General features: G+C 63.3%; 106 protein-coding genes, 1 tRNA gene and 1 pseudogene (1 of these 108 only partly in view). 49 read left to right on the forward strand and 59 right to left on the reverse strand.

All coding sequences use genetic code 11. From position 1 onward, the window contains the following. The first annotated feature begins 99 nt into the window (after positions 1-99). The gene (locus tag HBNXHr_RS05875) at positions 100-1,557 is read left to right on the forward strand and encodes a DHH family phosphoesterase (protein ID WP_275740355.1); all 1,458 of its coding nucleotides are present in this window, start codon (positions 100-102) and stop codon (positions 1,555-1,557) included. A gap of 15 nt (positions 1,558-1,572) precedes the next feature. Here the strand turns inward: HBNXHr_RS05875 and HBNXHr_RS05880 are convergent, their stop codons facing one another. After that, complete coding sequence (locus tag HBNXHr_RS05880; RefSeq protein WP_275740357.1) at positions 1,573-1,884, reverse strand: PRC-barrel domain-containing protein; 312 nt, start codon at positions 1,882-1,884, stop codon at positions 1,573-1,575. A gap of 105 nt (positions 1,885-1,989) precedes the next feature. Between HBNXHr_RS05880 and HBNXHr_RS05885 the strand changes: the two genes are divergently transcribed. The 4 genes from HBNXHr_RS05885 (at position 1,990) to menE (ending at position 6,761) form a co-directional block, all read left to right on the forward strand. Then, positions 1,990-2,889 carry a 1,4-dihydroxy-2-naphthoyl-CoA synthase gene (locus tag HBNXHr_RS05885; RefSeq protein WP_275883519.1) on the forward strand — a complete coding sequence of 300 codons (900 nt, stop codon included), beginning with the start codon at positions 1,990-1,992 and terminating at the stop codon, positions 2,887-2,889. Positions 2,890-3,209: 320 nt separating this feature from the next. Next, a complete protein-coding gene (locus HBNXHr_RS05890) occupies positions 3,210-4,163 on the forward strand; it encodes a 1,4-dihydroxy-2-naphthoate polyprenyltransferase (RefSeq protein ID WP_275883520.1) in 954 nt (317 codons plus the stop codon). Further along, positions 4,163-5,203, forward strand: a complete 1,041-nt coding sequence (gene menC, locus HBNXHr_RS05895; RefSeq protein WP_275883521.1) for an o-succinylbenzoate synthase — start codon at positions 4,163-4,165, stop codon at positions 5,201-5,203. The genes HBNXHr_RS05890 and menC overlap by 1 nt, the downstream gene beginning before the upstream one ends. Positions 5,204-5,264: 61 nt before the next feature. Beyond that, positions 5,265-6,761 (forward strand): o-succinylbenzoate--CoA ligase, encoded by a 1,497-nt coding sequence (gene menE / locus HBNXHr_RS05900; protein WP_275883522.1) that lies wholly within the window; start codon positions 5,265-5,267, stop codon positions 6,759-6,761. Between the two features lie 69 nt (positions 6,762-6,830). Here menE and HBNXHr_RS05905 read toward each other — a convergent pair whose 3' ends face one another. From HBNXHr_RS05905 to HBNXHr_RS05920, 4 genes are all read right to left on the reverse strand, one after another. Then, positions 6,831-7,859 carry an AIR synthase-related protein gene (locus tag HBNXHr_RS05905; protein ID WP_275883523.1) on the reverse strand — a complete coding sequence of 343 codons (1,029 nt, stop codon included), beginning with the start codon at positions 7,857-7,859 and terminating at the stop codon, positions 6,831-6,833. A gap of 66 nt (positions 7,860-7,925) precedes the next feature. Beyond that, entirely contained in the window at positions 7,926-8,981 is a 1,056-nt protein-coding gene (locus tag HBNXHr_RS05910; RefSeq protein ID WP_275883524.1) for an ABC transporter ATP-binding protein, read from the reverse strand. Continuing rightward, positions 8,974-10,767, reverse strand: coding sequence for an iron ABC transporter permease (locus tag HBNXHr_RS05915; RefSeq protein ID WP_275883525.1), 1,794 nt, complete (start codon positions 10,765-10,767; stop codon positions 8,974-8,976). Before HBNXHr_RS05915 ends, HBNXHr_RS05910 begins: the two co-directional genes overlap by 8 nt. A gap of 2 nt (positions 10,768-10,769) precedes the next feature. Then, positions 10,770-11,849, reverse strand: a complete 1,080-nt coding sequence (locus HBNXHr_RS05920; RefSeq protein ID WP_275883526.1) for a thiamine ABC transporter substrate-binding protein — start codon at positions 11,847-11,849, stop codon at positions 10,770-10,772. Positions 11,850-12,082: 233 nt separating this feature from the next. Between HBNXHr_RS05920 and HBNXHr_RS05925 the strand changes: the two genes are divergently transcribed. The 3 genes from HBNXHr_RS05925 to HBNXHr_RS05935 all read left to right on the forward strand — a co-directional run bounded on the left by HBNXHr_RS05925 (position 12,083) and on the right by HBNXHr_RS05935 (position 13,621). After that, positions 12,083-12,433 (forward strand): MarR family transcriptional regulator, encoded by a 351-nt coding sequence (locus tag HBNXHr_RS05925; RefSeq protein ID WP_275740370.1) that lies wholly within the window; start codon positions 12,083-12,085, stop codon positions 12,431-12,433. Between the two features lie 98 nt (positions 12,434-12,531). After that, on the forward strand, positions 12,532-12,978 hold the full coding sequence (locus tag HBNXHr_RS05930) for a hypothetical protein (protein WP_275883527.1): 447 nt from the start codon (positions 12,532-12,534) through the stop codon (positions 12,976-12,978). 436 nt (positions 12,979-13,414) lie between these two features. Beyond that, the gene (locus HBNXHr_RS05935) at positions 13,415-13,621 is read left to right on the forward strand and encodes a cold shock domain-containing protein (RefSeq protein ID WP_008527278.1); all 207 of its coding nucleotides are present in this window, start codon (positions 13,415-13,417) and stop codon (positions 13,619-13,621) included. A 75-nt stretch (positions 13,622-13,696) separates the two neighbouring features. Here HBNXHr_RS05935 and HBNXHr_RS05940 read toward each other — a convergent pair whose 3' ends face one another. From HBNXHr_RS05940 to HBNXHr_RS05985, 10 genes are all read right to left on the reverse strand, one after another. Beyond that, positions 13,697-14,137, reverse strand: a complete 441-nt coding sequence (locus HBNXHr_RS05940) for a hypothetical protein (protein WP_275883528.1) — start codon at positions 14,135-14,137, stop codon at positions 13,697-13,699. Positions 14,138-14,352: 215 nt separating this feature from the next. After that, positions 14,353-14,425: transfer RNA gene (locus tag HBNXHr_RS05945), tRNA-Gln, on the reverse strand. Positions 14,426-14,503: 78 nt separating this feature from the next. Beyond that, positions 14,504-14,935, reverse strand: a complete 432-nt coding sequence (locus HBNXHr_RS05950; protein WP_275883529.1) for a metal-dependent transcriptional regulator — start codon at positions 14,933-14,935, stop codon at positions 14,504-14,506. After that, positions 14,932-15,411 (reverse strand): ferritin-like domain-containing protein, encoded by a 480-nt coding sequence (locus HBNXHr_RS05955; protein ID WP_275740380.1) that lies wholly within the window; start codon positions 15,409-15,411, stop codon positions 14,932-14,934. Before HBNXHr_RS05955 ends, HBNXHr_RS05950 begins: the two co-directional genes overlap by 4 nt. A gap of 330 nt (positions 15,412-15,741) precedes the next feature. After that, positions 15,742-17,340 (reverse strand): carbohydrate-binding protein, encoded by a 1,599-nt coding sequence (locus tag HBNXHr_RS05960; RefSeq protein WP_275883530.1) that lies wholly within the window; start codon positions 17,338-17,340, stop codon positions 15,742-15,744. Positions 17,341-17,450: 110 nt separating this feature from the next. After that, complete coding sequence (locus tag HBNXHr_RS05965) at positions 17,451-19,415, reverse strand: glycosyl hydrolase family 18 protein (protein WP_275883531.1); 1,965 nt, start codon at positions 19,413-19,415, stop codon at positions 17,451-17,453. Between the two features lie 287 nt (positions 19,416-19,702). After that, a complete protein-coding gene (gene sufD / locus HBNXHr_RS05970; RefSeq protein ID WP_275883532.1) occupies positions 19,703-20,914 on the reverse strand; it encodes a Fe-S cluster assembly protein SufD in 1,212 nt (403 codons plus the stop codon). After that, a complete protein-coding gene (sufB, locus tag HBNXHr_RS05975; RefSeq protein ID WP_275883533.1) occupies positions 20,911-22,338 on the reverse strand; it encodes a Fe-S cluster assembly protein SufB in 1,428 nt (475 codons plus the stop codon). Before sufB ends, sufD begins: the two co-directional genes overlap by 4 nt. Before the next feature lie 12 nt (positions 22,339-22,350). Next, positions 22,351-23,265, reverse strand: a complete 915-nt coding sequence (locus HBNXHr_RS05980) for an ABC transporter ATP-binding protein (protein ID WP_275740385.1) — start codon at positions 23,263-23,265, stop codon at positions 22,351-22,353. Between the two features lie 174 nt (positions 23,266-23,439). Continuing rightward, entirely contained in the window at positions 23,440-26,154 is a 2,715-nt protein-coding gene (locus HBNXHr_RS05985) for a DNA-directed DNA polymerase (protein ID WP_275883534.1), read from the reverse strand. Between the two features lie 95 nt (positions 26,155-26,249). On the opposite strand from HBNXHr_RS05985, the gene HBNXHr_RS05990 reads away from it, so the two are divergent. The 3 genes from HBNXHr_RS05990 to HBNXHr_RS06000 are packed head-to-tail and all read left to right on the forward strand — an operon-like array spanning position 26,250 to position 27,281. After that, the gene (locus HBNXHr_RS05990) at positions 26,250-26,435 is read left to right on the forward strand and encodes a hypothetical protein (protein WP_275740387.1); all 186 of its coding nucleotides are present in this window, start codon (positions 26,250-26,252) and stop codon (positions 26,433-26,435) included. A 44-nt stretch (positions 26,436-26,479) separates the two neighbouring features. Next, complete coding sequence (locus HBNXHr_RS05995; RefSeq protein WP_275883535.1) at positions 26,480-26,782, forward strand: hypothetical protein; 303 nt, start codon at positions 26,480-26,482, stop codon at positions 26,780-26,782. Positions 26,783-26,834: 52 nt separating this feature from the next. Beyond that, entirely contained in the window at positions 26,835-27,281 is a 447-nt protein-coding gene (locus tag HBNXHr_RS06000) for a hypothetical protein (protein ID WP_275740389.1), read from the forward strand. On the opposite strand, the gene rad50 is transcribed toward HBNXHr_RS06000, so the two are convergent. The 3 genes from rad50 to HBNXHr_RS06015 all read right to left on the reverse strand — a co-directional run bounded on the left by rad50 (position 27,278) and on the right by HBNXHr_RS06015 (position 31,706). Beyond that, a complete protein-coding gene (gene rad50 / locus HBNXHr_RS06005; RefSeq protein WP_275883536.1) occupies positions 27,278-29,950 on the reverse strand; it encodes a DNA double-strand break repair ATPase Rad50 in 2,673 nt (890 codons plus the stop codon). The two genes, HBNXHr_RS06000 and rad50, sit on opposite strands and share 4 nt — an antisense overlap. Beyond that, on the reverse strand, positions 29,947-31,356 hold the full coding sequence (mre11, locus tag HBNXHr_RS06010) for a DNA double-strand break repair protein Mre11 (RefSeq protein WP_275883537.1): 1,410 nt from the start codon (positions 31,354-31,356) through the stop codon (positions 29,947-29,949). The genes rad50 and mre11 overlap by 4 nt, the downstream gene beginning before the upstream one ends. Positions 31,357-31,439: 83 nt before the next feature. Beyond that, a complete protein-coding gene (locus HBNXHr_RS06015) occupies positions 31,440-31,706 on the reverse strand; it encodes a winged helix-turn-helix domain-containing protein (protein ID WP_275740392.1) in 267 nt (88 codons plus the stop codon). A 237-nt stretch (positions 31,707-31,943) separates the two neighbouring features. Here HBNXHr_RS06015 and HBNXHr_RS06020 point away from each other — a divergent pair, with 237 nt between their 5' ends. The 4 genes from HBNXHr_RS06020 to HBNXHr_RS06035 all read left to right on the forward strand — a co-directional run bounded on the left by HBNXHr_RS06020 (position 31,944) and on the right by HBNXHr_RS06035 (position 35,441). Further along, complete coding sequence (locus HBNXHr_RS06020) at positions 31,944-33,155, forward strand: proteasome-activating nucleotidase (RefSeq protein ID WP_275740393.1); 1,212 nt, start codon at positions 31,944-31,946, stop codon at positions 33,153-33,155. A 75-nt stretch (positions 33,156-33,230) separates the two neighbouring features. Continuing rightward, complete coding sequence (hisC, locus tag HBNXHr_RS06025) at positions 33,231-34,298, forward strand: histidinol-phosphate transaminase (protein WP_275883538.1); 1,068 nt, start codon at positions 33,231-33,233, stop codon at positions 34,296-34,298. A gap of 1 nt (position 34,299) precedes the next feature. Continuing rightward, a complete protein-coding gene (locus tag HBNXHr_RS06030; protein ID WP_275883539.1) occupies positions 34,300-34,803 on the forward strand; it encodes an adenylate kinase family protein in 504 nt (167 codons plus the stop codon). Continuing rightward, complete coding sequence (locus HBNXHr_RS06035) at positions 34,800-35,441, forward strand: CDP-alcohol phosphatidyltransferase family protein (RefSeq protein WP_275883540.1); 642 nt, start codon at positions 34,800-34,802, stop codon at positions 35,439-35,441. Before HBNXHr_RS06030 ends, HBNXHr_RS06035 begins: the two co-directional genes overlap by 4 nt. A 180-nt stretch (positions 35,442-35,621) precedes the next feature. Here the strand turns inward: HBNXHr_RS06035 and HBNXHr_RS06040 are convergent, their stop codons facing one another. After that, complete coding sequence (locus tag HBNXHr_RS06040; protein WP_275883541.1) at positions 35,622-35,810, reverse strand: hypothetical protein; 189 nt, start codon at positions 35,808-35,810, stop codon at positions 35,622-35,624. Positions 35,811-36,203: 393 nt separating this feature from the next. Between HBNXHr_RS06040 and HBNXHr_RS06045 the strand changes: the two genes are divergently transcribed. Next, positions 36,204-36,692 carry a hypothetical protein gene (locus HBNXHr_RS06045; protein ID WP_275883542.1) on the forward strand — a complete coding sequence of 163 codons (489 nt, stop codon included), beginning with the start codon at positions 36,204-36,206 and terminating at the stop codon, positions 36,690-36,692. A gap of 141 nt (positions 36,693-36,833) precedes the next feature. On the opposite strand, the gene HBNXHr_RS06050 is transcribed toward HBNXHr_RS06045, so the two are convergent. Then, positions 36,834-39,026: an LUD domain-containing protein gene (locus HBNXHr_RS06050; RefSeq protein ID WP_275883543.1), complete on the reverse strand. Its 2,193-nt coding sequence runs from the start codon at positions 39,024-39,026 to the stop codon at positions 36,834-36,836. After that, positions 39,023-39,538: an LUD domain-containing protein gene (locus tag HBNXHr_RS06055; RefSeq protein ID WP_275883544.1), complete on the reverse strand. Its 516-nt coding sequence runs from the start codon at positions 39,536-39,538 to the stop codon at positions 39,023-39,025. Before HBNXHr_RS06055 ends, HBNXHr_RS06050 begins: the two co-directional genes overlap by 4 nt. Before the next feature lie 107 nt (positions 39,539-39,645). On the opposite strand from HBNXHr_RS06055, the gene HBNXHr_RS06060 reads away from it, so the two are divergent. Next, positions 39,646-40,191, forward strand: a complete 546-nt coding sequence (locus HBNXHr_RS06060) for a multiprotein bridging factor aMBF1 (protein ID WP_275740403.1) — start codon at positions 39,646-39,648, stop codon at positions 40,189-40,191. A gap of 23 nt (positions 40,192-40,214) precedes the next feature. Here the strand turns inward: HBNXHr_RS06060 and HBNXHr_RS06065 are convergent, their stop codons facing one another. Further along, a complete protein-coding gene (locus HBNXHr_RS06065; RefSeq protein WP_275883545.1) occupies positions 40,215-40,766 on the reverse strand; it encodes a response regulator in 552 nt (183 codons plus the stop codon). Between the two features lie 119 nt (positions 40,767-40,885). Here HBNXHr_RS06065 and tpiA point away from each other — a divergent pair, with 119 nt between their 5' ends. After that, positions 40,886-41,533 (forward strand): triose-phosphate isomerase, encoded by a 648-nt coding sequence (gene tpiA, locus HBNXHr_RS06070; protein WP_275883546.1) that lies wholly within the window; start codon positions 40,886-40,888, stop codon positions 41,531-41,533. A gap of 108 nt (positions 41,534-41,641) precedes the next feature. On the opposite strand, the gene HBNXHr_RS06075 is transcribed toward tpiA, so the two are convergent. Next, positions 41,642-42,199 carry an FAD-dependent oxidoreductase gene (locus tag HBNXHr_RS06075; RefSeq protein ID WP_275883547.1) on the reverse strand — a complete coding sequence of 186 codons (558 nt, stop codon included), beginning with the start codon at positions 42,197-42,199 and terminating at the stop codon, positions 41,642-41,644. Between the two features lie 280 nt (positions 42,200-42,479). Here HBNXHr_RS06075 and HBNXHr_RS06080 point away from each other — a divergent pair, with 280 nt between their 5' ends. Beyond that, the gene (locus tag HBNXHr_RS06080; protein ID WP_275883548.1) at positions 42,480-45,515 is read left to right on the forward strand and encodes a DUF1349 domain-containing protein; all 3,036 of its coding nucleotides are present in this window, start codon (positions 42,480-42,482) and stop codon (positions 45,513-45,515) included. A 22-nt stretch (positions 45,516-45,537) separates the two neighbouring features. Here the strand turns inward: HBNXHr_RS06080 and HBNXHr_RS06085 are convergent, their stop codons facing one another. After that, positions 45,538-46,548 (reverse strand): patatin-like phospholipase family protein, encoded by a 1,011-nt coding sequence (locus HBNXHr_RS06085; RefSeq protein ID WP_275883549.1) that lies wholly within the window; start codon positions 46,546-46,548, stop codon positions 45,538-45,540. 340 nt (positions 46,549-46,888) lie between these two features. Between HBNXHr_RS06085 and HBNXHr_RS06090 the strand changes: the two genes are divergently transcribed. Both HBNXHr_RS06090 and HBNXHr_RS06095 read left to right on the forward strand, forming a co-directional pair. Then, on the forward strand, positions 46,889-47,500 hold the full coding sequence (locus tag HBNXHr_RS06090) for a PH domain-containing protein (RefSeq protein ID WP_275883550.1): 612 nt from the start codon (positions 46,889-46,891) through the stop codon (positions 47,498-47,500). A gap of 2 nt (positions 47,501-47,502) precedes the next feature. Beyond that, positions 47,503-48,963 carry a PH domain-containing protein gene (locus HBNXHr_RS06095; RefSeq protein ID WP_275883551.1) on the forward strand — a complete coding sequence of 487 codons (1,461 nt, stop codon included), beginning with the start codon at positions 47,503-47,505 and terminating at the stop codon, positions 48,961-48,963. Between the two features lie 30 nt (positions 48,964-48,993). Here the strand turns inward: HBNXHr_RS06095 and HBNXHr_RS06100 are convergent, their stop codons facing one another. Further along, positions 48,994-50,622 carry a potassium channel protein gene (locus tag HBNXHr_RS06100; protein WP_275883552.1) on the reverse strand — a complete coding sequence of 543 codons (1,629 nt, stop codon included), beginning with the start codon at positions 50,620-50,622 and terminating at the stop codon, positions 48,994-48,996. 164 nt (positions 50,623-50,786) lie between these two features. On the opposite strand from HBNXHr_RS06100, the gene HBNXHr_RS06105 reads away from it, so the two are divergent. The 4 genes from HBNXHr_RS06105 to HBNXHr_RS06120 all read left to right on the forward strand — a co-directional run bounded on the left by HBNXHr_RS06105 (position 50,787) and on the right by HBNXHr_RS06120 (position 54,187). Then, complete coding sequence (locus HBNXHr_RS06105; RefSeq protein WP_275740884.1) at positions 50,787-51,563, forward strand: ABC transporter ATP-binding protein; 777 nt, start codon at positions 50,787-50,789, stop codon at positions 51,561-51,563. Continuing rightward, positions 51,560-52,933, forward strand: a complete 1,374-nt coding sequence (locus HBNXHr_RS06110; RefSeq protein ID WP_275883553.1) for a hypothetical protein — start codon at positions 51,560-51,562, stop codon at positions 52,931-52,933. Before HBNXHr_RS06105 ends, HBNXHr_RS06110 begins: the two co-directional genes overlap by 4 nt. Before the next feature lie 147 nt (positions 52,934-53,080). Next, positions 53,081-53,485, forward strand: coding sequence for a hypothetical protein (locus HBNXHr_RS06115; RefSeq protein ID WP_275740423.1), 405 nt, complete (start codon positions 53,081-53,083; stop codon positions 53,483-53,485). Between the two features lie 141 nt (positions 53,486-53,626). Further along, positions 53,627-54,187 (forward strand): DJ-1/PfpI family protein, encoded by a 561-nt coding sequence (locus HBNXHr_RS06120; protein ID WP_275883554.1) that lies wholly within the window; start codon positions 53,627-53,629, stop codon positions 54,185-54,187. Between the two features lie 94 nt (positions 54,188-54,281). Here HBNXHr_RS06120 and HBNXHr_RS06125 read toward each other — a convergent pair whose 3' ends face one another. Together HBNXHr_RS06125 and HBNXHr_RS06130 are read right to left on the reverse strand one after the other, a co-directional pair. Further along, entirely contained in the window at positions 54,282-54,647 is a 366-nt protein-coding gene (locus HBNXHr_RS06125) for a hypothetical protein (protein WP_275883555.1), read from the reverse strand. Positions 54,648-54,760: 113 nt separating this feature from the next. Further along, positions 54,761-55,738 carry a Gfo/Idh/MocA family oxidoreductase gene (locus HBNXHr_RS06130; protein ID WP_275883556.1) on the reverse strand — a complete coding sequence of 326 codons (978 nt, stop codon included), beginning with the start codon at positions 55,736-55,738 and terminating at the stop codon, positions 54,761-54,763. Between the two features lie 126 nt (positions 55,739-55,864). On the opposite strand from HBNXHr_RS06130, the gene HBNXHr_RS06135 reads away from it, so the two are divergent. After that, positions 55,865-56,911 carry a polymer-forming cytoskeletal protein gene (locus HBNXHr_RS06135; protein WP_275883557.1) on the forward strand — a complete coding sequence of 349 codons (1,047 nt, stop codon included), beginning with the start codon at positions 55,865-55,867 and terminating at the stop codon, positions 56,909-56,911. Position 56,912: 1 nt separating this feature from the next. Here HBNXHr_RS06135 and HBNXHr_RS06140 read toward each other — a convergent pair whose 3' ends face one another. Continuing rightward, positions 56,913-57,668, reverse strand: coding sequence for a GNAT family N-acetyltransferase (locus tag HBNXHr_RS06140; protein ID WP_275740432.1), 756 nt, complete (start codon positions 57,666-57,668; stop codon positions 56,913-56,915). A gap of 264 nt (positions 57,669-57,932) precedes the next feature. On the opposite strand from HBNXHr_RS06140, the gene HBNXHr_RS06145 reads away from it, so the two are divergent. Continuing rightward, positions 57,933-58,622: an HD domain-containing protein gene (locus HBNXHr_RS06145; protein WP_275740434.1), complete on the forward strand. Its 690-nt coding sequence runs from the start codon at positions 57,933-57,935 to the stop codon at positions 58,620-58,622. A gap of 43 nt (positions 58,623-58,665) precedes the next feature. On the opposite strand, the gene HBNXHr_RS06150 is transcribed toward HBNXHr_RS06145, so the two are convergent. Both HBNXHr_RS06150 and HBNXHr_RS06155 read right to left on the reverse strand, forming a co-directional pair. After that, positions 58,666-59,385: a LysE family translocator gene (locus HBNXHr_RS06150; protein WP_275883558.1), complete on the reverse strand. Its 720-nt coding sequence runs from the start codon at positions 59,383-59,385 to the stop codon at positions 58,666-58,668. Positions 59,386-59,461: 76 nt separating this feature from the next. Then, positions 59,462-60,199, reverse strand: coding sequence for a PAC2 family protein (locus tag HBNXHr_RS06155; RefSeq protein WP_275883559.1), 738 nt, complete (start codon positions 60,197-60,199; stop codon positions 59,462-59,464). 109 nt (positions 60,200-60,308) lie between these two features. On the opposite strand from HBNXHr_RS06155, the gene HBNXHr_RS06160 reads away from it, so the two are divergent. Together HBNXHr_RS06160 and HBNXHr_RS06165 are read left to right on the forward strand one after the other, a co-directional pair. Then, complete coding sequence (locus HBNXHr_RS06160) at positions 60,309-61,217, forward strand: RsmB/NOP family class I SAM-dependent RNA methyltransferase (protein ID WP_275883560.1); 909 nt, start codon at positions 60,309-60,311, stop codon at positions 61,215-61,217. Continuing rightward, entirely contained in the window at positions 61,214-61,750 is a 537-nt protein-coding gene (locus HBNXHr_RS06165; RefSeq protein ID WP_275883561.1) for a hypothetical protein, read from the forward strand. Before HBNXHr_RS06160 ends, HBNXHr_RS06165 begins: the two co-directional genes overlap by 4 nt. A gap of 3 nt (positions 61,751-61,753) precedes the next feature. Here HBNXHr_RS06165 and HBNXHr_RS06170 read toward each other — a convergent pair whose 3' ends face one another. Both HBNXHr_RS06170 and HBNXHr_RS06175 read right to left on the reverse strand, forming a co-directional pair. After that, positions 61,754-63,265: a DUF790 family protein gene (locus HBNXHr_RS06170; protein ID WP_275883562.1), complete on the reverse strand. Its 1,512-nt coding sequence runs from the start codon at positions 63,263-63,265 to the stop codon at positions 61,754-61,756. 57 nt (positions 63,266-63,322) lie between these two features. Beyond that, complete coding sequence (locus HBNXHr_RS06175; protein ID WP_275883563.1) at positions 63,323-64,672, reverse strand: DEAD/DEAH box helicase family protein; 1,350 nt, start codon at positions 64,670-64,672, stop codon at positions 63,323-63,325. Between the two features lie 110 nt (positions 64,673-64,782). Here HBNXHr_RS06175 and grpE point away from each other — a divergent pair, with 110 nt between their 5' ends. The 4 genes from grpE to HBNXHr_RS06195 all read left to right on the forward strand — a co-directional run bounded on the left by grpE (position 64,783) and on the right by HBNXHr_RS06195 (position 69,676). After that, complete coding sequence (gene grpE / locus HBNXHr_RS06180; RefSeq protein WP_275883564.1) at positions 64,783-65,475, forward strand: nucleotide exchange factor GrpE; 693 nt, start codon at positions 64,783-64,785, stop codon at positions 65,473-65,475. Positions 65,476-65,634: 159 nt separating this feature from the next. Continuing rightward, complete coding sequence (dnaK, locus tag HBNXHr_RS06185) at positions 65,635-67,569, forward strand: molecular chaperone DnaK (RefSeq protein ID WP_275883565.1); 1,935 nt, start codon at positions 65,635-65,637, stop codon at positions 67,567-67,569. A 205-nt stretch (positions 67,570-67,774) separates the two neighbouring features. After that, the gene (locus HBNXHr_RS06190; protein WP_275883566.1) at positions 67,775-68,575 is read left to right on the forward strand and encodes an aldo/keto reductase; all 801 of its coding nucleotides are present in this window, start codon (positions 67,775-67,777) and stop codon (positions 68,573-68,575) included. Between the two features lie 66 nt (positions 68,576-68,641). Further along, positions 68,642-69,676 carry a phosphate uptake regulator PhoU gene (locus HBNXHr_RS06195; RefSeq protein WP_275740454.1) on the forward strand — a complete coding sequence of 345 codons (1,035 nt, stop codon included), beginning with the start codon at positions 68,642-68,644 and terminating at the stop codon, positions 69,674-69,676. 91 nt (positions 69,677-69,767) lie between these two features. Here HBNXHr_RS06195 and uvrA read toward each other — a convergent pair whose 3' ends face one another. Next, on the reverse strand, positions 69,768-72,743 hold the full coding sequence (gene uvrA, locus HBNXHr_RS06200) for an excinuclease ABC subunit UvrA (protein WP_275883567.1): 2,976 nt from the start codon (positions 72,741-72,743) through the stop codon (positions 69,768-69,770). Positions 72,744-72,874: 131 nt separating this feature from the next. Between uvrA and HBNXHr_RS06205 the strand changes: the two genes are divergently transcribed. Next, on the forward strand, positions 72,875-73,630 hold the full coding sequence (locus HBNXHr_RS06205) for a bacteriorhodopsin (protein WP_275883568.1): 756 nt from the start codon (positions 72,875-72,877) through the stop codon (positions 73,628-73,630). A gap of 88 nt (positions 73,631-73,718) precedes the next feature. Here HBNXHr_RS06205 and HBNXHr_RS06210 read toward each other — a convergent pair whose 3' ends face one another. The 4 genes from HBNXHr_RS06210 to HBNXHr_RS06225 all read right to left on the reverse strand — a co-directional run bounded on the left by HBNXHr_RS06210 (position 73,719) and on the right by HBNXHr_RS06225 (position 79,827). Beyond that, entirely contained in the window at positions 73,719-74,477 is a 759-nt protein-coding gene (locus tag HBNXHr_RS06210; RefSeq protein ID WP_275883569.1) for a lycopene cyclase domain-containing protein, read from the reverse strand. Between the two features lie 579 nt (positions 74,478-75,056). Continuing rightward, complete coding sequence (locus HBNXHr_RS06215) at positions 75,057-77,096, reverse strand: bacterio-opsin activator domain-containing protein (protein WP_275883570.1); 2,040 nt, start codon at positions 77,094-77,096, stop codon at positions 75,057-75,059. A 74-nt stretch (positions 77,097-77,170) separates the two neighbouring features. Beyond that, positions 77,171-78,751, reverse strand: a complete 1,581-nt coding sequence (gene crtI, locus HBNXHr_RS06220) for a phytoene desaturase family protein (RefSeq protein ID WP_275883571.1) — start codon at positions 78,749-78,751, stop codon at positions 77,171-77,173. Next, the gene (locus HBNXHr_RS06225) at positions 78,748-79,827 is read right to left on the reverse strand and encodes a Brp/Blh family beta-carotene 15,15'-dioxygenase (RefSeq protein WP_275883572.1); all 1,080 of its coding nucleotides are present in this window, start codon (positions 79,825-79,827) and stop codon (positions 78,748-78,750) included. The genes crtI and HBNXHr_RS06225 overlap by 4 nt, the downstream gene beginning before the upstream one ends. A gap of 128 nt (positions 79,828-79,955) precedes the next feature. On the opposite strand from HBNXHr_RS06225, the gene brz reads away from it, so the two are divergent. Further along, positions 79,956-80,138 carry a transcriptional regulator Brz gene (brz, locus tag HBNXHr_RS06230; protein ID WP_275883573.1) on the forward strand — a complete coding sequence of 61 codons (183 nt, stop codon included), beginning with the start codon at positions 79,956-79,958 and terminating at the stop codon, positions 80,136-80,138. 46 nt (positions 80,139-80,184) lie between these two features. Here the strand turns inward: brz and HBNXHr_RS06235 are convergent, their stop codons facing one another. Then, positions 80,185-80,922, reverse strand: coding sequence for an SDR family NAD(P)-dependent oxidoreductase (locus HBNXHr_RS06235; RefSeq protein WP_275883574.1), 738 nt, complete (start codon positions 80,920-80,922; stop codon positions 80,185-80,187). Positions 80,923-81,001: 79 nt separating this feature from the next. Between HBNXHr_RS06235 and HBNXHr_RS06240 the strand changes: the two genes are divergently transcribed. Then, positions 81,002-81,709, forward strand: a complete 708-nt coding sequence (locus tag HBNXHr_RS06240) for a TIGR00266 family protein (protein ID WP_275883575.1) — start codon at positions 81,002-81,004, stop codon at positions 81,707-81,709. An 18-nt stretch (positions 81,710-81,727) separates the two neighbouring features. Here the strand turns inward: HBNXHr_RS06240 and HBNXHr_RS06245 are convergent, their stop codons facing one another. Further along, complete coding sequence (locus HBNXHr_RS06245) at positions 81,728-83,122, reverse strand: DUF402 domain-containing protein (RefSeq protein WP_275883576.1); 1,395 nt, start codon at positions 83,120-83,122, stop codon at positions 81,728-81,730. A 183-nt stretch (positions 83,123-83,305) separates the two neighbouring features. Then, entirely contained in the window at positions 83,306-83,464 is a 159-nt protein-coding gene (locus HBNXHr_RS06250) for a preprotein translocase subunit Sec61beta (protein ID WP_012795389.1), read from the reverse strand. A gap of 109 nt (positions 83,465-83,573) precedes the next feature. Here HBNXHr_RS06250 and HBNXHr_RS06255 point away from each other — a divergent pair, with 109 nt between their 5' ends. Then, a complete protein-coding gene (locus tag HBNXHr_RS06255) occupies positions 83,574-83,840 on the forward strand; it encodes a thioredoxin family protein (protein ID WP_275740476.1) in 267 nt (88 codons plus the stop codon). A 27-nt stretch (positions 83,841-83,867) separates the two neighbouring features. Here the strand turns inward: HBNXHr_RS06255 and npdG are convergent, their stop codons facing one another. Next, positions 83,868-84,536 (reverse strand): NADPH-dependent F420 reductase, encoded by a 669-nt coding sequence (gene npdG, locus HBNXHr_RS06260; RefSeq protein WP_275740478.1) that lies wholly within the window; start codon positions 84,534-84,536, stop codon positions 83,868-83,870. A 24-nt stretch (positions 84,537-84,560) separates the two neighbouring features. Continuing rightward, a complete protein-coding gene (locus HBNXHr_RS06265; protein ID WP_275740480.1) occupies positions 84,561-85,460 on the reverse strand; it encodes a TIGR01548 family HAD-type hydrolase in 900 nt (299 codons plus the stop codon). 105 nt (positions 85,461-85,565) lie between these two features. Between HBNXHr_RS06265 and HBNXHr_RS06270 the strand changes: the two genes are divergently transcribed. Then, on the forward strand, positions 85,566-86,087 hold the full coding sequence (locus tag HBNXHr_RS06270; RefSeq protein ID WP_275740482.1) for an archaemetzincin family Zn-dependent metalloprotease: 522 nt from the start codon (positions 85,566-85,568) through the stop codon (positions 86,085-86,087). A 111-nt stretch (positions 86,088-86,198) separates the two neighbouring features. Continuing rightward, the gene (locus HBNXHr_RS06275) at positions 86,199-88,532 is read left to right on the forward strand and encodes a response regulator (RefSeq protein WP_275883577.1); all 2,334 of its coding nucleotides are present in this window, start codon (positions 86,199-86,201) and stop codon (positions 88,530-88,532) included. Positions 88,533-88,546: 14 nt separating this feature from the next. On the opposite strand, the gene HBNXHr_RS06280 is transcribed toward HBNXHr_RS06275, so the two are convergent. The 6 genes from HBNXHr_RS06280 to HBNXHr_RS06305 form a co-directional block, all read right to left on the reverse strand. Then, positions 88,547-90,238: an L-lactate permease gene (locus HBNXHr_RS06280; protein ID WP_275740486.1), complete on the reverse strand. Its 1,692-nt coding sequence runs from the start codon at positions 90,236-90,238 to the stop codon at positions 88,547-88,549. A gap of 91 nt (positions 90,239-90,329) precedes the next feature. Further along, positions 90,330-91,094: a PHP domain-containing protein gene (locus HBNXHr_RS06285; protein WP_275883578.1), complete on the reverse strand. Its 765-nt coding sequence runs from the start codon at positions 91,092-91,094 to the stop codon at positions 90,330-90,332. Between the two features lie 65 nt (positions 91,095-91,159). Continuing rightward, complete coding sequence (locus HBNXHr_RS06290) at positions 91,160-91,720, reverse strand: stage II sporulation protein M (RefSeq protein ID WP_275740490.1); 561 nt, start codon at positions 91,718-91,720, stop codon at positions 91,160-91,162. Between the two features lie 37 nt (positions 91,721-91,757). Then, positions 91,758-91,907, reverse strand: a complete 150-nt coding sequence (locus tag HBNXHr_RS06295) for a hypothetical protein (RefSeq protein ID WP_275740492.1) — start codon at positions 91,905-91,907, stop codon at positions 91,758-91,760. 114 nt (positions 91,908-92,021) lie between these two features. Continuing rightward, complete coding sequence (locus tag HBNXHr_RS06300) at positions 92,022-93,854, reverse strand: ribosome biogenesis/translation initiation ATPase RLI (RefSeq protein WP_275883579.1); 1,833 nt, start codon at positions 93,852-93,854, stop codon at positions 92,022-92,024. A 24-nt stretch (positions 93,855-93,878) separates the two neighbouring features. Then, a complete protein-coding gene (locus tag HBNXHr_RS06305) occupies positions 93,879-94,172 on the reverse strand; it encodes a hypothetical protein (RefSeq protein ID WP_275883580.1) in 294 nt (97 codons plus the stop codon). 137 nt (positions 94,173-94,309) lie between these two features. Here HBNXHr_RS06305 and HBNXHr_RS06310 point away from each other — a divergent pair, with 137 nt between their 5' ends. Then, positions 94,310-94,579 (forward strand): helix-turn-helix domain-containing protein, encoded by a 270-nt coding sequence (locus tag HBNXHr_RS06310; RefSeq protein ID WP_275740499.1) that lies wholly within the window; start codon positions 94,310-94,312, stop codon positions 94,577-94,579. 27 nt (positions 94,580-94,606) lie between these two features. Here the strand turns inward: HBNXHr_RS06310 and HBNXHr_RS06315 are convergent, their stop codons facing one another. Then, complete coding sequence (locus tag HBNXHr_RS06315) at positions 94,607-95,263, reverse strand: dienelactone hydrolase family protein (RefSeq protein WP_275883581.1); 657 nt, start codon at positions 95,261-95,263, stop codon at positions 94,607-94,609. Between the two features lie 60 nt (positions 95,264-95,323). Here HBNXHr_RS06315 and HBNXHr_RS06320 point away from each other — a divergent pair, with 60 nt between their 5' ends. Beyond that, the gene (locus tag HBNXHr_RS06320; protein WP_275883733.1) at positions 95,324-95,476 is read left to right on the forward strand and encodes a hypothetical protein; all 153 of its coding nucleotides are present in this window, start codon (positions 95,324-95,326) and stop codon (positions 95,474-95,476) included. Here the strand turns inward: HBNXHr_RS06320 and HBNXHr_RS06325 are convergent, their stop codons facing one another. Beyond that, entirely contained in the window at positions 95,477-95,905 is a 429-nt protein-coding gene (locus tag HBNXHr_RS06325) for a DUF5799 family protein (RefSeq protein WP_275740503.1), read from the reverse strand. A gap of 62 nt (positions 95,906-95,967) precedes the next feature. Between HBNXHr_RS06325 and HBNXHr_RS06330 the strand changes: the two genes are divergently transcribed. Next, on the forward strand, positions 95,968-96,888 hold the full coding sequence (locus tag HBNXHr_RS06330; protein ID WP_275883582.1) for an NAD(P)-dependent oxidoreductase: 921 nt from the start codon (positions 95,968-95,970) through the stop codon (positions 96,886-96,888). Between the two features lie 16 nt (positions 96,889-96,904). Here the strand turns inward: HBNXHr_RS06330 and HBNXHr_RS06335 are convergent, their stop codons facing one another. Continuing rightward, positions 96,905-97,183 (reverse strand): C2H2-type zinc finger protein, encoded by a 279-nt coding sequence (locus HBNXHr_RS06335; RefSeq protein ID WP_275740506.1) that lies wholly within the window; start codon positions 97,181-97,183, stop codon positions 96,905-96,907. Between the two features lie 2 nt (positions 97,184-97,185). Further along, positions 97,186-98,604: a hypothetical protein gene (locus HBNXHr_RS06340; RefSeq protein ID WP_275883583.1), complete on the reverse strand. Its 1,419-nt coding sequence runs from the start codon at positions 98,602-98,604 to the stop codon at positions 97,186-97,188. 155 nt (positions 98,605-98,759) lie between these two features. Between HBNXHr_RS06340 and HBNXHr_RS06345 the strand changes: the two genes are divergently transcribed. Together HBNXHr_RS06345 and HBNXHr_RS06350 are read left to right on the forward strand one after the other, a co-directional pair. Further along, a complete protein-coding gene (locus HBNXHr_RS06345; protein ID WP_275740510.1) occupies positions 98,760-99,611 on the forward strand; it encodes a heme-copper oxidase subunit III in 852 nt (283 codons plus the stop codon). A gap of 1,036 nt (positions 99,612-100,647) precedes the next feature. Further along, positions 100,648-100,791, forward strand: coding sequence for a hypothetical protein (locus tag HBNXHr_RS06350; RefSeq protein ID WP_275883584.1), 144 nt, complete (start codon positions 100,648-100,650; stop codon positions 100,789-100,791). A gap of 44 nt (positions 100,792-100,835) precedes the next feature. On the opposite strand, the gene HBNXHr_RS06355 is transcribed toward HBNXHr_RS06350, so the two are convergent. Further along, positions 100,836-102,179: a cellulase family glycosylhydrolase gene (locus tag HBNXHr_RS06355; protein ID WP_275740514.1), complete on the reverse strand. Its 1,344-nt coding sequence runs from the start codon at positions 102,177-102,179 to the stop codon at positions 100,836-100,838. 442 nt (positions 102,180-102,621) lie between these two features. On the opposite strand from HBNXHr_RS06355, the gene dacZ reads away from it, so the two are divergent. Together dacZ and HBNXHr_RS06365 are read left to right on the forward strand one after the other, a co-directional pair. Beyond that, positions 102,622-103,428, forward strand: coding sequence for a diadenylate cyclase DacZ (dacZ, locus tag HBNXHr_RS06360; RefSeq protein ID WP_275740516.1), 807 nt, complete (start codon positions 102,622-102,624; stop codon positions 103,426-103,428). Next, entirely contained in the window at positions 103,428-104,210 is a 783-nt protein-coding gene (locus HBNXHr_RS06365) for a mechanosensitive ion channel domain-containing protein (RefSeq protein WP_275883585.1), read from the forward strand. The genes dacZ and HBNXHr_RS06365 overlap by 1 nt, the downstream gene beginning before the upstream one ends. Here the strand turns inward: HBNXHr_RS06365 and HBNXHr_RS06370 are convergent. The 4 genes from HBNXHr_RS06370 to HBNXHr_RS06385 all read right to left on the reverse strand — a co-directional run bounded on the left by HBNXHr_RS06370 (position 104,187) and on the right by HBNXHr_RS06385 (position 109,427). Beyond that, positions 104,187-104,744 carry an acyltransferase gene (locus tag HBNXHr_RS06370; protein WP_275740520.1) on the reverse strand — a complete coding sequence of 186 codons (558 nt, stop codon included), beginning with the start codon at positions 104,742-104,744 and terminating at the stop codon, positions 104,187-104,189. The two genes, HBNXHr_RS06365 and HBNXHr_RS06370, sit on opposite strands and share 24 nt — an antisense overlap. A gap of 72 nt (positions 104,745-104,816) precedes the next feature. Then, positions 104,817-107,219 carry a DUF2309 domain-containing protein gene (locus tag HBNXHr_RS06375; RefSeq protein WP_275883586.1) on the reverse strand — a complete coding sequence of 801 codons (2,403 nt, stop codon included), beginning with the start codon at positions 107,217-107,219 and terminating at the stop codon, positions 104,817-104,819. Next, on the reverse strand, positions 107,209-108,690 hold the full coding sequence (locus HBNXHr_RS06380; protein WP_275883587.1) for a proton-conducting transporter membrane subunit: 1,482 nt from the start codon (positions 108,688-108,690) through the stop codon (positions 107,209-107,211). The genes HBNXHr_RS06375 and HBNXHr_RS06380 overlap by 11 nt, the downstream gene beginning before the upstream one ends. 251 nt (positions 108,691-108,941) lie before the next feature. Continuing rightward, a complete protein-coding gene (locus tag HBNXHr_RS06385; protein ID WP_275740526.1) occupies positions 108,942-109,427 on the reverse strand; it encodes an AsnC family transcriptional regulator in 486 nt (161 codons plus the stop codon). Between the two features lie 189 nt (positions 109,428-109,616). Here HBNXHr_RS06385 and HBNXHr_RS06390 point away from each other — a divergent pair, with 189 nt between their 5' ends. Continuing rightward, entirely contained in the window at positions 109,617-110,297 is a 681-nt protein-coding gene (locus tag HBNXHr_RS06390; protein ID WP_275883588.1) for a carbonic anhydrase, read from the forward strand. A gap of 34 nt (positions 110,298-110,331) precedes the next feature. Here HBNXHr_RS06390 and HBNXHr_RS06395 read toward each other — a convergent pair whose 3' ends face one another. Together HBNXHr_RS06395 and HBNXHr_RS06400 are read right to left on the reverse strand one after the other, a co-directional pair. Next, positions 110,332-110,760, reverse strand: coding sequence for a CopG family ribbon-helix-helix protein (locus tag HBNXHr_RS06395; RefSeq protein WP_275740530.1), 429 nt, complete (start codon positions 110,758-110,760; stop codon positions 110,332-110,334). 132 nt (positions 110,761-110,892) lie between these two features. After that, positions 110,893-112,838 (reverse strand): annotated as a pseudogene (locus HBNXHr_RS06400) (3-hydroxyacyl-CoA dehydrogenase NAD-binding domain-containing protein). A gap of 272 nt (positions 112,839-113,110) precedes the next feature. On the opposite strand from HBNXHr_RS06400, the gene cysE reads away from it, so the two are divergent. Together cysE and HBNXHr_RS06410 are read left to right on the forward strand one after the other, a co-directional pair. Further along, entirely contained in the window at positions 113,111-113,665 is a 555-nt protein-coding gene (cysE, locus tag HBNXHr_RS06405) for a serine O-acetyltransferase (protein ID WP_275740532.1), read from the forward strand. A gap of 38 nt (positions 113,666-113,703) precedes the next feature. Next, positions 113,704-113,891 carry the 5' end (the start) of a DNA-3-methyladenine glycosylase 2 family protein gene (locus tag HBNXHr_RS06410; protein ID WP_275883589.1) on the forward strand. It continues 385 nt past the right edge of the window, so only the first 188 of its 573 coding nucleotides appear in the window; the start codon lies at positions 113,704-113,706; the stop codon falls past the right edge of the window.

The raw sequence follows: 113,891 nt of genomic DNA on the forward strand, positions 1-113,891 counted from the left end.
GGGCTGGGCAGTCGCACTCGGGCGGCGGCTTCGGGGAGTTTTTCGAATCGAGAACAACCTCGATGATATAAGAGTCTGGGATCCTTCGGTTTCGTCACTATGAGTAGCGGAATCACGATGGCGACAATGTCTTCGTATGCTATCTTGGGGTGTGGAAGTGTCGGCCACGCCGTCGCGGAAGAACTCGAAATGGAAGGCAAAGACGTCCTCATTTTGGACCGCGACGAGAGCCGCGTCGAAGCCCTCCGAGATCAGGATCTCAATGCCAAGACCGCGGACATCCGTGACGAGTCGATCGTCGACGAACTCGCCGACCGGGACGTCGTGTTGATTCTCTCTTCGGACGTCGAGGCCAACGAGGTCGCCGTCGAGAACCTCCGGACACACAACGACGAGCAGTTCATCGTCGCCCGTGCATCCGATCCGGTATCTGCGGATGATCTTTCGGAACTCGGCGCGAACGTCGTCATCAATCCGTCTGCAGTGATCGCCGATTCGGCACTCCGCGCACTCGAAACCGGCGAACTCGAACATAAAGCCCGCCAGCTCGCTGCCGTCATTGATTCGACCGACGAGCGGATGGCGATCTTGATCCATCGCGGCCCCGATCCGGACTCGATCGCCAGTGCGGTCGCACTGCAGGCCATCGCCGAACACCGTGACGTCGAGGCGGATGTCATCTACGAGGGTGAGATCGGACATCACGAAAATCGCGCGTTCGTCAATCTTCTCGGTCTCGAACTCGTATCGAGCGCGTCGGTCGACCTCGCTGATTACGATACGTCCGCCCTCGTCGATTATGCGAAAAGCGGCGAACTCTCCTCGAACGTTTCCGGGCCGATCGACATCGTCATCGATCACTACGAGGTCGAAACCGAGATGGACGCTGAATTCACGGACGTCCGGCCCAACGTCTCGGCCACCTCGACCATCCTCACGAAATACGTCCAGGAGTTCGATCTCAGCCTCGATCAGGAAGTCGCTACCGCGCTTCTGTATGGCATTCGCGCCGAGACGCTTGACTTCAAGCGCGACACGACGCCGGCTGATCTGACTGCCGCTGCCTATCTGTATCCGTTCGCGGATCACGACACCCTCGAACAGGTCGAATCGCCGAGTATGAGTCCGGAGACGCTGGATGTCCTCGCCGAGGCGATCCGGAACCGACAGGTCCGCGGCAGTCACCTGGTCTCGAACGCGGGGTTCATCCGCGACCGCGACGCCCTCACCCAAGCCGCTCAACAACTCCTCAATCTCGAAGGGATCACGACGACTGCGGTGTTCGCTATCGCCGACGACACGATCTACCTGGCCGCCCGCTCGAAGGATATCCGGATGAACATTGGCAACGTCTTAGAGGAGGCCTTCAGCGACATCGGCGAAACCGCCGGGCACTCCACAGATGCCAGCGTCGAAATCCCACTCGGTATCTTTACCGGGATCGAAACGAGCGACGACAATCGGGACACTTTGCTCGAACTCACTGAGGAAGCCGTTCGGTCGAAGCTCTTCGAGGCGATGGGCGTCGAAGGAAGCGACAGTTCAAACGGAAGTTGAGCCGAAAATACGCAGTCACGCGACGATGTCTTCACTGGAGCCGTCAGCTTCAGTCCCGTGAACGTGCTCGACGATGTCGTTGACGATGACGACGTCACCCACAGCCTGTACCCAGCGATACGGGACGATCGCCCCGCGGGCACTTGCCGTCTCGGCGTTGAACAGTTCCGTATTTAGCTGGTGGAGGGCAAGCCCAGTGACGGCTTCGGCGTCGAGATCAAGGCGTAGATCCTCGATTTCGCCCACGTAGACGCCGTTGCTCGAATACACCTCTCGCCCCACCAGTGATGTGATCTCCTGTGGTGTTGCCTCTGGGTCGATCGACATATAGGGATCGTAGGGAGGGGGTCCCTTAACTTTTGGCAGAGCGTCAGACACCCGGCGTCTCCAACGTCGGGGAACGCTTTTGCGCCGGCCGCCCGGATTCCCGGTATGGTTTCGGAGTTGTTCGACCCGGATCGATGGGACCCGATCGAATCGTTTGACTTTTCGGACATCACGTATCACCGGGCACGCGACGTCGGCGCCGTTCGAATCGCCTTCGACCGCCCCGACGTGCGAAACGCCTTCCGGCCCGAGACGGTTGACCAACTCTCCACTGCGCTCGACCACGCCAAGCGCCAGGCCGATGTCGGCACCGTCCTGCTGACCGGCAACGGCCCCTCCTCGCAGGACGGCGGCTGGGCGTTTTCCGCGGGCGGCGACCAATCGATTCGCGGCGACGCCGGCTACGAGTACGCTGAGGACGGTGACCCGGACGAACGTGACGGCCAGGAGGCCCCTCGCCTGCACATCCTGGAAGTCCAACGTCAGATCCGCCACATGCCAAAGCCAGTCGTCGCGGTCGTGCCCGGCTGGGCAGTCGGCGGCGGGCACTCGCTGCACGTGATCTGTGACATGACGCTCGCCAGCGAGGAACACGCGAAGTTCCTCCAGACCGATCCCGATGTGGGGAGTTTCGACGGCGGGTTCGGATCTGCCTATCTTGCCCGCCAGGTCGGCCAGAAGAAGGCCCGCGAGATCTTCTTCCTCGGAAAGACCTACGATGCCGAGGAAGCCGCCGATATGGGCATGGTCAACGACGTCGTCCCCCACGAGGAACTGGAGGAGACCGCCCTGGAGTGGGCCAAGCGCATCGAGGGCAAGTCCCCGACCGCGATGCGGATGCTCAAGTACGCCTTTAACCTCCCCGAGGACGGCATGGTCGGCCAGCAGGTGTTCTCGGGGGAAGCCACACGCCTCGCGTACATGACCGACGAGGCGCAGGAAGGCCGGGACGCCTTCAACGAGGGGCGGGAACCGGACTTCGACGAGTACCCCTGGCACTACTAAACGACCTTTTTACGTCGGTGGGTTCGCAAGCGAACCCACCTCGCAAAAAGCTCTCTTGCTGAGCGAAGCGAAGCAAGGCTCGATAGACGAGCATAGTGAGTCTATCGGTGGATCAAAAACTCCTGCTGGCTCGTTGCTCACGGCTCCCGTCGGTCGCCGTTCGCAATTCCGAGGCTCTCACTCCGTTCGAGCCTCGCTTCACTCGCCAGCAGTGAAACGGCTCGCCGGGGCGAGCCGTATGCTCACAGCTGTCTGTCTCGGTGTTATTTCGATGACGCGCTCCGGTACCTTAACACGGACGCGGCCCCGAAACCGACCTAATGAGTAGGCCAGCGGCAGACGTCTCCAAGCGGAAAGCGTGGGTGATGGCCGCCAGACCGCACACGCTCCCGGCCGGGACCGCGCCGGTCATCGTTGGTGTCGGCGTCGCCGTCCACGACGGCGTCTTCGCCCTCTTCCCGACACTCGCGGCGCTGGTCGGCGCACTCTTAATCCAGATCGGTACCAACTTCGCTAACGACTACTTTGACGCCGTGAAGGGGGCCGATACGGACGAACGCGAGGGCTTCACCCGCGTTACCTCGAGTGGCCTGATCGAACCCGACGAGGTCAAGCGCGCAATAATCGTCACGTACGGGCTGGCGATCGTCGTCGGGCTGTATCTCGTAGCGATCGGCGGCGTGCCCATCCTCTTCGTCGGGCTCTCCGGCATCGCCGCAGGGATTCTCTACACCGGGGGGCCGTATCCCTACGGCTACTACGGCCTGGGCGACCTGTTCGTGTTCGTCTACTTCGGCGTCTTTGCCGTGGTCGGGACGTACTACGTCCAGGCAGCGTCGACGATGGCCGACCTGTTCCCGCTGTGGGTGCCGAGCGGGACAGTCAGCCTTGCGGTCGTCGTCGCGAGCCTGCCGGCCGCGACCCTCTCGACCGCCATTTTGAACGTGAACAACATCCGCGACATCGAGACGGATCGGAAGGCCGGCAAGCGTACGCTCGCCGTCATCCTGGGCGACCGACTGAGTCGCCTCGAATACGTTTTCATGATCGGGACGGCGTACGTTGTCCCGGTCGTCTTCGCATTCGATTCCGACTTCGGATTGCCGGCGTTGCTCCCGCTATTGACGCTTCCACTTGCGGTATCGGTGACGTTGACTGTGCTGACTGAATCGGGGGGCGACGTCCTCGATCCGGCACTCGAACGGACCGGCCAGGTCATGGTCGCCCACGCCGTGCTGTTCGCGGTCGGACTCGCCCTGCCGCAGGTGATCTGATGGAGGTCGACCCCGTTTCGTTGCCCCTCGCCTCGCCGCTCTCGACGGCTACTGGCACGATCGAACGCCGGGAGGGCTTTCTCGTCAGGCTCGAAGACTCACCGGGGATTGGCGAGGCGATGCCACTCCCTGGCTGGACAGAGTCACTTGAGGACTGTCGGGAGGTGCTTGAAACGACGAAGTCGGTGGTCCGCAAGCGCGGGCTCGACACTGCGCTTGACGAACTCGACCCATCGGAGACGCCGGCAGCGCGCCATGGACTCGATCTCGCGATCGTCGACCGCCATGCTCGCGAGGCTGGACAGTCGCTGGCGGCGTCTCTGGATCCGTCCCCAAGTCAGTCCGTCCCTGTCAACGCAACCGTCGGGGACGGGCCTCCCGAAGAAACGGCCGAACGGGCATCAGCCGCCATCGATGCGGGATTCGAGACGGTCAAGCTCAAGGTCGGTGCTCGCTCGATCGGCGAGGACGTTTCCCGCGTCCGGGCGGTCCGTGATGCGATCGGCCCGAAACCGCAAGTTCGCGTCGACGCGAACGCTGCCTGGACGGTCGCTGACGCGCGCCGGGCGATCGACGGTCTGGCACCCCTCGACGTCTCGTACATCGAACAGCCGCTGGCCGCCGATGATCTCGACGGTCACGCGGCGTTGCGGGATCGCGGCGTCGAGATCGCACTCGACGAGTCGCTTCGCAAGCGAACCCTGGACGAAATTCTCGCGGTGGAGGCGGCGGATGTTCTCGTCCTGAAACCGATGGCAGTGGGCGGGATTCGACGGGCGCGGACGCTGGCACTCGAAGCGAGACAGCAACATCTCGATCCGGTATTTTCGACGACGATCGATGGGGTCTTCGCCCGGACCGCTTGCGTCCACCTGGCGGCGAGTCTGGGGATCGAGCGGGCTTGCGGTCTCGCGACGGCCGACCGACTCGCGGACGATTTCGCGCCCGATCCTGCACCGGTTCTCGACGGCCGGATGCCCGTGCCCGATAGTCCCGGCATCGGGGTCGACCTCGATCGTCTTCAGACACCGGGCGAATGACCTTCGAAGAATCTGAGAATCGTAGCGCCGTTCAAGTGTTGCGGGGTCTGAGGACATGCTAATGCGAACGCTCGACGCCTGGCCCCAGGTCGATCCACTGACTGCGCGCGCGAGTTCGACCCCCGATCGAACCGCAGTCATCGAGTCGGAAACGGGGGAACGTTGGACATACGAGGCGCTATTCGACGAAGCGGACTGGCTGGCGGGCCGGATCGAAACTGCCTGTGAGGGACGGCCCAACCGGCTCGGAATCGCCATGGAGACGGGGATCGATTTCGTCCGGGCGACACACGCAGCCTGGCGACTCGGGACGGCGATCGTGCCGCTTGACACCCGCGAGCCGACTGAGCAACTCGAGTTCCTCGCCGAGAAGGCAGCCGTCGACGCCATCGTCGCGACGGATCGAACTGCCGAGTCGATCGCTGATATCGACGGATGCCCTCGCTTCAGTGTCGATGAGACGGACACCTCCGGGGTCGAGACGCTCCCGTCTCACGATGGTGGAACAGCCCCACGGGCGCGATACCCGTCGGATACCCATCTCATCATGTTCACATCCGGGACGACCGGCGAGCCGGCGGGCGTGAAACTCACGCTGACAAATCTCTTTGCGAGCGCGATCGCATCGGCGTTCCGACTGGGCCTCACTCGCGAGGATCGATGGCTGGTTTCAGTCCCGATGGTGCACATGGGCGGACTGGCACCGTTGATCAGGTCGACGTTGTACGGAACGAGTGTCGTCCTCCAGCGCGAGTTCGAACCGGCCGAGACCGCAGCAGCGATCGAGGATTTCGATGTGACCGGCGTCTCGTTCGTCCCGACGATGCTTTCCCGACTGCTCGAGGCGGGGTGGTCGCCGCCCGAATCACTCCGGTTCGTGTTGCTGGGTGGGGCCGCCGCGCCCCGGGACCTCATCGAACGGAGCGAGAAAGCCGGGGTGCCGGCGTATCCCACCTACGGGATGACCGAGACAGCGTCCCAAGTGGCGACCGCCACGCCCACGCAAGCCTTCGAGAACCCGGGCACGGTCGGCCAGCCGCTCATGTTCACGAAGGTCGCGATCATCGACGACGGCGCGTCGTCCCCGCCGGGCGAGACCGGCGAGATCGTCATCGACGGGCCGACTGTGACGCCCGGCTATCTCGATGACGACGCGACACGCCGTGTCTTCGACGAGCGTGGCCTCCATACGGGCGATCTCGGCTATCGGGATAGCGACGGCCGGCTCTACGTCGTCGGGCGGATCGACGACCGGATCGTCACCGGTGGCGAGAACGTCGATCCAAACGAAGTGCAATCGGTCATCGAATCACACCCGGGTGTCGCCGAATCAACCGTCGTCGGCATCCCCGACGAGGAGTGGGGCGAACGTGTCGGCGCGCTCGTCGTCCCCGAGAACGGGACCGAGCCGGCACCCGACGAGATCGAATCGATCTGTCGGGACGAACTCGCATCGTTTAAAGTGCCAAAGTCTATCGCCGTCAGCGAGACGATCCCCCGGACGGTCTCGGGGACGGTCGATCGCGAAACCGTCATCGAGCGGATTCGCCACGGCTGATCGACCGCGACCGTGCGGGCTCTGTGTATTCTCGACGGACGCTGTCCCGACACCGATTGCCACCGGTGTCTATCGTCGTGTGGTCCGCTGGAGGCGCGCCATCGCGTCCCACGCCGGGTCACTCGCCGGTGGTTCGACCCGTTCACCGTCGAGGACGACCCCCGGTGATTCACTACCGGCGTCGCGCACCGACCCGATGATCGCCGCCGGCGTGCCGCGTGATTCGAGGGCGGCAACGACGTCTTCGGCCGCCGATGGTGGGGCCGTAATGAGAAGGCTTCCCGCGCTTGTCACGGTCCACGGATCCACGTCAATCCCATCACAGACAGCCTCAACTCCCGGTTGAACCGGCGCAGCCTCCCGTTCGACAGCAAACGTGACGTCGGCCCCTGTCGCCATCTCGGCGAGGCCGCCGACCACGCCACCTTCCGTCGCGTCGTGCATCGCCGTCAGGTCGCCTGCGGCCGCTGCCGTCGTCGCGTCGGCGACACCTCGTATGTCCGTCACGCGCTCCTGGGCGGTCGCGACCGTCTCTGCGGGGAGATCGAGCGCTTCGGGAAACAACGTCCCGAACAGGCCGGCCGTCTCCGCGCCCGGTCCGGTCGCGAGCACGATCGCGTCACCCGGATTTGCGCCGTCCGGTCGAACGATATCGTCCGGATCACCAACCCCGAGCGCCGTGGCCCCACCGACCCAGGAGTACTCGACACCTTCGTATCGGGCCGTGTGTCCCGAGACGATGCTGACGCCCAGATTCTCCGCATGGTCGGCCATCCCTCGCCAGGTTTGCCCCAGTTCGTCGTTGCTCATCTCCGGTGGGAGAGATAGCGAGACAGTTACATGAGTGGGTGCGATCCCGGAGACGGCGACGTCCGTCAGGACGATATCGAGGGCCAGTCGACCGGCCCGTTCGAAGCCGAGTGCGGGGAGAATCGAGATCGGATCGGTCGCTACCACGAGTGCGCTTTCGTCGATCGAGAGCACGCCGAAGTCGACGCCGTGCTGTGGGCCGAGTGTCACGTCGTCTCGCCTGGCCCCGAGGTGTGGCGCGATGACGGCGTCGAACGTGTCGGTGTCGATCTTGCCGCGGTCGGGCATACGTGAGGTCGGCAGTCACCGGACAAGTGTGTCTTGCTTTTCGACGAGGGGGCTGCTCGCGGACCGTCACGGTTCGCGGGTGCCGACCACGGTCACGTCAGCGGCGTCGATCCCGAGGGTGACGGTGTCGCCAGTCGGTTCGGACCGGGTCTTCGCCAGCAGTGCCCGCCCGTTCCAGTCACAATGCACCCGGTAGGTGTCCCCGAGGAACTCGACGTGTTCGACGTTCGCGGCAAGGGTCACGTCTCCATCGCCGAGTGTGACGTCCTCGGGACGGACACAGACGATCACCTGGGATCGCGTCGGGAGTGATCTCTCAAGCGTGAGCGTCGTTTCACCAAGTGACATTTGTGGTGGGTCACGGCCCGTCACTGTCGCGTCGAAGACGTTGTTCTCGCCCATGAACTCGGCGACGAACCGGGTCGACGGGGAGTCATAGACGGCCTGTGGCGTCCCGACCTGCTCGACGTGACCGTGGTTGACGACGGCGATCCGGTCGCTGATCGCCAGCGCCTCTTCCTGATCGTGGGTGACGTATACTGTCGTAATGTCGAGTTCGCGCTGGATCTCCCGGATACTGACCCGGAGTCGCTCGCGCAATCGCGCGTCCAGCGCCGATAGCGGTTCGTCGAGCAAGAGGACGTCCGGTCCGGGGGCAAGCGCACGCGCGAGGGCGATGCGCTGTTTCTGGCCGCCGGACAGCGACTCGGGGGTTCGATCACCCATGCCGGCCATGTCGACCAGTTCCAGCATCGCCGCCACTCGCTTATCCGGATCGGCGTCACCCGGTGGCGACCGATACCGGAGGCCGTAGGCGACGTTTTCCCGGACCGTCATGTGGGGAAACAGCGCGTAGTTCTGGAAGACGATCCCGATATCGCGGTCTTCGGGCGCACGGTCCGTGACGTCAACCCCGCCGATCCGGACCGTGCCCGCGGACGGCGTCTCGAAGCCGGCGAGCGTCCGGAGCGTCGTCGTCTTGCCACACCCGGAGGGACCGACGAGCGTGAAGAACTCGCCGTCCGCGACCGAGAGAGTCACGTCCGAGAGCGCGGTCACATCGCCGAAGGTGACCGAGACGCCGTCGAGTTCGACGCCCGCGGATACGGACCTCTCACCCATCGTATCGCCCTCCGACGCGGTCGATGACGACGAAACTGATGGCTGTCACCGTCAGCAGGACGGTTCCCATCGCTGTTGCTGCCCCGAGACTCGGCCCGAGCGATCGGTTGCCGACGTAGCGTTCGAGCGCGACCGGCATCGTGTAGCTGCCGCCACCCTCAGAGAGCAGCACGGTCGAGTCGAACTCGCCGATGCTGATCGCAAACGCGAACGCCGCGCCGGCAAGCAGTGCGGGGACGATCAACGGGACCGTCACGGTGACCAGCGCCCGAACTCGCGACGCCCCGAGTGATCGGGCGGCCTCGGCGAGCCGGTCGTCGAGACCCGCGAGCGCTGGGGTGACAGTGCGGGAGACGAACGGATAGGCGGCTACGGCGTGGGCCGCGACGACGGCGACCGGCCCCGTGACGGTGAGCCGGTGACCGAACACGGGGACGCCGAAGACGAGCGTCTGTAACAACCCGAGGCCGACGACGATTCCGCTGACGGCGATCGGCGCGCTCAACACCGCCTCGGCCAGGCGACCGCCTCGCCCCTCACCTGTCGCGATTATCGACACGATGACGCCCATTGGTACGGCAAGCGCTAGCGTCCCGACGGCAAAAAGCAACGAATTCCCGATCGCCGGCAACGGCTTGATCGTCCCGACCGCAGCCGAGGCCTGCTGGGCAAGGAGGAACTCGTAGTACGCGAGCGTAAACTCCCCGCCCGGTCCCGTGATGCTCTCCAGGATGAGACTGACCACGGGGCCGAGAAAGACGACCGCCGCGACGATTCCGTAGGCGAACACAGCGAGGCGGTGGGGGTCAGTCAGCGTCCTCGCGCCCGCCACGAGCGGCCTGCGTGACTGGGTTGTGCCACCCGAACGGGTAACGACCTGTGCGGCCTCGTAGCGGAGATAGAGATACATCAACCCCAAGGAAATCAGCGTTTCCAGAACCGCCAGCGCCGCCGCCTCTTCCAGCGCCAGCGACTGGACTTTCGCGTACAGCCAGACCTCGACCGTCTGGAGTTCAAGCCCGCCCAGCGCCAGCACGATCGGGAAAGACATAAACGAGAAGATAAACGCCAGCAGGCCGGCGGTCAGCACTGACGGACGCAACTGCGGTGCGACGACGTCCCGAAACGCCCGGAGCGGCGACGCGCCCATGGCCCGGGCCGACTCGATCTGCTGGGCGTCGATCCCTTCCCAGGCTGCTGTCACTAGGCGCGTGACCAGCGGCGCGTTGTAGAAGGCGTGGGCGACGATCACGATCGGCAACGAAAACAGGAATTCGATCCGCTCGAATCCCATCGCGGCCAGAACGTCGTTCAACACGCCAGTCTGTCCGAACATCGCCTGGAACCCGACCGCCACGAGGATCGACGGCAAGACGAACGGAACGATCGTCAGTGACCTGAGTGTTTCTCGGCCCCGGAACTCGTAGCGCGCGAGCACGTACGCGCCGGGCAGCCCCAGCGCGACACTGGCGAGCGCCGAGAGGCCGGCCTGGTAGGCCGTGAACCCGAACAGCCCGAACTCCACCGCCGAAAGCGGGACACCGTTGCGGATCCAGGCGAGAACTCCCGACGGAACGCCGAGCGGATCGGCGAAGGCGTGATGGCCAACACCAACATAAAACGGATCGGCGAGAATCGTTCGGATCGGTCCGAAGAAGGCACCGCCCGGATCGATCGCAGCCAGAAGGACTCGGGAAACCGGATAGTAAAACACGACGCCGAGAACCGAGAGTGTCACCACCAGCCCGGCCGGCAGGGCGAGACGATCGGCCGAGGGCTGTCGCATCGTCAGTTTGCGATCTCGCGTCGCCAGTCCTCGATCCAGCCTTCGACGTTGCCGGAGAGTTCGTCGTAGCTGAACGTGACTGGCTCGGACGGCTCGTAGGCGTACTGTGAGAACTCCGCGCCGGGATCGACGCCTTCGACGGCCGGGAACTGGACGTTCCGGACGGCGATCTCGGCCTGGGCCACCGGCGACAGCATGAAGTCCATGAACGTCCGGGCGAGGTCCGGCGCGTCCGCATCGGTGAACAGCGCCATCGCCTCGGGGTTGGCGTAGGCCTGATCGTTCAGGAAGCCGACCTGATGTTTCTGGATATCGACGCCCTCACCGTGGTAGTACACCTGGTCGGTCGAATAGGAAACCACCATCGGGGCTTCGTCGTTCATGTACGCGTTGTAGGCGGGTTCCCAGTCCGAGAGGATCGTTACGTCGTTCTCGAGGAGATCCCGCCAGTAGTCGAGATAGCCATCGGGGCCCTTTTCGGCGATCGTCCAGAGGAGAAACGCCCGGCCTGGATCGGAGTTTCCGGCGTCCTGGACGATGAGATCTCCCTGATACTCCTCGCTCGTCAGCGCGTCGAAGGTCGCCGGATTCTCGACTTCGTTGCCGTTGTAGACCAGCGAGATGTATCCCGTGTCGTACGGGATCGCCCGCCCGTCGGGATCGATCTGGAGGCCCGACTTGACGGTATCGGCGCGTGTAAGGTCCTCATCGACCGTCTCGAACAGTGACTCATCAAGTTCCTGGTCGGCTCTGACGAGTTCGGCTGTGTTGAGTCCGATATAGAGGTCGGCATCGATCTCGGCACCGTTCTGCTGACGGAGAATGTACTGGTTGAGGCCACTCTCGGGCGTGGTAAACTCGACAGTCACGCCCGGATGGGCCGCCTCGAAGCTGGATTTCAGCCAGTTCCCTGCGGTGTCTTTTCCAGTGAACGACGAGTACGTCGCTATCTGGAGTGTACCGTTGAATCCGCCTGTCCCGGCCGATTCCGTGTCGGTCGCGTCGTTGCCAGCACAGCCCGCAAGTGCTGTTGCGCCCACGACACTGGCTCCGGCCGTTCGAAGAAACGTACGTCGTTTCACCACCTGGTGGTTTGACTGAGTGGTATTAAACCTCTCGTGTTCGCCACAGCGAGCTGTCAATGGACCGGGAAAGAGCGATCTGCCTCGCTATCTTCGTGGGGCCGACTACGATTACTGAGCGTGGCGTGGGTGGGTAACTCCCAGTGATCTGACCCAGCCGTTTCAGTATCAGGGAGGGCGGGACTCGCACATCGAAGGTCAGGTTTAAGCGCCAACCTGCCCCAGGTAGTGACATGAGCACTGATTCGTCGGAGTCCGATCTGTCGGAGGACGAACGACGGGGCCTCGAACTCATCCGGGAAACTGGCGGTATCCACCAGAGCGACTTCTGGAAGGAACTCGACGTGAGTTCACGCAAGGGCTCCCGGATCGTCGATTCGCTGGCCGAGCAGGATCTCATCGAACGGACCGAAACGGTCTACAATGGCCACAACACCTACCACCTGACGCCGACAGCCAAGGATCTTGACTTCTCGTTGTTGATGGCCGGCGACATGCTCTCACCGTTCGTCGGCGACGACGAAGTCGACGCCCAGAGCGGGCAGTTCACCCAGTGGCTCATGAATCTCGCCTACGAGGAGTGATCGCGTAATCGTGGGCTGATCGTCCATCTCGGAGCACGGTACCCTATCCATGGACCTGTCAAGAGCGATCGAAATTTCCCATTCACCGGACCTCCAGCATGGACATCGATCGATCCACCGTCCTGGTTGGCATCCTCCTTGCCACTGGCGTGGCTCTGGTAGCCCTCCCGATAGCTGTCCCGGCGGATGTCCCGGACAACCGCGTCGAATTTTACGTCGAGGCCAACTGGAGTGACTACTCCGGGCAAACGAACCTCGTGTACGCGACCCTCAATGAGTCCGCCCGTGGCGTCTTCGACGAGGCACGTCGAGCAACCCCCGAGACTATCAACCGGTCGATCGCGACCGCTCCCGAATCGGTGACGCCACCGCCGGACAGTATCGAACTCTACAACGTCCAGTACGAGGGGGCGTTCTATCTCCTCCAGGGCAGACATCTCACTTCCGAGGCTGATTTCCTGACTCAACAGGCCCCGCGCTTTGGCTCGATGGCTGTTGGATTCCTGTTGGTCGTTGGGGCGGCCTACTGGCGCTTTGAAGTCTGATCCCCGGCGATCTGTGGGTGGCCACTCCCGGGTGGTGTTTCGCCATTTCGTCGGCTGTCCCTGTGATATGCCACCGGTACGCTCCGGCGGAACCGGTGAACCGAAGTACGATCTTCTGACTGTGAAAACACTCGTTCGATTTACATTACATACCGTCTTTTCTTCACATGGGTCGGTGCGCGCCCGACTGTCATCGACCCGGGCGATCACACCGTGGTCGCCGTCAAACCGACATGTCACCGCGACACTCCCCCCGCGGTGAACCGGACGACGACGCTCGTCCGATGCCATCAATTGCCAGCCCGCCGGGTTTCTCCCCCACCCGGCGTTTCGCTACCACACATCGGTTCCGACTCTCCCATTGTGTTCTGCGAAGCGTTGTGGTAACTCTCCTCTCGGAAGGGTTATCCCGTACTCGGTCTTACAGTTGGTTGTAATGGCAAACGGTAAGGTTGATTTCTTCAACGACACAGGCGGCTACGGTTTCATTTCGACAGATGACGGCGACCTCGACGAAGACGAAGACGTCTTCTTCCACATGGAGGATGTCGGCGGTGAGGATCTGACAGAAGGGACTGAGGTTGAGTTCGATATCGAGTCCTCCCCGAAAGGACCGCGCGCGGCGAATCTCGTTCGTCAGTAATTCTGCACTATTCGTCGCTCACCGCGACGAACCAACTACTTCGATCTTTGAGAGCTATCTGTCCGAGCCCCGGCTTCATTCCTGGCGCTCGCGAAGTCGGTCGAGAACCGCTTCGAGCGGCGGTTCAGCGTACAATACCGTTCTCCAGCGTGATTGGCTGCCATCGATGTCGTTGACGGTAGCCAAGTGTTCGTAGGCTTCGATCACTGCCTCGGATGACGTCTTCTCGACAGCATACTCAAAGGCAGCATATACCCGCTTTCGAAGTCCTCGCGAAGCCACCCAGTACCCGACGACGAGAGCCCCACTGAAAAGCACGCCCAGCGGATCGTGGGCCTGGCTACTGGCAATCATAATCCCTGTGATCGGGACGAGAAACACGGAGAACGCGATCAACCGAAGCACTCGATAGCGCTGTCGAACGAGTCCGGATATCTCTCGCTCACGTCCGTTCGCGAGAAGATAGTCCCGGGCGTCCTCGTGAACGAAGTGAACGAGGGCTCGGAAGACGAGCAAAGCGAGTCTTCCGGCGGATTCGAACCGCGAGGACTCGCATCCGCTCGTCCTCTGGATACGAACCGCCTTGGGATATCTCTCGCTCACGTCCGTTCGCGAGACGATAGTCCCGGGCGGATTCGAACCGCCGTCACTCCACTCGCTATCGCTCGTTTCGTTCCCAGCTTCGAATCCGCTGGACGTATTTGCCGCTCGCGAACTTGCTCGCGGCAAAATAGTCCCGGGCGGATTCGAACCGCCGTCAGAGGCTCCAAAGGCCTCTATGATTGGCCACTACACCACGGGACTGCAACCGAACCTTAACGATGAGTCTTTAATAGCGTTATCCTTGCGACCAGCCAAGACAGATCCACCTTGCTGGAGCGCTCAGTCAGACGCTTCAACTTCGACATCGAGTCGACCACACACGTCCCCGTCGGCGTCGAAGCAGTCCGGACACTTCTCCGGTCGGTCGATGATTGTATCCAGTCGCTCGGCAACCGTCTCGTCGATGACACTTTCGAGTTGTTTCGCTTCGGTGCGGAACTCCGCCACGTCGAGAACTTCCACCAGGAAGCGCTCGATGATGCAGTACGTCTGGAGCGCATCCCGCGCACGGGCGATCCCGTCGTCAGTGAGCGTCACGCCGGTATATTTCTCGTGTTCGAGCAGATCGCGCTCTTCGAGTTTACCGACCATCTCGTTAGCGCTGGCTGGACTCACGCCGAGGCGCTCGGCGATCTGACCGGTCGGTGCTGGGCCGTTTTCCTGCTGTTGGACCAGATAGATCGCCTTGAGATACTGTTCGGCTGTGTTCATCGCTGGGCCTCCATGAGATCAGTGACCGTCTCGACGCCACGCGCCTCTGCCTCCCGTAGCGTTTCCAGGACAGAAACGAGTTCCTCGTGATCCACTCCGTAGTCGGTGTCACTCGTTTCCAGCGCCCCGAGCAGATCGTCGAAGAATTTGTAGGCCGTCTCGGCGTTACAGAGCTGATCGTAGAGGATATCGTCGAAGTTCTGATCGGCCTGGTACTGGGCCTCGACGAGTGGCTCGATGTCTTCGTAGTCGACGCTATCAGCGTCCAGATCGGCGATCAGCGTCTCCAGACGAGCCCGGTGCTGATTTGCCTGCGTCACGGCGGTTTCTAGCAGCGTTTCCAGCTCCGCACCGATCGCCTCACTCGATTCGAGATGCTTGGTCGATCGCGCTTCGATAACCTCCTGAAGGACGACCCCTATCTGGAGGAGCCGGGCGAGTTGGTGATCCGAGCCGATCGGCTCTCGAAGACTCACCGTCTCTCCCCCCGTGGCGAACAACCGTTCATAGTGATTCTTCCGGGAGGCGTCCCCTTAAACCCGTTCCTGCGGGAAACGACCGACGTCCTCGAAAAGAGTCCGTGCCCACTCTCCCACAGTCCCAGGTAGCGTGGCCGGACAGAATCTATGCGTACCGAATTTTCATTGCAGTGATCGAGGCGTGACGACTGGGGCTCGGACGGACTGAAGCGATCGCCTGATGGACTGTCTCAGAAAACTCGACTGCGGTTCGTTACGTATTCTCGAACCTGTTCGAGGGTGAGAGACGGCCCGGTCGGCGCAGTACGACACGACCGGTGACTCCGTTCACTCGCTTTCGAACTGGTGGAAGATCGCCGAGAACTCGCCGTTCTCATCGTCGCCGAGCACCCATGGGGCGATGCTGTACATCCCTTTCTCCTCGGCGTATTCGAGCAGGTTCCGGGCGTCCTGGATCGAGAGCTCGTTGATGTTCGGCGTGACACCGACCATTGACCAGACCTCGTCTCTGGTCGTTCCGGGATAGACGTCCCCGCTCAGGAAGTCTACAGTCGATTCCAGCGCCGGCGGGATGTCCGCAAAGCTGCTGACGAAGTTCATCGTCATCGGCTGGACGTAATCGAGATCGACCCCTTTCTCGGCGGCGTCTTTGACCCAGGTCTTGCCGTGGGAGTGGCCGTGGCTGACGATACCGTCCGCGGTACACGAGACGGTGAAGCCAACCGTGAGGTCCGGCCGCTCGTCGTTGAGCATCGCCAGGGCTTCGTTGCGCATCTCGTAGACCGTCCGATCGCGCTGGTCGGCGTTCTCGTCGTCGATGTCGAGATGGTTGATCCCGAACGTATCCAGGATGGTCGCGTAGGCCTCCTTGAGTTCGGTGGCGTCGCTCGCGTCGCGTGCGACGACCGGGCTGTGCCAGCCGCCGATCGAGATCCCGACTTCGATGCCCTCGTCTTGCAGTGTCCGGATCGCATCGGCCTGTGCCGAGAGGGGACTCTCGTCACAGGACCCGGCGTTACAGCCCGACAGCCAGCCGGGATCGATCTCGCCGTCGCGCGTGGCGTCACCCACGAACGAGAGAATGACGCGGTCGGTATCCGTTTCCAGTGTGTCCTCGACGACATCGTACCACGTGCCCTGGTAGGGTGAGTAGATCCCGCCGTCGATCGGGGACGACATTGTTCCGACCGAGATCGTTTTCGTCGTCGAGTCGGTGTTCCCATCCGCGTCCGTGACTGTCAGGGCGACGCTGTATCGCCCCGCCTCGGAGACGGTGTGCTCGGGCGTCTCCCCCCAGTCCATCGGCTCCCCGTCCAGGGTCCACTCGTAGGTGTCCCAGTTCTCCGATGCGGTCATGTCCATCCGGACGGTCTCGCCCGGATCGAGCCTCCTCGAGGAAACGCGAAAGCTGGCGTCCGGCATCGGCGTACAGGAACCGACTGCCTCCCACGGCCCCCACTCCGAACTCCCCGGTTCGTCACCCCGGGTCCACCACTCGGCTTCCCAGAGCGATCCCTCGTAGACGGTCCGATCGCCATCCGTGTAGGTTGCCTCGGCGTCCCATTCGACGACGCCGCGACAGTCGGCCCCCTTTCCGGCGTCGCTATCGTCGACGTCATCCTCCTCGTCACCGTTGTTTCCACCGCCATCGTCATCCCCAGTATCGCCACCGTCATCGCCGCTGCAGACACCGACTTCCGCCCAGGGCCCCCACTCGTCGGCCCCGGGTTCGTCACCCCGAGTCCACCACTCGGCCTCCCAGAGTGATCCGTCGTCGACGACCTGATCGCCGCTCGTGTAGGTTCCATTTGATTTCCACTCGGCGACACCGTCGCAGTCCGCCGCCGCTGAAACGCCGCTCGCGCCGATGACCGCTGCTCCCAGTGCCGATGCTTTCCGCAGTACGTCACGTCGTGTGTGTTTCATTGCTGTGTTCGTATCCGTCGTTCGTCGGGTGATACCCCCACGTCCCGTCGAGAGTCGAGTTCCATCGCAGTCGCCGGCATGTCCCGGTCGATCGCGGAGCGACAGCCGGACTAGCCGTTGAGGGTATCCCAGAGCGTGGTGATGAGCGTCCCCTCTTTCGTGTCGCCGCCGATCGCCCACAGCATCGTTCCGCCGTAGGGCGAGCTAGCCAGCCACTGCATCTTTGCCTCGATCGAGCGCTCGGTCGGATGGGAGATCATCATGCCTTCGCTCGGATTGTAGCTGTACGAACAGACGGCTTGGTCGTCGAAGTACGTCTCCCAGGCGGCGCTGTCGAGATCGATCGGATTCGACCCGATGCGACCGTCGCTGGTCTCACGACCGTCGCCCCCGAGGTCGAAGTACTCCCAGACGCCACTCACGTCGGTCCCCCGCGGATACGACCCGTCGCCGCTCGCGTCGGCCCCGTCGCCCAGATACTGCTGGAACAACCCGTCGTCGACGCCGTTCCCGAAGTCACCCTCTGGCGGCTGGACGTCGGTCCAGCTACGGCCGTAGAACGGGACGGCCATGTTGAGTTGTGCCGGTTCCCAGCCCTGTTGTTCGTAGAACGACAGTGCGTAGGAGGCGTTCCACTCCGGGCCCGTCTCCAGTGGGTCGTTGGGGTTCGCCTTCAACGGGGCGTGGTGGCCGGTCGTCTCGCTGAAGATCCCCCGGTAGTCGAAGGTCATCACGTTGACGAAGTCCAGAAGATCACTGAGGCGACCGTGTTCGAGACCCCGAACCGTCTCGGGCGCGGGACTCATCGCCGCCGTCAATTCGTACGGTTCCGAGCGGTCCGGATTCGCTTCCGCGGCGGCGTCGAGCTGATCGCGAACCTCCTCCATGAGGAGTGTGAATCGTTCCTGGTCGCCCGCACGAACCGTGTTCCCCTCCTCGCCGCCACCGCCGGGGAACTCCCAGTCGACGTCGACGCCGTCAATGTCGTTGTTCTCGACGAGGTCGACGCAATCGCTGGCGAACTGTTCGCGACTTCCCTGGTCGAGTGCGGCGTCAGAGAAGTGTTCGGAATCTCCCCACCCCCCGATGGAGAGGACGAACGAGACGTCGTCCCGTTCGGCAGCGTAGCCGGCGAATGACTTGCCGCGATCGGGCTGTTGCCAGTCTTTCTCGGCCGAGAAGACGTTCCGGGCGTAACTGTCCCCCACGAGCGTGACTGACCCGTCCGATTCCGGCCGGGCGAACGCGTACTGGAGATGCGTGACGCGATCGAAGTCGATGTCGGCCGGGAGGTAGTTCCGGTCGAACTGCGCCCACTGGCGGTAGTATGCGACGACGCGTTGCTCGTCTGTACTGGGACGACCCGCGGTGATCGTGATCGAATCCGTGTCGGCGTTTCCAGCGCCGTCGCTCACTGTCAACGTGACCTCGTGTTGCCCCTGGGAAAACGACAGCGTGTGTTCGACGCCGGAGGCCGTCCCGACTCCCTCGATTTCCCACTCGGAGGAATCGACGTTCCCCGTCGATTCGGACCCGTCGAGTGTCACTTCCTCCCCGACGTCCGGGAACTGGGTCGAAACGTCGACGACGGCCTCGAGTTCGCTCGATCCGCCGTCCTCGCCGTCACCCGCTTGCACGGCCCGGATTTCCGTCCACGGCCCCCACTCGTCGGCCCCTGGTTCGTCACCCCGAGTCCACCACTCGGCTTCCCAGACGTATCCCGCGTGGGTAACTCGATCGCCGCTCGTATACGTCCTACTCGCCTCCCAGGAGGGGTACTCGGAATCCCCCTCTCCAGTGTCTCCGCTGTCGTCGGCACCGTCCCCGTCGTCGCCGGTTCCGTCACTCCCATCGACTGACTCGATCCGCTCCCAGACGGCAGCGTTTTCGGCCGGTTCACGGCCGCGCGTCCACCACTGGGCTTCCCAGATGTTACCGTTATGGACGACCCGGTCACCCCCCGAATAGGTGGTTTCCGGTTCCCACTCTGACGGATTCCCTTCTGCCGATGCGACCGAAACGCCGGCGAGGCCGGCCAGTGCCGAAAGCGATCGTAAGTAGTCACGTCGTTTCATGGTTGCCAGCGGTGAGAAGTAACGACTGTACCCGGTCACCGGTAGCGACAATGTATCGGATAGTAGCCCCCCATCCCGCGCTGGCCCCCGGCGTCGTTCTCCCCGCCGCTATGACAATTGAAAATCCATATTCACTAAACTTTATCGGAATGGTATACGACCTCGGGGTGTGCTAGTTGATAGACGTCACGCGGCGTCACGATTACAGCACGTGGCTAATAGACAAACCAATGGCCGAATACGACAGGACGGGAGTTCGGTCGGGAATCGTGCGTGGGGCGAAAGACTCAGGAACTGAGCCGGTCGAGGACCAGTTCGTCGAGATCCTCTCGCAACTCGTCGACGGCGACTTCTTCAAGCACCGGGACGAAAAAGCCCTCGACGAGCATGTTCGTCGCCGACTCCTCGTCGACGCCGCGGGAGGTCATGTAGAACAGGTCCTCTTGATCGACCTGGCCGACGGTCGCGGAGTGGCTGGCCTCGGTGTCGTGGTTGTTGATGATGAGCTTCGGGCTGGCGTCGGCCTCGCTGTCGTCACTCAGCATCAGCGTGTTCTCGCGCTGGTAGGAGTTGGTGTCCCACGCGTCCGTGCCGACGTCTTGGACACCCTCGTAGACCGAGCGTGCCTCATCGTCCAGCACGCCGCGGGTCACGAGGTCGGCCGTCGTGTGCTCGGCCTCGTGCCAGACCCGCGAGGCGATGTCGAGGTGCTGGTCCTCGTGACCGAAGAACGCACCCACGATCTGGGACTCGGAGCCGTCGCCGAGCAAGCGCGTCTCGACGTTCGTCTTGGTCAGTCGCGACCCGATGTTGCCCTCGATCCAGTCGACCGTGGCGTACGTACCGGCGTGGCCACGCTTGACCGAATAGTTGTAGGTCGCCTCGCTCAGGTTCTGGAGGGAACCGTACTGGACGTGACTGTTCTCGCCGGCGACGACCTCGACGACGCCCGAGTAGTACTGCTCGCCGGGGAGCTCCTCGCCCGTTTCCTGGCGCTCTAAGATCGTCACGGAGGCCGACTCCTCGGTGATGACGAGCGTGTAATTGAACAGCGATCGGGAGTTCATCCGGGTCCGGATCTTGACGTCCTCGGCGGCGACGCCCTCGGGGACGTAGACCACCGTCCCGGCACTGAACAGCGCGGTCGACAGCGCAGTCAGGTAGTCCCGCTGGGGATCGACGACGCTGCCAAAGTGTTCCTCGATCAGGTCGCCGTGCTCTTCGAGGGCCTCGGCCCATGGGAGGACGTCGACGCCCTCGGCCTCGATCCGGTCTTTCTCTTCCTCGAAGGCGAGCGGGTCGACGAGACTCTCGTAATCGAGCGCATCGAGGTTCGTCCAGTCCCGACCGGGCGTCCGGATGACCGACGGCATGTCGAGGTCCGCAAGGGCCTCGAAGGCCTCGAGTCGCGTCTCGGTCAGCCACTCGGGTTCGCCCAGCTCGGCGGAGATCTGTTCGACCTGGTCGGCGGTGACAGTGGCGCGTACCTGCGTGCTCATCCCAGACTCCCCTCCATCTCGAGTTCGATGAGACGGTTGAGTTCGACCGCGTACTCGATGGGCAGTTCCTCCGTGATCGGCTCGATGAACCCGGCGACGATCATCTGCTTTGCGTCGTCGTCGTCCAGCCCCCGTGATTGGAGGTAGAAGACGTCCTCGTCGCCGATCTTGCCGACCGTCGCCTCGTGGGCGACGTCGACCTTGCTCTCCTGGATCTCCATGTACGGCATCGTGTCCGACGTGGACTCGTTGTCGAACATCAGCGCGTCACACTCGACGTTCGTCGAGGAGTTTTCCGCGCCGTCGGAGATGTGGACGAGGCCGCGGTAGTTAGTGCGGCCGCCGTCCTTGGAGATCGACTTCGACTCGATGGTCGATTTGGTGTCCGGCGCGTTGTGATAGACTTTCGCCCCGGTGTCGATGTTCTGACCCTCGCCGGCGAAGGCGATCGTGATGTGATTGTCAGTCGCGCCCGGGCCCTTGAGGATCGTGGCGGGATACAGCATGGTCGCCTTCGATCCCATCGACCCCGAGATCCACTCCATCGTCCCGTCGGCCTCGACGATGGCGCGTTTGGTGTTGAGGTTGTAGGTGTTCTTCGACCAGTTCTGGACCGTCGAGTACTGGACGTGGGCACCCTCCTTGACGAATACCTCGACGCCGCCACTGTGGAGGTTGTGACGGGCGTACTGGGGTGCAGAACAGCCCTCGATGTAGTGGACTTCCGAGTCTTCCTCGGCGATGATGAGCGTGTGCTCGAACTGGCCCATGCCTTCCGAATTCATCCGGAAGTACGCCTGGATGGGCATCTGGACGGTGACGCCCTCGGGGATGTAGACGAAGCTGCCGCCCGACCAGACTGCGCCGTGGAGCGCGGCGAACTTGTTGTCGCTCGGCGGGACGGACTTCGTCATGAAGTATTCCCGGACGAGCTCGGGGTGTTCCTGGACGGCCTTGTCCATGTCCATGAACACGACGCCCTTCTCCTCCCACTGCTCCTGCATGTTCTGGTAGACGATCTCCGATTCGTACTGGGCACCGACACCCGAGAGGGCCTGTTGCTCGGCCTCCGGGATGCCCAGCTTGTCGAAGGTGTCCTGGATCTCGTCGGGGAGATCGTCCCACTCATCCGCGCCACCGCGGGTCTCGATGTCCGGGCGGATGTACGGGACGATCTCGTCGACGTTGACTTCCGAGAGGTCCGGCTGGCCGGGCCAGTCGGTCGGCATCGGCATCTGCTTGTAGTGCTCTAAGGCACGGAGCCGGCGGTCGAGCATCCACTCGGGCTCGTCTTTGTCTTCGCTGATCTTTCGGACTGTTTCCTCTGTGAGGCCCACCTCCGCTTCGTAGGCCGACTTCTGCTCTTTCTTGAATTCGAATCGAGCCTCCGTGTCGGTCGATTCGAGGTCGTTGTCTGAACTCATACGTTAGTCACCTCAGGCCGCCTCGTAGACCTGCTCGCGAACCCAGTCGTAGCCCTCGTCCTCGAGTTGCTCGGCCAGTTCCGGCCCGCCGCTCTCGACGACTTTCCCGTCGAGCATCACGTGGACGTGATCCGGCTCGACGTAATCGAGGATGCGCTGGTAGTGGGTGATCTGGAGGACACCCGTGCCCTGGTCGTCCCGGAGGGAGTTGATCCCGTTGGCGACGTCCTGCAGACGGTCAATGTCGAGCCCGGAGTCGATCTCGTCGAGCACCGCGATGTCGGGTTCGAGAATCGCCGCCTGTAGAACCTCGTTTTGCTTTTTCTCGCCGCCGGAGAAGCCGGCGTTGAGATATCGCTCCGCGAAGGACTCGTCCATGTCGAGTTGTTCCATCTTCTCTTTGAGGAGTTGCTGGAACTCGGCGACGCTGACCTCACCCTCGTCAGCGGGGCCCTCCATCGGCGAGGTGTCGTAGCCGGCGTCCTCGTCTGCGTCTTCGTCTGCTTCGGCTTCCTCGTCGTCCTCGAAGAGTTCCTCGCGTTCTTCGAGTTTGGCGTTCAAGGCCGTCCGAAGGAAGTTTACCATCGTCACGCCCTCGATCTCCGCCGGATACTGGAACCCGAGGAAGATGCCGAGTGCGGCACGCTCGTTGGGTTCGAGTTCGAGCAGGTTCCAGGTCTGTTTGTCTTCCGGGATCTCCTGATCGAACTCGTCACCGTCGAGGTGGATGAGCACTTCCCCTTCGGTCACTTCGTAGGCGGGATGGCCGGCGATGACCTTCGCCGTCGTGGATTTCCCACTGCCGTTCGGTCCCATCAGCGCATGAATCTCACCGGCCTCGACGGTCAGGTCGACGCCCTCGAGAATTCCTTCGCCTCCGTCCTCAGCGACTTTCGCGTGAAGATTGTTGATTTCGAGTGTTGCCATGTTCTAGGTCAACCGAAAATGGGGCTGTCGTACCCATAATGCTTTCGCATGACTACATACTTGCTTTGAGAATCTCCAAAGGAATTTTAACGAAAAACCAAGAACGTGGGCGAAATCCCGCACATGTACGGGACAGAATCCGGGCCAATACTGTCTCGGCTTGACCCCAGTGACTCACATATACTGTCCGAGTCCCGTCTGTTCCTGGCCGCTCTTTACTTCCTGCCAGGAAACGCCCAGCGCCTCGATAACGCGGGCGATCGGGCCTTTGAGTGTTTTCTCCAGCATTTTCTCCCAGTCGACCTCGAACTCCTCGGGGATTTGTTCGGCGACGTCGAAGCAGATCACGTCCGGGTCACGCTTGAACTCGCCGTAGATGAGATCCCGGGAGGGATCGAGACCACGTTCGTCCTCGATCCGGCGGAAGTACTCGGGATGGACCTTCTTGAGGTAGAGCCGTTTCGGCTTGCTGCCCCGCTGGAAGTTCGTCCCCAGGAGCTCGTTGGCGTACTTCGCCCCCCGAACGTGGGCCGTGTCGGTGTCGTAATTGTTCAGGCGCTTGCCGATCCCGCCGGGGATACCGACGTCCTCGATGTCGACGTTGCCCGCCTGAAAGTCCGCAATCACGTCGTGGAGGTACTCCGTGACGGCCTCGACGTCGCCCTCGGTGACGATCAGATCCAGAACTTCCTTCTGGACGCGCTTGGTGATCGGTGCGATGTCAGAGCGCTGGTATTCGAAGCCTGTGATGTCGATGTCGTCGACGTCCTTGCCCTCCTTCCAGACGATGTGGCCCGCATAGCGCTTTTTCTTGCCCGCCTGGAAAAAGCGCCGGTAGAGCTTCTCGAACTCGATCTGGAACCGATGCTCCTCAGCATTGAGCGTCTCGCTGGCGAACTCGTCGTAGGAGGCGTTGATCGCCTCCTCGATCTCGAACGAACGGTCGATGGCGTCCTCGACGGACATGTCCGTCCCCATACTTATCATAACGCTATCAGTATCGCCGTATGTCACGTCGTAGCCGAGATCGTTGACGGCCGACTCCGTGTACTCGATGACCGCTCGCCCCGTCGCGGTCACGGCCGCCGCGTTGTCCTTGTCGTACAGGCGAAATCGGTCCCACCCCGAAACGCCATACAAACTATTCATAATGACCTTGACAGCACCTTGCTGGCGGTCATAGAGCTCATAGTCCTCGGTTCCGGGCTCGTGATCGTTTCGAAGGGCTTTCTTTTCTTCGCGTTCTGACAACAATTCCTCGACCATTTCACGGACGATCCCGTCGGGTTCCTTCCGGAAGTGCTGGCCGCTAGGGTCCGGTGCACGGAACGTCTCCCCGTCGAAGGTTTCGGGGTCGACCTTCGTCTCCGGGGATGCGTTAATCGTTACCATGCACATCGGGTAGAGGCTCTTCAGGTCGTGGACACTTACCATCTCCTTGATGCCGCTGATCGGCTCGAAGACGGCCCCGCCCTCGAACTCCTCGCCGGACTCGACAGTGCCCTTCGAGGGCAGGACAAAGTTCCCGAATGCCTTGTGCAACACGTACATGTCGACGGCATCGCCCGGCGTCGGGGCGTCCTCGAGTTTGCACCCGACGAAGGTGGCTACCTCCTCGAAAAAGGCGATGATGTCCTGTTTGCGGTCGAGTTCGACACACAACTCGACGTCACGGAGGTTGTACTCGAGGAGTCGCTCGGGATCCTCTTCCCACAGCGTCCCGATGTCACCCGTATACGTCTCCTTCCCCGCGCCGAGTTCCTCCTGGCCGACGTCCTCTAAGCGGTAGGAATCGAGTTCGGTGAACTGCGTCCGCTTGTACGCCCGTAGCAGGTCGAAGACGACCCGGCCCTTGATGTCCGGGCCTTGCCAGTCGCTCTCCCAGACCTCGTTGACCCGGGAGAGCCGGTTCATGTCGAGGTTTCGGTCGGTCCCCGGGTCGAGTTCTTGCAAGCGGTCGATGAAATACGGCGCGTCGAAGTCGCCGAAGTTCCAGCCCGTCAGGATGTCCGGATCGGTCTCGTCGATGTATTCGAGGAACGCTTCGAGCATCCGCTCCTCTTCCTCGAAGACGCGGACATCCGCCTCGAAGTCGTCCTCCAGCGGTTCGTACTGTTCGAGGGCCTCCGGCGGGTCGATCCCGACCGGCGAGTCGTACAGCCAGACGACGTACTCGTCGCGATAGGAGTCGTGGCTCGTGAGACAGATGATGGGTTCCTCCCCGTCCTCGGGGAAACCCGACCGGTCGTCGACCTCGATGTCGAAGGTGTTGACTCTCGCGTCGGCGTCGTAGTCGATGGCTTCGATCTCATCGTGTGGGATCCGGATCGTTCCGTTCTCCGTGCGACGATCGGGAACCCGGACGCCGCTGGTGATGTCCTTGTCGATGAGGAGGCGATTCGGGAAGAGAATATCCGCCTCGTAGTGATCGAAGTCGTCACGGATCTGCCCGACGTCCCGCGGCGTCTGGCCGAAGATCCTGACGAGTTCCTCGCCACGAATGGACTCGTACGGCTCGCCGTTGTCGTCGGTGCGTTCCCAGCCGGTGACGCTGTCGTAACTCGCGAGTCGGTCCTCGTCGACGTTGTCGGCCGGCGCATAGAAGTAGGGTCGAAACTCATAGACTTGCACGTGGAGGAGTTCCCGATCCGCGGTGCGTCCGAAAACGTGGACGACGGGATACTCGTCGCTCCCACTCCCCTCGATCGTGTAGTCGACCTGCGTCACCGCGAGTTCGACGGTACCGTCGGCCTCGGGGTATCGCCATTCGTCGGCGTCGACGACACTCGCCTCGTGGCCGCCGTTGCCCGCGACTGCACGTGCCTCGGCAGCCGGTCTGTCGTCGTCGGCGAACGCGCCAAGCCCGCGCTGCTCCCCGGAATCGGTCATTGATGGGTTGGTTGCCGGCTGCCTCCCTAAAACCCCCCGGTCGGCCGCCGCCAGAAGGCTTATGCCACGACATACCATACCAGTTTCCGGTAGCTATGTCGAACCCCGCCAACGGTAGTCGGAACGAGCGTGCGACGACCGACCGGACGCCGTCGTTGCCGGCGACGGCAGACACGATTGAGCGATACGAAACCGACGACGGGACGGTAATTTACGATGCAGCAAATCCGATGGCGTGGATCTACAGCGACGACGCCGAGGCTCTCTCGGACTGCCGGTAGTCCGGATCGAAGTCGCTTTTAGCGACGCGGTCCCGACGTTGCATGTGGCCGATCGAGATCAGCCTGCGGCACAAATCGGTGAGAGCGACGGGCGCGCCGAGTCGCCGGCTCCAGGCGTCGACAGTTCCGAGGACGTAGAGGACATCACCGAAGTCGATCCCGAAGTCCGAAGCCTCTTCTGGCGGCTCGTGGTCGTCCTCAAGGTTGCGATTCCCGTCGTCTCGGTGGGCATCCTCGTCGTCACCTTCACCGACTGGATCCTGATCGGACTGGTGATCATTGCCGGCGGTTGCATGGTGGGTGCGTATGGACTCGTTCGTTATCGCCGCTATCACCGGACGGAGTGACCGCTGCTGCCGGGAACGGCAATCACATGTATTCGCAGTCGATACGTCCAGTGTGCGCACTGTCGAGGACGAATCGGGATCACGCTACGTTCTTTTGAAGCAATCCACTGATGGATGGCTCGTCCGGGACCCGGAGACGGGAAACGAAACGTACCGGTCACCGGACTCACTGACTATCGTCGAGGGCCAGTCACCGCTTGCGGTTGCAGCCACGGCCGTTCCTGAATCGGTCCGGGTGGTGCTGTCCGTGGTCCACGCCGAGCGCGACCTGGGCCTGCTTCTCGAACTCGCTCGCGACGGACCACTGTCTGTCCGGACGCTTTTAGACCGCTATGAGTACTGTGAGAGCGATCTCCACGGCCGGCTGGCGGAGTTTCGCGTCGCGGGACTGATCGTGGAGGAACGGGTCGCCGGCGAGCGCGGGTACGCGACGACCCCGGATGCCGAGGAGGCGACCGAACTGCTGACGGGCGAGCAGTTCGTGGCCGACAGCAACTAATCAGCCGGCAACTCCGGGCTGTTGCGACGCTCGACGCGCGAGCGGTTGGTGGTTGCGTCCTTCGCGACGTACACCAGGTCGTCGGCGGCGTCCACCAACTCGTCGTCGTGGCTGACGACCACGATCTGCTCGACGCCGATCTCCTCGCGCATGTACTCGATCAACTCCAGCAACTGCGAGACGTGACCGGAATCGAGGAAGACCGTCGGTTCGTCGAGGATCAGCGGCGGGGTGGGCGCAGCCCCTTCGATCCCCTCGGCCAGCAGCCGATAAATCGCCGCCCGCAGGCTGAGGTTGAACAGCGCGCGTTCGCCGCCCGAAAGCTGGTCGGGATCGAGTGCCTCGCCGTCCTTCTGGTAGATCGTGAGGTGGTAGTCCGTCGCAAGTTCGATCCGGTCGTAGGCGTCGTTGTGGTAGACGAGATCGAACGTGTCGTTGAGCATCCACTCCAAGGTCTCGACGTTGCGCTGGCGCAGTTCCGCCCGGAGTTGTCCGTACATCTCCTGTAACTGCTCGGCCTCCTCGTAGAGGGACTCCAAATGCTCGACCGTCTCGGCGAGCCCCTCCCGCCGTTCGCGGAGCGATTCGAGTTCCTCGATCTCGTTTTCGATGGCCCCGATGCGTGCCTGGAGTTCGTCCCGCTGCTCTTCGCGATCGTCGATTTCTTCGACGACTTCTTCGAGATAGGTCTCGGCACGTTTCTTGTCGTCTCGGGCCTCGGCCAGTCGGTCCTCGTCGATGGCGTCGGCTAGCTCCGAGCGGCGTTCCCGAAGGGTCCCGAGGCGGTCGCGGCGCTCGTCGTTCATTTCGTCGAGTTGCTCGCGACGCTCCTGACGGGTCTCAATCTCGTCGGTGAGGGCGTCCAGCCGCTCAAAGTCCGCGACGATATCTTCGAGCCCGTCGATCCGATCGGCGAGTTCGCCACGCCGCTCGTTGCATTCGGCGATGGCCTCCCGGCACTCCTCGGCTTCGTTCTCGGATTCCTCGGCGGACTCGCGGTGCTGTTCGGCCTGGGAATCCAGTTCGTCGGCTTCAGCCCGAAGTGTTTCGATGCGTTCCTCGGTTTCTTCGATCGAATTCTCGCGTTCCGCGATCAACTCCGCGAGCGTCTCGCGTTTCTCCAGGAGCCGATCCCGTTCGCTTTCCTGCTCGACCAGTGTCTCGGCACGGTCCAGCCGCGCCTCGACTGACTCGCGGGTCTCCTCTAACTCCTCGCGCTCGGCCCGAAGGTCGGCCAGCCGTTCGCGATCGTCTTCGAGCGTCTCAACGCGCGGTGCCTCCTCGACGTCCTGGCCACACTCGGGACACTTTCCGGCGTCGAGTAAGTCCTGGGCCTCCTCGATGTCGCCTTCGAGGGACTCGATCGTCGTTTCGAGCGAGGTCAGATCGCTCTTGACGGCGTCCAGTTCGTCGGCGATTTCTTCGTGGAACGACTCCGCGTTGCCGAGTTCGACAGGTGCGTCCGTGAACGTCTCCTCGATCGATTCGATCTCGCTGTCCAGTTCTGCGAGCCTCTCTCGGCGGTCCTCGAGATCAGTGCGTGTTTCTTCGAGGCCCGATTCGAGTTCCTCAGCCTGCTCGCGATTTTCGGCGGCACGCTCCTCGGCGTCAGTGGCGTCTTCGCGTTCACTCTCGGCGTTCTCACGGTGACGCTGGAGATCGAGACGGTGTTGCTCGATCTCGTCGCGAATCTCGTCGTCGCGTTCTTCGAGGGTATCAATCAGGGCATCGACGGCGTCCCGATCCGTGTCACTCGATAACTCGGTCGCGTCGAGCCCGGATTCGATCCGGTCGCTGATTTCCTCGCGGCGGTCCCGGCGATCGGATATTTCGTCGCCGAGTGCCTCCCGCTTGCGCTCGGTCGATTCGATCGTTTCAGTCAGCTCTTCGATCTCGCTTTCGATCTCGTCGAGTTCCTCGCGGCGCTGTTCGTACTCCTCGAGGATCGATTTCGCGTCGTCGAGCGTCTCGCGGGCGGTCTCGCGCTGGTCGTCGTAGCGGTCGAGCTCCTCCCGGATCGTCGCGAGTGCGCTCTCGGCGGCGTTGAGCTGCTCGTGAAGCTCTTTTTCCTCCTTGGCCTTGATTTGAGATTCCAGCTGAGAGAGGGACTCACGTTTGCCTTCCAGCACCCGCCCGACGCCGACCCGGGCGTCGCTGGCACGCTTTCGGTAGTCTTCGAGGCGGCCGAGCTGGAGGAGGTCGTCGATCATATCCTGGCGTTCGCTCGGCGTCGCGTTGATGAGCTTGTTGACCTCGCCCTGGCGGACGTACGCACAGTTGATGAAGGCCTCGTGGTCCATCCTGAGCAGCGACGCGACGCGCTCGCGAACGTCTCTGGCCCCCTCCACCACGCCGTCAGATTCGTCCAAGACGCATTCGACGGTCGTCGCTCGATCGTCTCGAACGCGGACCCGGCGTTTGATGTGGTAGGACTCGCCACCGTGAGCGAACCAGAGTTCGACCGTCGCCTCCTCGGCCCCGATCGTGACGAGTTCGTCCAGGGTTCGATCGAGCGCGCGAGCGCCATACAGCGCAAAGAAGCAGGCTTCGAGCAGCGATGACTTTCCGCTGCCGTTGACGCCGTGGAAGACCGTCACGCCGCGTTCCAGCCGCAAATCGGCGTCCGCGTAGCACTTGAAGTGCTCCAACCGGACGCGCTCGAACCTCACAGGTACTCACCCATGGTTGCCTGCCCCTCACCGTCGTCTGTTTGCTCGTCGTTCGGCTGGTTTCCGTCTTTCTCGGTCTGCCCGTCGTTCGGCTGGTCTGGGCCATCTGTCCTCTCGCCGTTGGCTTGCGTATCGTTCGCTTCCGAGCCCTCCGACTCAGTCCCGTCTTCAGCCGGTGCGTCCGCGATACTGTCGCCAGCCGGCTCGTCGTCGCTGTCGCTGCCCTCTGTGTCGTCGCTGTCGCCGGCTTCCATGTTATCCCCGTCGTCGGTTTCCCTGTCGCCTTCGGCCGGCGCGGGTTCGAACTGTTCGGCGTCTCCCTCATCGACCAGTTCACGGACCCTGGATTCGACCGAATCGTCGACGTTGGAATCCGCAACTTTGCTGGCCCGAACGACCTCGTCGAGTTCCGACGCGGCGGGACTGAGCCCAAGCTGGTCGATACGGTCGCGGACGGCGTCGTCGGGGTCTGCGAAACTCACGTCGTAGGCAGCTTCCTCCTCTATTTCGCGGCGGTCGTTGACCCGGGCGACCAGCGCGCCCCGCTCGCGGGCGAACTCCTCGATCGTGGCCGGCGGGACGCGTTCACCTTCGCCCTCGATGGTGACGATCACCACGGCGTCTTCGAGGTCGTGCTGCCCGACCCGGGTCCGGACGCGCTCGGTCCCCTCGCCTGCGGCGAGTTCGAGGTCGACGAAAACGAACGGTCGCGTTTCGATTGATCGCCGACGGATGTCGACACCGTCGTCGAACGTCACGAGATTGTACCCGCGCGCTTCGCGTTCGCTCGCACTCGCCCGCTCGGTCGACCCACAGTACGTGAGCCAGGTCCCGCCGACTTCGCGTCTGGCTGGCGTGTGATCGTCGCCGAGTAACATCGCGTCGAAGTCGACCGAGGATCCTTCGAGGATCTCGGTTGCGTCCCAGTCACCGTGAGAGAACGGCTGGAACAGGCCGTGAGAGACCAGTGCGGCGTGGGACGCGTCGTGCGGTTCGAAGTCGTATTCCAGGTCGTCGCGGGCGGCCCGGGCGACGAAGTCCAGTCCGTAGAAAGCGGTATCGCCGATGACGGTCGGGTTTTCGTCGAGTCGGATCGCCAACTCCAGCGATTCGAAGAGGTCGAGCCACTGGGCGTCGCGCTTGCCCTCGTGGTTACCCACGATCGCCAAGAACGGGATATCGGCTGCGTCGAGGTCTCGCAGCGTTCCCAGCGCACCCAAAATGTCCTGCAGCCGGGGGCGTCGATCGTGAAAGAGGTCGCCAGCGTGGACGACGGCGTCGACATCCGCCTCGATCGCGTCGTCGATCACCTGCTGAAAGGCGGACAGAAAGTCCCCCTGGCGCTCCGGCGAGTGATACTGCCGGTAGCCAAGATGCGTGTCGCCCGTATGGAGCACCTGCGTCATTGTGACGTGGTACTCCGCGGGGTCCTAAAGGGATTGCGCGACCGGCGTGACAGTGAAATGAGGTAAGCAGTGACCGTCGATCGTCACTCGATCGCGAGCGAGTAGACGCGCTTGCGAGCGTCCGAAAACGAGAACCGTGACTCGACGACGCCGACGTCTTCGAGTCGACTGAGTGCGTACCGGACCGTTCTAGACGGCAGCAGCGTCTCCTCGGAGAGTTGACTCTGTGTCAAACTGCCCTGGTATTCGAGGGACTTCGCGACGAGTTTGGCGCTCGGCGGGAGGTCCGACACTGCGTCCCAACCGGGATTCTGTGCTGTCTCGCCCTGTGACGGTTCCGTGATGCTCATCGTAACACCTGCTTCTGGATACAGGGTAATAATATTTGTTATTCCTAAATATGCATAGTGAGCATTATCCGGTCGGTCACTCGCCCCTTCTGACATCCACCGCTACGGAATCGCAGGTCCGACTGGATCCGTCGAGGGGTGGCGATTTCCTCCGTCAGGCCGTAAATATGCCGTCCCCACCACCCACGTTTGTGCCGACCCGAAGTCTCTTACCGACCCATCCGCTAGGAGTGAGCAATGACAGATACGGTGGACGACGTCGACCAGCCGTACGACGACGACGTGTCCAAACAGGAGAAAATCGAGGCGTTAGAGGAACAGCTCGACGTTTTGGAGTCCCAAAACGAGGAGATGCGTGACGAGTTGCTCGACGCCAACGCCGAGAACAACAAGTACAAGCAGAAACTCGAGCGGCTGACCCACGAGAACAAGAAACTCAAGCAGTCGCCGCTGTTCGTGGCCACGGTCCAGGAACTCACTGAGGACGGCGTCGTGATCAAGCAGCACGGCAACAATCAGGAGGCCCTGACAGAGGTCACCGAGGAGATGCGCGAGGACATCGAACCCGACGACCGCGTCGCCGTCAACAACTCGCTGTCGATCGTCAAGACGCTGGAGGACGAGACTGACGTTCGGGCCCGCGTGATGCAGGTCGACCAGAGCCCGGACGTCAATTACACGGATATCGGCGGACTCGACGATCAGGTTTCGGAAGTGCGTGAAACCGTCGAGATGCCGCTGAAAAGCCCCGAGATGTTCGACGAGGTCGGGATCGACCCGCCGAGCGGCGTCCTGCTGCACGGTCCGCCGGGGACGGGCAAGACGATGCTCGCCAAAGCCGTCGCCAACCAGACCGACGCCACCTTCATCAAGATGGCCGGCTCCGAGCTGGTCCACAAGTTCATCGGCGAGGGCGCGAAGCTCGTTCGTGATCTGTTCGAACTCGCCCGCCAGCACGAACCATCGGTGCTGTTCATCGACGAAATCGACGCGATCGCCGCCAAGCGGACGGACTCAAAGACCAGCGGGGACGCCGAGGTCCAGCGGACGATGATGCAACTTCTTTCGGAGATGGACGGCTTCGACGAGCGTGGCGACATCCGGATCATCGCCGCGACCAACCGCTTTGACATGCTCGACCGGGCGATCCTCCGGCCCGGCCGCTTCGACCGCCTCATCGAAGTGCCCAAACCCGACGAGACCGGCCGCGAACAGATCTTCAAGATCCACACGCGTGGCATGAACCTCGCCGAGACTGTCGACTTCGCGGCGATTGCGGCCGAAGCGACCGACGCCAGCGGGGCCGAGATCAAGGCCATCTGTACCGAGGCCGGGATGTTCGCGATCCGCGACGACCGGACCGAAGTCACCGAGGCCGACTTCCGGGACGCCTGGGAGAAGATCCAGGCCGAGGAGAACGACGAGGAAGTGTCGAAGACCTTCGCCTGAGGCGTTCGTTTCTCGCCAGTCCCTCACGCACCCGATGTATGCAGGCTTAAGACCGCCCGCCTGCTTGCCACCGGTATGGACACACGGGACCTGTCGTCGCATACGATCTATCGAGCGGGGCGGGGGATCGAAGAGACGGCCCGCGAACTCGGCGTCGATCCCGAGGCGCTGATCAAACTCTCCTCGAACGAGAACGCCCTGGGGCCGAGCCCGAAGGCCGTCGCGGCGATCCGGGAGCACGCCGAAGCGCTTCACTCCTATCCCAAAGCCTCCCACGCCGATCTGGGCGAGGCACTTGCCGAGCGCTGGGACGTCACGCCTGCCCAGATCTGGCTCGCCAACGGCGGCGACGGCGCGATGGACTGCCTCGCCCGGGCCATGATCGATCCCGGACAGGCCGCGCTCGTCCCGGATCCGGACTTCACCTATCACTCGATGAGCGTCCGGTATCACCACGGCGAGGTCCACACCTACCCGCTCGTCGAGGACGACGGGTTCGCCCAGTCGCCGGATCGGATTCTGGACGCCTACGACGGCGAGCGGATGCTCTACCTCACGAGCCCGCACAACCCGACCGGCTCGATGGTTTCCCTCGACGAGATCGAGGAGATCGCCGACCGGACCGACGAGGAGACGCTGATTGTCGTCGACGAAGCTTACGGCGAGTTCGCCGACCGCCCGAGCGCCGTCGAGCTGGTCGAGAAGCGCGAGGACGTGGCCGTGGTACGGACGTTCTCGAAGGTCTATGGCCTCGCCGGGCTCCGGCTGGGCTACGCCATCACACCCGCGGAGTGGGCCGACGCCTACGAACGGATCAACACGCCCTTCTCGGCCAGCGAGATCGCTTGCCGGGCCGGCCTCGCCGCGCTTGAAGACGATGACCACGTGGACGCAATCACGGATATCGTCGAGTGGGCACGGGAATACTACGACGACGAACTCGACGCGAAGACCTACGAGAGCGGCGGGAATTTCGTCCTCGTGGAGGTCGGCGACGCCAGCCGGGTCGCACAGGCGACGAAGGAACGCGGCGTGATCGTCCGGGACTGTTCGAGCTTCGGCCTCCCCGAGCACATCCGTGTCTCCTGTGGGACACGCGAGGAAACGAAGACGGCCGTCGAGACGATCAACGAGGTGCTTTAGCGTGCGCGTTGCCGTGACCGGAACCCCGGGGACGGGCAAGACGACCGCGACCGAGCAGGTCGACGCACTCGACGTGATCCACCTCAACCAGGTGATCGACCGCGAGGGGTTCATCCAGGGCGTCGACGACGAGCGCGGCTCGAGTATTGCCGATCTCGATGCCATCGAGTCGTGGCTCGATGGTCGCGACGACATCCTGATCGAGAGTCACCTCGCCCACCACGTCCCCGTGGACCGGGTGATCGTCCTGCGGTGTCACCCCGAGACGATCGAGCAGCGACTCCGGGAGCGTGGCGAATCGCCCGAGAGCGCCCAAGAGAACGCCGAGAGCGAAGCCCTGGACGTGGTCCTCACCGAGGCCGTCGATGCCCACGGACCCAACAGCGTCTACGAGATCGAGACGACCGAGCGTTTACCCGAGACCGTCGCCGACGAGATCGAGGCAGTCATCGCGGGGGATCGTGAACCGAATCCAGGTGTCGTTTCCTACATCGAGTACCTATGACACTGGATCAACTGCGCCCCCTCTCCGATCGGCTGCTCGAACCGTTTGTCGCCGTCAGCGTCCGGCTCGGGTTGACGCCGAACCTCGTCAGCGTGCTCGCCCTTCTCGTGGCGGGCGGGGCGGCCGGGGCGTTCTATCTCGGCGGGGCCGAGCCAGTCTGGTACGTCGTGGCTGCCGGGCTGGTGTTCGCCAACGGCTGGCTGGACCTCCTCGACGGCGGGATCGCACGGGAACTCGGTACCGACTCGTCGGCCGGCGACCTGCTCGATCACGTCTTCGACCGCTACGCCGATCTGCTGTTGTTGATCGGCCTGGCTGCCGGGATCGACCGCTGGGACCTCGGCGTGGCCGCGATCACCGGCGTACTGATGACTTCTTACCTCGGGACGCAGGCCCAGGCTGTGGGCCTCGATCGTGTCTACGGCGGCCTGCTCGGTCGTGCCGATCGCCTCGCTCTCATGGGGTTTGGAGCCCTCCTTGCTGCTGTCGTGACCGAACCGGTCTCCGGGCTGTCGGTAATCGGCTGGTTGCTGGTCGTTTTCGCCGTCGTCGGTCATCTTACCGCACTCCAACGGTTCTACTACGCCATGGGCGACCTCGCCGGGAACGGCTCGGACCCTGACGGGGACACCGAATAGCTCGATAGGGGCCGTTTCAGACGCATCGGACTACAATCCAGGAGGGGAGCCACCCGAGAAACCACGACGAGTGACGGAGATAGATCGGTCGTCTACTCACATCGTACTGGGGTGGAGTCCACTCCCGCGCTCGGAAGAGGGATGGGTTTGCCCCTTCAGTCCTCCGGAATACCGAGCCGATCAAACGTTGCGGACGCCCCCGAGCCAGCCGATCACGGCGAGCATCACAGCTATTTCCAACGAGAATATCGAGAAGGGCGACACGATCCCGCTCGCCATCAGCGCCACCAGTGTCGCCGAGCCCACACTCACGATCACGCCGGCTACTACCGGCCCTCGATCGGCCGTGGCGTTCTCGTCAGCTCCCATGGACACGAGTTCGGATATCTTTCCGATGGATTATCAATGTATTGACGGACTCTCTACGTGTGGCAAATGCGAGCCGAGTCCGGTCAAGACCGTCGAGAGCGGTCTCGGACATCCATTTTGCCGAGACCGTCCGGGAGCACAGGGTAATATGGCTCTCGGATATCGGGACGACCGGCCGTTGGCCCTCGCCATTGCGGCGATTACAGCGTTCAGAATCCCGTTCAGGCAATCGTGTTGTCACGGAATTGTCGCCCCGGAGTCCACCGCAACGACGCCGTTGGTGAATACGTGTTTCCGTGGATACCCGAATCCGGGTAACTGACTGCCTGACGACTGATTATCTTGCCGATAAGATCATATTTTTACAATTTCGACTGTCAGTTCCGTCGACGTATGGAACGTCGCAATTTCCTCCGATCGATCGGGAGTACAGCTGCCCTGGTGACTGGCGTCTCCGGTGTCGCTGCCGCGGAGTCCGACCGCGACGGTCGGCGCCATCACGGCCCGGCCGACAAGCCCCAGTGGCCGTACCGGACTGATTTCGACGTCATCGGTCGCTCGGCTACCGATCACGAAGACGACGTGGAACTAGTCGACGCGTCAGCGGCAAAGGCCGTGTTCCAGGGATCGATCGCCGGGCGGAACAGTTGCGTCGGTGCCGAGTTGGTGGGCGTCGAGCGTCTGGACTCCGACACCGTCGCGTTCACGGTGCGGGAAACGTATCGAGACGGCATCTGTGCACAGGTACTGACGAGCGTCGACTACGAACTGTCGACCTCGCCGCTGGCCGGGGACTTCGACACCGCGGTGGTCGTCCACGAGGACGCGACCGGCACCGTGACGCTTCGGGAGTCGTTCTCGCTGCCGGTCATATCCTGGTGAACGCTTCTCCGTCCGTCGTTTTTCTGTCGGCCCGACCGATACGACCGATAGTACCGAATGCCGCCGAGTTCTGGCGGGACGCTCCTGTCGATCTACAGAGAACGTGGCCCACACCGCGGCCAGCGCCAGCGCTGGGTCTGTTCACTCCGCGGGTGCGATCAACTCGATCGGATGTGTGACCTTCCGTTCGAGTAGATCCGTCAACTGATCGTGACAGGAGGTCCCGCTGGCGACGACCGTTCGGTCCTCGGTCTCGGGCGTCGTGAACTGCTCACGGAGGTCGTCACCGACGGCCATACTCACGTCGTAGTACTGTTGTTTGAAACCGAAGGAGCCGGCCATGCCACAGCACTCGACCTGGGAGGTAGCGAGGTCGAAGCCCAGCCGATCGAGGATCGCTTCGGTGTGCGCATCGAGCCCGAGTGTCCGTTGCTGACAGTGGCTATGATACGCGATTTCCTCGCCGTGGCCGTCCGCGAGCGCGCCCACGTCGGCCCCGTTCTCGACGAGGCCGTACACGTACTCCAACACCTCGTAGCTGTTCGTGGCGATCCGATCGAACGTCTCTGTGTCGAGCAGCCGCTCGTAATCGTTCCGGAGCATCGCGAGGTCGCTGGGCTCGACCATGACGACATCCCGTCCGGCATCCAGGTGTGGTTCCAGCGAGTCGGCGACCGCTTCGGCCTGTTCGCGCGCCGTGGCGATCATCCCCTGAGAGAGTGCGGCCCGACCGCTCTCGGAGACGTCGGCGATGTGGACCTTGGTGCCGAGTGCTTCCAGCGCCCGGATCGTCGCCTTCCCACGCTCGACGTGCATGTAGTTCGTGTAGGTGTCCGCCAGCAGGACGACCTCGCGGTCGGGGTCCGCTGGTGGCTCTCGCCCTTTGGCCCACTTGCGAAGCGTCCCACGGGTGAACTTCGGCATCTCGCGGCGGCGATCCACTCCCAGCAGCTTCTCGGCGATCCAGCGGGAGGGCGGGGCTTCGGCGGCCCAGTTCGAAACGGGGGCAAACGCACTCCCGAGCTTGGCGACGGTCGCGAAGTTTCCGAAGAAGCGTTTCTGGAGGTCGAGTCCGGCGGGTTCCGGGTCCGGTGTCAGTCCAGAGACGAGGTGGTCGAAGGCACTTGGGTCATCACCGCGATTGAGGCGGTCGCGAACGACGGTGTTGATCCAGGGGATGTCGATGCCGACCGGACAGGCTTCGGTACACCGGCTACAGCCGGTACAGAGGTCGTTGAATTCCTTGGCACTCTCCTCGCCGCCAACGGCGGCCTCCCAGCCGGTAGCGATCCCGCCGGTGTAGGTCTCGCCGCCGAAGGCGTGGCCGCCGACCTGCTGGAAGTTGGCACACGAGTTGGCACACGCCGAACACCGGATGCAATACAGCGTCTCTTCGAGGTCCTCGTCCTCGCGCATGGCCATTCGGCCGTTGTCGACAAGCACGAGATGGAACTCCCGATCGTCGGGGTCCCCGAATGCATCGTCCTCGAACGTTGGGGCGTCGATCGGCGGCGTCAACAGCGAGATGTAGGAGGTGATGTCGTGACCCGTTCCCGATCGGCCGATCAGTTCGACGAACGGCTGGAGGTCCTCGACGCTCGGAATGATCTTCTCGACGCCCGCGACCGCGACGTGTGTGTCAGCACTGGCGACGGTCTTGCGGGCGTTGCCCTCGCTGGTTACGAGCGCCATCGTTCCCGAGTCGGCCGTCAGGAAGTTCGCGCCGGTCATCCCGACGTCAGCGGCGGCGATGTCGTCGGCGAGTTGCTCCCGGGCGAAGTTCGTCAGGTCTTCGGCCGTCTCGAGGGGCACGTCGGGATCGAACCGTTCCTCGAAGAGTCGAGCGATCTCGTCGCGGGACTTGTGAATCGCCGGCGCAACCAGGTGTGACGGGGCCTCCTCGGCGACCTGGAGCACCCACTCACCGAGGTCTGTCTCGACGACGTCGACGCCCGCGGCTTCGAGGTGCTCGTTGACCTCGAGTTCCTCGGTCGTCATCGACTTGCTCTTGGCGACCAGGTCGGCGTCCGCGTCGGCGACGACCGATTCGATGTACTCGTTGGCTTCGGCTTCGTCATCGGCGAGGTAGACTGTGCCGCCGTTTTCCTCGACACTCTCCCGGAGCTCCTCGATCAATTCCGGCAGCCGATCGATCGCGTCCTCCTTGATCGCGCGGGCCTCGTCTTTGAGCCCCTGGTAGTCCTCGAGGCGGGCGACCGACTCGTAGCGGCCGTCGTTGAACCCCTGGGTGTTCGTTTCGATGGCCGCGCCTTCCTGATCCATGATCTCACGGATCTTCGCTGCCTTGGCGCGTTTGGAGGTTTTGCCGCTCATTGTTCGATGATGACGACGTGGACGTCTGTCGGTCCGTGGACGCCGCGGACGATCTCGCCCATATCCGAGGTCGCGCTCGGCCCCGTGGCGACGATCACCTCTCCCCGGTCCTCGCGCAGTTTCGGACCGAGTTCCGCGAAGGCATCCGCCATCGTCCCGACGATGTCGCGCTCGCTGACGACCGCGATATGGGTCTCCGGGAAGAGACTCATCAGGCCCGATCCGCGGTCATCCGATTCGAGCAGGACGCTCCCGTAGTCGGCGATCCCGATCGTCGCGGGCGTCACGCCGGTGGCGGCTGCCCGAACTGTTTCCGGGTCGGGGTCGGTCTCGACAGCCGAGGGCAGCGAAACCCCGTCGATCGGGATCGGAACGCCGACAGCCGGTTCGTCGAGCAATTCAGCCACGGTCGATTCGAACCCGTCTGTATCCGTCCGGGTCCATGTCACGTCGATCCCATCGAGGGATGCCATAAACCGTTCGACGGGCGACCCGGTCTGCGTTGATGCCATTGTTTCGAGTGAGCTTCTGACTGGTATGAGGGTGGGGAAACCGGCAGCATCCGCATACTGTACTGCGGGGCGTACGATTTATGCCCCGGGGCAAGTAATCCACTCACATGGTTCAATGTGAGATGTGCGGGGCCGAGACGAGCGCTCCGAACACCGTCAAGGTGGAGGGTGCAGAGTTGGATGTCTGTGATGAGTGTGCCGACTTCGGCACGGAAGTGCGGACCCCCGACCAGTCGAGTCCGTCGACGAAGTACTCGACGGATTCCGGCAGTTCTTCGAGTTCCAGTAGTTCGGGCTCGGCCAGCAGCGGCAGTGGCTCCGGCGGGTCTTCCGGGGGCGGGAGCCGTCGAGACATGTTCGACGAGATGGACGAACTCGTCCAGGACTTCGATCAGCGGATCCGCTCGGCCCGCGAACAGACCGACATGAGTCAGGAAGATCTCGCCGACCAACTCAACGAGAAGGCCAGCCTTATCCGGAAACTCGAGCGCGGCGATCACCTCCCCAGTGACGAGGTTCAGACGAAACTCGAACGGGAACTCGACATCGAACTCACCGAAAGTGGCGGTACGGAGGAAGACGCTGATTGGGACAGCGGTTCGGCGGTCGGCGAGTACACGCTCGGGGACGTCGTCGAACGGAAAGATTCCTGATTGCCCGTCGGTCAAACCGTCGATTATCGATCGATCGTCGATTGCGTTATTTCCGTTTCGAGGGCCTGGACCTGGGCCTGGAGTTCTTCGATCTCCGCTTCGAGCGCGCTGAATCGCTCGCTGGCTTCTAGTTCCGGCCGGGCCTTCTCGACTTCGAGGACGTTTCGTTTGAGTTTCTTTGCCGTGAGCCGCTTCTGTCGGTCGTTGTACTCGGCGACGGTTTCGAGGCGTTCGACGACATCCACGAGCGTGTCTTTGCTGACGGGTTTGACGACGTAATCGTCGACGCCGAGGTCGATGATGTCAAAGTCGGGATCGACGGCCGTCACCATCGCGACGCGGATGTCGATCCCCCGCTCTTCGATGGACGCCAGGACTTCGTTGCCGGACATGACCGGCATTCGTCGGTCAAGCAATACGATGTCAACTGTTTCGTCGAGGACTTTGAGTCCATCAGCGCCGTTGTAGGCCGTCCGGACATCGTAGTGCTCGGGGAGATATTCGGCGTAGAGGTCGGCGAGATGCTGTTCGTCTTCGACGATGAGTACCGTCGTCGGCTCAGTTCCATCGGTCACGGTGGTCGGATACTCCTTCGGGAAGCGGTCTCTTAATGCCCACTGTTTTCGGGCCGACCCGGAACGGCCGGCTGTGCTTCGAAACCTATTTTCCTGCGGTCAGAGAATCCGTAGCTGCAATGTTCGTTCTCGTCAATCTCAAGACGTACCCGTGTGATCCCGTCGAAGTCGCCGAGGCCGCCAAGGATGTCAGCGATGCGTCGGGCGTTCGCATCGGCGTCGCCGCACAGGACGCCGATATCGCGCGCGTCGCCGACACCGGCGTCGAGACGTGGGCCCAGCACGTCGACCCGATCGAGTACGGCTCGAACACCGGCCACACGCTCGCCGAAACCGTCACCGACGCCGGCGCGGAGGGGACGCTGATCAATCACTCCGAGAACCGGCTCAAACTCGCTGACATCGACGGCTCCGTCGAGGCCGCCGAACGCGCCGGCCTCGAAACCTGTGTGTGTGCGAACAACCCTGCCCAGATCGGTGCCGTGACCGCGCTCGGGCCGGATTCGGTCGCCGTCGAACCGCCGGAACTCATCGGCGGTGACGTCTCCGTCGCGACGGGCGACCCCGACATCGTGACCGACGCCGTCGAGGCGGCCGAAGCCGTCGACGAAGATGTCGAAGTGTACTGTGGGGCCGGCATCTCGACCGGCGACGACGTCGAGTCCGCGGGCGAACTCGGCGCGACGGGCGTCCTCCTCGCGAGCGGCGTCGCCAAGGCCGACAATCCGCGAGCCGCCCTCGAAGACCTCGTCGAACCGCTCGCGTAGCGACGATCGTTTTCCCGTCGAGTCGGTTTTTTGGATTCGGCGGCACAGCCGTTGCTATCCTGAAGCGTGGAACGGAAAACGGGTCGCCGTCTCGTCCTCGATCGTCGATTATTCCGCGTCGGCGGGCACGTCGAAGTCGTGATAATGTTCGCCCTTCTCTTTGCTGAGGATGTTCAGCGCCGCTGCTGCGCCGTCTCCGGCGGCGATGACCGCCTGCCACTCCTCGGCGCGAACCATCGCGCCCGTCGCGTAGGCGTCCTCGACGCTGGTCTCCATGTTGACCGAGACGTCGACGATGCCCTCTTCGGTGGTCGCACAGCCGAGTTCCTCGGCAAGTGATCGGTCGGCACCGGTTGCCAGGACGACGTAGTCGGCGTTGTATTCGCCCACGTCGGTCGTGACGGTGAACCCGTCCCCGGCGTCCTCGACAGCGGTGACTTCCTCGCCCTGGTTGCGTTGCACGCCGAAGCTTTCGACCTGCTCGCGAGAGACATCCATGAACTCGCTGCCGTCCATCGAGTCGATGCCGAGGTAGTTGAACAGGTGGGCCTTGTGCATCCAGGTCTCGTCGGTGTCGAAGACGATCGTTTCGAGGTCGTTTTTCGCGGTGAACAGTGCGGCGCTCAGGCCGGCGGGACCGCCGCCGACGACAAGTACATCTGCCATACTATACCAGTTGAATGCCTACCCAATAAACATTGGTTTGGTGGCACCGGCCGCTCGTCTGTTCGCAGATTCCTTTCCGGACTGTGGGAGTACCCGACGGTACCGCGCTCCGTGCATAGCCGCTTCACTGTCGGCTCCCCGTACAGAACTACAACGGTGTCACCATCGCCTGCCAGATCTCTATTCTGGGTTGCCCGGTTTGCCGGCGGGTGTCAGCGGGACCAGCCCGCAACAGACACTTTTATATAGTTTTATAAGACAATTTGAACTGGATTGCTGAATGATAGAGCACAGCCGACGCACGTTCCTGCGTGCATTTGGGGCAGGGGGCATCGGGGCACTGGGGGAAACACATGCGGTCAATCCTGGGCGGGCAGCGACCGCCATCACGATCGAGGGCGGTGGCGAAGATATCTGGGACGCGGCCGACGCCTTTCAGTACTACTATACCGAACTGGAGGGGGATTTCGACGTCACCGTGAAGGTCGAATCACAGGAAGCGACGGATGAATGGGCGAAAGCTGGGTTGATGGTCCGCCAGACGTTGACCGCGGACGCCGAGACGGCGATGATTCGAAAGACGCCCGGCCACGAAACCTCGTTCCAGTGGCGGTCAGACGATGGCGACCAGATGGTCAGTACGACGTCCGAGGGCGGGAGCGACGAGGGCGAGGTCGCCGGTGGCACAATGCCTGCGACCTGGCAACGCCTCGTGCGCGACGGCGATACCATCGAAGCCTACGGGTCGCCCGACGGCGCGAACTGGACGCGGATCGCAGCCATCTCGCCGAGCGATATCGATTTCGCCGAGTCGGCGTACGTCGGGCTAGCAGTCTGTAGCGGCGAGGAAGGCACGCGCTGTAGGGCAGCGTTTTCGAATCTCTCGGGTCTCTCGCCGACGAGCAACACCGACATCGGCGACGTCACCGTCCCGGGGAGCGTCTCGGAACGCACCGACAAGGACACGAGCGTCGTCGTCTCGACGGGGTCGGCTTCGGGGGTCACAGCCAGTGGCGCGACGATCACGGGGTCACTTGACGACCTCGGTGGCGCGTCCTCGGCGACCGTCTCCTTCGAGTATCGGGAGCGCACGGGGGGATCTTGGCAGAGTGTGGGGACCCAGACCCTGTCCAGGACCAGGTCCTACAGCGAACCCATTACTGGACTCGAACCGGGCACCGCTTACGAGTTCCGGGCGGTTTCGACGGCCAGCGACGGCGATACCGATACCGGTTCCGCCAACACGTTCAGGACCGCAGCCAGGCGCGATGGACCCGACGTGATCACTGTCGAGGGAGCTGGTGGAGACATTTGGAACGAGGCGGATGAGGGGCATTACTACTACACGCCGGTTGAGGGTGACTTCGACGTGACCGTCCGCATCGACAGTCTCGACGACACCGACGAGTGGGCCAAGACCGGGTTGATGGTCCGTGAGTCGCTGTCCGCCGACGCGGTGAACGCGATGGTCAGGAAGACCCCTGGCCACGAAACGTCGATTCAGTGGCGTGAGGGTGCGGGGGCGGAAACCACGAGCACGACCGCCGACGCCGGCGAGGGGGAGAGTGAACTATCGGGAAGCACGATGCCCGCACGGTATCAGCGATTGGTCCGGACCGGCGACGTCATCGAGGCATACGCGTCCACCGATGGGAGCGACTGGACGCTGATCGCCGCTCTGGATGACTCGCGGGTATCCGTCTCCGAGACCGCGTACGTCGGGCTGGCGGTCACCAGCCACAACACGGGCACCCTGTGTACGGCCGAATTTTCGGAACTGTCGGGACTCGCGCCGACGGACAACCGGGACATCGGCGATCCGGACATCTCGGGGAGCGTCACCCACGAACGCGACTCCGGCGATGCTGATCCAGTGGTTTCGACGGGTTCGGTCTCGAACGTCGGAACACATTCGGCGACGCTGTCAGGTTCACTCACGGACCTCGGTGGGGCCACGTCAGTCGAGGTCGCCTTCGAATACCGTGCGCGCGACAGTGCCTCGTGGTCCTCGACCGCGGCGCAGACGCTGTCCTCGACGGGATCGTTTAGCGAGACACTTTCCGGACTCGATCCGGATACCGACTACGAGTTCCGGGCGATTGGGGACGCGAGCGACGGTGATCCGGTCACTGGCTCGGCGACGATGTTCAGTACATCGACCAGCACTGACACCGCCGGCGGATCATACTTCGACCCGTCGGACGGGTTCGCCGATCCGGCACCGTGGCTGGATGACAGTACGCAAGTCATTCGGATCCAGAACGCCACCCGCAGCGAGGTCGAACGTGCGTTCAGCACTTCTGGCCCGCGCGTGATCGTCTTCGAGACCAGCGGGACCATCGACCTCGGCGGTGAGGAACTGGCGATTACCGAGGACAAGTGCTGGGTAGCGGGCCAGACCGCGCCCTCGCCCGGGATTACGTTCATCAAAGGCCAGCTCCAGATCGACGCAAACGACTGTGTCGTCCAGCACATTCGGTCCCGTCACGGACCGGGGTCCGAGGGCAGCATCCAGAGCAACGACGCGTTCAACACGCAGGACGACACCACCAACAACGTCGTCGATCACGTCTCGGCCTCGTGGGGTACTGACGAGTGCATGTCCGTCGGGTACGACACCGACCGGACGACCTACACGAACTGTCTCATCTACGAGGGGCTGTACGATCCCTACGGCGACGGCGCCGATCACAACTACGGGACGCTCATCGGTGACGGCGCTGAGAACGTCGCGCTGCTGGGTAACGTCTGGGCGAAGGTCCGTGGCCGGGTCCCACGGCTCAAAAGTGGGACTCGATCCGCCCTCGCCAACAACGTGATGTACTTCTTCAACGAGGCGACGAACATGGACGGCGACACGGAAGCGTCCATCGTCGGGAACGTCTACGCCCCCCAGGACCTCGAGGACACGGCGATCGAAGACGGGACTGCCTATCTGGCGGACAACGTCACCGATCCCACGTCGACGCCGCTGACCGGCGACACGTCCGAGCTGTCGTCTCGGCCGCTGTGGCCCGATGGGCTCTCCGCGATGGACTCGAGCGAGGTCGAGAACCACAACCTGAATTACGCTGGCGCACGCCCGGCCGATCGCACTGAGGACGACTCGCGGATCATCTCCGAGATCGAAACCCGCGCTGGCGATCCATACACCGAGTCGCCGTACGACTACTGGATTCCCGACCACGAAGCAGTCGGCGGGTATCCCACCCTCCCGGAGAACACCCACTCGCTGACGGTCCCTGACTCGGGCCTTCGTGAGTGGCTCGAACAGTGGGCGCTCGCCGTCGAGGAGAGCGGCGCGAGCCCGCCCTGAGACGAGCGCGACCGACGGGGCGTCAGGCGAGCTGCCGACGGAACGCCCGTGCGGCGTCCTCGCCATCTCCGTAGAGATCCGCAACGAACGACGGCCGCCGGTCGAGCCGCGACCGGCCGGCCCGCTCTCGCGGGAGGTCGATGTGCCGGATCGTCGTCTCTGTCAGCGACGGGTCGGCGAGTCGGCCGTCGGCGATCCACTCGTTGACGGTCTCGACGAACCGCCGTTCCTGGCGGAGCGACAGCGTCTCGACGAGTTGCCGGACGCGCCCGTCGATGGCTTCGGCGGTCGTCGGCATCTCCTCGACCGTCTCCGGTGTCAGGCGGACGATCCACAGTTCGTCCGGCGCCGGGATCGTCCCATCGGTCACGAACTCGCGGATCGGCGGATTCTGGGAGAGGAAGCCGTCCCAGTACTGCTCGCCGTCGATATCGACAGGTTCGAAAACTCGTGGGATCGCCGATGAGGCGACGACGGTCGCCGGCGTGATCTCGTCGTCACGAAAGAGTTGGGGGGACCCGGTCCGGACGTTCACCGCACTGACCAGCAACGCGGGCGCTCGTCGCAGATCGACGAGCTCCCCGAAGGACGTAAAGTCGACGTGCTCCTGAAGCGTCCGCTCGAGGTGGGCCCGCCCAAGGTCGCTGCCCGGATTGAGATACGGGTTCTCGGCCGGTTCGACGGACGCCGGTACCGTCGCCCCGAGGACCGCCATGCCGTTCACCCACCGGTCCCAGGGCGTGTTCGCAGCGATGTCGTCCCACACTGCCTCGAGGACACTACCCGAGGTTTCCCCGGCCGCGAGCAACCCGTACCACGCCGCGACGGCCGAGACGGCCCCACCGGAAGCGCCGCTGAGACCGACCAACCGGTGAGACGACGGGAACTCCCCGAGCAGTTCGTCGAGGACGCCTGCGGTGAACGCCGCGTGGCTGCCACCGCCCTGGCAGGCGATCGCGACCGTTCTCTCGGTCGATCCGGACCCGGACCGACGCCGATCCAGGAGTTCGAGCAACCGATTCAGGCGAGTCACGTCCCACGCGAACGCTTTGAGAGGGAAGTACGCTTTTATGTGTCATCTTCTATGCTGGATCCATCGCTTCCCGAGCGACGTCCCCACCTGTCGTCCTGGCGCGGCAGTCCCAGGCGTTCCACGCGGCGACTCGGGGCCGGATCGCGTCAGCCCGGTCCCACCCGGAAGGAGGAGCCGAAGGCGCTCGGCAGGACGTCGGCGGACTGTTCGGCGATGTCACCCGGCCCGCTGCACTCCATGGCTGGTTTGACCTTCGACCGCCCAGAGAACCCCACCTGTGGACTTTGGGTCCCGCAGCCGGGCAGCACCATTAAGCCGCTGCCAGTCAGACGTGTTTGTCATGACTGTGGACGGCGGGCCGCCAGGGGATCACGAATCCGAACCGGCCGACCGAACTGGAGAGCGCAACCCGAGGGAGGAGTCGGAGACGGGCACCGAATCGACGGAGCCCGAGGACGAGTCCGTCGACCGTGAAGCGCTACAGACGGCGGTCAGGTCGCTCGACTCACGCGTCCGCTGGCAGTGGTGTCTCAGGGCGACGATCGTGGCCGCGGTAGTTGGCACGATCATCGGGGCGATCAGCGTCTTCGGACTCGAATGGGGACCGCTCCCGGGCGTCGGAGCCTTCCTTTTGGCACTCCTCATCGGGGTCAGCCACGCGCTCGCGCTGTATCGCACCTGGGAGTACCGGGTTCGCGAGGACGCGTTGTACCTCCAGCGGGGCGTGATCACGCACGTCAAGACTGTCGTCCCGTTCGTCCGCGTCCAACACATCGACACGAGCCGCGGCCCGATCGACAGACTGCTCGGCCTCTCGTCGCTGGTGGTCTACACAGCCGGATCACGAGGGGCCGACGTGACGGTCCCCGGCCTCACGCAAAGTGACGCTGCGGACCTCCAGGAACGATTGAAAGTACTCGCGAAGGATTCCAACGGGGACGACGCTGTCTGACCATGCGACTTGATCCGCTTTCGATCCCCTATCGGATCGCCGAGAACAGCACCCAGATCGCGGGCGGTGTCGTCGTTGCCGGGATCGCGGGTTCCAGTGGCTCCGGCGGAAATCTCCTGCAAGGCGCGACGATCTTCTTCGGCATCGCGGCGGTCGGCGTCGCTCTCGTCGCCGGCTGGAACGTCGCTTATTATCGGCGGTTCCGCTATGAGCTGACTGGGGACACGTTCGATATCGAGTCCGGTGTCCTGTCACGTCGCGATCGCGAGATCCCTTACCGACGCATCCAGAACGTCGACATCAGACAGAACGTCGTCCAGCGACTCCTCGGCATCGCCGAGGTGCGCCTGGAGACCGCCGGCGGCGGCCAGACTGAGGCTCAACTCAAGTACGTCAACCGCGAGGAGGCGGGCCGACTCCAGGAGGAAGTCGGCCGCCGAAAGCGTGGGCAGGAGCCGAGTGTCGACGAGAGCGAAGCCGAACAGCAAACCGAGACGCTATATTCGATAACCCCCCGTGAGTTAGGGATTCTCGGACTCGTCTCGATGGATCTCCGGCTGGTTCCGTTCCTGTTGGTGGCGCTGTCAGTGTTTGGCCCGGCGGCGATCACCAGCATGCTACCGGACGTCGATCAGTGGTTTCTGATCGGTCCGCTCGTCGGCCTCACTACCCTCGTCGGGCTGGCGATCCTCAGTGGGATCATCTCGATGCTACAGTATTACGATTTCCAGTTGCGATCGCATGGGGACGAGTATCGCTACGAACGCGGACTCCTCCAGCGCTACAGCGGTTCGATCCCCGTCGAGAAGGTTCAGACGCTGTCGATCCGGGAGAACGTCCTCGCCCGCTGGCTGGGCTACGCCAGCCTGACGATCGAGACGGCGGGCTACGCGCCCGGCCAGGGATCGGGCGCACGCTCACAGTCGGCCATCCCGATTGCCGAACGCGACCGGGTAGTTGAACTCGCCCGCTCGATCGAGCCGTTCGACGAAGTGACCTTCGAACGCCCCCCCAAACGAGCGAGAGAGCGCTACGCCGTCAGGTACCTGCTGGTCGCGCTCCTCGTGATCGCCGGCACCTATGCAGTGACGCTCGTCCCGGATATCTCCGGCCCTTGGTTCCTCTCGGCGTTGGTTCTTCCCGTGGTGCCGATCGCGGCTCATGTAAAATGGCGACATCGCGGGTATTACATGGGTGAGGAGTACGCGATCACGCGCAACGGGTTCTGGTCGCGCCGGATCACGATCGTTCCGACCTACCGCGTCCAGACCGTCCTCTCCTCGCGGACGATCTTCCAGCGTCGCCGTCGGCTGGCCTCGGTTATCGTCGATACAGCGGGCTCGAGCAGTCTCATGGGCACGGACGCGGTCGCGGCGGACATCGACGCCGAGCAGGCTGATCGACTCAGAGAAACTGTCGCCGATCGGCTGCAGGTGGCGATCGGGCAGCGAGACAGTTCCTGAACTGATGGGCCGTCGAGGCCGAACTGGCGGTCACTCGACTAATGCAGTGAACGCACTGACACGGTCGTCCGGCCCAGTGACGATTATCTCGTCGTCGTCTTCGAACGTGAACGTCGGATCGAAGTCAGTAATCAACTCGCCGTTTCGCTGGATCGCGATGACGGTACACCCGGTCTCGGCCCTGATGTCGGCTGATGCGATCGATTGGCCGGCAAGCGTGCCAACCGGGAGGCGGACGACTTCGACGCCCTGATCGAAGGTGATGACGTCCTCGCCGAAGATGGTCGAGGCGAGCATTCGACCGCTGACGGTTGCCAGCGCCAGCACGTAATCGGCCCCGGCGCGATAGAGTTTCTGGACGTTGGCTGTCTCGTTGGCCCTGACGACCACTTCGACGTCGGGTTCGAGCTGTCGGACGACGAGCGAGGCGAACACCGCCGACGTGTCATCCGGCAGCGCCAGCACGACCGAACTTGCCTCGTCGATATCAGCTGTCTCTAACGTGTCGGGATCAGTCGCATCCCCGACGACATCGACACCAGGCTTCTCGTCGAGATCGATGACGGTCACCGGCAATCCTGCCCTGACAACCCGCTGTTTGACTGTCGATCCCACTTCGCCGTAGCCACAGATGAGGACGGGACCGCGACGTTGCTGACGTGCCTCTGCCCGGGCGAGTTTCTGAAAGGCCTGGAGTTGGGGTTCACGCCCGGCGACCAAAAGGACTGTCCGGGCGTTGATCCGATCCGCAGGCGATGGCGAACTCACAAACTGGCCACGGAACCACGCACCGATGACGTTCGCGCCGGTTCGCTCGCGGATGCGACTCTCGCCGATGGTGGTCCCGACGAGGTCGCTCCCCGCCTCGATCGGAATCTCGACGATCTCTAACTCATCGCCGATCTCGACCGCGTCGGAGACCTCGTCGGTGACGGCCGTCGTGGCTTTCTGGGCCAAGCTTTCGCCGATCAGATGTCGTGGTGTGAAGACCTGATCGGCCCCCGCGTAGCGATGGTAATCCGCGAGCGTCGCGTCCTCGACGAACGTGATCGTCCGGGTCTCGGGGGCGAGTTGATCGACGGCGAGTGCGATCGAGGCGTTGACTTCGTCGTTGACATCGGCGACAAGCGCACGTGCATCTTCGATGCCCGCAGCGGTCAGAGAATCGATCGACTCCGGATCGCCATACATGACGGCGATACCGTCGTCGTAATAGTCGGTCGCGGTGTCTCGGTCCGGTTCGATGACGACGTACGATTCCTCGAGCATCCGCAACTCGTCGATCAGCATCTCCGTTCGCGGGGTGTATCCGCAGATGACGACGTGATCGTCGGCGTCCTCGATTGAATCGGGGACAGTCGTCGTCAGTCGCTGTTCGATCCAGGGTGCGACAAACAGCGGCAGCGCCATGAATACGAAGAAGACACCGGTCGCTTGCATCGCGATCGCGAGCAATCGCATCTGGGGTGTGGTCCAGGCGGCGGCGTCCTCGCCGTAGCCGGTCGTGGTAAAGGACTGGACGACGACCAAAAGCGACTCGGTCAACGTTCGGGAGGCGTCCTCGAATATCGCCATGCCGGCCCCGTAGGCGATCGTATAGAGGATCGTCACGGCGGCGAAGGCACCGAGATAATAGTACGCGCGCCGTCGCCGACTCATACCCACATCTGGAGGCGGGGGAGAGAAAACGGTTCGGATCCCGTCGGCCAAACAGCTAAGGGCGTTGGCCCTCCCACGATCGATATGGGTACGATTGACGCGGAACCGTGGGTCGCTGTCTCGAATTCTTCGATGGTGTCCACCTCACGGGGGGCGGCCTAACCGTGCCGGCGGTCGAAACCGACGGACTCACCAAACAGTATGGCGATCTCACTGCACTCGCTGACCTCTCACTCACTGTCGAGTCGGGGGCGCTTTTTGGGTTGCTCGGGCCGAACGGCTCGGGCAAGACCACGACGATCGAGATCCTGACCGGCCAGCGAAAACCTGACGCCGGGACTGCCAGCGTGCTGGGTATCGATCCCGTCGCCAACCCGCGCGAGGTACGCGAGGTCGTGGGCATTCTCCCCGAGCGCGAGGATCCGCCGAGTTTCCTCACGCCGCGGGAGTACCTCCGGTTTATCGGCGACGTGCGCGAACTCGACGACATCGACGATCGCATCGAGCGGTGGGCCGATCGTCTCGAGTTCACCGAAACACTGGATACCGTTGCCGCTGACCTTTCCGAGGGCCAACGCCAGCGCGTCATGCTCGGGGGGACGTTCGTTCACGATCCCGAGCTAGTGTTCATCGACGAACCGCTGGTCAATCTCGATCCGATCCTCCAGGAGCGAGTCAAACGCGAGTTGCGCGCCTACTGTAACAACGGCAACACGCTGTTTCTGTCGACACACTTCGTCGATGTGGCCGCCGACCTCTGCGATCGGGTCGGTATCCTCGACGGCGGACACCTAAAGGGGACACAGGAGACGGCCGAGTTCGACGACGATGACCTCCTGTCGTACTTCATGGAAACTGTCGAGGGCGGCGACATGGCGATGGCAGCCGGCCGATCCGGTGGTGTGGCGGCGGAACCGAACGAGGGGGGTCCGGATTCGTGAGTCTGCTTTCGGCGATGCTCGTCGAGGAGTGGCGACTCCACGCTCAGTTGTTCGGCGGGCGGCGCTTCGCCGCTTTTCCGGCAGTCATGTTCGTGCTCGGGGCTGCCGGACTGACGTTGCTCGGCGAACTGGGCGTCGCGCGCGGGGCTGTCGTCGGCGGATTGCACGCGGTGGTCGCCTTCCTGGGTTTGCAGGTCGGGACGATCGGGCTTGTCGGCCGGGACGCCATGCGAAACGTACTCGGTGACGTATCGTTGCTGGTCGGTAGTTCCCGGACCCTGCCGATCTCCTGGCGACGGGTCCTTGCAACCTTCCTGCTCAAGGACCTGCTGTACTACGCTGGGCTCATTCTCGGTCCGCTGGCGCTGGCCGACGCTGCCCGCGCACTGGTTCAGGGAACGAGTCCCATCGAGGTTGGCTTGCTCTGGATGACGCTCGTGTTCGCGTTCGCGTTGGGGGTGACCGTCAGTCTGGCGATGATCGCGGTGGCGACCCGGTCCGTGATCGCGTTGTTGGCCAGTGTGACCGGCTTCGTCGCCGTTGTCGTCCTCGGAAACGTCGATCCGATCACGTTCACGCCGGCGGGATTCTACGGCACACCGTCCGTCGCGAGTGGCCTGCGGGTGACCGGGCTGATCGTTGTGAGTGCGACGATCGCGCTGGCCCTTTTCGAACCGATCGAGACCAGCGAGCGGGCGTCCCGAACGCCACCGCTCCCGGTCGGGTTCGGTATCGCGGGACGGACGCTCCGTGAAGTCGCCCGGTCGAGCGGATCCGTCTGGAAAGTCCTGTTTTCGCTGTCGCTGTTCGGCGGGGTCACGGGCTGGCTGCTAGTCGCGGTCGCCGACGCTGGCGGGCTCGAAATCGCGCCCGGACTCGCCTTCGGGACGCTGCTCGGGCTCGGGACGTTCACGACCTACGCCTGGGTGACGCAGTTCGACGATCCCGGTGAGTTCGATCGCTATCCCCTGGCCCCGCGAACGCTGTTCCGTGGAAAGTTACTCGCCTTTCTCACACTCGCGATCCCCGCCGGGCTGGTTGTCCTCGCCGTCGCAGCCGTCTGGTTCCCGCCGGCCGAACTGGCGATCGGCGTCGCCATACTGCCGGCCGTCGCGATCTACGTCTACGGTGTCTCGGCGACGGTTGCCGGCCTCTCGCCGACGGCGCTTTTGTTCGACGTCGCTCGCTTTGCCGTCTTCGGGGCGGCGATCGCCCTGGTCGCAGTCCCGCTCGTGGTGACTGCCTTGATCGGGAGTCGGTATCCGACGCTTGCGCCAGTCCTTGGGCTGGCTATTGCGGTACTCGCAGGAACGATCGGCCTCGTACTTGCGGAGATCGCTGGCCAACGGTGGGACCGACGACGGCGGTGAGGAATTTCGCTGCTGGTGAGAAGTCCGTAACGCTTTGTCCCGGCAGCGATGGTCGTCGAATCGACTCATCTTCCACCATGTTTTATATAATATTTATTCGTAGCCGTCCTTATGCGAGTGGAAACCAGTCAGACTCGGCGGACGGTTGTGAGCGCAATAGCCACCGGTGCCCTTGCCACTGTCAGCGGGTGTGGACTGCTTGGCCGTGAGACACTCTCGACGCGATACGTCGTCGAGGAGGTGGACTCCCCCGGTTCCATGCTCGATGAGGAAGCCGATATCGAGGGTGGAAGTCATCTCGCCGACCAATTCGAGATCGAGGAAGCGACAGAGATACGGTACACGGCAGCAGTGCTCGATGGGCCGAATCTCAACGCGTTCTTGCTCGACAATGAGAACGCAACAGCACTCCAAGCCGGTGAGGACGTCACTGCGATCGAAGGGTCGATTGCGCTCGACACGGAAATCGCACGGATCAACGGTGTCGAGCTCGAAGCGGGCACGTACACACTCGTTGTCGACAACGGCGACGTACAGCCCGAGAACGCCTGACTGGAAGCCGCTCATGACTCGGTCCTGTGACTTTTTGGGACCCATCAACGTTCCGTTTGTGAGTGTTGGTCCGCTGTTCACGCAGAACGTTTATTTAACTAACATTCATTATAGAATCTGCGCACTAGCGCATGACATACAATGGCAACCAAACGACTCCTGATGATCGTTGGCGACTTCGGCGAAGACTACGAGATCATGGTCCCGTTCCAGGCCCTACAGGCAGTCGGCCACGAGGTCGACGCCGTCTGCCCGGAAAAAGAGGCGGGTGAGACGATCAAGACGGCGATCCACGACTTCCGTGGCGACCAGACGTATCTCGAAGAACGCGGCCACGATTTCGAGTTGACGGCGACGATGAGCGAGATCGATCCGGCCGACTATGACGGCCTTGTCGTTCCCGGTGGACGGGCACCCGAATATCTCCGTGGATACGACGTGGTCATCGAGACCGTACAGCACTTCTTCGAGGCAGGGAAACCAGTCGCCTCGATCTGTCATGGCCCCCAGATCCTCGCCGCAGCGGGCGTCCTCGATGGCTACGAAATGACGGCCTATCCGGCAGTCCGCCCGGAGGTCGAAGCCGCCGGTTGTTCGTGGGTCGACGGCGTCGTGCGGGACGACAATCTGGTGACTGGCCAGGCGTGGCCGGATCATCCCGCATGGATCGCGACGTTCCTCGAACTCCTCGAAGAACGGTAGGGGGTCGTGTGACCCGCAGAGTCACATTTCCTCGGAACGGACTGTTCTGCTCGCTGATCAACGTGTACGTTTCGGGATGGGGACTCGCTCGGTCTCAATCGGCTTTGGCTTCGCAGTCGTCCCCCCATGGCGACAGCCATGCGGTCGCGACGTCCCGGTAACTTTCCCAGAAGTTTTTCCAGAGCGCTGACCCGGTATCGGTAGCCGGGAACTCGAAGGCAGTTCGCTGGCCCGTTGGCGACAGTGGGGACGGGAACCGGGAGTTGTCAAGCGAGTCGATCGGCCGGGTCGAGACTGAATGCCCACACTCGGGGCACTGGTACCAGATCGACTGTGACCCATGGCGCTCGTGTAAGACCCAGTCCCCGTTGACGAGACTGTCGTGCCCGCAATTGGCACAGTGTAGGACCGACTTGCGCCCCCCGGCGTCGTCTCCGGTAGCCACGTGCTCTGAGGTCATCGTATCCACTATTAGGCGAGTCTCGGATAAAAACGTTCGTGTATAATAATTGGGGTCACGGCAAGAGACGGTCAATAGCATGAACTGTCGGGCGCAGTCGAGAATCGTGGCCGCTACGATAGTGACACCGGTTCGCCACGGTCGGCACTCTCGTAGAGTGCGTCGATGACGGCCATGTTCCGGATCGACTCCTCCCTGTCGATTCGCGGTCCCGACCCGGAGTCAACAGCGTCGGCGAAGTGCGCGACTTCACGCTGGTACGGGTCGACGGGATCGAATTCTTCGACGGCGTGTCTGCCATCGACCGAATATTCCAGGGACACCGTCTGGTCGTGGTCGGCTCCAAAGACGTTCTCGGCTTCCAGCCAGCCGTTCTCGGCCTCGACGCGATAGGACTCGACGAAGGGAGTGTCGAATCCGGAGTGGATTCTGGCCGTCGCGCCCGAATCGAACTCCAAGATGCCGGTCAGCTGACTGTCGACGCCGGCGTTACGTGTGTCCGCGCTCGTCGCGTACGCTCGCTCGGGTTCACCCAGGAACAGCCGCATCGCACTCACGGTGTAACAGCCCAGGTCCATCAGCGATCCGCCGGCGAGGTCCGGATCGAGTCGGATATCGTCGGGATTTCCGCGAAGCGAGAAGGTGAACGTCGCGGACCCGGATCGAACGTTCGCCAGGTCCTCGCTGACGATCTCGGCCGCTCGTTCGGTCCGGGGATGGAATCGATACATGAACGCCTCCATCAGCGTTACGTCTTGGGCCTCGCAGTAGTCGTGCATCTCCCGGGCTTGTTGCGTGTCGACGCCGATCGGTTTCTCACACAGGACATCGTGACCGGCGTCGGCTGCGCGCATCGTCCACTCGGCGTGAAGCGCATTGGGAAGCGGGTTGTAGACGGCGTCGATCGGCGCGTCCGCGAGCATCGTGTCGTAGTTCCCGTAGGCGTTCGGAATCCCCAGTTCCGAGGCGACGGTCTCCGCCCGATCCACGTTACGTGAGGCGATGGCCGTCACCTCGTGTTCGCTTCGCTCGCTCGCCGGAATCAGGGCCGTCCGGGCAATACCTGCCGTACTCAAGATGCCGAATCGCATAGTGGATACTGTGGCTGGCACGGTCTTGAAGCACGGGGTCGGCCGACAGGATAGCCCGTCACACAGTTGTTTACTCAGCAAATCGTCTCCTATGTTTATGCTACTGCGGGTCGAATCCCGACTGAAATGGCAGCCGAACGATCTTTGTTCAAATCCAACGTCCGGACCATCACCGCCGTTGTCGTGGTGGTCCTCCTGTTGGCCTCGATCCCCGGCACTGCGCTGGCGGAAACCAGGACGGGTGGTTCAGTCGTCGTGGGAGCAGACGAAACCGTCGACGGTGACCTCACCGTGTTCGCTGGCTCGGTCGTCATCGACGGCACGGTCGAGGGAAACGTCCAGGCAGTCGGGGGAAGCGTCAGGATCGGCGGAACCGTCACCGGTGACGTGTCCGTGACAGCCGGTTCGGTCGTCATCGGTCCCAACGCGACGATCGAGGGCTCACTCCAGGGGGCTGGCGGTGACGTGGTTATCGCAGGCACCATCACCGACGACGTGCAGGTCGGCGCCGAGACGATCACCGTGACCGAGACAGCGGTCATCAACGGCGAGTTCACATACGACGGGAGCCTCGATCGTGCCTCGGGTGCGTCGATCGCGGGGACTGTTTCGGCGGACGCCGATCTCGGATTCGACTCGCCGCTCGATGTCTCGATCCCGGGGTGGATCATCAGTGCGTACGCCTTTATGGTCGGACTGCTGGGGGCAGTGGTTCTCCTGGGCCTGTTCCCGGAATTTTCGAGGTCGGTCGCATCGGCCGCGACGGACGATCCGCTTCGGACCGGTGGGGCCGGCGTGCTGGCGGTGGTCGGGATCCCCGTCGGACTGCTCGTTCTCGTTCTCACGCTGGTGGGCATCCCGCTGGCGCTGATCGGGTTGTTCGTCTACCTGATCGGGCTCTGGGTCGGGTCACTCTACGGCCGGTATGCGATCGGGACGTTCGTGCTGGCGCAATTCGAGACCGATAATCGCTGGCTTGCACTGCTTGCGGGCTTTATTCTCATAGCATTGCTCGTCCGCATCCCGCTCGTCGGCGGATTGATCCAGCTTGTCGTTGCGGTGCTTGGACTCGGCGGAGTGGCAGTGATGATGGTTCGGCGCTATCGGGCCCACCGTGGCGAGGAGAACAACGACGCATACTCATCGGACCAATCAGAGCGCGTCGTGCCCTGAATTACAGGTAGGCCGCGTCCCATCGGGTCGGCTTGCGCCGGTTCCCACAGGAGTTACACTCGATGCGCCCCATCGCATCCATCGCATTCGCGAGTTCGCCACAGTTGTCACAGTAGTAGCCAAAGCGGTGCTGGCGATCGTCGTCGGCGTAGACGATGTGAAACGGCGCAGTCGAACCCCGTTCGGACTCGTCGTGATCGACGTAGACTGTTTCCCCGCCGGATTCCAGCGGTTCGAGACCGGTCTGCTCGGCGATGTAGCGGTATTCGATCTGATTCCGACCGCCGATTTCGATCTCGGTGCGGCCCACTCGTTCGAACCCCTTGGATTCGAAAAAGCCCGTTCCGTCCTGGTTGTTCGCCAGCACGCGGCCCTGGATCGCCATCGCACCCTCGGTTCGAAGGCGATCGATCGTGTCGTCAAAGAGGGTGCTCGCGATCCCCTCGCCGCGGTAATCCGGATCGACGTGGAGCCACAGCAACATCGCGTCCCGTCCATGGTCACTTTCGTCGACCACCCAGGGGCGACCGGCCGTCAGCGTACTCTCGGAAAACGCCACGACCTGATCGTCACGCTCTGCCACCAGCAAAATTCGGTCTCCCGATTCGAGGCTCTCTTCGAGCTGTGATTCACTGTACCATTCCTCGATCCCGGTGGTGATCGTCTGTGGGCTGAGTGTGTATGACGCCTGGAGCGATCGCCTGGCGACGTCACGGATCGCTGGCGTATCCGCTTTGGTGGCAGTCCGAATGTTCATGCACATGATTGTGGTGCGTGTCAACTTAAGCCAACCGGCGACTGCAACCTTTGGGGCTGGTGTCGGCCGCCCGGGGAGCAACACAATACCGAAACGTGACTGGTTCCGGACGCGGACGGGCGACCGAGAACGCACTGATGCCCGTCGCAGATTGTCGTCCCGGTGGCCGGTCAATCAGTCCTGTCGGTGTCGTAACGCTAAAGAGTTAAAGCCGCTTCTTTTTAGGCAAGATGACCGAAACACGTATTATCCGGAGGTGGTTCTGTGGGTGTTGAAATCCGGGAGTCGCCAGTCTCCGAGGGGGAATTCGAGGAGATGAAGCAGTTCGTCCATGACTATCTCGAAGCCAGCGTCGAGAACGAACAGGCGGGCGGCCGGATGCGGTGGTACCCCTGGCACTCAGCGGAGTACCGGTTCAACCACATTCTCAATGTGGTTGACCTGGCCACGGACATTGCCCGCGAGGAAGGTGCTGACGTGCAGGTCACGCGAGTGGCCGCCCTGTTTCACGACGTGGCCAAACTCGAAGCGGAACAGGACGAACACGCTGCGGCCGGCGCACGCATCGCCAAGGAGTTCCTGAACACGCACAGCGACTATCCCCAGTCGTTCGTCGACCAGGTCGTCGCTGCTATCCAGGATCACTCCTATCAGGGCGACCTCACGGACCTACCGCTGGAGACCCGGTGTCTTATCGAGGCCGATGTCCTGGACAAGGTCGGTGCCAACGGGACGGCGCTTTTGTTGTTACGCATGGGCTATGAATCCCGATCGCACGTCGACGCCCCCGAGATGGTCGAACGCGTCACTGAGCGAGGCAAGGACGCCCGCGAGCGCATCGAAAGCGATACCGCCGAGAGTTACCTCCACCGCCGGCTCAAGCGGGTCCGGTGGTTCAAAGAGTGGCTCGAAGAGGAGATCGCCGCTGTCGACGCCGGGGCGGACGAGGCCTGACAGACTCCGGTGAGGTGAGCGACAGTCGGATCACTGCACAGCGTCAGCCGAGGACGCCAAACGTCGATAGCGCGTCGAACAGGAAGAACACGCCGAAGCCGGCCAGGAAAACAGCGCTGAGGCCCGCCACCGCCGGCGCGAAGCGGTCGATCCGTTTCCCGGCACTGACGAGTGTCGCCGGGAAGCCGACGATCCAGACGGCGATCCCAGCAAAGAGGCCGACCAGCAGCGTCGGCTCGCCGGTTCGGACCACGAGCAGGCCCGTAAGCTGTCCGCCGACGTAGGGCGTCTGGGCGAGGACATCGACCGTTCCGGGCGTGAGGAGGCCAACGCCGACGGTCAACCAGAAGATGATCTGATAGGGATTCGTGAGTGCAAGCACGAACGCTCGACGAAAGCCACGTGCGTTCGATCGATTGTCGCTGTCGCTTCCCGCTTCAGACTCGCCTTTCTCGAACGTGGTAAACGTTTGATCGAGCTCACCCGCGGCGTCGAACGCGAAGTACAACATCAACACGCCCCCGACCCCGACCATGGTCCCCTGAATGAGTGTCGCTTCGCGGACAATCGTGACGACACCCAGCAATGAGAGCGCCAAGAACGTCGCGTCGGCGAGCAAGGCACCCAGTCCGGCGGTAACCCCGGCACGGAAGCCCGAGACGACGCTTTCCTCGGCGATGACGGCGTTCATCGGCCCCGGCGGCGCAGCCAGCGCCAGTCCGAATATCGATCCGGCGAGTCCGGTTACCAGTACGTCTATCACGGCGCTAGTGAGTGGGTCGGGTGTTTCGGCGAAAAGCGCTTCGAGACTGCTCGGGCGGGGACGCCCCTCGAAAGGCCTACTGGTACATGCCGACCGGTTCGGCCTTCGAACTCGCTTCCTGGGACTGTTGCATCCGCTGGGCGAGTTGCTGGCGTGTCGCCCGGATCTCCTCGGCGCGTTCGAGCAGCGATTCCGTCTCGACGGCAAGGTCGGTGATGGGTGCGATCGCCGTTTCGATCAGCGCGGTTGCCGCGGCGGGATCAGGGAACCCGGCTGACGCCTCGACGATCAACCCGAGGGCATCGATATCCTGTCGGTGGGCCTCATAGAGCAACGCACCGGTCGGGCCGCTAATCGCACCCCGTTCGTCGGGCGGGTCGATGTCGTGGTCCGACAGCATCGTCTTTGCCGCCCCCGTCGCGACGCCGTAGGTCGCCCGTTCGTCGTCTGGGTCCGTGGGCCGCCCGCTGAGGTAGATCGGAAGCGCGTCCACCTCACCAATCCAGCCGGTGAGACACCCCGCGAACGCCTCGGCGGCCGTCGGCGAAACCGGGACGTCGCTCTGAAGCACGAGCAGATCGTGCCCCGGATCGGCGTACAGCCGGACCGGTCCCGTAAGTGCCGTCTCATTTTCGTGGTAGATAGCGACCTCCGGCAGCCCCTCACAATGGCAGGTCGCGTAATGCATCATGTCAAACGTCTCGATCAAATGGTCGGCGGCGATCTTCCCGACCAGTCCGACGCCCGGCAGTCCTTCGACGAGCGTCGGTTCCGACAGGGCAACCTCCGGCTGGTGAACCGAAATCTGTGCCATGAGAACTCTTCACACTTGTGTCCAAAAAACGTGCCGGCAGCCAGTAGTACGACCGAGGCGTGCACCTGTCGGTCGAAACCGACAAACGAGCGCCCGCTCAATCCTGTCTATGGACGTGTTGCAGCGCTACGAGTCGCTCGTCGAGGACTGGTCCGCGTTCCGTGCTGCCTGTCGCCGCCCGCTCCCGTCGGTCGTCCGCGTGAATACGCTCAAGACGACCGTCGAACGGGCGAAAGAAGCTCTCCAGGCCGAGGGGATTGCCTACGAGGAGGTCAAGTGGCACGACGGGATCCTCCAGTTGCCCGACGCCAGTCCCGGATCGAACTGGCCGTATGTCCAGGGGTGGCTCCACGGTCAGGAGGAAGTCTCGGCACTGCCGCCGGTCGTGCTCGAACCCGACCCGGGTGATCGCGTCTGGGACGCCACGGCCGCGCCGGGCAGCAAGACGACCCAACTCGCTGCGCTGATGGACGACGAGGGTCAAATCGTGGCGACCGACAACAATCTCGGCCGACTCTCGGCACTCCGCTCGAACGCCGAACGCCTCGGGGTCACCAACCTCGCGGTCACCAACGAGGACGCCCGTAACCACTCGCTGAAACCGTTCGACGGCGAGCACTACGACCACGCACTCGTCGACGCACCCTGTTCGTGCGAGGGGACGATCCGGAAGAATCCGGACACTCTCGAGGAGTGGTCGCTCGATCACGTCACCGGCATCGCCGGCGCTCAAAAGGGGATCCTCCGGCGCGCTATCGAGGTAACTCGGCCCGGCGGGACCGTCGTCTACTCGACGTGTACGTTCGCCCCCGAAGAGAACGAGGCTGTCCTCGATTTCGCCCTCGAAGAGACGTCAGCCCGGCTCGTCTCGGTCGACCTCCCGCTGGACAGTCGCCCTGGCGTGACCGACTGGGACGGCGAAACCTTCGATACGAGCGTCGAGAAGGCTCACCGGGTCTATCCCCATCTCAACGACACGGGTGGCTTTTTCGTCGCGAAACTGGAGGTGCCCGCATGACCGACGGGAGCGAATCGAGCGACGTCGAACACGGTGAGAACGACGGTGATCGATTCGACCGGTTGCCGGCGACGGAAGCCGAGCGGGAAGTCCGAGGGCGACCGACCCGCAGTGACGTTCTCGACTACTGGCAGGATCGCTTCGGCGTCCCGACCGAGACATTCGACGAGCATACGTTCTGGGAGCGCGGGTCGGGCAAGATCTGGGTCTTCGCCGGCGATCTCCCGTCACCGGTCCACATCGAAGCGCTGGGCATGACGTTTCTCCGGACACGCCAGGAACACTGGAAGCCGACGCTCGAAGCCGTTCAGCGCTTTGGACATCACGCCGAGACCTGCGTCATTCACCTCTCACGCGAGCAGGCCCGGACGTTCCTTGCGGGCGATGATCAGGAGATCGAATGGGACGGCGACTGGGGCTACCTGATCGTGACCCACGACCTTGCCGGCGAGCGCGAACCGCTCGGCGTCGGGCTATATGTCCACGGCGAACTCCGGTCGCAGGTTCCCAAGGGCCGGCGACGCGAGTTGTAGCTGTCACTCGGATTGCCGCTTGCGGATCACGCCGCCACCCAACCCCTCCCATTCGACGCGATAGCCTAGCCGGGAGAGCGCGGCGCTGGCGTCGTCGATTCCGTACTCGTCGAGGACTTCCTCGGCCTCGGCAAGCGTCATCCCGGGTTCGATCCGCTGAGCCAGATCAGCAAGAACCGATGGCCGGACCAGCGTCCGGCCGACCCGCTCGTGGGCGGGAAAGTCGACCGTCTCGACGGCGTCCTCGCTTACCCCGTGAGTCTCGGCCAGTTCTGCGAGCGTGAGCACGTCGGCCTCGGGTTCGAGTTCCGCCGGCAGGTCGGCCGCATTTGCGGCGACGAGGTCGGCCTCGTAGCGCCGGAGTGCGTCCCGGATGTCCTTCACCCGGACCGAACCTGTGTAAGAGATCGCCCGGTGATCACGCGCCTCGATCGCCTCGCCGACGCCGAGACTCTCGTCGTAGGCGACGAGCAATTCGACGCCCTCGATCGCGTCGAACTGAGCAAGCTTCTTCTCGACGTATTCCGGCGTCCAAAAGCCCATGATCTCGAAGAACACCCGAAAGTCGCCGTGGCGGTACTCGAACGCGAAGTCCGGGATGGCGACGCTCGCGCCGGCTTCGAGGGGTTCGGGTTCGCGGACCAGTTCCCACGGCAGATCGAGCGACGCGAAGCGGGTCGCGAAGTCGGCCTCGACGTCGCTGTCGTAGGTCGGCTCGACGACCGGCTCGACGTCGGGGACCGAGACGTCGGCGTCGGTGAGCGTCATCGTTCGCTCGCGACCGTCGTCGTCGATCGTCGCCTCGAGTCGCCACTCCGCAGTTTTGGCCACGCTCCGCAGGAGTCGGGCGAACTGAGTGCCGTACCGTCGTGTCGACTCGAACAAGGCGTCGGGCCCTGTCACGTGGAGCTCTCGCGTCCCGTCGCCCGTCCGTTCGACCTCGTAGAGAAGTCCGAAGCGTTTGACAGCGCTGACAAGCGCCGTCGGATCCGACGAGCGGATCCGGACTGCCGTCGCGTCGAACAGCGCCGTCCCCGCCAGCGAGAGATTGTACTGTTCGAGCAGCGCTGTCGGCGTCCATCCCCGGTCGATTGCTGCGAGAATCTGCCGCGCCTCGAGATCGGCGTACAGCGACGACGCGACGGCGTCGCGGTCGCTTCCGAGTCGATCGGCGGCCTGCCTGAGTGCCTGCTCGCGTTCGTCCTCGGTGACCACACCGACCGATTCGGCCGCCTCGAAGGTCGCCCGGCGTGCCCGCGCTGGCGGGAGGGGTGCTCGCGTCTCGAAGGTGGCGTCGCGCTCGAGGAGTTTGGCGAACCCGCGGACGAGTTTGAAGTCGTCGCTATCACGCTCTAGGTCGGTCAACGCCGCGGTGAGTGCCTCGCGGCGCTCGCCGACGTGGCCCTGAAAGACGCCGATCACCCGCGCTGCGAGGTCCCGGTGCTCTTCGTCGACAAACTGTGGCTGGTAGCCGCCGCCAGCCCGGGAGACGCGCAGCAGGTCCTTGCTCAGCACAGGGATAACTCGGTCGGTGGGAGACGAAAAGCCACCGGTGGATCGCACTGACTGCGCCTATCGTCGCCGACTCGCGACGCGCTCCTCGGTGGTGTCGGCACAGACAACCTCGTACAGGAGCGCGCGGCCGCCGTCCTCGCTCGGCCGAAGAATTCGGCCCAGCCGCTGGGTGAACTCCCGCTGGCTGCCGCTGCCAGCAAGCAGAATCGCCACGTTCGCGTCGGGAACGTCGATCCCCTCGTCGAGGACGTTCGCCGTGATCACCGTCGAGTAGACCCCAGTCCGGAAGCCTCGCAGGATTTCCGTGCGTTCGTCGGTCGCCGTCTCGTGGGTGATCGCCGGCCGGAGGAACCGCTCGGAGAGGCGATAGACGAAGTCCGTCGAGGCGGTGAACACGAGCACCCGGTCGTCTGCGTGGCGCTCGAGCAGTTCCGCGAGGACGTCGACCTTGCGCTCGGCCGTCCGGACGATCGAGCGGGCCCGCTCCTTGGCGAGCAGGGCTTCCCGGGCCGCCGGGTCCGTCCCCGACCGGATGACGAGTTGCTGGTAGTCCGCGCCGCTGTGCATGTCGATGTTCGAGCGGGCGAGGTAGTCAGTGAAGGTTTCCTGATCGCGTTCGTAGGCGGCCCGCTCGTCCTCGGTGAGCGGGACTTCGAGGCGTTTGATATCGTACGGTGCGAGGTGCTCGCCGGCCAGCTCATCAGGATCGAGGCGATAGACGACATTGCCGATCAACTCGGCGACGGCCTCGTGGGCACCGTCCGGGCGCTCGAAGGTCGCCGTCAGTCCCATTCGTGCGGGCGCAGCGAGCAGTCTGGCAATATCGCGGTATCCCTGGCCACCGAGGTGATGCACCTCGTCGAAGATGACGAGGCCGAAGCGATCGCCGATTTCGTCGGCCCGGAGATACGCCGAGTCGTAGGTGGCGACGGTCAGGGGTTCGAGTCGCTGCTCACCACCGCCGAGTTGTCCGATCGGGACGTCGAACTCCCGCTGTAGCTCCCCGCGCCATTGCTCCAGCAGGTCGATCGTCGGGACGACTACGAGCGTGGGCGTCCCCAGCGCTTCGATCGCGGCGATGCCGATGACGGTCTTCCCGCTTCCGGTTGGGAGTTCGAGGACACCACGGCCGTCGGCCTCGCGCCAGGCCGCGAGGGCTTCCCGCTGGTAAGACCTGAGCTCGTAGGTCGAATCGAGGTCGAGCGTGGGGCGGTCGAGGACCTCGTCGTCGACTGTCGCGCCCGTCGCCTCGATGGCGTCACGGACCGCCGAATATCGATAGCCGGGTGCTCGCCAGGTCTTCGAGCGCTCGTCGGACTCGACGTCTGGAAGGGATTTGGCTGCCTCCGCATCCAGTCCCTCGATACGGATGGTCCCGTCTTCGTACGCCAGGGTGACCTGAGCCACGACTCGTGGTCAGCCCGCGCTGGCCTAAAGGGTATGCCTGGAGTGAGGAGTTCCGACCCCGTCTCTCGGCTTTCTCAACCCTTTTATCCACGAACCAGCATCTATGAGATATGACTGAGACCGAGCAGGACGGCGATTCAGCCGTGACGGCGGACGGTTCGGAGGGCAAGGAAGCGACCGACGAGCAGATCGCCGCTCTCCGCGAGGAGCAACTCGAAACGGTCCGGGAGACCGACGCCGAGGAACTCGCCGACGAACTCGCAGCGCAGCGACTCGAAATCGAACAACTCGAGGCAGCACTCGCCGATCTCGAAGCGACGGTCGAGCAAAAAGACGAGGAGATAGAGGACCTGACGAGCCGACTCAAGCGCAAGCAGGCTGACTTCCAGAACTACAAGAAACGGATGAAAGAGAAGCGCGAGGACGAGAAACAACGGGCCACCGAGGATCTCGTCGAGCGACTGCTCGATGTCCGAGACAATCTGCAGCGAGCGCTCGATCAGGACGACGTCGCTGATCTCCGGGACGGCGTGGAGTCGACGCTCCGACAGTTCGAGACCGAACTCGATCGCGAGAACGTCGAGCCGATCGAACCCGAGCCCGGCGACGAGGTCGATCCCGAGCGCCACGAGGTACTGGTGCGGATGGACAGTTCACAGCCGGAGGGGACGATCGCCGAGGTTCACCGCGCAGGCTACGAGATGGCAGGGAAAGTGATCCGGACGGCACAGGTTGCTGTCAGTGACGGGGCATCCGCTGTCGCGGACGCCATGACGGATGAGACCGAATCGAACGGGAACTGACTGCCGCCGGAGACCTGTTGATCACTACTTCAATATAAAGCCCTCGACTGCGTCCATTATCCGACAGCAAAACCGCAGGACGTAACGCGATCCGTCTGAGCCGTTCGTTCGCGCTATCTAGTAATGTTTAACCGGGACAAGCCGGTACGTAGACACAACATGGCGAGCAACAAGATTCTCGGTATCGACCTTGGAACGACCAACTCGGCGTTCGCGGTCATGGAGGGTGGCGACCCGGAGATCATCGTCAACAGCGAGGGCGAACGAACCACGCCCTCGGTCGTGGCGTTCGACGACGGCGAGCAACTCGTCGGCAAGCCGGCGAAAAACCAGGCCGTCAAGAACCCTGACGAGACGATTCAGTCGATCAAACGCCACATGGGCGAGGAGGACTACACCGTTTCCCTCGACGGCGAGGAGTACACGCCCGAGCAGGTCTCGGCGATGATCCTCCAGAAGATCAAACGCGACGCCGAGGAGTATCTGGGCGACGAGATCGAAAAGGCCGTCATCACGGTGCCGGCGTACTTCAACGACCGCCAGCGCCAGGCCACGAAGGACGCCGGCGAGATCGCCGGCTTCGAAGTCGAGCGCATCGTCAACGAGCCGACGGCGGCCTCGATGGCCTACGGCCTCGACGACGAGTCAGACCAGACGGTCCTCGTCTACGACCTCGGTGGCGGGACGTTCGACGTCTCGATTCTCGACCTCGGTGGCGGCGTCTACGAAGTCGTCGCAACCAACGGTGACAACGATCTCGGTGGCGACGACTGGGACCGGGCGATCATCGACTGGCTCGCCGAGGACTTCGAAGACGAGCATGGCATCGACCTGCGAGAGGATCGCCAGGCGCTCCAGCGGCTGAAAGACGCGGCCGAGGAAGCCAAGGTCGAACTCTCCTCCCGGAAGGAGACCGAGATCAACCTGCCATTTATCACCTCTACTGACGACGGTCCGGTCCACCTGGAGACGGACATCACCCGCGCGAAGTTCGAGAGCCTGACGAGTGACCTGATCGAGCGCACCGTCGAGCCGACCGAGCAGGCCCTTGAGGACGCCGACTACTCGAAGTCCGACATCGACGAGGTGCTGCTCGTGGGCGGGTCGACCCGCATGCCCCAGGTTCAGGAGAAGGTCGAGGAACTCACCGGCCAGGAACCGAAGAAGAACGTCAATCCCGACGAGGCCGTCGCGCTGGGCGCGGCCATCCAGGGTGGCGTCCTCTCGGGCGACGTCGACGACATCGTCCTGCTCGACGTGACGCCCCTCAGCCTCGGTGTCGAGGTCAAGGGCGGCCTCTTCGAGCGACTCATCGAGAAAAACACGACGATCCCGACCGAGGAATCGAAGATCTTCACGACCGCCGCGGCCAATCAGACGTCGGTCCAGATCCGCGTCTTCCAGGGCGAACGCGAGATCGCCGAGGAGAACGAACTGCTGGGAGCCTTCATGCTCCAGGGCATCCCGCCGGCTCCGGCCGGGACGCCCCAGATCGAGGTCACCTTCTCGATCGACGAGAACGGCATCGTCAACGTCAGCGCCGAGGACCAGGGCTCGGGTAACTCCGAGGAGATCACCATCGAGGGTGGCGTCGGCCTGAGCGACGAGGAGATCGAGGAGATGCAGCAGGAAGCCGAGGAACACGCCGAAGAGGACCAGCAGCGCCGCGAGCGTATCGAGGCGCGCAACGAAGCCGAGAGTGCCATCCAACGCGCTGAAACGCTGCTGGAGGAAAACGAGGATGCCGTCGACGACGACCTCCGTGAGGACATCGAGTCCGAGATCGAGGCCATAGAGGAAGTCCTCGAGGACGACGACGCCACCACGGAAGACTACGAAGAAGCGACCGAGAGCCTGACCGAAGCCCTCCAGGAGATCGGCAAACAAATGTACGACCAGGCTGGCGCTGAAGGTGCTGCAGGCGCTGGTGCGGCCGGTGCAGGTGCCGGCGGCATGGGCGGCATGGGCGGTGCCGGTCCCGCAGGCGGTGCCGGTCCCGCCGGTGGGCCGGGCGGCGCTGGCGACGAAGCCGGCGAGGAGTACGTCGACGCCGACTTCGAAGAGGTCCAAGACGAAGACGACGACGAGGAGTAACACGAGTCGGGTCGTCTTCGTCTTGGGCTCGCGAATCTCCGATTCGCGGTGTCTCGAAGTCCAAGCGTAGCGAGGACTTCGATAGACGACGAGGAGTAACACGCGTCGATCTGCCGAGACGGCAGTTCGCCACGGCTGTGACTTGTGACGTGATTTCTCACCCCAAACAGTAACCCCCATACGTCCCGGTCGCGAAGGGATTTTCATGACGGATCTACCCGATATCGGACTCGGAACCTGGCAGAACGAGGATCCCGAGCAGTGTGCCGACAGTGTCGCGACAGCCCTCGAAATGGGGTATCGGCATATCGACACGGCAGAGATATACGGCAACGAGGAGGCTGTCGGCGAGGGGCTGGCACGAGCGGACGTCGACCGCGAGGAGGTTTTCCTTGCGACGAAGGTCCACGGTGAGTCGACCAGTCTCAGCTACGACGGCGTGATCGAGACGGCCCACAACAGCCTCGACCGACTCGGCGTCGAGGCCGTCGATCTACTGTACGTTCACTGGCCGACTGGCGATTACGATCCCGAGGAGACCCTGTCGGCGTTCGAGGAACTCCATGAGGAGGGTGTCACCGAGCGTATCGGCGTCTCCAACTTCGAGCCTTCGACCGTCGAGCGTGCACTCGACATCCTCGATGCGCCGCTGTTCGCGAATCAGGTCGAGATGCATCCCCTCCTCCAACAGGAGGAACTGCTCGCTCATGCTGAGGAACACGACTATCACCTCGTCGCGTACTCACCACTTTCCCGGGGCGATGTCTTCGACGTCCCCGAGATCACGGAGATCGCCGAGAAACACGACGTGAGCGAGGCCCAGGTCAGCCTGGCCTGGGTGCGCGAGAAGGGGGCCTATCCGATCCCGAAGGCTACCAGCGAGACACACATCCGGGACAACTTCGAGAGCCTTGCCCTCGAACTCGACGACGAAGACGTCGCGGCCATCGACGACATCGATCGCGAAACGCGCCACATCGACTACCAGGCCGCTCCCTGGCATTAGTCTTGGTCGGTGGTTCTCCCCTGGAATATTCATAAACTTAAGGTAGCGAGCCATCCTAGGACACATATGGATACGAGAAAGGTCCAGCAACTCGGACCCTCGACGCTCGCGATGACGCTGCCGGCGGAGTGGACGACGGAGACAGATGTCGAGAAGGGTGACGAGATTTCCATCCGGATCGGTGACAAAGGGACGTTGACTGTACTCCCCGAGTCCGTCCAGTCCGGGGACACCGAAGCGACGATCTACGTTTCCGAACTTGACGCCGACGCCGTCGAACGGGCGATCGTCGCCCAGTACGTCCTCGGTCGACAGGTGATCCATGTCGAAGCCGAAGGGTCGGACACACTCGATAGCTCCCACATCAACGCGGTCTACAACGCCGAGACCCAACTGATGGGGCTGGGCGTGATCGAGGAGACGCCCGAACGCATCACCGTCCGGTGTTCGGTCGATCCCGGCGACTTCACTCTCAACAATTTGCTCGAACGTCTCGAGAGCACCGGCAGTACGATGCGAAACGAGGCGATCCGGGCACTCGCACACGGGAATCCGGACCTGGCCCAGCGGGCCTTGAACCGGGAGCGACAGGCCAACAAGATCTTCGTGTTGCTCCTCAGACTCATCTTCACAGCCCACCAGAACCCCAACGTCGCGCGCGGAATCGGGCTCGACGATGCGTTCCCGCTGATCGGCTATCGGTCGGTCGCGAAGAACCTCGAACTGGCTGCTGACAACGCCGAGGACATCGCTGACATCGCGCTCGAAGCGGAAGGCCACAGTCTCGATGTCGACGCGGGAACCATGGATCGGATCCGTGACATGGTCGAGAAAGTCGACGAAATTTCCGAACAGGCCGTTCGAGCCGCGGTCGAGCGGGATTACACCGCCGCCAACGAGGCACGCTCACAGTTCCGTGTGATCGACGAGCAGGGGGCTGACCTCCTCGAAGGTCTCGAGGAGATGCCCAACCAAAAGCTGCTGGCGATCCGGGAGGTGCTGGTCGCTCTGCAGGATACGGCGCAGTATTCGGTTCGGAACGCCGAGATCGCGACGAACCTCGCACTCAACGAGGAATCCGGACACATCACGCTCGAGTGAGACACCGTGTTCCGGACCGATCCGGGACCGTCTCGCACGGGTGCATTTGCCGTGTGATTACGGTGTAGTACGCTGTATACGCGACGGTCGATCAGTCGTCAGCAGCGGGCGGAGCGGACTGTTCTCGATCGGCGCGTGGGCCCTCCCTGTCGACTGCTGGCAACAGATCTCGCAAGTACTGCCCGGTGTATGATCCGTCCGTTCGGGCCACCCTCTCTGGTGTGCCCGCCGCGACGATCTCGCCGCCGTTCTCGCCGCCTTCCGGACCGAGGTCGATGATCCGGTCCGCGTTCTTCACGAGGTCGAGTTCGTGTTCGATCACGACGACCGTGTTCCCGTCCTCGGTAAGTCGGTGGAGCACGTCGATCAACTTGCGTTCGTCCTCGGGATGGAGTCCCGTCGTCGGTTCGTCGAGGAGATACAGCGTCTCGCCGGAATCTTTCTTCCCGAGTTCCTCGGCGAGTTTCACCCGCTGGGCCTCCCCACCGGACAGCGTCGTCGAGGGCTGGCCGAGTTTCATGTAGCCCAACCCGACGTCTCTGAGCAGTTCGAGTCGACGACGAATCCCCGGGTGACTCTCGAAGAACTCGTAGGCTTCCGAGACGGTCATCTCCAGAACGTCTGCGATCGTCTTGCCCTTGTAGGTAACGTCCAGCGTCTCGGCGTTGTAGCGGTCGCCGCCACACTCCTCGCAGGGTACTTCGACGTTGCTGAGGAAGTTCATGTCGATCGTGACGGTCCCCTGCCCGCCGCAGGCTTCACACCGCCCACCTTTGACGTTGAAGGAGAAACGCCCCTTCTCGTAGCCCCGTTGTTTCGCCAGTTTGGTCTCGGCGAACAGTTCCCGGATGTGATCGAAGACGTCCGTGTACGTCGCCGGGTTCGAGCGCGGGGTGCGTCCGATCGGCGACTGGTCGATGAGTCGGACCGTCTCGATCCGCTCGATGCCGTCGATCGCGTCGTGCTCGCCGGGATTGACGCTCGTGTTGTCGTTCATCTCGCGAGCCAGGCCCTTATAAAGGACGTCGTGCATCAGCGTCGACTTGCCCGACCCCGAGACGCCGGTGATCGCAGTGAACGTCCCCAGCGGGATGTCCACGTCGAGGTCCGCTAGATTGTGCTGACGGGCACCACGGATCGTCAGCGTTCCCTCGGGCTCCCGGCGCTCCTCGGGCACCGGGATCGACCGCTCGCCCGCCAGGTACTCGCCGGTGACGGATTCGTCGCTGTCGATGACGGCCTCGAGTGGGCCGTTGACCACGATCTCGCCGCCCTGTTTACCCGGCCCTGGCCCCATGTCGACGATGTTGTCCGCCCGGCGCATCGTCGCGGTGTCGTGTTCGACAACGAGCAGGGTATTGCCCAGGTCCCGGAGCTCAGCCAGGGTGTTCAAAAGCCGATCGTTGTCCCGCTGGTGGAGTCCGATCGAGGGCTCGTCCAGGACGTAGAGCACGCCCACGAGTCCCGAGCCGATCTGGGTCGCCAGGCGGATGCGCTGGCTCTCACCACCCGACAGCGTTGAGGCCTCCCGATCGAGGGTGAGATACGCCAGGCCGACCTCCTGCATGAACCCGAGCCTCGCGCGGATCTCCTTCAAGACCTCCGTCGCGATGGTGGCGTCCCGTTCGCTCATCCCCGCCTCCATCCCCTCGAAGTGTTCGAGGGCGTCGCCGATCGACAGCTCGTTGACCGCGGTGATCGAGGTGTCGTCGACGAGGACGGCCCGCGATTCGGCCTTGAGTCGCGTCCCCTCACAGTTCGGACACGTCGTCGTGGCCATGAACTCCTCGATGTGCTCGCGGGCGCGATCGGAGTCCGTCTCGACGTGGCGGCGTTCGAGATTCGGGATCACGCCCTCGAAGCGCTCGGTCTTCTCACGGGTGCCGTTCTTGGTCTGCCACTGGAAGTGGACCCGGTCGTCCGTGCCGTAGAGGAACTGTCGGCGGATCTCCGGATCGAGTTCTTCGAAGGGCGTCTCCAGATCGACATCGAAGTGCTCGGCGACGTTGTCGAGTTGCCGGGAGTAGTACGTCCGGTCGTAACTCCAGGGCTCGAAGACGTGCTTGAGTGGCTTTTCGGGATCGGTGATCACCAGATCCTCGCTGACCTCCTTGGTCTCGCCGAGTCCCTCACATTCCGGACAGGCACCATGCGGGGAGTTAAACGAAAAGCTCCGGGTCTCGATCTCGCTGATGTCGATGCCACAGTGCGTACAGGCCAGGTCCTCGGAGAACTCGACGACGAGGCGGTCGTCGCGGGCGTCTCCGTCGTCGGAATCCGCTTCGTCGGCCAGATCGCCAGTCGAGCGAGCGCTCGCCCCACCCAACTCTGTGCCCTCGGGCGGATCGGGAACGATGACTTTGAGAATCCCGTGGGCTTCCTCGAGGGCGGTCTCGACGGAGTCGGTGATCCGCGAGCGGGCGTCCGGGGCGACCTGTACGCGGTCGACGATCACGTCGATCGTGTGGTCGTAGTTCTCGTCGAGATCCGGGCGATCCAGCGTCAGATCGTATTCCTCGCCGTCGACCTCGACACGGCTGTAGCCCTCGCCGACGAGTTCGTCGAAGCGGTCCTCGAAGGCCCCCTTCTGGTCGCGGACGATCGGCGCGGCGATCTTGAGTTTCGTCCCTTCCGGCAGTTCGAGGATCCGGGAGACCATGTTCTCGGCGCTCTGTTCGCCGACTTCGCGGCCACACTCGGGACAGTGTGGCGTCCCGACGCGGGCGTACAGCAGGCGGAGGTAGTCGTGCAGTTCAGTGACCGTCCCGACCGTCGATCGGGGGTTGTTGGCGGCGTTCTTCTGGTCGATCGAGATCGCCGGGGACAGTCCTTCGACCGATTCGACCTGTGGCTTGTCCATCTGCCCGAGGAAGTTCCGCGCGTAGGCCGACAGCGACTCGATGTATCGGCGCTGGCCTTCGGCGTAGATCGTCTCGAACGCGAGTGAGGATTTCCCCGACCCTGAGAGGCCGGTGACGACCGTCAGCTCCTCGCGTGGGATCTCACAATCGACGTCCTTGAGGTTGTGCTGTTCGGCCCCGCGGACCTCGATGACGTCCTTGCTCATTCGATGAATTCCACGGTCCGGATCGGTGAAACCCTGTCGGTCCGTGCCCCGTCAATGGATAGCGGCATTTCTTACCGAATGGGTTTGGTACGAACGTTACCCGAGTCCCGAGCGAACATATAGCTTGTAGCATGGCAGACTTAACCACAATTTCGTTGTGGGCAGGCACGGCAGGAATGTTCCTGGGAATGCTGTATTTCATCGCGACAGGATGGAACGTACGGGATTCCCGGCGAAAGAAATTCTACGTCGTCACGACGTTCATCGCGGCGATCGCCTTCGTCAACTACCTGGCGATGGCGACGGGGTTCGGGAAGCTCCCGATCGAAGTCATCGAAAATATCCTGGGGACAGAGTTCGGTAGCGGCGTCCCCGAGGAGATCTACTGGCCGCGATACACCGACTGGATCCTGACGACGCCGCTGTTGTTGTACGACATCGCGTTGCTCGCGGGCGCTGACCGTAACACGATCAGTACACTTGTTGGACTCGATGTGTTGATGATCCTCACCGGCGTCGTCGCGACGCTGACGTTCACCGGCGGGGCCGGGCTGGAAGTCGAGGGCGCTCGCATCCTCTGGTGGGGCGTCTCCACCGGCTTCCTCCTGGTGTTGCTGTACTTCCTGTTCTCGACGCTGACGGCAAAAGCCAACGAGTTGTCGGCTGACACACAGCGTACGTTCAAACTCCTTCGGAACATGATCGCCGTCCTCTGGCTGGTCTACCCGATCTGGTGGATCGTCGGCACTGAGGGGCTCGGCGCTATCGGGATCGGTCCGGAGACGGCTGGTTTCGCCGTGCTCGACGTGACCGCGAAGGTGATCTTCGGGATCATCCTGCTGCGGAGTCACGACGTCCTCGACGAGGGCGCTCCGTCGGCGAGCTAAACTGCACAGTCATCGACTGACAGTCGCGTCGCGGATTTTTCTGACACACGTCGGTTGTGCACACAACTGTACCGGGTGGCGATTCCGTTTATTCGACCCGTTCGACGGTCGTATCGATGACGTCCGTCACGGCGGGCAGCGCGTCGCGTTCGACGACCCACCCCAAGAGGACCAGCCCCTGAACGAGAAACGCGTTCGTCACGAGAAAGAACAGGGCCTCCTCGACTGGCAACCCCAGGAGCGCGAGCCCCGTCGTCCGATCCGGCGAGAACGTCCACAGTCCGAGTTCGATCGCCAGTCGATCGGCGGCCCAGAGATACGCTGTCGGCAGCGCGATCGCGAGCGTGACTGTCCGACGCGCCCGAACGAGGATCGGCCAGCCGAATCCCCACTGGAGGGCGAGGACCGGGGCCGCCCACACCAGAATCGCACCCAGATACGTCCCGGACGGGACCAACAGGACGGCGAGTCCGATCATGCCGACCAGCCCGCCGGCGAGGACGCCGACCAGCCGCTGTCTTCGGGTGACCGACCCACGCCCGTCCGGGACGTCGACGAGCGTCGTCCACAGTCCAGTCAGCACCGTCTGGGTGAGGATGAACAACAGCTCCTCGTACGGGACAACGCCCAGTTGGCCAAGTAGCGTCGATCCGTACTCCCAGACGCCGATCCGGATCAACTGGCCGTCCCACGGAACGGTATACACCAGTGCGACACCCGCAAGCAGCCCCGTCCCGAACAGCTGGGCCGGCCGAAAGCGCCGGCTCACAGCCAGCACCCCCGCCAGGATCGCGACCGGCACGACCACGAACGCCATCACGAACGACAGATACGTGATCGGTGCCATCACGGCCCTCCGGATCGATTCCCCAGCACACCGCCGCCCGTCATCCAGAGACCACTGTCCGGTCGTGTGTCCTCCCGAATGTCGATTTTGACGGTCATTCCTAGGACATACGCGGGCAAGCCGACTCAAAGCGATACCTATTGTATTGGGGTGAGCGTGTCATAGAATCGTTCGCAAGTGCTCAGGAGATGAGTATAGTTCTTGCTCTGGGCTCGGTCTGGGGTACGTGTCGGCGCTGAAACGAGAGACAAGTATAAGCATTATACAGCTGAACAAATGAACGTGTCAGAACAGCCCTCCAGCAAGTCGAGTAATCTGGTCAGCACGGAAACCAAGATTACAGCCGTTTTCGTCATACTCGCTCTCGTATCGGTGTACGGCACTACCGCTGTGACTGATACGCAATGGGTCCACTTCGCCGTCCTCCTCGGTGTTGGCGTTATCGCCCCGACAGTCATCAACGAATGGCGTAGCTAATCGGATTCCGAACCCGACACACTATTGTGGCCCCATGAGACGCTCTCTCTGAGACGCCCTTGTGGTTGCAATCCGGTTCGACGGTCGGTCTCGAACCGCCGATCAGGCGTCGAAAAACGCCCGGACGAGTTTCTTCTCCGCGGTCCGGAGGTGCTGGTAGTACGTCGAGGGGACGACGTCCATCGAGTCGGCCAGTTCGTCGCCCTCGCTTTCGCGAGGCCACTCGAAAAACCCGCTCACGTAGGCTTTCCGAAGGGCAGTTAGCTGCCGGTCAGTCAGTTCGGACTCGACAGCGCTCCGGAAGGCCTGGGGCGTTTCGCCCGGTTCGTCGGCTTCGGTATAGGAAATCAGCGTCGTCGTCTCGTATGTCGATTCGAGATCCTCGACGATCGCGCGACCGTTCTGTTCGGTCGCGACCCGAAACGCGAGCTCGAGCCCGTCGGCGTCGATCGAAACGTCCTGGATGTCACCGCCGTACCCGGAGAGGATCGTCACGAACGGTGTCCCCGCCGTAACGATCTCGACCGTACACTCCTGCTCAGCCCGGGAGAGTACCGTCATGCCGGTAACGGCGTCGTATCTATCGACCCCCGCTCGGACAGCCGCCTCGTCCCCGGCATCGATCCGGAACAGGAACCGAACGCTTCCGTCGTCGGTCGCCCGGGCACCGCGGTAGGCGAGTTCGCCATCGAGTCGATCCGCCAGATCCGGTAAGAAGAGATCCTGATCCTCCAGCAAGACTTTGATCTCGAAAGTCGCGTCGGTCGTCACGGTCCGCTTGCTCAGGACGGCGTTGATGGCCGAGCCGATCGCCCGGCCAAGGGCAGCGAGAATCGTACGTTCGGTCTCGTCGAAGGCGTCCGGATCCTGGTCGTAGACGGCGAGGACGCCGTAGGTCGTCCGCCGGTAGACGAGCGGGATCACGACCCCCGAACCGGCCGATTCAGCATCTTCTCCGGAGGTCGATGCGCCGCCGACGGGCGATTCCAGTTCCGCGACATCCTCGAACCGCCGGACTTCGCCCCGGCGCAACGCCGTCCCGATCACGTCGGTGCCTGACGCGGCGTTTGGGTCATCGAGTTCGAGCGTCACGGGTTCGGTGCTCGTTTCGCTGTCCTCGGTGATCGTGATCGTCTCGGCGGGTGGATCGTATTCCCCGATCCACGCCCGGTCGAATTCCTCGCCGTCACCGATCCGTTCGACAGTCATCTCGTCGATGTCAGCGCGTGAATCGGCTCTGACGAGAATCTCGGTGACGTCGCTGACCAGCCCTTCGACGCGATCAAGCAGCCGTCGCAAGTTCTCCCGTTCGCGTCTGATCGCCGCCTCCGTTTCCCTGCGCTCGGTGATATCCTGTTGATAGCCGACAAAGTTGGTCACCGTCCCGTCGTCGTCACGGATCGGCGAGATCTCGAGGTTGTTCCAGAACGGCGAGCCGTCGGCGCGATAGTTCCGCAGTTCGACTGCGGCCGCCGCCTCGTCCGCCACGGCGTCCCGGAGTTCCAGGGTCGTTTCCGCGTCGGTCTCCGTGCCCTGGAGGAACCGACAGTTGACGCCGATCGCGTCTTCCTTCTCGTACCCCGTCATCTCCACGAAGGCGTCGTTGACGTAGATCAGAGGCTCATCCGGCGCGGTCGCGTCGGCGATCGTGATTCCGACCGGCGCTTCGTCGAGCGCTCGCTCCTTGAGACGCTGTTGTTCGGTCGCCGTGCGATCGTTGATCGGCATCCGGACCTGCCCCTCGCCGTCTGTCGGTTCCGGGACTGCGTCGTCGATGGCGTCGACGACGAGACTCAGTCTGTTCTCGCTCGTCCGTGGGACGTAAGCTGTAGCGTCGGCGGCGACTGCCCGGCGGGCGACCGCCCCTTCGGAAACGTCCGGGATGACGATGACCGGCAACTGCGGTCGATCCCGGCGAATCGATTCCAGCAGCGCCAGTCCGTCGAACCCCGACCCCACGTGGTCAGTCACGACGCAATCTATCTCGTCGGTGTCGACCCGTTCGGCGGCTGCCAGGAAGTCCGTCGCCGATTCGACGACGACGTTGTCCGCCGACTCCTGGATCCCGTCCGTCGATACCGGCGGGGTCTCCGGATCGTCCCCAACCCGAAGTATCCGCCGGACATCCCCAGCGCTGCTCATGACTTTCCTGTTAGCGGACGATCATTGTAAATGTGGGGCTCGAACCGAACAAACGCCGGTGGGTCGGCCGGCACTCACCCGAGCAACCGCTTGACGACGCCGCGCTCGCGTTCGTCCTCGATGACCGCCTGGGCGGCGTGCTCGCCGCTGATGATCGTCATCGGGACACCGATGCCCGGCGAGGTGAACCCGCCGACGTAGTACAGGCCGTCGACGCGCTTCGCGCGATGTGAGGGACGCATCGGCCCGGTCTGGAACAGTGTATGTGCCAGCCCCAGCGCGGTCCCTTCGGGGTAGTTGAGGCGTTCAGTGAAGTCATCGACACACATCGACGCTTCGGTGACGACTCGGTCCCGGAGGTCGACGCCGACGTTCGTGGCGAGGTCCTCGAGGATCCAGTCCCGGTATTCCTCGCGTCGTGCTTGGGTGTCTTCTAGCCCCGGCGCGATCGGAACAAGTACGACCACCGCGTGGTGGTCGTCGGGCGCGACGCCGTCGTCGGTGAGCGAGGGCACGGCGAGATAGTATGCGGGATCGTCCGGCCAGGCCGGGTCCTCGAAAATCGACGCGAAGTGAGGGTCCCAGTCGTCAGGGAACACCAGCGAGTGATGTTCGAGCGGGCCGACGTCGCCTTCGACGCCGAAGTACCAAAGCAGCGCCGAGGGCGCGTAAGTCTGGTCGTCCCAGTGATCGAGGTCGTGATCGCGTTTTCCGGGTGAGAGCAACTCGCGCTCGACGTGGGCCGGCGGTGCGTTGGCGACGACCCGATCGGCCCGCCGGCGTCCCTCGGTCGTCTGGAGGGCGAGCCCGGTCGTCGTTTCCTGGAGATCCGTCACCTCGACGCCCGTCCGATAGGAGACGCCGAGTTCCTCGCCGAGGTCGGCCAGCCCCTCGACGAGGCTGTACATCCCGCCTTCCGGGTAGTAGACGCCCATGTTGTAATCGACGTGGGACATGAGGTTGTACAGCGCCGGCGTGTTGTGTGGGGAGCCGCCGAGAAAGACCAGCGTGTACTGCAGCAACTGCTGGAGTTTCGGGTTCTCGAAGTACTCCTCGACGTGGTCCTGCATCGACCCGAGCATCGTCAGGCCCGGACCGGCCTGAACCACGCTGGGGTCCAGAAGGTCTCGAAACCGGGAGCGGTCTTCGTAGACGAAGTGTTCCATCCCCACGTCGTAGGTGTGTTCGGCCTCCGCGAGGTACTCCTCGAAGGCCTCGCCGCCGCCCGCTTCGTAGGCGGCGAAGATTCGTTTGACCTGGGTGCGATCCGGCGTGATCGTCACCCAATCACAGGGCGCGTCGACGTCCTCGTCGTAAGGCGTTCCGGCCCCGGGGACCGGATCACTGTCGCGGAAAAACACACGGTACTGCGGATCGAGCTTCAAAAGCTCGTAATACTCGTCAGGCTCGCGGTCGAACTGCTCGAAAAAGCGCTCGAAGACATCGGGCATCAGGTACCACGATGGACCGGTATCGAAGCGGAACCCGTCGACTTCAAGCAGGTTCGCGGCCCCGCCGAGACGGGGCTGCTTTTCGAGGACGGTCACGTCCGCGCCGGCGTCAGCGAGGAAGGCGGCGGCGGAGAGTCCACCGATCCCGCCACCGATGATGTCGACCGACCGGCCAGCGAGTGACCCGGCTGCATTTCCTGTCATGGCACGTACCAGATGCCGCGCTCGCGGTCCATAAATGAACCGACGACCACGTGCGGGAGTGCAATGATACTGATCGAGATGCTCCAAAAGGCGACCAAACCCGGTAACAGCGGCGCGCCACCGAGCGGCTCGCTCGCGACGAACAGGATCGTCCCGACGACGGCGGCCGTCGCGATCGACCCGGCGATCAACACGCCCCAGGCAGTCAGCGCGATCACGCGTGGGTCGTCGCTCTCGAGGAACGGCGTGAGGACGCCGCCGCCCTGTTCCGGGACGTCGTCCTCGATGGAGACGTGTCGCCCGACCTGTCGCATGGAGTACCAAAGCGGGAAGTACAGCCCGACGGCGACGACTACGGGCACGACCGCGAAGAAGGCGATCAGCAGCGCCGTCTCGGCGGCGTCGACGAGCCACGACCGGGTGCCGTCCCGGCGAAGATACCCCAACCCGACGTGTGCGACGGCGAGTGCGGCGAACCCAACTCCGATGAGGGGCCGGGTGATCGCGAAGTACTGTGCGAACGGTTCGAGCCCGCCGGGCTGGAAGATGTTCACCATGTAGGCGCTGAACGTCTCGAAGGTCCCCGGCCAGGCGACGATCGGAACGGCCATGACGACACCGCCACGGACCAGTGCGGCGAGATGACGCTGGATGGGCGTCCGGAGGTGACCGCTCCCGGTCTCGGCGTCCATGACGTGGAGGCCGCCGTAGCCGCCTTTGAGGACCGCGACGAGGATCGCAAGCGCGAGGCCGGCCACCGGCGCGAGGGCGAACAGGGTGATGAATCCTGCGACGAGCGCGAGATATTCGACGACGTAGCGCCACTGGAAGGTGAGGCCACGCTGGCGGATGTTATTGAAGTGTTCGTACCCACCGTGGGGCAGGTTCAGCGCGACCATCCCGAACAGATAGATGGCCGCTTGGGTTGTCAATCCGAGGCGGACCCCCGCTTCCTGGCCCACGACGAATCCGATGGCGATCGTCGCCAGCGCCACGCGAGACGCCACGATCGGTCGGTTCCCCGGCCACGAGACGGAGCCACGGAGGACCGACGATTGACGTGTCGATTGTGCCATGGGCCGAGGTTCGCCCGGCAGAGTCCTCAAGTACCCGCCCAACTCGTTTGGGTCCTTCCGGGACCAGCCACGATCGATGGCCGGCGATGACAGACCATTTATTTCGCCGGGGGACTACCTGGGGGATAATGGGGATCGAACAGTTGTCGTGTCCGGCGTGTGGGGCGACATTCGAAATGGGGTTGCCCAGGGATGTGACCGTCCAGTCCGTCACGACGGAGGATCGCGAGGAACCCGACGACGACCGCGTGAAAGTTCGGCCCAACGCGTGTCCCAACGGCCACGAGTGTTACGTCATGTTCCGGTTCTAGACGGCCGTCATGTTCCGGCTCTAGACGGTATCCATCGCCGCGCCGCTCAGACGCGTTCGGGCAGCCACCCGCCCGAGACCTCGACGTTCGCACCCGAGATGTAGTCACTGTCGGGATCGAGAAAGAACAGCACGGCCTGGAGCAGATCCTCGAAGTGAGCGGGACGACCACGCGGGAGTTCCTCAGGGAACTCCGCCGAGTTCTCGACGACGTACGGCGAGACCGCGTTGACGGTGATCCCATCCTCGCTGGTATCGGCCGCGAGCATCCGCGTGAACATCAGAACGCCCGCTTTCGCCACGAAATACGGGAAGTTCTTCGGGCTGACCAGTCCCTTCTCGCTGGAAGCGTAGCCGACGTTGACGATCCGGCCGTCGCCCGCCTTTCGCATTCCCGGCAGCGCGCGTTTCGAACACAGATACGTCGCGTCGAGATTGGTCTCCATCACGGTCTGCCAGGTGGCATAGTCGAGTTCGTCCCATCGCTCCGGGGCGAACGCGCCGACGTTGTTGATCAATATGTCGACAGTTCCGAGTTCGGCCTCGACGGCCTCGAACAGCGCGTCGACGCTGTCCGGGTCAGTCACGTCCGCCTGGACGGTCAATGCTTCGACGCCCGCCTCGCGGGCGACGTCGGCGACTACCTCGGCTTCCTCGGGGCTGGTTCGATACTGGACGGCCACGTCCGCCCCGCAGTCGGCGAGCGCGAGCAGCACCTCGCGCCCGACGCCGCGGGCGCTGCCGGTCACGAGCGCGGTCTGATCGTCGAGGGTCGGCGAGAGCATATTCCGGGTACGGGGGCCGACCACAAAATGGTCAGGACGGCGGGGTAGATTTATTGACCGGCCGGGAGACGCCCTCCTCATGGAGTACGACATCGAACACAGGCCCTCCTACGCGTTGCTCTCGGTCGACCTCGACCAGAGCGAGGCGATTCAGGCCGAAGCGGGCGCGATGGTCAGCCACACCGACGGGATCGTCATTGAGACCGAAGCCACGGGCGGCATCGTCGACTCGTTGAAGCGGACGGCCTTCGGCGGCGAGTCGTTCTTTATGAATACGTTCCGCGCCGACCGGCCGGGCCACGTCACGCTCGCCCCACCGCTGCCGGGCGACGTGATCGGCAAGGAACTCACGGACGACCGCCTGCTCGTCCAGTCGGGGTCGTTCCTGGCCGCCGAGACGGGGATCGACATCGACACGAAGTTCGGCGGCGGGCGAACCTTCTTCGGCGGCGAGGGCCTGTTCCTGCTCGAACTCTCCGGCACGGGTCGCACGTTTCTCTCAAGCTACGGCGCGGTCGAACGCGTCGACCTCGACCCCGGCGAGACCTACACGGTCGACACCGGCCACATCGTCGCCTTCGAGGGCTCGACCACCTTCGACGTCAAGAAGGTCGGCGGGCTCAAGTCGACGCTGTTCAGCGGCGAGGGACTCGTCTGTGAGTTCAGCGGCGAGGGGGCTGTCTGGCTCCAGACCAGGAGTACCGACGCGTTCCTGTCGTGGCTGATCCCGAACTTGCCCGCCGGTGACGGCGGGGATCACGACGAGGGGTTCAGTATCAACTTCTAGCCGCCCGCGGAACCGGGATCACGACAGCGCGCTCTCGACCGCACTCGCAACCTCGCGGGCCTTCTCGGCGAGTGCCTCGGGGACGTTGCCTGCCCCAACAGCCGCGTCGAGTTCGTCGTCGTCCACCCGCTCGACCGTCCCGTCTCTGTGTTTGACCACGTCGACGTGGAGATCGACGTACTGCACCTCCCCGGGGAACACCTCGACTGGCGTACAGACGTTGACGTACGTCCCGCGCTTTTGCCCGTCTTCGCCCCGGTAGACTGTCGGATACCACCACTTCCCTTCGGTGAACTTCGTGACGGCGACATCGCCCGCCCGGCGCTTCGTGCCCAGCGCGTCGTAGGTCCCACCGGGCGACATCTCGCGCTCGACGCGGATGGTCCCCGCCGGGTCGCGTTCGGTCACCTCGCCGCGCCCGAGACTGACTGTCCGACCGTCCGGCTTGCCGTGAGTTATGGAGACACGATCACCCACTTGCGGGCCGAACTGTCGGGTCACGACGTCGAACGGGAACGTTCCATCGAGGTCCGGGGCGAGTTCCTCGACGAAGTCCACGGCGGCGCTCGCTCGCTCGTCGCCCGCCTTGATGCGGTGATGGCCCGGCATCGTCGGCGTCACCGCCCGGCGATTATCGTCGAGCGCGAAACGTGATTCCCGGCCGAAAAACAGCCATTGCGTTCCACGACCCTCGACGATCCGACCGGTCGTCGTGCGTTCGTCGTGGGCCGTCAGTGCGTCGTCGATTTCGACGGCTCGATCGATCAATCCATCGAGGCTCGCTTCGAGCGCGTCGAAGTCGGCGTCGTCGGCGTCCCGACCCCAGGAGACCCGCCAGCCGTCGGGCACGTCGACGGAGAGGACGTCGAGCAAGTCCGGGCCCGCCGCGTCCGTCGGCTCCTCGCGGACCAGTGTCGCCATGTCGCCACGAACCGATAGCGTCGTCTCGAGTGCGGGGCGGTCGTCGCTCCAGGGGGCCGCCGGTTCGGCGACCTGCACCCGGAGCAAGTCGTCGGTTTCGACGTGTGCAGCGGTCGCGTGGAAGGGGAGAAACCCCTCGCGCTCGCCCAGATCGACGACGGCTCCGCTCCCCAGCGTCTCGGTGACGACACCATCGAAGATCGCGCCCTGGGACGGCGGATCTGCCCAGCCGAGCGTGTCGATCGCCACATCAAGGCTCTCACGAACGCGCTCGACGCCGAGTTGCGTTCCGACGATACTGATCCCCCGTCGCTGGCCGTCGGTTTCGATCCGCACGTCGGCCGGTTCGTCGGCGAACGTCGTCTCGAAGCGGTTCTGAATGGGAGGGGATGCCTGGACGACGGTGACACCGTCCGCCGCGCTCAGGCGTTCGGTAAGTGCTGTCGCGTAGATACCGCGTACTCGTACGGTGACTGACTCTCCGTCGGTCATACTATCGGGGAACTCCGATCGACGGGTCGCCATCGGTTCCGCTGCGTAACGTCGATTTCGACGGTCGGTACCACCCGTCAGTGTCCCGTCCCGTAGCGTTTCGTTGGGGACGATTCGTGTCCATACGCGGCAAAATGGTTGTCTCGTTTGAAAGCGTCGCGGTACGTCCCGCCCGCCCGCCGATCACGCGACCAGGTTCAAGACGAGCACCAGTACCCCAAAGAGTGCCCCGAAGGCAACGATCGTCTTGGGGTCGATCCGGATCGCGTTGCGGTCTTCGGCGTCGAAATACCTGACGAGACCGGCACTCGACATCAGCCCGCCACTATCGCTACTACTCATACCTGTACCTGCGTGATCAGCGCGCCTAAGTTTTTCGGCCTCTGGGTGTCGCTAAACCGCCGCAGTGAAAACGCTTATTTCGCCGCCTCGGCAACGTTTACTGGACATCATGACCGTTACCCTGATGGACTTTCATGCCGACTGGTGTGGCCCGTGTAAGACACAGGAACCCATTCTGGAGGAACTCGAGGACGACTGGCCGGAGGTCGACTTCGAGCGCATCGACGTCGAGGAAAAACAGGACATCGCCAACGAGTATCAGGTCCGGTCGCTGCCGACGCTGATCGTCGAGAACGACGATGGCGTCGTCGAACGGTTCATCGGCGTCACGCAGGGCGAGGACATCGAGACCGCACTCGAAGAAGCATCGGCCTGAGTTCTCCCGGGATTCCCGGCCCGATTCTCACTCGAACCGGACGCCGACGTCCTGGAGGTCGTCGTTGTACATTGCCAGGTTGATCAAAAGCGGCGTCAGTGATTCGACTTCGGCGGCGTTGTCGATCGGTCCCGCCCGGAGTGGGCGGAGTCCATCGATCCCGTCCGTGAGCACCTCGACCCGTTCGAGGGCGTCCTCGTCGTCGCCGATCAGGATGGCATCGAGGGACAACTCGATGTCCAGATTCGCGAGTTCATCGGCTGCGAGGTTGTGAAACGCGCCGACGACCGGGACGTCCTCGGGGGCGGCCTCGGCGGCCAGCGCCGTGACACTCCCGGCTCCCGGTCGATTGTAATGCATGCCGCTCTCGTCGCGCTGCATGCCCACGGCCGGACTCACGAGCACGGTCTCTGCATCGAGGCCGTCGCTGACCTGTTCGATCGTGTCCACGAGGTGATAGGCCGGAACAGCGGCGACGACCACGTCGGCATCGGCGGCCGCCTCGACGTTCGCGGCTGCCGAGATCGTCCGTTCCTCGCCGCGACTCGACAACTCGGTCTCGTACTCGTCGGCTTTCGACCGGGCGCGCTGAGCATCACGCGATCCGATCACGACGTCGTGAGACGTGTGATACGCCCACCGGAGCGCCAGCCCTTCGCCGATGTCGCCCGTCCCGCCCAGAATGGCTATTCGCATATCTGACGTTACCGACCGCATCCGTTAAGCCTGCTGCGATCCGGTACAATTCTCGCCTGGTTCGAGCAGTTCCGGCAAGTCGTTGACCGATTCGACGACCGCATCCGCACCCGCGCGCTCGAACTTCTCACGTCCGGACTCGCCGGTCAGCCCGCCGGTGAGGACGCCGATCCCGTGATAGGTCCGGTCCGGATCGCCCTCGGCAGCGTTGACGGCGGTGCGAACGTCGTCGAGAGTGTCGCCGGCGAACGCAACGGTGTCAGCGTCGAAGCGCTCGGCCAGGGTCACGAGTGCGTCCGGATCGGGCTTGCCCGCGTCCCAGTCGTCCATGGTGAAGCGGTGTGCCTCGGGAAGGTCCAACCCGACCCGGTCTAGGGCGATGTCGGCTTCAGGCGCTGGCCGGCCCGTCAGGACCCCGACTTCGAAGTTCGCGAGGAGCGCATCGAGCGTCGAACGCTCGACGATGACGGTTTCATCGTGGATATAGCCTGCCTCCGACAGTGTCGGTTCCGTCCCCTCGATCGTCCGGTACTTGTCGCTTCCCAGGTACAGTTGCTGAAACACCTCACGGAGTTGGTCTCGATCGAGCGCCGCGTGGATCCGCTCGCGAGCCGCGGCGTCCATCTCGTCGTCGACGACCGATCGCGCCCCGGAGAACCCGCCGCCCGAGGCCGCAATCCGGTCGGTAAACTCTTCGACGCAGCGGTCGAACCCTTCGCTGCGTGCGAGGACGTAGAGTGCGAGTGCGTCCGTCAGCTCCCAGTCGTTGTTGAATCCCCCGGCGTCTTTGAATGCCTGCAGTGTGGACCGTGAGATGGTTTCGCCGTGGACGCGCGCGACGGTGTCGACCACGGCTCGCCGATACGAGTCGGCGACGTCTACGAGCACGCCGTCCACGTCGAGTACCACCGCATCTGACTGCATGGGTATGTCCGCAGACACGCTCCGGCGTAAAGCAGTTTCCGACTGTCGAAGGGGCCTCGGCCGATCGGCGAGGTTTTTAAGCGTCCCCCGTCCATATGCGAATACATGCACGTCGACATCGTGCCGGTCGGTGACCTCCCTGCGATGGTCAAACGCGAAGCCTCTGCCGGTCTGCGAGCAGTCTATGACTGTGACGTCAGCGTCCACGACACCCAGTCGATTCCGGCCGGGTCTTACGATCCCGACCGCGACCAGTACCGCGCAGAGGAATTCATCGACCTCGCCAAACGGGAGGGAACTGGCGAGAAGAACATCGCGATCACCGACCGGGACCTGTTCTACCGCCGCCGAAACTACGTCTTCGGGCTCGCGTATCTCGACGGCAACGGGAGCGTCATCTCGACCCATCGCCTGCAGATGACTTCTGACGGCGGTATCTCGAACAAGTCGAATACGGAGGTGTTCGCCGAACGCGTCCGGAAGGAAGTCGTCCACGAAATCGGGCACACCCTGGGGCTGGAACACTGCGATAACAAGCGCTGTGTCATGAACTTCTCGCCCAGAGTCCGTGAGGTCGACGTCAAAGAGCAGACGCTGTGTGGGAGCTGTCAACGTCGTGTTTTCTGACTTCCTATCGATTCGTGGCCATTTACTCCGGCCAACCAATTATTGGCAATGGCCCAGTTAACTAGGACGGTGATGAATGCATCCGTATCTGATACGATACGCGTCCTCTGCGTGGATGACGAGCCCGACGTTCTTGCGCTGACGGCCACGTTCCTCGAACGCGAGAATCCCGACTTCGTCGTCGAGACGGCAACGAGCGCGGATGCGGGGCGTGAACGCCTCGCGGACGGCACTTTCGATTGTGTCGTGTCCGATTATGAGATGCCCGGAGCAAACGGGATCGAATTTCTCGAAACGGTCCGTGAGGGCCGGCCCGATCTCCCGTTTATCCTGTTCACGGGGCGGGGATCCGAGGAGATCGCGAGCGACGCCATCTCGGCCGGCGTCACCGATTATCTCCAGAAGAGCGGTGGCTCCGAACAGTACACAGTGCTGGCAAACCGGATCGAAAACGCGGTCGAGCAGGCCCGGTCACGGCGGTTGCTCGAACGCAGCCAACGGCGGCTTCGGGAAGTCATCGATGCGTTGCCCCATCTGCTGTACATCGTCGACGAAACCGAGACGTATTTGCTGGCCAATCAGGCGCTGGCTGACTTCCACGGGACGACGGTCGAGGCAATCGAAGGAGCACGCGTCCCCGAGATCATCGGCGAGCCGGCCGCCGAGCAGTTTCGAACCCATCTGACGGACGTCTTGAACTCATCCGACCCAATATACGTCCCCGAAGTCGAACTCACTGTCTCCGAGGGGGAGACACACGTCTTCGAATCGCGTCTGTTCTCCCACGAACTCGCTGGAACGGACACGCAGGCGGCTCTCGGGCTCGCGGTCGATATTTCCGACCACATCGACCGGGAGCGGCAACTCCAAGAGACGAACGTCCTGCTTTCGACGCTGTTCGATACGCTCCCGGTCGGTGTGCTGGCCGAGACCGAATCGGGAACGGTACTTTCGGTCAACCAGCGCCTGCTCGATCTGTTTGCCGTTACCGGTTCGCCGTCGGATATCGTCGGGACGGACAGCCAGCAACTCAAACGGGAGATACGCGGGAAACTTGCCGATCCGGATCGATTGCCGGATCGGACCGACGACCCGACTATGACGCCTGCACCGGAGGCTGCCCGGCAACTCGACCTTGCGGACGGCAGCACCTTCGAACGGAGCTACCGCCCGGTCGACCTTCCGGACGGGATGGGGCATCTCTGGGTCTATCGCGACGTGACCGAACACACCGAACGCAAAGCGGAGTTGGGCACGATCGTGGATCGCCTCGAAAACCTGCACGACGCAACCAGAGACCTCATCCGGGCTGAAGACCGGGAAACGGTCGCGAGGCTCGTGGCCGACTCGGTGCGTTCGATTCTCGATCATCCGAGCAACGTGGTTCGGCTCCGTGACGGTGCTGTTCTCCGACCGGTCGCCGTGACCACCGGAGCGAAGGCGGATCTCGGTGACCGACCGTCCTACGCGATCGGCGAGGGGTTTCCCGGAGAGGTGTATGAAACGGGCGAACACCGACTCGTCGAGGATTTCGAGGCGTGCGAACGCGACGTCGATAACGGCCCACATCGGTCCGCATTGTATCTCCCGATCGGCGATCACGGGACGCTCTCGATCGGCGACGACAGTCCGGAGACGTTCGACACACTCGATCGGACGCTCGCGACCGTCCTTGCCAACAATGCGGCGACTGTCCTCGACCGGTTAGCCGGCGAGCGGACGCTCAGACGTCAAAACAAACGGCTCGCGGAGTTTGGACGCGTCGTGGGCCACGATCTTCGAAACCCGCTCGAAGTGGCTCGAACGCGCTGTCGACTCGCACGCGAGGACCACGATTTCGACCACTTAGAGGCTGTCGAGCGGGCGCATGAACGCATGGAGACGTTGATCGATGACCTCTTTGTGTTAGCCCGAAACGGAGAGATGCCATCTGACCAGGATTGGCTCGAATTCGGCGCACTTGCAAACGACTGTTGGGCGACTGTCAGTACGGGAGCTGCCACGTTCGTCAACGAAGCCGACGACCGGATTCGTGCCGACGAGGGTCGCCTCCGCGAACTGCTCGAAAACCTGTTCCGGAACGCCGTGGAACACAGTTCCACGAGCCCTGACTCGCAAGCTCGTCAGAACGCAGTCGAGCATCGCTCGACGAGTCCTCGTTCGCAAGCTCCGGAGGACGCTGTCGAGCACGGGGGCGAGACGGTCCAAGTCCGCCTGGAAACGACAGCCGACGGCTTCGTCGTCGCCGACGACGGCCCGGGGATCCCGGCCGGCGATCGCGACCGCGTCTTCGAGGTCGGCTATTCGACCACGGAGGACGGCACCGGGTTCGGCCTCAGCATCGTCTCACAGGTGGCTGATTCCCACGGCTGGGACGTGACGGTCTCCGAGAGCACACATGGCGGCGCGCGATTCGAGTTCACGGGCGTCGAACTCGAGCAGTAGCGTTCGGATCGTCCTCAGAACACGCCCGGCCCGACGATGTAGACCAGAAGCGTGCCAATAGTCCCCACGAACAGCGCGAAGATGACCGTCGGGACGGCGACCTTCCGAAGGATGTCACCCTCCCGGCCGGCAATGCCGACGACGCCACAGACCGCCGCGATGTTCTGGACCGAGATCATGTTGCCGACGCCGCCGCCGACGTTCTGGATCGCGACGATCATGCCCCGCGAGAGGCCGACGTTCTCCGCGGCGTTGTACTGCAAGGCGTTGAACAGGATGTCAGAGACCGTGTTCGAACCAGTCACGAACGTCCCCAGTGCGCCGATCCAGGGCACGATCATCGGCAACGCGCCGCCGGCAGCCGTTGCCAGCACTTCCGAGAGCACCTGCATCATGCCCGCGATGTTCTCGGGATTGGTTGCCGACTCCTGCATCACCTGTGTGAGCGAGACGACGATGACGAGGGTGAGTGCCGCCGGTGCGACCTGTCGGACCGACTCTCGCCAGGCTTCGACGGTCCCCGAAACGTCGAGTCGATAGAGCAGTCCCGTGCCGATCGCGATCGGCATGAACGGCATCGTGCCCGGCAGGTACAGGTACTCGATGTCCCATCCGAGCTCGGTCCCCAGCAAGTTGCCGATCTCGAAGGTCACCGCCTGCAACTGACTCTCGATCCCGAGGCCGGGCCATCGAGTCACCAGGAGGAACCCGGCGACCAGCAGATACGGCGTCCAGGCCAGCCAGACCGGCATGTCCTTGGTCGGTTCGTCGTCGCTGATCGAATCGAGACTCAGCCCGCCAAGCCAGGTGTCCGACCACCGACTGCGGTCGGGGAACGTCCAGGTCTTCTCGGGGACCAGAACGTCGTACTGTGCCATGACGATACCCAGACCGATGACCACGAACCCGGCGGCGATGTCGGGCAGCGAGTAGCCGATGAACCAGGCGACGGCCCACTGGACCAGCCCGGTGATGACGCCGAGAACCAGCGCGAACGGAACCATCGGGGCACTCGAGCGCGCTGCGCCGCCCAAAGACCGCTCCTCCTCGTCCCCGAACCAGTAGATCAGCAGGAAGACGCCCAGTAGTCCCCAGAAGACGAACGTCAGTCCCGTCATGACGCCGGTCCAGGCCGAGACGATCGACTTGAACTCCGCGACCCCGATGGTTCCCGAGAGCGTCGACGATAGGGTTTCGACGCCGGCGTTGATCGGCGTCCCCGCCGCACCGAACTGTGGATTCGGCGCGTTGAAAAACAGGCCGAAGACAGCCGCCGCGAGCGGCGGGAACCCCAGGCCGATGAACAGCGGCGCGGCCAGCGCCCCGGGCGTCCCGAAGCCGGCGACGCCTTCGATGATGGTCTCAAAGCCCAGTCCGATCAACAGCAACTGGACCCGTCGATCGTTCTCGACGCGCCGGAAGAACCACCGGATCGTGCTGATCGCCCCGCCGACCTCCAGATAGTTCATCAGCAAGATCGCGCCGAAGACGATCAGGATGATGTCGACCGCCTCGAGGACACCCTTCAACGCGGCGGCTGCCAACCACGTCCCTTCCATGCCCCACACGAAAAATCCAAGCGCTGCCGCGATCACCCAGCCGACTGCCATCGATCGTGCCGCCGACCACCGTAACCCGGCCAGCAGGACGAACGCAACCACGATCGGCAGGCTCGCCGCCAGCGCCAGGAGCACAACACTCGTCATATTGGGTTCACTGACACACTCGCCTGTAAATAGTCACACGGTTCTATCCGGGGTTTGCCACGATCGATCGGGTGTGTTTTTCGGCGAGTCCTTACGGGGGACACTCGACGATCGGCAGGTTCCACTCCTCACGGACCTCGCGGAGTTCGTCGCTGCAGTCGATCAGCGAGTCCGGCGCGTGGGCGTCCGAACCGATCGTAAACGACACGCCAGCGTCAAGCAGCGTCTTCGCGAAGGGTTCGCTCGGATGGAACTCGCCGTAGGCGTCGAGCACGCGGCCGGCGTTGATCTCGGGTACAGTCCGAGAATCGGCGAACGCCTCGGCGATCCGCCGGTAGTGATCCTCGGTCAGCAAGCCACGAAGCGCCTCGTTTCGCTCGACCAGATCGACGTGAGCGGCGATCTCGAACAGTTCCGAGTCGATCAGCGAGAGCAGGTGCTCGACGTACGTCTCGACGGCAGCCTCACGGTCCGCCTCTGGCAGGTCGGCGAAGTACGGTTCGTTGTGGACGTTTACCCCCTCGATCGCGTGGACGCTCCCGATGGCGTATTCGAAGTCGGCGTCTTCGAGGAAGGATTCGATCGTGGCCTCCCGATCGGCGTGGTAGTCCATCTCGACGGCGTCGAACAGCCGGAGGTCGGTCCCGTCCCGCGCCCGGTCGATTGCCCGTCGCCGGCGCTCGTAGGTGAGGTCGAGATTGAACCCCATGGTCTCGCGGTAGGACTGATCGGCGTCGAAAACATTGCAATGGTCGGCAAAGCCGACGCCATCGAGGCCGGCCCGCTCGGCGGCATCGATCATCTGGGGAAGAAAGGAGCCGTCGGAGTAGGTCGTATGGACGTGGTAATCGAACATGGCGTAATGTATCAAAGCTGGCGGATTACCGGTTTCGCTTCGGTCCCAATCGACTTCCGTGTCTGTCAGGACACTACCCGGGCGATCTGCAGGGTGAGATCGGCTTCGATGACAGCGGCGACAGCGAGTAACGCGCCGATGAGAATCATCCACCCCACGGTGTGCAGCAGGTGACGCGGGATCGGAATCTGCCGATTCTTGCCTGAGGCGACTTTCCAGAGGACGTGCGTCCAGCGAAATCCGAGGGCCGTGGCCAGCAACAGCGCAGGGATTTCAAAGAGCCCGTGTGGCACGATCAGGGCGGCGGTGACGCCTGGACCGAGTACCGTCGACGCTTCCCCCAGCACGGACCCGAGTGCAAGCCCGTTGAGCAGGAGAATCAACACCGTCGCGACTCCGATCGTCAAAACGCCCCCGATCAACTGCAGGCAGACGATACTGTTGTGAACGAACAGATCGAACGCCGAGAGCTGGATCGCCTCGAACCCGCCGTCCGGAACCGTCCGCACCGGGAGCGGTGACGTCGTTGCGTTCTTATAGCCCACAGCCACGCCAAGCACGGCGAAACAGCCGTACAGGACTGTCGCGACCCCAGCGTATGGGACGACCCCGCGGACAAACGGCATCGCAACATATCGACGGACGGATCGACGACCAACCATCTTAGAACCGAAACAGGATCGTCCCCAGGAGTAGGATCGAGGGGATCAACAGAAAGAATCCCAGTATCCCGCCGAACAGGAACATGACTCCGTTCAACCCTAGCGTGAGAACGACTGCGACCAACTTCTGCCCCAGTGTCAATTGCGCCATGATACGGATCTATTGACACAATCATATAAAATTACCTATGTCTGTTCTGAAAATATACTGGCTACATTGGTTGTGAGCCCAATCCGCAGGAGGTTTCCACCCACTCGACCGGCGTTATTCGGGCGCGTAGTAGTACTCGCCCGCGTTCTTCTGCTCGCGGTCCAGCCGACTCTCGGGCTTGTTGATCCGGGGGCGGCCCGTGCGTTCGTCGCGGCGGAAGGTGATGTCGAGGTTGCTCAGGAAGTCGTTCATGCCCGACCGCATCGACTGGGGGGTGCTGGCGTGGCCGGCGACGGCGGGTTCACCGTCGAAGACGAGCAGGCGGTCGGCCAGCAGGTCGATCATGTAGATGTCGTGGTCGATGACCATCGCCGTCGCGTCGTGGTTCTCGGCGTACCGCCGGATGGCCGACGTTGCGAGCACTCGCTGTTCGACGTCGAGGTGGGCGCTGGGTTCGTCCAGCAGATAGAGGTCGGCCTCCCGGGAGAGACACGCCGCGATGGCGACGCGCTGGCGTTCGCCACCCGAGAGGTCCGTGAGTTGCTGCTCCATGATCCGCTCGAGCTGGAGGGGCTGAGCGATCTCGGTGTTCCAGTAGGAAGTGCCGAAATCGTCGGCGATCGAACCGAGGAACGCGTCGACGCGCATCGGCTGATCGACCTCGACGTACTGTGGCTTATAGGAGATGTCGACGCTCGCGTCGAGTTCGCCCGCGTCGGGTTCGAGCCGGTCGGCCAGTAGCTTCGCGAACGTGGACTTCCCGATCCCGTTGGGGCCGACGACGCCGAGGACCTCGCTCTCGCGGATCTGCCCTGCCTCGACAGAAAGCGAGAACTCACCCTCGCCGTAACTCTTCTCCAGCGCCGGGTACTCGATCACGACGTCACCCGTCGAGACCGTCCGCGGGGCGTGTTCCTCGAACTCGATGGCGTTCTGGCGGATCCGCATGTTCTCGTTTTCGAGGTATCCCGAGAGATACTCGTTGATGCCGTTCTTGACGGACTTGGGATCCGTGATGACACCGAACGCGCCGGGTTCACCGTACCCGACGTGGATCACGTCCGCAAGCAAGTCAAGGATCGCCAGGTCGTGTTCGACGACAAGCATCGAGCGGTCCTCCTCCTCGGCCATCTCCTGGATGAGTCGCGCCGCGGTCATCCGCTGGCCGATGTCCAGATACGGCGAGACCTCGTCGAGGAAGTAAAAGTCCGCGTCACGCGCGAGGGCGGCCACGAGCGCAACCCGCTGGAGTTCCCCGCCCGAGAGCGTGTCGATGTCCTGGTCGACGACCGGTTCGATGCCGACGCGCTCGATCAATTCGTCGAGGACGCCGCGCTCGTCCGTGCCTTCCAGCAGTGCGCGCGTCGTCCCGTCGAACTGGTCGGGGATCTCGTCGACGTACTGGGGCTTGCGGGCAACCGTCACGTCACCATCCAGCAGCGATTCGAGGTAGTCCTGGAGTGCGGTACCGCGATACTCATCGAGGACGGACTCCCAGTCGCCGCTCGTGGCGCTGTCCCCAAGGTTCGGCGTGAGTTCGTCCGCGAGGATGTGAACGGCTGTGGTCTTCCCGATCCCGTTGGGCCCGAGGATGCCGGTTACGCGCCCCTCGCCGGGGGCCGGCAGGCCGTACAGCGAGAAGGCGTTGTCGCCGTAGCGATGGACCGGGTCGTCGTTGAGTTCCTGAGGAAGATTGATGATCTGAATGGCGTCGAAGGGGCACTTTTCGACACAGATCCCACAGGTTTCGCCGAGACAGATCTCCTCGCTGATCCAGACCTGGTCCGGGTCACCTTCGAAGGGCTCCCCGTCGTCGTAGTGGTCTTCGCGCTCGACAATGCACTCCTTGCCCGTCCGGTTTGGCGGACAGAAGTTGACACATTCGTAGTTACACCGATCGGGCTGACATCGATCGAGATCGACGACCGCGATAGAATCATCTGCCATGTATTGAATTCTCCTGAGTCTTCGTTAGGCCGTGGTAAGCAGGATACTCCAGGTGACAAACCAGAGCGAAAACGTCATAAATCCGACGTAGAGGTAGTCTTTCGCCGAGAAATCGTCGAGGTCGATGCCCACGGCATACAGGATCGGGAACTGGGCGACGGCCGCGGCGATGACGAGACCAAGCGCCGACTGTGACTCCGCGACGGTAAACAGCATGTGGGAGGCGACGCCGGCGATCACCCCGCCGATCGTCGAGAGGGCGGTGACCGTGACGCTTCTGGCGTGGCCGGTCAGCCGGTGTGATGTTTCGGTAGCCATACCGCATCATCGGCTACGGGGGCTAAAAAGCCGTTCGTTCGAGTTAACGGGAGCCCTACGGGCCAGGGTCTCTTCCGGGGCCGCCACGAAAGACAACTCCTCAATATTTATACGGACGGCGACCGTTGGTTCGGTCAATGGCTGAATCTGACGAGGAAGACATCACAGACCTCCCGCCGAGTGCCAAACTCGTCTTCAAGGTCCTCGAATACAAGGGCCCGCTGACGCAGAAGGGAATCGTCGAGGAATCAATGCTCTCGGCCCGGACAGTCAGATACGCGCTCGAACGGCTCGAAGAGGTCGATGTCGTCTCCGAGGATGTCTACTTCGCTGACGCCCGACAGAACCTCTACGAACTCACGACCGAGGACGCCACCGAGCAACAGGATCAGGCCGTCTCGGACTGAGTCGACCTTCTCCGGCTGTTTTCTCTTCTACCGTGACGACTTCGTGTCAGTGAGGAGATCTTCGATCATCTCCCTGACGAACTCGCGTTCGTCGTCGTTGACACCGTGGCCCATCCCCTCGTAGAGACGCTTCGTCACGTCGGCGTGTAAGTGCTCGAACACCGCTGCGGTCTCCTCGACCCGCTCGGAAGCGATGTGCGGGTCGACATCGCTACAGCCCAGAAAGACCGGCGTGCCATCGAGGTCGCCGTCGTAGTCTTCGACGTCGACTGTTTCGCCGATGAGCCCGCCGCTCAGCACGGCGAGTCCGCCGTATCGCTGTGGGTTGCGCGCGACGTACTCGCTGGAAAGGCACGCCCCCTGAGAGAACCCCAGAACCAACACGCGATCACGCTCGATGCCGGCGTCGATGGCCGCCTCGACGGCGTCGTCGATCGCCGCCAGCCCCGACGATCGGCCGGGTTCGTTCGACTCGACCGGCGCGGTGAAGGGGTTTGGATACCACGTATTCCGGGCAGCCTGTGGCGCGAGGTACGCCACGCGCTCGCTGGGGAACCCCTCGGCCATCCTGACGATGCTCTGGGCGGTCGCGCCGCGGCCGTGGACGAGGACGGCGGCAGCATCGGCGTCTTCCAGCGGTGCACCAGCGGTGACGAGTGGTTGGTCCTGATGTGGTCCGGTCACTGCTAATCACGTCAGAACACGCCGCCACGTCGCTTAAGCTCGTTGCCAACGGAAGTTTAGGTGTATGCCGACAGTCGAACTCGAAGCCGAAACGATCAACGGCTGGACAGTCTTCGGGTCGACGACGAATCCGACGACGAGATCGTGACCGAGTTGATCAACATCCACGAGACGCAGGTGCTGACGTTGTTCCACGGCGGCGACGAGCTCTGATCACGAGCGGGCCAGTTCACAGACCTCCGCCCAGCGACCGCGCTCTTCGAGCCGCGTCTGTAGCGCCGTGGCGTACTCCGCGGCCAGATCCTCGGCCGTCTCACGGAGCTGATCGTCGGCTTCACTGCCGCCGAAGACGTCCTTGACACTATCGAGCAGGCCGCCGCTGTTGTCGGCTGTCGCCGCCCCACCGGGTTGGCGGTCGCCGATGCGTCGGATCTCATCCATGACACTCGTGAGTTTCTGCGCGTCGACGACCAGTTCGGCGGTCTCGGGATCCTCCGGGCCGTCGATCTCGAATTCGACTGCAGTCATGACCAGGCCCCATTGCTGGCTGGAGAGAGGCGAGGCCGCGACGCGGTCGGCGAACTCCTGGTCGGTCTGCATGCGTTCGGCGGCGATCCGCTGGGTCCACGATCCGTCAGTCATATCCTCGCGTTGGTCCCCCGGACCCATGAGCGTTTTCGCCACGGTTCGCAACGTTTCTGTCCATGGCGGCCGAACTAGCTGCCACCATGCAAACAGTTGGATTCATCGGGCTCGGCGCGATGGGCGCGCCGATGGCCGAGAACGTCGCCGACGCTGGCTACCCGCTGGTCGTTTACAACCGGACACGATCCCGTACCGAACCGTTCGCCGAACGTGGGGAAGAAGTCGCTGACTCCCCCGCGGAGGTGGCCGAACGTGCCGACAGCGTCGTCGTGATGGTCACCGACGACGAGGCGCTGGAAGCGGTCCTCGAAAGCGAAAACGGGCTGCTCGCCGGTCTCACGACAGACACTACCGTCATCCAGATGAGTACGGTCACGCCGGCCGCCACCGAAGCCGCGGCCGAGGCAGTCCGGGACGCCGGTGGGGAGTACGTCGACGCGCCGGTCTCGGGCACGGTCGGGCCGGCCGAGGAAGGGACGCTCACCGTCCTCGCGGCCGGTCCCGAGGAGTTGCTCGACAACGTCGAGGGAATTCTCGCGGCGATCGGCGACCCGATCGTCGACTGCGGCGCGATCGGCGACGGCGCACGCATGAAGCTGTTCGTCAACCTCCTGCTGGGGGACATGATGGGGGCCTTCGCCGAGGCGCTCGCGTTCGGCACGTCACAGGGACTCGATTACGACGACATGTTGACCGTCGTCGAGGCAGGGGCCGTCGACTCGCCGCTGTACTCGATCAAAGGCGAGAACATCGCCGACGGGGACTTCGAACCGCGGTTCCCCGTCGACCTCCAGTTCAAGGACCTCCGGTACGCCGTCGAGGAGGCCAACGACGCGGGCGTCCCGCTCCCACAGACTGCCGCCGCACGCGAGACGTTCAGCGCCACGAGCGGGATGGGCCACGGCGAGGAAGACATGGCCGCGGTCGTGAAGTTCTTCGAGAGCGTGGCCGGGCTCTCGGTCGGCGAGCAGGATTCCTAACGCGTCGAATCTCCGCCTACACCAGCGCGTAGGCCATCAACAGTCCGAAATACAGGATCACCAGTGCGATCAGCGCCTTGAGTCGAAATAGTCGCAGCCGCTCGGATTCCTCGTCGTAGGCATCCTCAAACGCATCGATATCGTTCGAGTCGAGCGCTTCGGCGTGTGCCTGCCCGCGATGGAACCGCAGGAGTTCCTCGCGGACGAACGGGCGGCCGCACTCTGGACAGCGCGCCGGCGTGGCGTCGTCGGGAACCTCGTACGTCGTGGGGTCGAACGATTGTGGTTCGGTCATGGTTACAGGAACGGTGGTTGAATCGTCGGCTGGGTCACGATCCAGAGGCTCGTCATCGTGTAGGCGACCATCACCAGGGTGAAGGGGTACTGGCTCCGGATGGCCTGCAGACGGCCGGGAAACAGGTCAAAGGCAGCTGCGTGGGCGATCCAGATCGCCAGCAGATGGCCGGCCAGCACGCTCGCGACCGAGATCGCACCGAACCATCCCGGCAGCGAGAACACCGGGACGACGGCGGGCGGCGACAGCGGCGACGTGAGGACCGTCGCGAGCACGGGCGCGAGCGAGAGGAAGTATCCGAGATAGTGCGCCAGATGGTAGCCCGCAGCGATCGCGATCAGCGGTGGGGCAAACCGTCTGGCAAGTTCGCCGGCCGCGAGGTAGGTCTCGCCGGTCGAACGCGCGGCCCGGGCGGCGAGTCGATAGACGCCGAGGAACGCCACGAACCCGACAACGAGGGCCGCCGGATATATGAGGTGGGCCGGTACCCCCACCTCGATGAGCGGGCTGATCAGGGACTTCCAGGCTGGCGTCGCCACGAACCCGTCGTAGGTCGTCGACCACAGCAACGCGACGACGAACGCCACCTCGCTCGAATCCGTCACGAGATCGGTGCGCGTGAGGCCCACGCCCGGCGCGCGCACTGCCAGGCTGGCGTCACCGTGCTTGTTGTCGCTGATGCGCGTCGAGATGGTTTCGATCGGAGCCACGTGGCCGTAGTACTTGAAGACAGCCGAGATCGGGTCGACGCGGTCGAACCACCGGTCCGGCCCGAAGACGACCGCGCCGGCGATGGCAACGACGGTGTAACCAACAACGACCGTCGACAGCAATGCGGGATCGTCGGCGAGCGGGCTGACAACTTCGATCCAGATGAGCGTGAGCAACCCGACGACGGCCGGCCAGGCACCGACCGACGGGAGCGTTCGGTCCAGTGAAGGGAGCACCTCGGCGACCGTCCGCCAGGGGTTCACCGTCGACCACGTCTCCCCAAGCAGGTACGCACTCATGGTGTAGCCGGCCCACCATCCGACCCAGACGAGCAAGATAGCGAGGTTACTCAGCCCACTTTGGGGGCCGACGTAGCCGATCGTGACCACGACGGCCACTCCGAGGACGGCACCGACGCGGGCGATCGACGCGAGACCGTCGCGGCCTGGAACCGGGACGGTCGCCCGCCAGCCGTGAAGATCATCGATAAGTCGGCGATCGGTGACGAAACTCGCCAGCAGGAACGACGCGCCAACGACGGCCCCGCCGGTCAGCAGGAACAGCCAGGTCGGCACGGTGACGCTCTCGCGCGCGCCCTCCCCGAGGCTTCCGCCGTGTCCGGCGGCCGTTGAAGCGAACAGTCCGGCCACTCCCAGGGCCACGATCGCGACCAGTCGACGCGCGAGTTCTCGGCTCCCCAGCGACGGCATTGGCTGCCCCTTCGTGGGTCCGGCCCGTGTAGGTTCCGGCTTGGGCAACGCGGTCGGGGCCGTCTCGGCTTCCCGCCGGACGCCCGGGTGAGGCGACGGCGGCAAAAGACTCCCCCGAAGGTGCCTTTTTGCCCGCTGCCGGGGAAGTCAGTTCCATGAGTATTGTCGAAGACTCGGATGCGGGCGACGGCCATCACCTGCCCGCCGAGGAGGACTGGCCACGCGGGTTCGGTGAGGCGAGCTGGTGGCCCTTTATCACCGCGATCGGAGCCGCAGGGATCTATCTGGGTGCCGCGCTCTGGCTACTCGCCGGCGGGGACGACCCCCTGGTCGGATCCTCGGTCGGTCCGGGGACGATCGTCGCCAGCGTCTTCTTGTTTCTGGTCGGAATGTATGGCTGGCTGTATCACGCCTTCGTCGTGGACTTCTGGCATCGTGGGTCCGACACGAGTGGCAGTAGCGCCCTTCGGCTGGGTATGTTACTATTTCTCGGCTCGGAGATCGCCACGTTCGGTGCCGGGTTCGTCTACTACTTCTTTATTCGTGCCGGCGCGTGGCCACCGGATCACCTCCCTCACCTGCTGGGGAGTCTCGTCGTCATCAACACCGCCATCCTGATTGCTTCCAGTGTGACGCTACACATCGCTCACCTCGCGCTCCGGCGGGGCAACCGCCGTCGGTTCCTCCAGTGGCTCGCCGTCACGCTTGCGCTGGGCATCGTCTTCATCGCCGGCCAGGCCTACGAGTACTACCAGTTCATCGTCGTTGATGGGTTCTCGCTGTCGACCGGGACCTTCGGGAGCGCCTTCTACGGGCTGACCGGCCTCCACGGCGCACACGTCACGCTCGGGGCGATCCTGCTTGGCATCGTCTTCGTTCGCGGCATGGCCGGTCAGTACTCCGAGCACCGCCACACCTCCGTCAGCACTGTCTCGATGTACTGGCACTTCGTCGATGCCGTCTGGCTATTCCTCGTGGCGGTACTGTACGTCGGCGCGGCCGCCTGAATCCGAGAATTGGTTTTCCAGTCACATTCAGTAGATGCGTGGAATGACCGTTACTGGTCTTTAGGTGAATGCAGGCGCTAAGCCCCTTCCCTCAATTGAGCGACTGAAGGGAGTGAAGTAGGGTGGAGATACAGCTTCCCCAGAAATCGGAAATTTCTGGTGTGCGAACGAATTCCAAAGAAATTAGTTAACACCTGTGAAGACTGCGCTTCCTGTGGATACGTCCGTATCTGCAAAGCGCGTTCGTGAAATTACATCTCACGGGCTGTCTGACGGAGTCTGACAACGCCGTAGAAGTATAAAGGTCCCCTCAAGGAGCGAACGGCGCCAGCCGTGAGCGAATAGGGTAGGGTAGTTCACTAGCAGTCATTGATCGGAGCTCGTCTAAGGATCATCGCATCCCCGTGATTGTTCCCATACTCGAAGTAAAGATACAGACACACCTTGTCCTTTGAAGTGTCGAGATTATCAAACTCAAGGATACGTTCGCGGCCGTTGACCGTTCCATGAAACGCCACGAGGTTCGAATCTGTCGGTACGTCAATAGTCCCCACTTCGTGGGACTTGGGATCAAGGGTGCGAGATCTCCATTCTAACAACTTCTTGTCCGTTTCTAGCGCAAATCGGAACTCATTCGTGGAATTTCTCCAATTTCTAAAGATGACGTTCACTTCACGAACAGACGGGTTGCCTTGAAGCGCATCAAGACAACCCGCCAACGATGAAATACCGAGACTCCCACTTGCGATCAATACATTCCGACGGGAGGACATTATGTTCCGACAACTCGAGTAATGGAATATCAACCTTCTGGACGTTCTCAAGGCGGTGTTCAGACAAGCATCGATGAAAGAGCTACTTTCTGCGGGCTAATCAGCCGAATCCTGGTGGCCTGCGAAAATCGGAGAGTTCCGGCGACAGCGAGGCGCGGGATCGAAACTGGCGAGGGCTTTCAGAGCAGTCTCACTCGGTTCACATCTCCATCTGAACACCACCGTTCTCAAATACAGTTCTTTCCGGTATTGACCGTCAATCGATGGCCATCACGTGGTTTTGCGAACGGTTCTGTGACACGCTGCAAACTCGCTCCATCTGCTATCATGAATGTGGCTGGGAACCCTGGGAGATCGAGAGTCGTCTGAAGCACTACGAGGGCATCGACAACCACGACTGGGCGTGAGCGTTGCTTTTGGGGTGGACGTGGAAATACCGAGAATGGCTCTCTCAGTAGAGCTCTCTGAATAGTGCGAGGAGATCGCCGACGCCGACGGCCCCGTCATCGTTGAAGTCATAGGCGTGTGGGTTCGTCCGGACCGCCTCGGTATCGCGGTTGTTCAGGAGCCACCGTACGTCGCTGATGTCGGTCTCACCGTCGCCGGTGACATCCTCGATCCGGCCGTCGTTATCGGGATCTCGCCGCAGGAACTGCTTCACCGTATCGCCCATGTACCCGTCGCCGGTCTGGAGGTCCCAGTCGGCGGGTCGGTCGGTGACGTACTCCGGAATCGAACCGCCTGTGTATGGCGACCAGTCTTCTTCGTCGGGGACATCGAACCCACGCGTGAACATGTTGGGGTCCCAGAGCACGTCGAACACCCACGCGGTCGAATGCACCGGGCGCGTCGAGAGCCACTCGGTCACGTGGTGGCCGAAATCCGGATCGTGCTCCGCCCAGTCCGCGCCAGCTGCCGTTTCCTCGTTGACGCCGCCGCCCGCGGCCGGGTCCGCGTCGTAATCGAACCCCCACTCGGTCATGAAGACCGGCGCGACCTCCCAGGCGGGTGTCTCGTCGTCGTAGGGAACGTCTCCGCCGCCGTTGTTGACCGGCGTGACGAAGTCATCGTAGTCTCCAGGTGTCGTCGGTCCGTGTCCCGGATAGAGGTGGAGTGTATAGCCGAGGTTCTCCCCGTTGAACTCCTCGATCACCGCGCCAAAGGTCATCTGTGACCACCGCGGTGACCCGACGAGCACGAGATTCTCTGTGTACTCCCGAACGGTGTCGACCCACGGCTGGGCTGTGGCTTTCCACTCACCCCAGAAGTCCACTAACTCCTGGCCAGAGACGCCGTAGTTCGGGTTGCCCTGGGGTTCATTGTACACTTCGAAGATGACGTGATCCATCTCACCGTACCGCTGGGCGACGATGTCCCAGAACATCGTCACTTCCTGGCTGAGCCCGTCATCCGTCCACGGAATGTCGCGATGCCGGTGGTAGTCGATGATCGCGTACGCCCCGTTTGCCGCGCACTGTTGGACGGCCGGATCGAGATGGTTCTCGAGATAGTCCTGCAGCTGAGATTCGTCGAAGGCTGGCGGTTCCGGTCCCGCACCGGCTTCGTGTTCGCCGATGTCGACCGGTTGGACCGGCAGTCGGACGACGTCGGCGTGCCAGCCCTGGCTACTGTCCGTCGCGAGATCGATAGTCTGTGTGGCGTCTTTCCCACGTACCGGCGCGGTCACGTCGACCCGCTTGGGATCGGCAATGTTGACGCCGTGGAGTTCGACAGTGTCCCCGTCAGGCGTCTCCATCAGATTCCCGTTCCGTCGGAGCGGCGGGAGCGTATGCATATGGGAATCGGCTGCGACATTCCCTATCAGCCCCCCGCTCGCGACGACAGCGCCGGTACCGGCCGCGGCCTGTAAGAAGCGTCGGCGTGATGTCCCTGAACGGGTGGTTTCAGATCCGCTGGTTGGACCGTCGAACAATTGTGCGTCTTCGGTCATTCGATTACGTGTTTTTTCTTCGTCGATCATCGGCCTGCTCAGGCTAATCGTTCCAGTCGTTTGTACTTAATAATTGTCTATGTATTCATGGCAGTTTGCAGAAAGGGCCATCCAGCGCACCACTCTCCCGGACGACTCACCTGGGTCCGGACGTACCCAACGGGCGAGTCCGGGATCGGAACAGCCGAGGGGTTTCAGCGGTGTCGCCACTTCGGGTCGTCCGTTCTTGCACACGAGTCCTCGAGCGCCCGCAACCCTTTTTTCGTGTCCGATCGAAAATAGGACAATGAGTCAGATCGACGATGTGCTGGGACGGTTGACGGCGGATATCGACGCCGTCTTTCTGTTTGCGCCGAGTGATAGCCTCTACGAGGAATTTTCCGACGAGCAGACGGTCGTCGTCGTTGGGGCGGACAACGGCCCTGGTGCGGAACGGTTCGTCGAGTTGCCGCTGGATTTCACGGCGATCGGTGACCGAATCCGGTTCGGCGTCGAAGGCGCACTCGAAAAGGACTACGTCGTCGAGACCGACGACATTCTCTGTCTCGGGCGGACCTACGCCGACGAGCTTGACACCGCCATCCGTGTCCGCGCCGGCGAGTTCACGGAATCCGGCGTTTACGATCTGTTCGTCAATTCCCGGGCCGAACCGGGCGTCATCCGGAACGTGCTGGAGGTCGCCGTCGAGCTCGGGAAGAAAGGCCAGAAGGGCAAGCCTGTCGGCGCGCTGTTCGTCGTCGGCGACGCCGGCAAGGTGATGAACAAGTCCCGCCCGCTGAGCTACAACCCCTTCGAGAAATCCCACGTCCACGTCGGTGATCCGATCGTGAACGTGATGCTCAAGGAGTTCTCGCGTCTCGACGGCGCGTTCGTGATCTCCGACTCCGGGAAGATCGTCTCCGCCTACCGCTATCTCGAACCCTCTGCCGAGGGCGTCGACATTCCGAAAGGACTCGGGGCCCGCCACATGGCCGCGGGCGCGGTCACGCGTGACACGAACGCGACGGCGATCGTGCTCAGCGAAAGTGACGGGCTGGTACGGGCATTCAAAGGCGGTGAGCTGATTCTCGAACTCGATCCGGAGGAATACTGATGGTGGCCATCCCCGATGTCCTGCGGACCCTGTTTTCAGAGGAGACCGCGGTCGTCGTCGCCATCATCGTCCTGTTTATCGGCGCGGTCCTGAGCTATCTTGTCTGGCGCATGACGCGTTCGATTCTCGAACAGGCTGGGGTTCCCGAGGCCGTCGAAGGGACGTTTTTCGAGCGAACGCTCCAGAATGTCGGGTTTTCCACGGTCGGACTTGTCGCCCAACTCGCCGCGATCTTCGTCTATGCGCTGGCGATCTTCATCGCAGTCCAGACGGCCCAGGTCAACTATCCCTCCCAGTTCTGGACCGAATTCAGCGCGTATCTTTCGCAGTTGTTCATCGCTGCGCTCGCGATCATCGTCGGACTTATTTTAGGTGACAAGGCGTCGTTGGCCGTCAGTGAACGGCTGCGGAGTATCAAGCTCCCACAAGTTTCCGTGCTCGCGCCCGCCGTCAAGTACAGTATCTTCTACGTAGCCGCCTTGGTCGCATTGGGGCAACTCGGCGTCGCGACGACGGCGTTGCTCGTGCTGTTGGGCGTCTACGTCTTCGGCGTGCTTTTCCTGTGCGGACTGGCCTTCAAACATCTGCTCGCAGCGGGTGCGGCAGGCTTCTATCTCCTGCTCTCGGAACCGTACTGTATCGGCGACGAAGTCGAAATCGGGGATCGACGGGGCGTCGTTCAGGAGATCGACATCTTTGTCACCCACATCGAGAACGACGACGCCGAGTTTATCGTTCCCAATCAGCGTGTCTTCGAATCAGGCGTCACCCGATTCCGCTGACGGATCATCGCCCGCCGAGTCCCCATCGTTTTGTCGAGTGAGAACCTCCGCCGGGACACCCGCGACAGTCGCCCCCGAGGGAACGTCTTCGGTGACCAGCGAGTTGGCCGCCACTTGGGCGTCAGCACCGATATGGACTCCGGGGAGGACAATCGCACCGGCCCCGATCATGGCTCGCTCGCCGATCACGACCTCCCCCGTCCGATATTCGTCCTGGAGATACTCGTGGGTCAAGAGTGTCGCGTCGTACCCCACGATGGCGTCGTCCTCAATTTCCAGGAGATCGGGCCAGAGCATGTCGGGCGTCGCGCCGAACGCCAGCGCGACCCCCTCGCCGACGGACGCCCCGAGCAACCGCAAGACGACGTTTTTCAGCCGGACGCTTGGCACCAGTCCGAGCGCCCAGATGATCGCCGGCACGACGAGCATCCAGAGCGGATTCCGGGTCCGGATCCAGTGGCGCAACGAGTTTCTGGACCCGTCGACCGGGTGTCGATCGAGTCTGTCGTACCGTGTCGGTACATCGTCGCTCACGTCGTCGGCTTGGTCGGCGGTGGTATTGAATGGCGTGGCCCGACCGGCGCCAGTGGCGACGCACGGACCGTCTCAATCGTCCGCGACAGCAGGCGCGTTGGGTGTCTCGGGAGTCGGTTCGGCATGGTCCGAGACCGCGCGCCACTCGAGGTTCGCCTCGTAGTGGAAGCGGCGATGGTCCTGCGTGGGATCGACGACTGACAGCGAGAGCCAGTCGTTGTCGAGCAGTTCGGTCACCGCCGGGTTGTTGGCCAGCACGTCGGTGACACGCTCGACGGGCGCGTGAACGGCGACCGAGAGCCGCAACGGCTGGTGGTAGGGCTGGTCGACGCTCGCTTTCAGCGATTGCAACGGGAGCCCGGTCAGCAGGTCACCGCCGTTGCCCTGGTAGACGCCGACGTTACCGACCGGATTCTGTGTAATCTTCGACCCACTGCCGTAGACAGCGGTATCGACCGTCGAGAAGTAGTACTGGGCGTTGATCCACTGTGTGACGACCAGCGGGCCCGTGAAGATCGCCGCAAGCGCGTCACCGTCGGGGTCGGTCGTGTAGTCATAGGAGTGTAAGAACGCGCGTCCGTCGAGGTCGAGGTCGCTCGTCAACTCGCGGGGCCCGATCACGAACCCGGCGTTACCGGCCAGCCCCCACTCCGGGCGCGTCTCGGCCCAGTCGCCAGCGCGGCGTTCGATCTCCCGGACGCCAGCCGAGTCGTCTGTCCCCATCGCCGCGGCGCGTTCGGAAGCGGCGTTCTCCCGAGCCACCGAGAGGTCCGCACGGAGCTTTTCGAGGTCCGCGGTGTGGGTCTCGGGGACCCCGTCGTCGAAGAGTTCGACCTCGTCAGTCGTGGTGTTGTGTTCGCCGGCGAGGAAGACGGTGTCGCCTGGGATGTCGATACCGCGGTCGGCCAGGGCCGTCCTGACCGCGGAATCGTTACAGATGGCTGCGAGGACGCGCGCGTTCGGGCCACCGGGATTGCCGGCACAGGCCCCACAGTCCAGGCTCGAATCGAAGGGGTTGTTCGTCGTCTCGCTCGCGTGGCCGACGAAGACGACGAGGCGGCCGAACTCTTCGATACCCATCAACTCAAAGGCGGTCTCGGCGTATTCGACTTGCTCCTCGTGAGTCAATCCGACCGGGAGGTCGCCGGCGTAGGTGTGCTGGTGGTCGAGGAGTGGCTCGCTGAACTCGTGAGCGTCAGGACCTACGTCATCCGCGGCGTCGAACAGCCCCTGAAGGCGACGAGGAAGCAGCGTCCGTGCTGCGAGCGCCAGCCCATAGCCGCCGCCCGACTGCTCGACGAACCCGAAGGCCGTCGCCGGGTTCGCTGTCAACGTTTCGATCGCCTCACCGGCAGCTTCGCGGATCGCCGACCAGCGGTCGTGACTCGTTCTGGCGTCCTCGCCGGTCGGCATCTCGGTGATCCGGTGTTCCGGATCGACGATGGGCGGAACGGCATCGACCGACACCTCGGCGTCGTAAGCCTGATACTCCATCGGGACGCCGAAGAAGCCGGCGTAACCGTGGGTCTCGTAGTCGCCGGCCGCCTCGACGTGGCGGCGGATCAACTCCGACCGCGTGTCGATACAGAACACCAGTTGGGCGTCCGGGCGACCCGCGGGTTCGGATTCCGCGAGGGACTCGCTTTCGGCGGCGACACTGTCGAGGAGCTCGTTCCGGTAGCTGCGCTCCCACGCGGTCAGGAACGCCGGGGCGATGTCCGTAGCCGTCTCGGTCCTCGTAGTGGCCGAGTTCTGGGGGTGGATGTCGACGTCGAACGCCTCAAGCAGCGCGAAACGGGCCGCCAGATAGCCGGTCAGCGTGATCGGCGCTTTCGACTGCCAGGCGCTCCCGTCCCTGGCACGTTGCTTGATGAAGCCGGTCCAGCCGGGCAGGGCAGCCAGTTGTTCCTCGAGGATCGGCACCCACTGGCTCTCCGGCGACGACTCCATGACAGTCTCGATAGTTTCGACCGGGTCCGATGGAAGATCGGTAACGACGCCGCGCTCGGGGATCTGTCCGTCGTGGTCGGCCATCTGACGGAAGGCGGCGTAGAACCCGTCCTCGCGGTTGGGCATCGACCACGTCGCCTGTCCCGTATCGAGAAACGCCGACAGCCACTTCGTCAAGACGTGATCGACGCGGTCTCGATCCGTCTCGACCGTGTCCGACTCGGCGTCGACGTCCAGCTGTGCAAGCAGCGTTTCGGGCTCGGCGTCGTAGCCCCGCGCCGCGAGTTCGGCGGCGAGGACCTCGCGGTCGATCCGCCCGTCTGCGAGCGCCGACCGGAACGTCTCCGGGGACGGGTACCCGCGCCCACCCAGCAGATCGCGTGCCTGTCGGACGGCTTCCTCGAACGGCATGTCCTCGAATCCCGAGAGGGGGTTGGCCGTCACGAACGAGTGGATCGGCCACGCGCTACCCACGGTACTCGCGGCCTTGTCGATGCTGTCTTCGATCGTGGTATCACTGCTCATTGTAGTCACCTCTGTCGGTCAGGAGGGTGTCGGTCGGCGGCTGACTCGCGTTCACGAGCGCGACGTAGAGACGCTGGCTGCGCTCGTAGACACCCGACTCCACGCCAGCGTACGCGAGGAGGAATCCGGCGACGACGACGCCGTGGACGACGGTCAATTCAGTCGGTGCCGCGAGGACCGGCAGGTCGTCGAGGAGCGTCGAGACGGCCGAGTAGACGAGCGCGTAGCCGGTGATTGCCGGGAGGAAGACGACTGGAACCGCGCCGTAGCGGACTGTCGCCGGCAGCGACGTCCGGACGACCACGGCTCGGGCCGCCTGCAGCGTCGTGAGGACCACGATCAACGCGAGCACGAGTCCGCTGTCGAAATGGAGGCCCTTGCCCGTCAGCAGCGCGAACACCGCGCCCCCGGCGACCCCAGTCAGGAGCGTGACGCCGAATCCGACGACGCCCAGGTCGCGTGACTCGCCGCCCGGAGCCGTCTGTTCGACTTCCGCGCCCGCACTCAGGAAGTGATGGGCCTTGTAGAACCCGTGGAGGACGAGGTGGGTGATCGCGGCCCCGAAGAACCCCAGGCCGGCCTGCATGATCATGAAACCCATCTGTCCGACCGTCGAACAGGCCAGCCTGCTCTTGACGTCCGGCTGGACGGTCTTGAGGAACTTCCCGCCGAGCGCGCTGACCGCACCGAGAACGACGATCGCGAGCATGAACGTCTGCTCGACGGTGACGACCGGCGCGAATCGAGTCAACAGGATGCCGCCGGCGTTGACGAACCCGGCGTGCATCAGCGCCGAGGCCGGCGTGGGCGCAGTCATCGAGGCCAGTAGCCAGGTGTGAAACGGGAGCAGGGCGGACTGGATCATCGCCGCCAGGACGAGTGCCCCGGCCCCGACCAGCCACACAGGACCGGCCAGTCCCTCGGCAGCCGCGGCGACGCCCGAGACGGTCTCCGCACCTGTCGCCCACCACAGCGTCGCGAGCCCGATTCCGAGGAGCGCGCTACTCCCGAGGAAGTACCGGCGGGCGACGGTCGCGGCCGCCTGTGCCTGTGTCCAGTCCTCGACGGTTCCGACGAGGGCTGCCATAACGAGCCCCATCGCGAGCCAGAGCACCCAGAACAGCGCAAGGTGGTCGACGGCGACCAGCGCCATCACGATCACCGTGAATCCGAACACGGCGGCGAAAAATGACGTTTCGTGGGCGCTGCCCGCCATGTAGCGACGCGAGTAACTGTGGACGATCCCGCTGAAGAACGTCACGACCACCCACAGCAGGACGGTCAACCCGTCGACCGCGACCACTCCCGGGATCTCCCACGTCAGTCCGAATCGGATTCGTCCGAGGAGGGCGGCGACGCTCGCGGCGAACAACGACCACGCGAGCCACGTCAATACGACGGACGCGATGGCTGTCTTCGCCGTCGCGTCCGGGAGCGCTCCGACCGTCGGTTTCGAAGTGCGTCCTGCCATCGTTGGTTCCTCACGACCGCTCTCGGCGACTAAACGCAGCCACTGTCCGGATACGGTCGCATCTACACCCATACGAGAACAGATTGGGTGTTAAATCTTATTATAGTCACAATCTGTTCGTGTCATACCGTATAATAGAACATTATGTTTATGGCGTACGCTCCGGAGGGATCCACTGACGGCGGACAACTAGCGCGACGTATTCGGGGCAGGGGACGAGGGGTGGACGCCGAGAACGTCGAAGACGTCGCTCAGGAGTCGTCTGCGGTCGACGTATCAGGGTCGAACCGGCCAAATGGAGTCGTTTCGTGGGTCCGGACCAGTACCTCGTCGGCGACCGTGAGTCCCATGTCCAGCAGTTCCTGGGCGACGGGCGTGATGTCGCTGTCGGATTCGCCGACGACGGTAACGAGTAAGTTCTGCTCGCCGGTGACGAGCTCCTGGACGGAGACGACGCCGTCGATGGCCAGGATCTCCGGGATGAGTTCGCCGCGTTCGGGGATCGACGCGGTGCAGTAGAGCAACATTCGGAGCGGATAGCCCGATTTCTGGTAATCGACGCGCGCGCTGTAATCCTTGATCACGGCCTCGGATTCGAGGCGCTGGATGCGCTTTCGGACGGTGCTGTCGGCGGTCCCGGTTCGCTCCGCGATGTCCCCCGAAGACATGTTCCGGGCGTCCTCCTGGAGGGCGTACAGGATCGCCTTGTCCACGTCGTCGATCGGTTCGTCAGCCATATCAGTGCATCCACGAGCGAGACACTTACCTTTGTACGTTACCCGGACGGGCAACCGAATTCCCTCGCTTGCTCGATCGGACTCGGCGTTGCGAGCGCCGCGATACCGGTGACCGACGACTGTCTCCCCGCAGCCCCTCCCGATCGGGAAATCTCAACCACTAAACCGGCGGCACGGTTTTGATCGCACATGCGCGATGTCGTCGCCGCCATGCTTGCCGGCAACACTGAACACGCTGTCGCCTTCGACGACCGGTTTGATACCCTTCAAGACGGCCAACGGCCACCAGCAGTTACCGTCACCTGTTCGGACTCACGTGTCCTTGCTGATCACGTGTGGAACAACGACGAGCCAGGAACGATTTTCACTGTCAGCAACATCGGCAACCGCGTCGTTCAGCACGCTGATGGCGAGTCCGTCGTTTCGGGTGACGTGCTCTATCCGATCGTACACACCGGGACAGAAACCGCCGTCGTGGTGGGCCACACCGGCTGTGGTGCGGTCACCGCAACCTACGACGCGCTGACTGGCGGACTCTCCGAACCGCCGGGTATCGATCACTCAGTCGGGTTGCTCGAACCGCTGCTTCAGGCCGGTGTCGAGGCGCTCCCTGATACCCTGGACCGCGCGGCCGCGATCGACCACCTCGTCGAGTACAACGTCGACCGCCAGGTCGCGTTCCTCCGTGACAGCCCCGATGTCCCGGCGGACGTCGATGTCGTCGGCGTCGTGTACGACTTTCAGGATCGCTACGACGGGCGGCGTGGGGAAGTTCACGTCATCAACGTAAACGGCGAGACAGATCCGGACGCACTCCGGGAGACCCACCCCGAAATCAGCGATCGGATCGACCGTCTCTGGGAGTATTGATCGCTGGATACCCCCACCCAAAATCGGTCGTCACTCAGGCCGACCCGATCACGGTTTCAATGCTGTCGACGGGCGTGACCGAATAGTCGACCGTCAACGTGTCCTGGGTCGCACGGACCTGACCGACGAAGTCAGAGATGTCCGATAAGTGTCCTTCCAAGATGAACACTTCCATGCAGTAGGCGTCGCCGACGTGGCTGTGGACGTTTGCCGTGACGAGCGAATCGTAGCGATGGCGCAACGACATCAGGCGTTGCTCGACACTGGTCGTCTCGTAGTTGAACAGGACAGTCACCAGTGCGATCAGGGCACGCCCCTCCAGGCGCTGGTCTTCGAACTCGCCCATCAGATTCCGCGCGGCCTCGCGCATGATCTCGCTGCGACCAGTGTATCCGTGTTCGGATGCGAACTCGTCGATGCGTTCGAGCAATTCCTCCGGCATCGAGACGCTGACAACGGTCATGTATTAACCTGTCTCGGGTCGAATAATAAACATTGGCAACATCCTCCACGTCCCCGAAGACACACCACAACAGCGAGTCGGGTTCACTCCCACCCTTGACCGACGACACGGAACCAAACGACCGGGGGCCGATCACTCGCCGGTGAATGCCGGATCGCGGTCCGCCTGGAAGGCGTCGATCCCCTCCAGCAGGTCGTCAGTGTCCCGCAACAACCCGAAGGCCCGTGATTCGATCTCCAACCCCGCATCGATGTCGTCCTGGCCTTTGTGCATCGCGCGTTTCGTCAATTCCTGGGCGATCGGCGGGCCCGCTGCGAGGTCGGTCGCAAGTTCGTCGACGCGGTCGTCGAACGGGTCCTCGGGGCGTATCTCGTTGAGAAAGCCGTAGTCGGCCATTGTTTCCGCGTCGAAGTGCTCGGCCGTGAAGATGATCTCCTTCGCCCGCCCCTCGCCGACGATCCGCTGGAGGCGCTGGGTACCGCCCCAGCCCGGCATCAATCCGAGGTTGTGCTCGGTCTGGCCAAAGCGAGCGTCCTCGGTCGCGATCCGGAGGTCGGCGTGGGTCGCCAGTTCCATGCCGCCACCCAAACAGAAGCCGTCGATCGCCGCGATGACCGGCATCGAGCATTCCTTGACGGTAGCGAAGGTTTCCTGGCCTTTCCGGGAGATCTCCGCCACGTCGACGGCGTTGCCCTCGGTGATCACCGAGAGGTCCGCGCCCGCCGAGAACGCTCTATCGCCCGCGCCAGCGAGGACGACTACCCGGACGTCGTCGTTCGATTCGAGCACGCCGATCGCGTCAGCCAATTCATCGAGGAGCGTCGGGCTGATCGCGTTCATCCGTTCGGGCCGATCGATCGTGACCCGCCCGATCCTGTCCGCGATATCGACCTGAAGCGTCTCGTAGTCGGCGTCGCTCATGCGTCGAACCTCCCGGCCTCGGCGGCCTGGCGAAGGGATTCGGCAGCGACGTACCGCTCGGCTCCCGTTTCCTGGTGAGCGCTGTCGAGCACGTCGGCGAGCGTCTCCAGGCCGGCTTGCTCGGCCAGCGCGACTGGCCCTTCCGGGAAGCCAGCGCCGAGCCCCATCGCCTGGTCGATGGCGTCAGTCGTCGCGACGTCATCGTCGAGGAGCGTGGCCGTCTCGTTGGCCATCACTGCGAGGAGACGGTGTTCGATATCCTCGCGGGCGGCAGCGTCCTCGTAGTCGGCACCGCCGTCGTCGTAGTCGTAGAACCCGACGTCGGTCTTGCGACCGAGTCGGTCGTCGTCGACTGCCTGTTCCAGCATGGGTGCGGGTTCGTACGCGTCGCCCACGACATCCTGGAGGTATTCGAGGATATGTAGCGTGACGTCGTTGCCGATCTGATCGCTCAACTCGAAGGCCCCCATCGGCAGTCCGAGGTTTTCGGTCGCGGTCGCGTCGACTTCCTCGATCGTCGCTACCCCATCGTCGACCAGCCAGGCGGCCTCGTTGAGCATCGGAATGAGGATCCGGTTGACGATGAATCCCGGACTGTCCTTACGGACGCGGACCGGTGTCTTCCCGAGATCTTCGGCGAGTGCATCGACCGTTTCCAGGGTCCCGTCGTCAGTGTGGGCCCCGCGAATGACCTCGACCAGATCCATTCGAACTGGCGGGTTGAAAAAGTGCATCCCGCAGAACTGTGCCGGCCGATCGGTCAGCTCCGAGAGGTCAGTGATCGAGAGGCTGGAGGTGTTCGTCGCGTAGATGGCCTGATCCGGTGCGTACTCGTCGACCTCGCCGTAGACATCCGCCTTGATATCCATGTCTTCGGGGACGGCCTCGATCACGATGTCCGCGTCAGTGACCGCGTCCTCGACCGGGACGACCGGGTCGATCCGGTCGCGGGCGGCCTCGGCCTCCGTTTCGGTGATGTACTCCCGATCGGCCATCTTCTCGAGGCTCCAGTCGATCTGTTCGTATCCGTCCCGGACAAGTTCCTCGTTGATGTCACGCAACCGGACTCCATATCCGGCGAGCGCGGCGACCTCGGCGATCCCGTGGCCCATCGTCCCCGCACCGAGTACCGCGATCGTGTCGATTTCATCGATCATCTGTCACTCAGCCGTAGGACTGACGGACAGTTAAATTTGGTTATAGATCATGAATCATATCGGATTGACGTTGCGGTTCGGGTGCCGTCGGGATCCTTTGCGACGGACTCCGGTTTGGGGAGGCCCGAAACCGGCAGCACCCCCAACCGATCTGATAGATTTAAGCCCGTGGGTCTACTAGGGTTGGTAACCGTGGCTTGTTCCCCTTGGACGGTCGTCGCGTCCGCGGCCCGGGCTGTCCGAGATCCCAGCCCGTCCACCCTTTGATACGCATGCTACAGCAACTACTCGACGACGTACGAACGGCCAAGGCGAAGGACCCGGCGGCCGAAGGCACAGCGGAAGTGCTGTTGACCTACTCCGGGCTTCATGCAGTCTGGCTCTACCGGATCGCTCACGCGCTCTGGGAGCGGGATTTCCACCTGACAGCGCGCATCATCTCCCATTTCGCACGGTTTTTGACCGGGGTCGAGATCCACCCGGCAGCCGAGATCGGCGAGCGGTTGTTCATCGACCACGGCATGGGGGTCGTGATCGGCGAGACCGCGGTGATCGGCGACGACGTTCTCATGTATCACGGCGTCACGCTCGGTGGGAATTCCATGCGCCGGGAGAAGCGCCACCCGACCATCGAGGACGGGGCGAAGATCGGCGTCCGTGCCTCCCTCATCGGTGACATCACCATCGGCGAGAACGCCACTGTCGGTGCCGGTGCGACGGTCCTGTCGGACGTCGACGCGGAGACGACCGTCGCAGGCGTGCCCGCTGAACCCATCGACGACGGGACGACCGTCGAGACGCGCGTCCCCTGCCGGGACGACGATTGATCGACGTATTTTTATCCGGCGGCTTGGCCCCATCGGTCATGGGAGAACCACACAACGTCCTGCGGGACGATCCGGCGATGGCCCCGCTCATAGCCGAACACGGCGAACTCTCGATCGAGCCGGCCGAAGACCCCTTCGAGCGTTTGGTCACTTCGGTTGTCCGGCAACAACTCGCAGTCGCTGCCGCTGACGCGATAGAAGAGCGCCTTTACGAGCACTTCGACGT

Source organism: Halorhabdus sp. BNX81 (assembly GCF_029229925.1).
Classification (GTDB): Archaea; Halobacteriota; Halobacteria; order Halobacteriales; family Haloarculaceae; genus Halorhabdus.

Excerpts from the sequence above, each read along its gene's own strand:
- HBNXHr_RS06225 (WP_275883572.1), bottom strand. The coding sequence starts at position 79,827 with ATGGCACAATCGACACGTCAATCGTCGGTCCTCCGTGGCTCCGTCTCG.
- HBNXHr_RS05880 (WP_275740357.1), bottom strand. The coding sequence starts at position 1,884 with ATGTCGATCGACCCAGAGGCAACACCACAGGAGATCACATCACTGGTG.
- HBNXHr_RS06270 (WP_275740482.1), top strand. The coding sequence starts at position 85,566 with ATGCACGTCGACATCGTGCCGGTCGGTGACCTCCCTGCGATGGTCAAA.
- HBNXHr_RS06350 (WP_275883584.1), top strand. The coding sequence starts at position 100,648 with ATGGCCATCACGTGGTTTTGCGAACGGTTCTGTGACACGCTGCAAACT.
- HBNXHr_RS06310 (WP_275740499.1), top strand. The coding sequence starts at position 94,310 with ATGGCTGAATCTGACGAGGAAGACATCACAGACCTCCCGCCGAGTGCC.
- HBNXHr_RS06300 (WP_275883579.1), bottom strand. The coding sequence starts at position 93,854 with ATGGCAGATGATTCTATCGCGGTCGTCGATCTCGATCGATGTCAGCCC.
- HBNXHr_RS06250 (WP_012795389.1), bottom strand. The coding sequence starts at position 83,464 with ATGAGTAGTAGCGATAGTGGCGGGCTGATGTCGAGTGCCGGTCTCGTC.
- HBNXHr_RS06050 (WP_275883543.1), bottom strand. The coding sequence starts at position 39,026 with ATGAGCGGCAAAACCTCCAAACGCGCCAAGGCAGCGAAGATCCGTGAG.
- HBNXHr_RS06305 (WP_275883580.1), bottom strand. The coding sequence starts at position 94,172 with ATGGCTACCGAAACATCACACCGGCTGACCGGCCACGCCAGAAGCGTC.
- HBNXHr_RS06345 (WP_275740510.1), top strand. The coding sequence starts at position 98,760 with ATGAGTATTGTCGAAGACTCGGATGCGGGCGACGGCCATCACCTGCCC.
- HBNXHr_RS06100 (WP_275883552.1), bottom strand. The coding sequence starts at position 50,622 with ATGAGTCGGCGACGGCGCGCGTACTATTATCTCGGTGCCTTCGCCGCC.
- uvrA (WP_275883567.1), bottom strand. The coding sequence starts at position 72,743 with ATGAGCAAGGACGTCATCGAGGTCCGCGGGGCCGAACAGCACAACCTC.
- HBNXHr_RS06020 (WP_275740393.1), top strand. The coding sequence starts at position 31,944 with ATGACAGATACGGTGGACGACGTCGACCAGCCGTACGACGACGACGTG.
- HBNXHr_RS06195 (WP_275740454.1), top strand. The coding sequence starts at position 68,642 with ATGGATACGAGAAAGGTCCAGCAACTCGGACCCTCGACGCTCGCGATG.
- HBNXHr_RS06240 (WP_275883575.1), top strand. The coding sequence starts at position 81,002 with ATGGAGTACGACATCGAACACAGGCCCTCCTACGCGTTGCTCTCGGTC.
- HBNXHr_RS06290 (WP_275740490.1), bottom strand. The coding sequence starts at position 91,720 with ATGCCGTTTGTCCGCGGGGTCGTCCCATACGCTGGGGTCGCGACAGTC.
- HBNXHr_RS05950 (WP_275883529.1), bottom strand. The coding sequence starts at position 14,935 with ATGAACACAGCCGAACAGTATCTCAAGGCGATCTATCTGGTCCAACAG.
- HBNXHr_RS06235 (WP_275883574.1), bottom strand. The coding sequence starts at position 80,922 with ATGCTCTCGCCGACCCTCGACGATCAGACCGCGCTCGTGACCGGCAGC.
- HBNXHr_RS06120 (WP_275883554.1), top strand. The coding sequence starts at position 53,627 with ATGGCAACCAAACGACTCCTGATGATCGTTGGCGACTTCGGCGAAGAC.
- HBNXHr_RS05885 (WP_275883519.1), top strand. The coding sequence starts at position 1,990 with ATGGTTTCGGAGTTGTTCGACCCGGATCGATGGGACCCGATCGAATCG.
- cysE (WP_275740532.1), top strand. The coding sequence starts at position 113,111 with ATGCTACAGCAACTACTCGACGACGTACGAACGGCCAAGGCGAAGGAC.
- HBNXHr_RS05930 (WP_275883527.1), top strand. The coding sequence starts at position 12,532 with ATGGACATCGATCGATCCACCGTCCTGGTTGGCATCCTCCTTGCCACT.
- dacZ (WP_275740516.1), top strand. The coding sequence starts at position 102,622 with ATGAGTCAGATCGACGATGTGCTGGGACGGTTGACGGCGGATATCGAC.
- HBNXHr_RS05980 (WP_275740385.1), bottom strand. The coding sequence starts at position 23,265 with ATGGCAACACTCGAAATCAACAATCTTCACGCGAAAGTCGCTGAGGAC.
- HBNXHr_RS05905 (WP_275883523.1), bottom strand. The coding sequence starts at position 7,859 with ATGCCCGACCGCGGCAAGATCGACACCGACACGTTCGACGCCGTCATC.
- HBNXHr_RS06035 (WP_275883540.1), top strand. The coding sequence starts at position 34,800 with ATGACACTGGATCAACTGCGCCCCCTCTCCGATCGGCTGCTCGAACCG.
- tpiA (WP_275883546.1), top strand. The coding sequence starts at position 40,886 with ATGTTCGTTCTCGTCAATCTCAAGACGTACCCGTGTGATCCCGTCGAA.
- HBNXHr_RS05925 (WP_275740370.1), top strand. The coding sequence starts at position 12,083 with ATGAGCACTGATTCGTCGGAGTCCGATCTGTCGGAGGACGAACGACGG.
- grpE (WP_275883564.1), top strand. The coding sequence starts at position 64,783 with ATGACTGAGACCGAGCAGGACGGCGATTCAGCCGTGACGGCGGACGGT.
- HBNXHr_RS05960 (WP_275883530.1), bottom strand. The coding sequence starts at position 17,340 with ATGAAACACACACGACGTGACGTACTGCGGAAAGCATCGGCACTGGGA.
- HBNXHr_RS06385 (WP_275740526.1), bottom strand. The coding sequence starts at position 109,427 with ATGGCTGACGAACCGATCGACGACGTGGACAAGGCGATCCTGTACGCC.
- HBNXHr_RS06295 (WP_275740492.1), bottom strand. The coding sequence starts at position 91,907 with ATGGCGCAATTGACACTGGGGCAGAAGTTGGTCGCAGTCGTTCTCACG.
- HBNXHr_RS06125 (WP_275883555.1), bottom strand. The coding sequence starts at position 54,647 with ATGACCTCAGAGCACGTGGCTACCGGAGACGACGCCGGGGGGCGCAAG.
- HBNXHr_RS05890 (WP_275883520.1), top strand. The coding sequence starts at position 3,210 with ATGAGTAGGCCAGCGGCAGACGTCTCCAAGCGGAAAGCGTGGGTGATG.
- HBNXHr_RS06375 (WP_275883586.1), bottom strand. The coding sequence starts at position 107,219 with ATGAGCAGTGATACCACGATCGAAGACAGCATCGACAAGGCCGCGAGT.
- HBNXHr_RS05915 (WP_275883525.1), bottom strand. The coding sequence starts at position 10,767 with ATGCGACAGCCCTCGGCCGATCGTCTCGCCCTGCCGGCCGGGCTGGTG.
- HBNXHr_RS06190 (WP_275883566.1), top strand. The coding sequence starts at position 67,775 with ATGACGGATCTACCCGATATCGGACTCGGAACCTGGCAGAACGAGGAT.
- HBNXHr_RS06380 (WP_275883587.1), bottom strand. The coding sequence starts at position 108,690 with ATGGCAGGACGCACTTCGAAACCGACGGTCGGAGCGCTCCCGGACGCG.
- HBNXHr_RS06075 (WP_275883547.1), bottom strand. The coding sequence starts at position 42,199 with ATGGCAGATGTACTTGTCGTCGGCGGCGGTCCCGCCGGCCTGAGCGCC.
- HBNXHr_RS06140 (WP_275740432.1), bottom strand. The coding sequence starts at position 57,668 with ATGAACATTCGGACTGCCACCAAAGCGGATACGCCAGCGATCCGTGAC.
- HBNXHr_RS06165 (WP_275883561.1), top strand. The coding sequence starts at position 61,214 with ATGACCGACGGGAGCGAATCGAGCGACGTCGAACACGGTGAGAACGAC.
- HBNXHr_RS06280 (WP_275740486.1), bottom strand. The coding sequence starts at position 90,238 with ATGACGAGTGTTGTGCTCCTGGCGCTGGCGGCGAGCCTGCCGATCGTG.
- HBNXHr_RS06095 (WP_275883551.1), top strand. The coding sequence starts at position 47,503 with ATGCGACTTGATCCGCTTTCGATCCCCTATCGGATCGCCGAGAACAGC.
- HBNXHr_RS06215 (WP_275883570.1), bottom strand. The coding sequence starts at position 77,096 with ATGAGCAGCGCTGGGGATGTCCGGCGGATACTTCGGGTTGGGGACGAT.
- dnaK (WP_275883565.1), top strand. The coding sequence starts at position 65,635 with ATGGCGAGCAACAAGATTCTCGGTATCGACCTTGGAACGACCAACTCG.
- HBNXHr_RS06080 (WP_275883548.1), top strand. The coding sequence starts at position 42,480 with ATGATAGAGCACAGCCGACGCACGTTCCTGCGTGCATTTGGGGCAGGG.
- menE (WP_275883522.1), top strand. The coding sequence starts at position 5,265 with ATGCGAACGCTCGACGCCTGGCCCCAGGTCGATCCACTGACTGCGCGC.
- HBNXHr_RS06365 (WP_275883585.1), top strand. The coding sequence starts at position 103,428 with ATGGTGGCCATCCCCGATGTCCTGCGGACCCTGTTTTCAGAGGAGACC.
- HBNXHr_RS06390 (WP_275883588.1), top strand. The coding sequence starts at position 109,617 with ATGCGCGATGTCGTCGCCGCCATGCTTGCCGGCAACACTGAACACGCT.
- HBNXHr_RS06340 (WP_275883583.1), bottom strand. The coding sequence starts at position 98,604 with ATGCCGTCGCTGGGGAGCCGAGAACTCGCGCGTCGACTGGTCGCGATC.
- sufB (WP_275883533.1), bottom strand. The coding sequence starts at position 22,338 with ATGAGTTCAGACAACGACCTCGAATCGACCGACACGGAGGCTCGATTC.
- HBNXHr_RS06335 (WP_275740506.1), bottom strand. The coding sequence starts at position 97,183 with ATGACCGAACCACAATCGTTCGACCCCACGACGTACGAGGTTCCCGAC.
- HBNXHr_RS06090 (WP_275883550.1), top strand. The coding sequence starts at position 46,889 with ATGACTGTGGACGGCGGGCCGCCAGGGGATCACGAATCCGAACCGGCC.
- HBNXHr_RS05875 (WP_275740355.1), top strand. The coding sequence starts at position 100 with ATGAGTAGCGGAATCACGATGGCGACAATGTCTTCGTATGCTATCTTG.
- HBNXHr_RS05990 (WP_275740387.1), top strand. The coding sequence starts at position 26,250 with ATGTCGAACCCCGCCAACGGTAGTCGGAACGAGCGTGCGACGACCGAC.
- HBNXHr_RS06205 (WP_275883568.1), top strand. The coding sequence starts at position 72,875 with ATGGCAGACTTAACCACAATTTCGTTGTGGGCAGGCACGGCAGGAATG.
- crtI (WP_275883571.1), bottom strand. The coding sequence starts at position 78,751 with ATGACAGGAAATGCAGCCGGGTCACTCGCTGGCCGGTCGGTCGACATC.
- npdG (WP_275740478.1), bottom strand. The coding sequence starts at position 84,536 with ATGCGAATAGCCATTCTGGGCGGGACGGGCGACATCGGCGAAGGGCTG.
- HBNXHr_RS06130 (WP_275883556.1), bottom strand. The coding sequence starts at position 55,738 with ATGCGATTCGGCATCTTGAGTACGGCAGGTATTGCCCGGACGGCCCTG.
- HBNXHr_RS06330 (WP_275883582.1), top strand. The coding sequence starts at position 95,968 with ATGGCGGCCGAACTAGCTGCCACCATGCAAACAGTTGGATTCATCGGG.
- HBNXHr_RS06060 (WP_275740403.1), top strand. The coding sequence starts at position 39,646 with ATGGTTCAATGTGAGATGTGCGGGGCCGAGACGAGCGCTCCGAACACC.
- HBNXHr_RS05965 (WP_275883531.1), bottom strand. The coding sequence starts at position 19,415 with ATGAAACGACGTGACTACTTACGATCGCTTTCGGCACTGGCCGGCCTC.
- sufD (WP_275883532.1), bottom strand. The coding sequence starts at position 20,914 with ATGAGCACGCAGGTACGCGCCACTGTCACCGCCGACCAGGTCGAACAG.
- brz (WP_275883573.1), top strand. The coding sequence starts at position 79,956 with ATGGGGATCGAACAGTTGTCGTGTCCGGCGTGTGGGGCGACATTCGAA.
- HBNXHr_RS05910 (WP_275883524.1), bottom strand. The coding sequence starts at position 8,981 with ATGGGTGAGAGGTCCGTATCCGCGGGCGTCGAACTCGACGGCGTCTCG.
- HBNXHr_RS06135 (WP_275883557.1), top strand. The coding sequence starts at position 55,865 with ATGGCAGCCGAACGATCTTTGTTCAAATCCAACGTCCGGACCATCACC.
- HBNXHr_RS05935 (WP_008527278.1), top strand. The coding sequence starts at position 13,415 with ATGGCAAACGGTAAGGTTGATTTCTTCAACGACACAGGCGGCTACGGT.
- HBNXHr_RS06040 (WP_275883541.1), bottom strand. The coding sequence starts at position 35,810 with ATGGGAGCTGACGAGAACGCCACGGCCGATCGAGGGCCGGTAGTAGCC.
- HBNXHr_RS06325 (WP_275740503.1), bottom strand. The coding sequence starts at position 95,905 with ATGACTGACGGATCGTGGACCCAGCGGATCGCCGCCGAACGCATGCAG.
- HBNXHr_RS06245 (WP_275883576.1), bottom strand. The coding sequence starts at position 83,122 with ATGACCGACGGAGAGTCAGTCACCGTACGAGTACGCGGTATCTACGCG.
- HBNXHr_RS06015 (WP_275740392.1), bottom strand. The coding sequence starts at position 31,706 with ATGAGCATCACGGAACCGTCACAGGGCGAGACAGCACAGAATCCCGGT.
- HBNXHr_RS06395 (WP_275740530.1), bottom strand. The coding sequence starts at position 110,760 with ATGACCGTTGTCAGCGTCTCGATGCCGGAGGAATTGCTCGAACGCATC.
- HBNXHr_RS05985 (WP_275883534.1), bottom strand. The coding sequence starts at position 26,154 with ATGACCGATTCCGGGGAGCAGCGCGGGCTTGGCGCGTTCGCCGACGAC.
- hisC (WP_275883538.1), top strand. The coding sequence starts at position 33,231 with ATGGACACACGGGACCTGTCGTCGCATACGATCTATCGAGCGGGGCGG.
- HBNXHr_RS06255 (WP_275740476.1), top strand. The coding sequence starts at position 83,574 with ATGACCGTTACCCTGATGGACTTTCATGCCGACTGGTGTGGCCCGTGT.
- HBNXHr_RS06160 (WP_275883560.1), top strand. The coding sequence starts at position 60,309 with ATGGACGTGTTGCAGCGCTACGAGTCGCTCGTCGAGGACTGGTCCGCG.
- HBNXHr_RS06045 (WP_275883542.1), top strand. The coding sequence starts at position 36,204 with ATGGAACGTCGCAATTTCCTCCGATCGATCGGGAGTACAGCTGCCCTG.
- HBNXHr_RS06155 (WP_275883559.1), bottom strand. The coding sequence starts at position 60,199 with ATGGCACAGATTTCGGTTCACCAGCCGGAGGTTGCCCTGTCGGAACCG.
- mre11 (WP_275883537.1), bottom strand. The coding sequence starts at position 31,356 with ATGACGCAGGTGCTCCATACGGGCGACACGCATCTTGGCTACCGGCAG.
- HBNXHr_RS06210 (WP_275883569.1), bottom strand. The coding sequence starts at position 74,477 with ATGGCACCGATCACGTATCTGTCGTTCGTGATGGCGTTCGTGGTCGTG.
- menC (WP_275883521.1), top strand. The coding sequence starts at position 4,163 with ATGGAGGTCGACCCCGTTTCGTTGCCCCTCGCCTCGCCGCTCTCGACG.
- HBNXHr_RS06355 (WP_275740514.1), bottom strand. The coding sequence starts at position 102,179 with ATGCATACGCTCCCGCCGCTCCGACGGAACGGGAATCTGATGGAGACG.
- HBNXHr_RS06055 (WP_275883544.1), bottom strand. The coding sequence starts at position 39,538 with ATGGCATCAACGCAGACCGGGTCGCCCGTCGAACGGTTTATGGCATCC.
- HBNXHr_RS06265 (WP_275740480.1), bottom strand. The coding sequence starts at position 85,460 with ATGCAGTCAGATGCGGTGGTACTCGACGTGGACGGCGTGCTCGTAGAC.
- HBNXHr_RS06285 (WP_275883578.1), bottom strand. The coding sequence starts at position 91,094 with ATGTTCGATTACCACGTCCATACGACCTACTCCGACGGCTCCTTTCTT.